A 113408-nucleotide genomic window follows, 5' to 3' on the forward strand; every position below is an offset into this window, starting at 1 on the left:
GGGCGTTCGCGCTGTCCGAGCCGCACGGCGGGTCCGACGTCGCGGGCGGGCTGGAGACCACCGCCCGCCGTGAGGGCGAGGGCGACGACGCGGTGTGGGTGATCGACGGCGTGCGAAGCGCTGGATCGGCAACGGCCACCTTCGCCGACCTGGTGGTCGTGTGGGCCCGCGACGTGACGACGACGACCCCACCGGCGGCCCGGTGAAGGGGTTCGTCGTCCGAGAAGGACATGCCCGGGTTCACCGCGACGAAGATGGAGGGCAGCTCGCGCTGCGCTCCGTGCAGAACGCCGACCTGGCCTTTCTCCGGGGTGCGGGTGCCGGAGGCGAACCGGCTGCCCGGCGCGGAGTCCTTCCGCGACACCAACCGGGTGCTGCGGGTGACCCGCGGCGGCGTCGCCTGGAACGCGGTCGGCGCGATGGCCGGGGTGTACGAGCTGGCCCGCGACTACGCGCGTCGAGCGCGTCCAGTTCGGGCAGCCCATCGCGTCGTTCCAGCTGGTGCAGGACCACCTGGTGTCGATCCTGGGCGACGTCGTCGCCTCGCTCGGGATGGCGGTCAGGGTCGCGCAGATGCAGGACGACGGCACCTTCCGCGACGAGCAGGCCGCCCTGGCACAAGCGACACGGGCGACGATCATGCTGCGGGACGCCGTCGCCCGGGCCGCGAGGTGTTCGGCGGCACGGCATCCTGCTGGAGAACAAGGTCGGCCGGTTCTTCAACGACGCCGAGGCGCTCTACTCCTACGAGGGCACCAAGGAGATCAACACCCTGGGTCGTCGGGCGTGCGGTCACCGGGGTCGGGGCGTTCGTCGGGCGGCGGCCCGCGAAGGACTGAGCACGGCGAGCGCGTCGCGCAGCGCACGCAGCCCGGTGACGGTGGGGTCGTCGCCGGGCAGCGCGCGCAGGTGGGCCTCGACGCACTCGGTGTGGAAGCCCGGCCAGGTGTCGTCGGTGAGAGCAGCGACCAGGCCACGACCCGCTCCCCGACCGGGCCGGTGCCCCAGGCCAGCGCCGCCGGTCGCGAGCCCGGCGTGCGGGCCGTCGTAGGAGGCGGACGGCGGCCTCGTTGCGACCGATCCCCCCCGGTCCGCAGCGTGTGCAGGAACCGGACCGGGAACAGCACGGTCTTGGTGACCGCCGGACGCGCCGAGCGCCAGCAGCGCCGCAGGGTCGGCGACGCCGGCGAGCCAGTGGTCGTCGACCCGGTCGACCAGGAACTGCGCGGATCCGCGGACCAGCTCGTCGTGGGTGGGGCGCACGGCACCGTCGCGGACGTCGGTGCCGTGACGCAGCACCCCGGAGTCGAGCAGGTCGAGCGCCGGTCCACGGCGGGGAGCGGGACGGTCGGCCACCGGGGCCGTGGCGCACCGTCGCGGGGTCCGCCCAGAACACCGAGAGCCGCTCGGCGAGGCCGTCGGTGCCCGCGGCGGCGTCCGGGCGGCGGCGACGACGTCGTGCACCCGCGAGGCGGTGCCGGGCGGTCCCCCGCAGCACCAGGGCCAGGTCGACGTCACTGACGGCGGGGGCGAACCCACCGTGCGCGAGGCTGCCGAGCGTGTAGGCCGCCACCAGCTCCCCGGAGAACCTCCGGCGGGCCGCCGCGGTCGCCGCGGCCAGCACCGCCTCGCCCCGCTCGTCGACCGCCACCCGCCCAGCGTGCCACGCCCGGCGCCGCGACGACCGCCCGGACCGACCGCAACGCCCTCCCGCCCCACCACGGGTTGCGCACGTCCGGTTGCCGGGGATGATCTCCGACGTGCTCTACATCGGACCGGTGGAGATACCCGGGTCGGACGACCACGAGGGGTTCGTCAGCGCGGACACCGCGGACGGCCCGCGCGAACGGGGATCTGGACCGACGTGCGCCGCGGCCGGGCCACGGCCTACCGCGCCGCCTGCGAGTGCGGCTGGCGCGGCGAGGTGAGCTTCGCCCGGACCCGGGTGGCCACGACGCGGCGCTGCACGCGTTCGTGGACCACCACTTCGCGCCGGTCACCGGGGCGCACGGCCTGGACCCGGCACGGCACTTCCTCCCGCCCTGGGCCGCCACCGTCTCGGGACACGCACCGGCACCCGTGATGGCCTGAGCGAGGGGGTCCTGCACCGGCGGCCGGTTGTCGGCAGACTACGGACATGTCCCCCCACACCGCCACGCCGCCCCACGACGCCACCCGGTCCACCCCCGTCCGGCCCTGCGGTGCTCGCGACGGCGTCCGTGGTCGTCCTGGCCTGGCAGTTCGTGACCGCCGCGGGGCTGTTCACCGGTGGTGCCGTCGGCCGCACGGCGTCGGCGCGATCGTGCTCCACGTGGTCACGGGCTGGCCACGGCGGCCGCGGTGTGGCTGCGGGTGGTCACCGGCGGGCCGTGGTGGCCGACGGTCCTGGCCGCCGCGGTCTTCGCGACTTCACCTGCCAGGCGTGGTTCGGCGAGATCCCGGGCCTGATCGTGCACGTGCCCGGCGCGATGGCACTGGTCGCAGGGTCGGTCTGGCTCACCGCCTGGTCCTTCCTCCGGGCCCGCTGAGCAGCACGGACACTCCGGGTGACGCGGGTCACCCGATCCGCCCGGGACGTCCGTCCGAACCCGACCGGGGCGGTCCGTCCGATTCGGCGCGCGCGATCCGGGTCACCCCCATACCCTCGAAAGGACCCGGCCCGGCGGTGCCCTCGGCCCCCGGCGGGGTCCGGACGCCGGCGTCCGGCCGCTCACCACCCCAGGCGACCCGACGGGAGGCCGCGCGATGTTCGTGGAGACCGGGCAGGCCCAGCGACTCGAGCACGTCCCCACCCACCCGGACTGGGGTCGCGGAGATCCGCGGCCGGGTACGGACGCACGTCGACGAGACCGTGCGCCACGACGCTGCACCGAGCACGTGCACACGATGCGCGGTGCGGACTTCGTCTCCGGGGTCCTGACCGACTTCGTCGGCCGCGGGAAGTACCTGCGGTCGATGTTCGGCTACTGGGATGGGGGCCGCCGCCCCGGACTCCCCCGCCGCGCTGGCCGCGGTGTCCGGGCTGGAGCTGCTGCACGCCTTCGCCCTGCTCCGGACGACGTCATGGACCGCTCCGGGCTGCGTCGCGGCCGCCCGACGGTGCACGTCCAGCTCGCGTCGTGGCACCGGGGCCAGGGCATGTCGGGCAGCGCGGACCGGTTCGGCGAGTCCGGCGCGGTGCTGCTCGGTGACCTGTGCCTGGTGTGGGCCGAGCAGGCGATGCGCGAGAGCGGGCTCCCGCACACCGTGCTCGACCGCGGCTGGCCGCGCTACGACGCGATGCGCTCCGAGCTGGCCGTCGGCCAGTTCGCCGACCTGCTCAACGAGGCCCGCCGCGTCCCCACCCTCGACGAGGTGATGGACGTGCTGCGCCGCAAGTCCGCAACTACACCGTGCGGCGCCCGCTGGAGCTCGGTGCGGCCATGGCCGGGGCCGGGCCGGACCTGCTGCGCGTGCTCGGCGACTACGGCACGATGATCGGCGAGGCGTTCCAGATGCAGCGACGACGTGCCTCGGTGTCTTCGGGACCGACGCAACCGGCAAGTCCGCGGGTGACGACCTCGCCGAGCGCAAGGCCACCAGCCTGGTCGTCCTCGCGCGCGAGGTCGCCGGACCGGCCACCGGGGCACCCTCGACGCGCTGCTGCACGGTTCCGACGAGGCCGACGGACCGGTCGACGTCGCCGCGGCGCGGGTGGCGATCGAGTCCACCGGCCGCCCGGCGCCGCATCGAGGAGCTCATCGGCACCCGGGTCCAGGGCGCGCTGCGGCTCGTCGACGGTGCGGTCGCCGACGGGATCCTGGGCGACGACGTCGCCGCGGTGCTGCGCGCCATGGCCGTGCGCTGCGCCGACCGGACCTCCTGACCGGGATGCCCCGGCGAGTGGTTGTGGCACAACCGGATCCGACCCGGCGCGCCGAGCTCCGCGCCCGGTCCTAGGCTCGCGGACATGGTCGACCGTTCCCCGTCACGTCCCCGCCGTCCCGGAACCGTCGGCCGTGCGGGCCTGCCCCGCGAGCAGGTCCCCTCGCACTTCGACGACGGCGCGGCCGACTACGACCGCCTGGTCGGCATGAACCCGGGCTACCACGACCACCTGCGCGCCTCCGCGGCCCGGATGCGGCTGCCCCGCGACGGCGCCGGGCTGCGCCTGCTCGACGCGGGCTGCGGCACGGGGGCCCTCCACCGCGGCACTGCTCGGGGTCGCCCCGCGCGCCGAGATCGTCGCCGTCGACGCCTCGGCCGGGATGCTGGAGCGGGCCCGGACCAAGCCGTGGCCCGCGTCGGTCCGCTTCGTGCACTCCACCGCCGAGGCACTCGCCGAGAACGGCGTCGACGGCCCGTTCGACGGGATCCTCGCCGCCTACCTGCTGCGCAACCTCGACGACCCGGACGCCCAGCTGCGCCGCTTCCACGACCTGCTGCGCCCCGGCGGGGTGCTCGCCCTGCACGAGTACTCGGTCGCCGACTCGCCGCGGGCGCGGCTGTCCTGGCACGCCGTCTGCTGGGGGATCATCGTGCCGCTGGGCCGGATGACGACCGGTGAGACCGCGTTGTACCGGCACCTGTGGCGCAGCGTGAACACCTTCGACGGGATCGGCCGCCTGCGCGACCGGGTGCGTACCGCCGGGTTCGACGCCGTGCACTCCGAGACCATGACCGGGTGGCAGAACGGTGTCGTGCACACCGTGCTCGGGACCCGGTCGTGACCGCCCGGCCGACCGACCAGCGGCGCGTCCGCCACGAGCCGGCCGGGGGTCTCGGCGACGCCGGGCAGCGGGGGCGGCGGCCGCACGTGATCGTCGTCGGCGGCGGCATCGCCGGTCTGGCCGCGGCGACCGGGCTGGCCGAACGCGGCGTCGTGGTCGAGGTGTGCGAGCGCGAGCCCTACCTGGGCGGGCGGGTCGGTGGCTGGTCGGAGATGCTGCCCGACGGCACGCCGGTCTCCATGAGCCGCGGCTTCCACGCCTTCTTCCGCCAGTACTACAACCTGCGGGCGCTGCTGCGCCGCGGTGATCCCGGCCTGGAGCGGCTCGTGCCGCTGGAGGACTACCCGCTGGTAGACGCCCAGGGCCGCCGCGACACCTTCCGCGGGCTGCCGCGCACGCCCCCCTGGAACGCGCTGCTGTTCGCGCTGCGCAGCCCCACCTTCCGTCCGTCGGACCTGGTGCGGCTCGACGCCCGCGCCGCCGCGCCGCTGGCCGCGGTCAGCGTGCCCGGCATCTACGAGGCGATCGACCACCTCGACGCGCAGAGCTTCGTCGAGTCGATCAACTTCCCGCCGGCGGCCCGGCACCTCGCGTTCGAGGTGTTCTCGCGCAGCTTCTTCGCACCGCCGTCGACGATGTCGGCCGCCGAGCTGGCGACGATGTTCCACATCTACTTCCTCGGCTCGTCCGAGGGCCTGATGTTCGACGTGCCCGACGCCGGTTTCGACACCGCGCTGTGGGAGCCGCTGCGCCACTACCTGACCGCCCGTGGCGTCACCTTCCGGACCGGGGTGACCGTGTCCTCGGTGGACCGTGTCGGCAGTGGACGGTTCCACGTGAATCATGACGGGGGCGGGAGCGGGGCCGACGCCGTCGTCCTGGCCCCCGACGTGCGGGGACTGCGCGACATCGTCGCCGCCTCCCCCGGGCTGGGCGACCCCGCGTCCGCCGTGGACGGACCGGACGCGCTCGCCCGCTGGCGCGACGACGTCGCCGCCCTGGGCAGCGCGCCACCGTTCCTCGTGCAGCGGCTCTGGCTCGACCGGCCCGTCGACGCCGCCCGGCCGCCGTTCCTCGGCACCGGCGGGCTCGACCCGCTCGACAACGTCTCGGTGCTCGACCGCTACGAGCGCGACGCCGCGGGCTGGGCCGCCCGGCACGGCGGGTCCGTCGTGGAGCTGCACGCCTACTCGGCCACCCCGCCGCCGGGCGTCGACGACGACAGCTGGACCGCCGAGCTGCGCCGGCGCGCCGTCGCCCGGCTGCACGAGCTCTATCCGGAGACCGCGGCCGCCCGGGTCGTCGGCGAGCTGGTGCAGTGGCGGGCCGACTGCCCGATGTTCGGCGTGGGCGACTTCGCGCGGCGGCCCACCGTCGCCACCCCGGTCGACGGCCTGGTGCTGGCCGGCGACGGCATCCGGATCGATCTGCCGGTGGCCCTGATGGAGCGCGCCGCGAGCACCGGCTGGCAGGCGGCGAACCGGCTGCTCGCCGGCTGGGGCCTGGCCGGCCACCCCCTCGAGACCGTCCCCACCAGCGGCCGCCTCGGCCCGCTGCGGCGCGCCGCCGAGTACGCGATGCGCACCTGACACCCGTCGAAGGACACGCCATGACCCTGCTCTCCCGCCTCACCGGGCACTGGCCGGCCCACTGGCCGCTGCAGCCGCTGCCGTCGCAGAAGTGGGCCGCGCAGAAGCCGACCTACGCCGGCGCGGACCCCAAGCTGATCTCCGCGGCGCTGGAGCGGGCGCAGGCCCGCCCGTCGGGGAACTGGTTCGTGCTCGCCGCGAGCCGGGAGGTCCGCGGCGACCGGCCGCTCGGCGTCGGGATCGGCGGGATCGAGCTCGTCGCCTGGCGGGAGGAGGACGGCACGGTCCGGGTCGGCCCCGGCGCCTGCCCGCACCTGGGCGCACCGATGGCGCTGGCCGCCCTCGACTGCGGCGAGCTGGTGTGCCGCTGGCACGGGTTGCGGCTGGGCGCGCGGTCCGGTCCCGGCTGGGCGGTGCTCCCGGTCCACGACGACGGCGTGCTGGTCTGGGTGCGGCTCGACGACCTCGGTGGCGAGGAGCCGACCGACGCCCCGGTCGTGCCCGCCCGCCCGGCCGGCACGGTGCTCGACGCCGTGACCACGCTGACCGGGGTGTGCGAGCCGGAGGACATCGTCGCCAACCGGCTCGACCCGTGGCACGGTGCCTGGTTCCACCCGTACTCGTTCCAGAAGCTGACCGTGACCTCCGCTCCCGCCGTCACCGACGTGCCGCCCGAGGAGGACCGCTTCCTGGTCACCGTCACGTTCAAGGTCGGGCCGGGACTCGGCGTCCCGGTGCGGGCGGAGTTCGTCTGCCCGGAACCGCGGACGGTGGTGATGCGCATCGTGGAGGGCGAGGGCGTCGGCTCGGTGGTCGAGACCCACGCGACCCCACGCGGCACCGACCGCGACGGACGGCCCCGCACGGCGGTGATCGAGGCCGTCGTCGCCGGGTCGGACCGGCCCGGGTTCGCCGTGGCCTCCCGGCTCGCCCCGGCGCTGCGCCCGGCGATGGCGGCGGCCGCGACCCGGCTGTGGCGCGACGACCTCGACTACGCCGAGCGCCGCTACGCGATGCGCACCCGCTGAACGGACGGGGCCGGGCCGGGCCACGGGCCGGTCAGGCCACCGGCAGCCCGGCCGGGCCGGCCTGGCGCAGCGCCCGCGGCGGTATCCCGAACCAGCGCCGGGAGGCGCGCGACAGCGCCGACTGCTCCGCCAGCCCGACCATGGCCGCGACCTGGGTGAAGGGCAGGTCGGTGCGCACGATGAGCCGCTCGGCGGTGTCGCGGCGGGCGCCGTCGACGACCTGCTCGAAGGTCGTGCCCTCTCCCGCCAGGTGCCGCTGCAGGGTGCGGGGGTGCACCCGCAGCAGCCGGGCGACCGAGCCGATGCGCACCGGCCCCGACCCGAGCGACCGCTCCACGGCGGCCCGGACCCGGTCGGTGACGGTGCGCCCCGGCCGGTCGAAGTGGGTCGCCAGGTACTCGATCGCGATGGCGCGCACCGTCTCGTCGCCGCCGGCCAGCGGGCGTCGCACCAGGTCGGCGGGAACCCGCAGCACCGCCGCGGGCCGGTCGAACCGGACGTCGGTGCCGAAGAACTCCCGGAACCGGTCCGCGTCGGCGGGAGCGGGATGCGGCAGGTGCACCGACCGCAGCCCGTAGGGCCCGCCGGACAGCAGCCCGACGATCCGGTGCAGCACCCCCACCCCCAGGTCGGCGACCTGGGGCGGCAGCGGGTCGGTGCTGCCGTACTCCAGCCCGGTCACGCCGGTGCCGCCCTCCGGGTCGGCCACGGCCCCGATCGTCAGCGCGGGGCTGTGCACGTAGAGGTAGCGCGAGGCGCAGTCGAGCGCGTCGCCGAGGGTCGCCGAGTTCTGCACGGCGACGGCGAGCGGCCCGAGGATCTCCGGGCCCTGCCGCTGGGCGAGCCGCAGGCCCAGGTCCCCGCAGCCGACCTCGGCGGCCGCGGTCTCCAGCACCCGGGCCACCGAGCGGGTCGGGACCAGCGCGTCCGGGTCGTTCCCCTCGACGGCGTCGATCGGGATCCGGAACCGTGCGAACAGCCCGACCCCGTCGCCGCCCAGCTCGTCGACCAGCGCGGCCAGCCCCCGCAACGCCCTCGCCCGGGTGAGTGATCCGGTACCCATGTCGCACGAGGGTAAGTTGTTGTCGCGCGGAGTCAAGTTACTCCGGGTAGGTTCGGTGCAGACTGGACCCCGGTCGACACAGAGGTAGTCAGCGCGGACGCGCCCGATGAGGAGGACCACATGACCCACGCCGGCACAACGCCCGCTCCGGACGACACCGTCACCGAGCACCGCGACGTGATCATCGTCGGGGCCGGGCTGTCCGGGATCGGCGCCGCGGCCCGGCTGCACCAGGAGCTGCCCGGCAAGGACTACGCGATCCTCGAGGGCCGCGAGAACATCGGCGGCACCTGGGACCTGTTCCGCTACCCGGGCATCCGCTCGGACTCGGACATGTTCACCCTGGCCTACCCCTTCCGCCCGTGGCGCGAGCCGAAGTCGATCGCCGACGGCGCCGACATCCGCCGCTACATCGCCGAGACCGCGGCCGAGTACGGCGTGACCGAGCGGATCCGCTTCGGCACGAAGGTCGTCGGCGCCTCCTGGGACTCCACCACCGCACGCTGGACGGTCGACACCACCACCGCGCAGGGCCCGAAGCGCTACACCTGCTCGTTCCTGTTCATGTGCTCGGGCTACTACGACTACGACCAGGGCTTCCAGCCGGAGTTCCCGGGCCGCGAGGACTTCGCCGGCACCTGGGTGCACCCGCAGTTCTGGCCGGAGGACCTCGACTACACCGGCAAGAAGGTCGTCGTCATCGGCTCCGGCGCCACCGCCGTCACGCTGATCCCGTCGCTCGCGGCGAAGGCCGGGCACGTCACGATGCTGCAGCGCTCCCCGTCGTACCTGACGGTGCTGCCGAGCAAGGACCCGGTCGCCGACCAGCTGCGCCGCTTCCTGCCCGCCACGGTCGCGCACGCCATCCTGCGGCTGCAGTACGTGACCCTGACCCAGGCGTTCTACCAGCTCGCGCGCCGTCGCCCGGAGCGCGTGAAGAAGGTGCTGCGCGGCCTCGCCCTGAAGTTCCTGAAGGACGAGTCCTACGTGGACCAGCACTTCACCCCGAGCTACGACCCGTGGGACCAGCGCCTGTGCGTGATCCCGGAGGGCGACTTCTACAAGTCGATCAACCGCGGCGAGGCCTCGGTCGTCACCGACCACATCGAGCGGATCACCGAGAAGGGCATCCGGCTGCGCTCCGGCGAGGAGCTGGAGGCCGACGTGATCGTCTCGGCCACCGGGCTGTCGCTGAGCCCGCTGGGCGGCATGACGATCCACGTCGACGGTGAGCAGGTCGACATCGGCAAGACCGTCACCTACCGCGGCCTGATGCTGTCGGGCATCCCGAACCTGGCGTTCTGCATCGGCTACATCAACGCGTCCTGGACGCTGCGCGCCGACCTCGTCGCCCGCTACGTGCCCAAGCTGCTCGCGCTGATGGACCGGGAGCGGATCGCCGTCGCCACGCCGGCACCGACCGTGTCCCCGGACCGGCCGCTGCTCGACATCGAGTCGAACTACGTGAAGCGCTCCGAGCACCTGTTCCCGCGCCAGGGCCGCAAGGACCCGTGGCGGCTGCACCAGAACTTCTTCCTCGACGCCGTCGGGCTCGGTCGCGCCGACCTGCGGCGGGACATGATCCTCACCCCCGCCTCGGCGCTGGGCGCACGCGAGGCCCGCGTGCCCAGCCCGACCGCGTCCGGCATCGCCGCCGACACCGCACCCGGCACACCCGACACCGTCGCCGCACCGGCGGCCGCACCGCAGGAGGTGGCCTCCTGATGGCCCGCTCACCGTTCCGCTTCGCCGAGGGCACCGCGGTCGTCACCGGCGCCGCCGGTGGCATGGGCGAGCACGTCGCCCGGCTGCTCGCCGAGCGCGGCAGCGACCTCGTGCTCGTCGACCGCGACGGCGACCGGCTCGACACCGTCGCGTCGGCGATCCGCGCCAAGCACCCCGGCCTGTCGGTGACCACCGAGACCGTCGACCTGGCCGACCGCGAGGCCGTCGACGCGCTGTCGACCCGGATCCTCGCCGGCCACCCGGAGATCCGGCTGCTGGTCAACAACGCCGGCGTCGCGCTCGGCGGGGACTTCGCCCGGCTGACCCTCGACGAGTTCGACTGGGTCATGGACGTCAACTTCCGCGCCCCGGTGCGGCTGACCCACGCCCTGCTGCCCGCGCTCACCGCGCGGCCCGGCGCCCACGTGGTCAACGTGTCGAGCCTGTTCGGCCTGATCGCCCCGCCCGGGCAGTCGGCCTACTCGTCGTCGAAGTTCGCCATCCGTGGCTTCTCCGAGGCGCTGCGGGCAGAGCTCGCCCAGGTGGGCGCCACCGTCACCACGGTGCACCCGGGCGGCATCCGGACCGGTATCGCCGCCAGCGCCCGGGTCGGGGTGAACATCCCCGCCGAGGAGGCCGAGCGCGGCAAGAAGGACTTCGAGAAGCTGCTGACCTTCCCCGCCGACAAGGCCGCCGAGCTGATCGTCGACGCGATCGCGAAGCGCCGACCGCGGCTGCTCATCGGGATCAGCGCGAAGGTCCCGGACCTGCTGGCCCGGCTCGCCCCGGCCAACAGCATCCGGATCTTCGCGAAGATCGTCGGCGCCTCGGGCAACGCGAAGGCGGCGAAGGCGGCCGGGTCACGATGACCGTCCCGCAGACCCGCTTCGTCGACGTCGGCGGGACCCGGATCCGGATCCGGGAGTCCGGCGACCCGGCCGGTGAGCCGGTCCTGCTGCTGCACGGCATCGGCCGCAGCCTGGAGGACTGGGACCCGCAGCACGAGTTCCTGTCCCGCTACCGGGTTGTCGCGCTCGACCTCGCCGGGTTCGGCCACTCCGACCGGGTACCCGGGCCGGCGACGCTGGAGAAGCTCGCCGACACCGCGCTCGCCACCCTCGACGCGCTCGGCGAGAGCCGGCCGGCCCACGTCATGGGCAACTCGCTCGGCGGCGCCGTCGCACTGCTGATCTCCACCCGGCACCCCGGGCGGGTCGTGTCGCTGGTGCTGGCCGACCCCGCGGGCTTCGGCCCCGAGGTGACCCCGGCGCTGCGCATCATCGGGGTGCCGCTGCTCGGCCGGTTCCTGCTGGGCCACCTCGACGCGAGGGCGGCACGGCGGTCGGAGCGTTCCCTGTTCGTCGACGGCTCCCTGGTCACCCCGGAGCGGGTCGCCCGCGCCGTGGAGATCGCGCGGCGGCCGGAGTTCGCGCAGACCTTCGCCGAGATCGCCGCCGAGCTCGGCACCGTCCGCGGGGTCCGGCCGGGCTGGCGGCGGGCGCTGCTGGACGCGTTCGCCCGCGCCCCCCGGCCGACCCTGGTCGTGTGGGGCGAGCGGGACCTCATCCTGCCCGCGGCCCAGCTCCGGGCGGCGGGCAGGCTCCCCCAGGTCACGACCCACGTCTTCGGCCGGGTCGGGCACATGCCCCAGATCGAGGTGCCGGGGGCGTTCGCGACCCTCGCCCTGGATCACCTGGCCCGGGCGGGGCGACGGACCAGCATCTCCAGCGACAGCCGCGCGGGGACCAGGTAGGGCAGGACCACGGCGGGCGGGCCGTGCACGGTCAGCCAGGTCCGGGTCCCGGCCCCGGACGGCCGCACGCCGTGGTCCAGGCTCAGCCGCACCCGGTTCAGCTGGGAGGCACTGGCGCCGAGGGCGACGTCCCAGGCCCAGGTGCGGGCGCGCTCGTCGACCTCGGTGACCGCGAAGGACACCGTGACGCCGAGCGGGCCGCGGACCTGCCCGGTCACCCCGGGGCGTATCCGGTCCGCCGCGGTGTCGACACCGAGGATGTAGGGCGCCCACTCCGGCCAGCGGGCGGGTGCGGCGTAGCGCTCCCAGACCTCGTCGGCGGGTTGCGGGCCGCGGGCGTACAGTGTCAGGCGCATCGCGACGATCCTGACGGCCGGACGGCCCCGCCGCGCGGCGGACCGGTACCGGCCGTAGCGTCGGGTTCATGCGGATCGTCCCCTGGCTCGCCGCCCTGGTCACGCTCCCCCTGCTCGGGGCCTGTGCCACCGGCCCGAACCCGGTGACCACCGCGCTGTCCGGGTCGCAGGCCCCGGTCGCCGCGGCGGGGGCGGACCTGGTGCCGGTGCCGGTGACGGTGCCACCCGGGGCCGCGGCCGCACCGTTCGACGAGCCGCGCGAGGCCCTCGTGCCGGCGGGCTGGACGGTGTCGGTGTTCGCCCGTGTCCCGAACGCCCGGCTGGCCGCCTGGACCCCCGACGGCGAGCTGCTCGTCTCGGTCCCCGACGAGGGCCGCGTGCTGGCGCTGTCGCGGACCGGGGAGCAGCGTCCGCTGCTCGAGGGCCTCACCCAGCCGCACGGGCTCGCGTTCTCCCCGGACGGCGCGACCCTCTACGTCGCCGAGTCGAACCAGGTGTCGGCGTACAGCTGGAGCGGCGGCGCCGCGACCGGCGCCCGGGTCGTGGTGCCCGGCCTGCCCGACGCCAACTCCCCGGACCTGCGTGGCGCCTACGGCCACGAGCTGAAGTCGGTGACGGTGGGCCCGGACGGCGCCGTGTACGTCTCGGTCGGGTCGACCGGCAACATCTCGGTCGCCGACCGCGACGCGACTCCCCCGCGCGCCTCGATCCTGCGGATGCCGCCGACCGGGGGGCCCGCCACGCCGTTCGCGACCGGTGTCCGCAACGGCACCGGGCTGGCCACCGCGCCCGACGGCGCGGTGTGGACCGCGGTCAACGGCCGTGACAACGTGCCCTACCCCTACGACCGGCCCTACGGTGACGCGACCGGTTCGTCGTTCGGCCAGGTCGTCGACCGCTACGTGACCGACCACCCGGCCGAACCGCTGGCCCGGCTCACCCCCGGCCGCGAGCTGGGCTGGCCGTTCTGCAACCCGGACCCGGACACCGATCCGGGGGTGGCGGGCTCTGCGCAGGACTTCGCCGACGTGGGACTGGTCGCCGACGCCGAGCTGAACCCCGGCGGGCGCGCGATGGACTGTGCCGCGCTGGCCCCGGTGGAGCAGTCCTTCCCGGCGCACTCGGCGCCGCTGGGGCTGTCGTTCACCGAGGGGACGCTGCCCGCGCCGTACGCGGCGGGAGCGCTGGCCGGGGTGCACGGATCCTGGAACGCGGACCCGCCGCGGGCTCCCGAGGTGTCGTTCTTCCCCTGGACCGACGGTCGGCTCGGGGCCCAGCAGACGCTGGTCGGGGGGTTCCAGGACCCGTCGGGGTCGCGCTGGGGCAGGCCGGTCGCGGCCGTCGCCGGGCCGGACGGCGCGGTGTACGTGACCGACGACGACGCCGGGGCCGTCTACCGGGTGGCCCCGCCCGGACGATGAGCCCCCGGCCGAGGGGCACCCGCCGACGGCCGCAGCCGCGGACGACCCGGCAGCCGGCCGCCGCGGGGTAGGTTCGTCCCGGCGCCCGACCGCGGGTGGCCGGGAAGGGTACGGGCGATGCGGATCGTGGACTGGGCCGGCGACGACGAGGGCGGTCCGGCCGTGGTCCTGCTCGACCAGCGCGCGCTGCCCGGCACGACCGAGCACCTGTACCTGCGTACCGTCGACGAGCTGGTCGCCGCGATCCGGTCGCTGGCCGTGCGCGGTGCTCCGAGCCTGGGCATCACCGGGGCCTACGGGGTCGCCCTCGCCGCGCACCTGCACGGCACCGCCACCCCGGTCGCCGTCGCCGCGGTGCGGGCGGCGGCCGAGCGGATCGCCGTCGCCCGGCCCACCGCCGTCCCGCTGGGACTGGGTGTGGCGCGGGCCCTGGCGGCGCTCGACGGCGGACCGGCGGCGGTGCTCGCACAGGCCCGCGCGGCCGCCGCGGAGGCCGCGCGGGTGAACGCCGCGGCCACCGGCCGGGCGGCGGACCTGGTGCAGGCGATGTGCCCGGACCGCCCGCTGCGGGCGCTGACGCTGTGCAACACCGGCCCGTTGGCCACCGGCGACGGCGGGACCGCGCTGGGGGCGATCCTGCGTCTGCACGAGCGCGGCGCGCTGGCCGAGGTGCTGGCGTGCGAGACGCGCCCGCTGCTGCAGGGCGCCCGGCTGACCGTGTGGGAGCTGGCCGCGGCCGGGGCGCCGCACCGGCTGTGCGTCGACTCGGCCGGGCCGGCGGCGATCGCGGCCGGACTGGTCGACGCGGTGTTCGTCGGAGCCGACCGGATCGCGGCCGACGGTGCCGTGGCGAACAAGGTCGGCACCTACATGCTGGCCTGCGCGGCGGCCCGGTCCGGGATCCCGTTCGTGGTGGTCGCCCCGGAGGAGACCGTCGACCCGCACACCCCGACCGGGGCGGACATCGTGGTCGAGCAGCGCGGGGCCGAGGAGGTCCGCGAGCACGGCGGCACGCTGCTCACCCTGCCCGGCACCCCGGTGTTCAACCCGGCCTTCGACGTCACGCCGTTCGAGCTGGTGACCGCGATCGTCACCGAGGAGCGGGCCTGGCGGCCGGGTCCGTCGCCCGCACCCTCGCCCGCTGCCGTGCGAACCGCTCCCGCACCGCGCTGATCTCGGCGTCGGGCAGCAGCCGCGGCTCGCCGGCCGCCCGGGCGCGCAGCCAGACGTCGCAGAGCCATTCGAGCTGGCGGGCTCCGTCGTACGCGGCGCCGAGGGTGTCGTCGAGCACCAGCGTGCCGTGCCGGCCGAGGACGACGGCGGTGGACTCCCCCAGTGCCGCGAGCGCGTTCACGACCAGCTCGGGGCTGCCGAACGGCGCGTACTCCGACACCCGCACCGCCTCGCCGAACATCGCGAGCTGGTAGTGCACGGCCGGGACGTGGTCGGACACGGTCGACAGCGCGACCGCCGCCGGGGAGTGCGTGTGGACGACGGCGCCGGTCCCCCGGCGGGCGTGCGCGGCCAGGTGCAGGGCGAGTTCGCTGGTCGGTTCCCGGCCGCCGTCGACGACCGTGCCCGCGTCGTCGACGAGCACGACGTCGGACGCGGTCATCGTCTCGTAGTCCACGCCGGACGGGGTCACCGCGATGAGGTCCCCGCTGCGCACCGACAGGTTCCCCGAGGTACCGACGACCAGACCGTCGCGGACCATCCGGCGGGACCAGGTGCAGAGCAGCTCGCGGGCGGGCGTGTGGTCGTGGGGCACCGGGGCAGGGTCGCACGCCGACCCGACCGGGGGTCACACCTCCGAGTCGACCCGCCCCCGCCGGGGCGCGCCCGGCCCCGACCGGGCCGCAGGATCGTCCCATCGCGGACACCGGCCCCGGCCGGACGCCACGCGGAGGGCGGTAGGACCCCGACCGCGCCGGTTCCCGGCGCAGGAAGCGAGCACATCGTGAGGACCGCCCTGCGTGCCGCCACCACCGCGGCAGGCGCCGTCGCCGCCGCACTCGTCCTGGCCGCCGTCACCACCGGGACCGCGTCGGCGCAGCCCGCCCCGCCCACCGAGCCGCCGCTGAGCCCGGCCGACCAGGCCGCCCAGTTCGCCTGCCTGCAGAAGTACCTGGACTTCTGGGCGCTGCCCGGTCAGTCGCTGCAGGACCCGGTGGCGTTCTCACTGCTGGTCACGCAGGCCGCACAGGAGTGCGACGCGGTCCGGGCACCCGCCGCGCCCGCGACGCCCGCCGCACCGGTGGCCGGGGCCTGACCGCGGGTCACAGCAGGTCGCTGCGGCTCAGTACCCCGACCAGCACGTCGTCGTCGTCGACCACCGGGACGACCCGGAACCCGCGCCGGGACAGCAGGTCCTCGGCGTCGGTGAGCGGGTCGCCCGGCGCCACGACCTCGACGTCGCGGGTCATCACCTCCGAGACCGTGCGGGCCCGCAGACGGCGGCCGCCGTCGAGCGAGCCGTGCATGAGGTCGGCCTCCGAGACGATGCCCAGCAGGTGGTCGTGGTCGTCGACCACCGGGACGGCGGTGAACCGGTAGGACAGCAGGACCTCGGCGGTCTCGTCGAGGGCCAGCTCCGGCGGGATCGCGACCAGCCCGCCGTCGGTCATCACGTCCGCGACCCGCAGCGACGACGTCGGGCGTCCGCCGATCCGGCCCGCCCCGCGCGGCGCCATCGCCTCGGGCAGCGGCGCCACCGGCACCACGCCGCCGATCCGGCGTGCGGTGCGGCGCAACCGCCCGCCGGAGTGCCGGTGCCGCAGCAGGTCGCTGCGGGTGATCACGCCGACCAGGACGCCCTTGTCGACGACCGGGACCAGGCGCAGCTCGCCGTAGACCCGCATGCGGTGCGCGACGATCGAGATGCTGGTCGTCGGCAGCACGGAGACGACCTGCTCGGTCATCGCGTCCCCGACCACCGCGTGCGGGTCGTCGCGGTGACGCAGCACGTCGACCAGCGAGATCACCCCGACCAGGGTGAACCGCCGGTCGACCACCGGCAGGGCGGAGAACCGGGACTCGGCCATCCGTTCCCGTGCCCGGGGCAGCGGCGCGTCCGCCCAGATCGTGACGACGCGTTCGGTCATGACATCGCGAGCACGCACCACCATGGACGCACCGTAACCACGGCGGCGCCGCGGCCGCCAACGCTCACCGAGCGCGGTGGCGGACGGTCCCGGCCCCCGGCAGGCCCGCACGTGGGCCGCCCTCGGCCACGGCGGTCGGGACTGGGCGGTCGGGACTGGGTGGTCAGGACTCGGTGAGGTCGGAGCCGGGCAGCGGCCCGAGCAGGGCGAAGGCGTCGAGGTAGGGCTCGACGTCGCCGCGCTCGGTCCAGGACCGCAGCTGGGCCGCGGACCGGCGGGTGACCAGGGCACGGGCCAGGTCGAAGTCCGGCGCGCGCACGACCACCGCGGCCCCGGCCTCCGTACCGGCCGACACCCACCGGCGACCGTCGCCGACCAGCGCGATCGGCGGGAGGTCACCCAGTGCCGCGCCGAACCGGCCCAGGAAGGTGTCCATGATCGCGTAGAGGCCGGGGGTGTGCTGCCCGCCGGGCTCGCCCAGCGCACCGCGCAGGTCCTGCTCGTGGATGATCACGTCGCCCAGCGGGCGGGTGGTGTTCGCCGCCATCCACTCGCGCAGCGGGCCGGTCAGCGACTCCCACTCCGCGACGAGCTCGGCCACGTCGCGGTCGCGTCGCGCGCGGACCTGCCGGTCGGTCCACTCCTCGTTGTGGTCGTCGGGCTCGTCGCCGCGCACCACGTCCGCACCGAGCCCCACCATGTGCGAGAACAGGTCGCGCACCGTCCAGTCCGGGCACGACGGGACCCTGAGTTCGGAGCGCTCGGGCGGCAGGTCCCGCACCAGGTCGATGACCCGGCGCTGCGCCCGGGTCCATTCCTCGATCTCGTCGATACCGCTCACGGGTACCGATCCCATCACGACCCGGGCTCCGTCGCCGCTCACGTGGGTGTTTTGCCTGGACCGCGCCCGGGCACCTGGGGATCATCGACCCCGACACGGCGGCGACGTCGGCACCGCGACCGGGCCGGACGGCACCGCCGGTACCGGGACCGCCGGTGCGTCGGTGAGGAGAGGACGAGCGTGAGCAGCCCACCCCCGTACCCGGGTCGCCCCGGGGACCCGCAGGACCCACGGAACCCGGACCCGCCGACCCAGCAGAACCAGCCCTACGGCGCCCCGCCCCCGTACGGGCAGCAGCCGTACGGCGACCCGCAGTACGGACAGCAGCCTCACGGCGACCCGCGGTACGGACAGCAGCCCTACGGCGACCAGCAGCAGTACGGGCAGCAGCCCTACGGCGCGCAGGGCCAGGACCCGGCCGCGTACCCGGACCGGCCGCCCGCCGGCGCGCCGGGGTGGCAGCAGGGCGGGCCGCCCCCGGCCCGGCCGCGCAACGGCATCGGGATCGCCGCGCTGGTGCTCGGCATCCTGGCCGTGTTGCTCGGGTTCCTCCTGGTGGGCGCCCTGTTCGGGGTCGTCGCGGTCGCACTGGGCATCGTGGGGATCAGCCGGGCGTCCCGCGGCGGCGCCACCAACCGCGGGGTCGCGATCACCGGGGTCGTGCTCGGCCTGCTGGGCATCGTGATCGCGGTCGCGGTCGTCGCCTTCGGGCTGAGCGTGTTCAACCGGGTCGGCGGGGACGAGTACGTCAGCTGCGTGCAGCAGGCCGGCACCGACCAGTCCGCGATCGCGCAGTGCCAGCAGGACCTCGAGGACCGCCTCCAGGGTCAGCTGGACCAGGGCGGCAGCTGACCCGGTGACCGCGGGCCCGGCGGCCGGTCCCCGGTCAGCCGGACCCGCGGGCCGCGGCGTGGAACGCGCCGCCGGTCCCGAACACCAGCCGGGCGAACCGTTCCCCCATCCGCAGGTGTGCCTCGGGGCCGGGGTGCAGCCGGTCGGGCAGCGGCAGGTCGGCCGCGTCGCGGTCGCCGTAGAGCTCGCGGCCGTCGAGGTGGGCCAGCGCCGGGTCCTCGCAGGTGCGGTCGGCCACGACGCGGGCCAGCTCCTCGCGGACCACCGAGAGCGTCAGCTTCCCGGCCGCCACCTCGGCCGGGTCGCCGGTCGCGCGGAACCGCAGCCGCCCGTCGACGACCTCGGGCGCGCCCGGGCCCGGGGTGTGCTCGTGGATGGGGCACAGCACCGGGGACACCACCAGCAGCGGGGTGTCGGGATGCCCGTCGCGGATCGTGTCGAGGACACCGTGCACGGCGGGCGCGAACGCACGCCGGCGCATCAGGTCGGCGTTGACGATGTTGATCCCGATCTTCACGCTGATCATGTCGGCCGGGGTGTCGCGCATCGTCCGCGCGACGAACGGGTCGAGCATCGCGCTGCCGGAGAACCCGAGGTTCAGCAGCTCGACCCCGGCGGTCCGGGCGGCGAGCGCGGGCCAGGTCGTGCTGGGGCCCGCGGCGTTGCTGCCCTGGCTGATCGAGCTGCCGTGGTGCAGCCACACCGGACGTCCGCCGGGCGCGACGGCGGCGACCGGCGCGTCGGTGCGCAGCGCGACGACCTCGGTGATCTCGTTGTGCGGCAGCCAGATCTCCACGACCGCGTCGCGCCCGGGCAGGGTGAAGCGCACCGGACCGGGCGGGCCGTCGGTGATCGTGACCTCCCCCGTCGACGGGTCGGTCATGAGGAGCTTGCCGCCGGAGGTCGTCGCGGTGCCCGCGGGGTGCCCGTCGACGAGCAGGTCGTAGGCGCCGTCGGGCCGCAGCGGGGCCCCGACCAGCCCGATCCGGGTGCGCAGGGTCTCCAGCTCGACCGTCCGCGCGGCGGTGCGGAACACGACCCGGACCCCGGACGGCTGGCTCTGGGCGCCCGCCAGCTGCGGGTCGGAGTTGCGGGCACGGGCGGTGGCCGGCAGCCGCTGCGGGAGCAGGCCCCGCTCACCGTCCACGGTGTCGAGGACGCCGTGGAGCAGGTCGGGCCGGATCGGGGTGGTGAGCACCCGCTCAGCCTGGCACGCGCGCGGTGACCGATCACCCGAGAATCACAGGCGTGCAGACCGCCGCCGCCGTCCAGACCCTCGCGACCACGCTGCTGGCCGGCATCGCCTGGGCCGTGCAGGGAGTCGTCTACCCGGCGTTCGCGCTCGTCCCGGCCGACGCCTGGGCCCGCTACCACGCCGCGCACGGCCGGGCGGTCACGATCGTCGTCGGGCCACCGTGGGTCGTCCAGGGGCTCGCCACGGTGGCGCTGCTGCTCCTGGCCCCCGGCGAGCCGCTGGTGTGGGCGGCCGCGGTCACGGCCGCCGCCGGCGTCGTGGTGACCCTGCCCGCGGTGTCCCTGCACGCCCGCCTCGACCCGGCCGCACACCCGGGCGACCTGCGCCGGCTGCTGCGGGTCAACCTGGCGCGGGCGCTCGTGTGGTCGGCCGGTGCCGTCGTGGGGGTGCTGCTGACGACCGCCTCCGGCGCGTGACCCAGGATGACCGGGTGACTGCGACCGAGGACGAGCGCGTGGCGGCCGACGACCGCGCGCACACCGACGTGGAACGCGTGCTGGTGATCGCCGCGCACCCCGACGACATCGACTTCTCCTGCGGCGGCACCGTCGCGGTGTGGACCGCCGCCGGGGTCGCGGTGACCTACTGCCTGGTGACCGACGGCGACGCGGGCGGCTTCGACCCGGCCGTGCCGCGCAGCGACATCGCGGGCATCCGCCGGGCCGAGCAGACCGCCGCCGCGGCGGCGGCGGGCGTCACCGACCTGGTGTTCCTCGGCCACCCCGACGGGCGGCTGACCGTGACCCTGGAGCTGCGCCGCGACCTGGCCCGGGTGATCCGGCAGGTCCGCCCGGACCGCGTGGTGGTCCCGCAGCCGGTGCGCGACCTGCGCAGCATGTACGGCAGCCACCCCGACCACACCGCGACCGGGGAGGCCGCCCTGTGCGCGGTGTACCCCGACGCGCGCAACCCGTACGCCTTCCCCGAGCTGGCCGCGGCCGGGCACGAGGCGCACACGGTCGGCGAGGTGTGGGTCCTCGGCCCCGCCCCCGCCGACGACCCGGCGGGCGCACGGCACGTCGACATCACCGACACCCTCGACGTCAAGATCGCGGCGTTGCGGGCGCACGAGAGCCAGACCGCGCACATGACCGACCTGGAGGACATGATCACCCGGTGGTCCGGGTCGCTGGCCGAGCGGGCCGGGTTCCCGCCCGGGCGGCTCGTCGAGTCCTTCCACGCGCTCGACACGCGCTGAGTGGCACCGGACCCGCCGCTCACCCCTCCCCGCCGCCGGCGAGACCCAGGGCCTCGGCGGGGCACAGGGCGTGCCGCTCGCGGACGGTCCACTCCAGCTGCGGGGCGGCCCCCGCACCGCAGCGTTCCAGCAGGCGGGCGACGCCCGGCCGGACGTTCTCCAGCCGCAGCCGCACGCTCACCGGGAGCTCGTCGGCGGCGTGCACGAGTCCGACCGCGCCCGCGACGTCGACGAACCGCAGCGTGGACAGGTCCGCGGTCAGCAGGCCCTCACCGGCCTCGCCGCGGACGACCCGGTCGATCAGCGTCGCCAGCACCCGGCGGACCTGGGGACGGTTGGCGTGGTCGACCTCGCCGGCGAGCCGGACCCGGGCCGGGGCGGTCTCGGTGATGCGCAGCAGGCTGTCGTCGTGGAGCGGGGCGGCGGTCAGCTCGGCGGGGTGCAGGCCGCGCATCGTCGCGATGAGCTCGTCGGGGTAGCGCAGGTGGTCGTAGACGCACAGCGCTCGCAGCGGGTGGTCGCGGACGGCGTCGTCGAGCCTGCGGTCGTACTCGTCCAGCACCGGGCCGCCGGGACGGCGCAGACCGTGGTCCATCTGCCCGCTGAAGCGCAGCCCCGCCCAGCCCGCGTCGAGCGCGGCGGCGACGTTCTGCTCCATCAGCCCGGTGAGCTCGTCGATCGGGGCGTGCAGTGCGGCCCGGGTGAACTCGCCCGGCACGAGCTGGAACTGGCCCGAGCGCAGCGGGCCGGTGACGTCGACGCCGTCGTCGGCCAGGCGGGACAGCACCAGCCCGGCGGTGTCGTCGTCGAAGTAGGCGACCCGCTCCCCCGCCGTGAGCCCCTCGGCCAGGAACGCCGCGACGTCCTCGGCCAGCTGCTCGTCGCTGACCGGCACGGTGAGCACGTGCCGGTGGGGCTCCCGTACCGGTGCGGACACCGTCACCCCCCGTCATGACGCGCCCGGCGGCCCCCCGACAGGTGTGACGCTGCCGACACGATAAGAGGTCGCGCGGATTGGTTGGTGATCATGGACGTCGTGCAGGTCGGGCGTTCCAGCGGTGTGTGGTCCAGGCCTGCCGAATCAAGCTACGGAGTGTGACGATCGTGTCGGCGAGGTCGAAGAACGCGTCGACGACGATTTCTCGTCGTTCGTAGCAGCGCTGCAGCCGGTTGAAGCTGTTGTGCCAAGCGTTGGTCCGCTCGACGTGCCAGCGGCGGGTGGCCTGGATCGGCGCTTTCTCACCCTTGTGCGCGATCTCGCCGTGCAGGCCTCGTTCGGCCAGCGTGTCGCGGGTCTTGCCGGAGTCATAGCCGGCGTCGAGGTGCACGGTGATGTCGTCGGGCAGCGGGCCGAGAGCATCGAGGCGGTCGAGGGTGGGGCCCAGTAGCGGGGAGTCGTGCCGGTTGGCTCCGGCCAGGACTCGGCCCAGCGGGATGCCGTATCCCTCGACGAGCACCGAACGTTTCATACCCTGTTTGCGCCGGTCCACCGGCGACGGACCGGCGACCTCGCCGCCGCCGGGGGCCTTGGTGATGGCGCCATCGACGGCGATGTCGTGCAGCAGCAGACCGACGATGCGGTCGTAGGCGTCCAGGACGATCCGACGCAGCTGGGCGAAGACCCCGAGCCTGATCCACTCGTCACGACGATCGCGGATGGTGGTCGCCGAGCAGGTGCTGTCAGCGATGCCCTCATACGAGCAGCCGAACCGCAGTACCTGCAGGAGCTTGTCGAACACGATCCGATCCGCGATCCGGCGGCGATGGCAGCCCAGCGGATGGGTGGGATCGAACTCGTCTCGATGAGGCAGCAGCGCGGTGAACTGGTCCCACAACGGCTCGGTCAGCCATGATGGCAGGGTGGGCACGCGGCCTCCAGACGATCACGAAGCGTAGATAACTTCATGATCGGCAGGCCCGTACCCGCCCTCGCCCCCAGACACTCGACCGCGGCCAAGCTGTGACCAATCCGCGCGACCTCTAAGTGATCACGGGTGCGCAGGCGACCCGGCCCCTGTCGTACGGGCCCGTCGAGGCGTAGAGTTAGCCAGACCGAACTCCTTTGTTCGGGGCGCACAGTGCGGGTCACGGGCACCGGCGCCGATCGTGAGGTGGTCGTCATGTTCCGAGCCGCTCCGCAGTCGCGGGCGACCGAGGTGCGCGTGGTGGCGCTCGCCGGCGCGCTCATGGTGCTGCTGGCCGTCGCCACGATCGTCTCGGTGCCGCTGGCGCCCCCCGTCGTCACCGTGCTCCTGGCCGCCGCCGCGCTGGCCGTCCGGCCACTGGTCGTCGCACGCGTCCGCCACAGCGCCCGCGCCGGACGGGTCGCCGCGCGCCGCTGAGGAGACCTACGGTGGGGGCCCCGATCCGAGGAGCCCCCATGACGACCGTCGGCGAGGCCGGTTGGCAGGTGCTGACCGCGCACGGCATCGACACCGTGTTCGGCAACCCCGGCTCGAACGAGCTGCCCTTCCTGGCGGCGATGCCCGACGGGGTGCGCTACGTCCTGGGCCTGCACGAGGGCGCCGTGCTGGGCATGGCCGACGGGTACGCCCAGGCCACCGGCGGTCCCGCCCTGGTCAACCTGCACGCCGCGTCCGGGTCGGGGAACGCGATGGGGGCGCTCACCAACGCCGTCTACTCCCACTCCCCGCTCGTGCTCACCGCGGGCCAGCAGGTCCGCTCCACCGTGGGCCAGGAGGTCATGCTGACCAACGTGGACGCGGCCGCGCTCCCGCGCCCGCTGGTCAAGCACGCCGCCGAGCCCGCGTCGGCCCAGGACGTGCCGAGGGCGCTGTCCCAGGCCGTGCACACCGCGCTGCTGGCCCCCAGGGGGCCGGTCTACCTCTCGATCCCCTACGATGACTGGTCCCGCGAGGCGGGCCCGGACGCCGCCCACCTGCCGGCCCGGCGCACGACCGCCGCCGCCGAGCTCGGCGAACAGGCCCTGGCGGAGCTGGCCGGGGCACTGGCCGGGGCCGCGGACCCGGTGCTGGTGCTCGGCCCGCAGGTCGACGCGGACCGGGCCAACGACCATGCGGTCGCCCTCGCCGAGCGGCTCGCCTGCCCGGTGTGGATCGCGCCCTCGGCGTCGCGGTGCCCGTTCCCGACCCGGCACCCGGCGTTCCGCGGGATCCTCCCGGCCTCGGTGCGCGACGTGTCCGACCGGCTGGCCGGGCACGACGTCGTCCTGGTCGTGGGCGCCCCGGTGTTCCGCTACCACCAGTGGGTACCCGGCGACCTGCTGCCGGCGGGCGCCCGGCTCCTGCACCTGACCGCGGACCCGGCCGAGGCCGCGCGGGCCCCGATGGGCGAGGCCTGGGTCGGCCCGGTCGGCCCGGCGCTGGCCGCGCTGGCCGCGCGGGTCCCGGACTCCGGACGGGAGCCGCCGGCGGCCCGGCCCGGGCCGCCGGACCCGCAGGGCGCCGACGACCACGTCCCGCCGCAGCAGCTGTTCGCGCTGGTCCGTGACGCGGCGCCGGCCGGCACCGTGCACGTGTGCGAGTCCACGTCGACCATCGACGACTTCGTCGCCCAGGCCGATCTCACCGAGCCGGGCAGCTACCTGTTCCCCGCCTCCGGCGGCCTCGGGTTCGGGCTGCCCGCCGCCGTGGGGGCGCAGCTGGCCCACGGCGGGGCGCGCCGGGTGGTGGCGCTCGTCGGCGACGGGTCGGCCAACTACGGCATCACCGCACTGTGGACGGCGGCCCGGTACCGGGTGCCGGTGGTCTTCGTGATCCTGAAGAACGGCACCTACGGGGCGCTGCGCGGGTTCGCCGGGCTGCTCGGCACCGGGGAGACCCCGGGCCTGGACGTCCCCGGCCTGGACTTCGTGCAGATCTCCGAGGGCTACGGCGTGCCCGCGGTCTCGGTGACCGACGCCGCGTCGGCGGCGGCCGCGCTGAAGGACGCGTTCGCCGCCGACGGGCCGCGGCTGATCGAGGTCGTCACCGCGCCGGGCGTGGCGTAGGCGCTCACACCGTGGCCAGCGCGGCGTAGCGGCCCGCGCCGGCGAGCAGCTCGTCGTGGCGGCCGGACTCGACGATCCGGCCGTGGTCGACCACGGCGATCCGGTCGGCGTCGCGCACCGTGGACAGCCGGTGCGCGATGGTGATCGTCGTCCGGTCACGGGTGAGCGCGTCGAACGCGGCCTGCACGGCCCGCTCGGTGCGGGTGTCGAGTGCACTGGTGGCCTCGTCGAGGACCAGCACCTTCGGGTCGCGCAGCAGCGTGCAGGCGATCGCGATGCGCTGCTTCTCCCCGCCGGAGAACCGGTGACCGCGCGAGCCGACGACGGTGTCGTACCCCTCGGGCAGGCCGGCGATCAGCTCGTGCACCTGGGCCGCCCGCGCGGCGGCCTCGATCTCGGCGTCGGTGGCGTCCGGGCGGGCGTGGCGCAGGTTCTCCCGCACGGTGGCGTGGAGCAGGTAGGTGTCCTGCCCGACGACGCCGACGATGCGGGTCAGGTCCGCGGCGGCCGTGTCCCGCAGGTCCACCCCGTCGATGGTGACCCGGCCCGCGGTCGGGTCGTGCAGCCGCGCGACCAGCCCGGCCAGCGTGGTCTTGCCGGACCCGGTCTCGCCGACCAGGGCCAGGGTGGTCCCGGCGGGGACGTCGAGGTCGATCCCGGCGACGGCGGCGGCGTCGCTGCCGGGGTAGGCGAAGGTGACGCCGTCGAGGCGGACGTGCCCGCGGACCCGGTCGTGGTCCACCGCGACCGGGTGCTCCGGCTCGGCGACGTCCACGGTCAGGTCCAGGTACTCGAAGATCCGGGCGAACAGCGCCAGCGACGCCACGATCTGCACGCCGACGCTCAGCAGCCCCATGACCGGCCGGAACAGCCCGCCCTGCAACGCGGTGAACGCGACCAGCGTGCCGATGCTCATCGTCCCGGCGGCGAACGGCAGCCCGGCGGCGAGGTAGATGACCGCGGGCACGGCGGCGAACACGACCTGGGTGACCGCCATCGTCCAGCGCCCGGCGAGCTGGCTGCGCAGCTCCAGCCCGATCAGCCGCGACGAGGAGTCGGTGAAGCGGCGGGTCAGCTCCGGTCCGCTGCCGAGGGTCTTGGACAGCGCGACGCCGTCGACCGACAGGCTCTCCTCGACGGTGACGTTCAGGTCGGCCAGCTCGCGCTGCTGGGCGGCGGTGATCGCGCGGCGGGTGCGGGCGACCCGGCGGGTCAGCAGGATCGCCGGGGGCAGCACGACGAGCGAGACCAGGGTCAGCTGCCAGGACAGCGCGGTCATCGCGACCAGGGTGGCGACGGTCGTGGTCAGGTTCGACGCGACCGAGGTCGCGGTGGTGGTGACCACGGACTGCATGCCGCCGATGTCGTTGGTGATGCGCGACTGCACCTCGCCGGTGCGGGTCCGGGTGAAGAAGGCCAGGCTCTGGCGCTGCAGGTGGGCGAAGACGCCGGTGCGCAGACCGTGCATGACCTCTTGGCCGATCCGGGTGGAGATCCAGGTCTGGGCGCCGCCGAGCGCGGCGGTGAGCGCGGCGACCGCGACCATGCCGCCGGCGAGCCAGGCGAGCAGCGTGACGTCACGCTGCGGCAGCGCCACGTCGATGACCTCGCGCAGCAGGAACGGCGAGGCCATCCCCACGATCGACGAGGCCACGATCGTCGCGACGACGACCGTGAGCGGGCCCCGGTGCGGTGCGAACAGCGCGCCGATGCGGCGCAGCGAGACCGCGCGGGCCTGCTCCTTCTCCTCCGGCGAGGTGCTGCGGGTGTCCGGCCGGCCGGGCCGGGTCGGGGGTCGGGTGTCCAAGGGGTCTCCTCGGTGTCGATTTACTGTGGTTGCCTCACTATGAGGCAGCAACAGCGTCGTGCACTAGTCTGTTCCCGTGCCGGACCGGGAACCGCCCAGGGACGCGCGCAGCGACCTGGTCGACACGTTCTGGTCGGTGGCGCGTGCGCTGCGCCACGCCTCGGCCGAGCGGCTGGCGGGCTGGGGGCTGACCCCGTCGCAGGCCCGGGCGCTCGGCACACTGGTCCGGCACGGCGAGATGCGCCCGGGAACGCTGGCCGGGCACCTGCGGATCACCCCGCGCTCGGCGACCGAGGTGGTCGACGCGCTGGCCGGGCTCGGGATGGTCGAGCGGGCCACCGACCCGGCGGACCGGCGGGCGGTGCTGGTGCGGGTCACGGACAAGGGCGCGGCGACGACGCGCGACGTGCGGGCCGCACGGGCCGACGGCGCCGAGGCGCTGTTCGCCCGGCTGTCCGACGCCGACCGCGGCGAGCTGGCCCGGATCCTCGGCGTGCTGCGCGACGGCACCGACGGGGACCGCCACTGCTGAGCGCGGTCCGCCCACGACCGGAACAGCCCCCGTCCGGGCCGGCCCTGCCGGGCGCGGGCCGGGCCGCGCGGGGGAACGGCCGCGGCAGACCGAGCGGGCCCGGGGCCACCGCGGGCGGGGCGTCCGCGGCTCACCGCACGACGGGATCCGTCCGGTCGTCGCCCCCGGAGGTACGGCCGCGGCGGACCCGCGCAGCCCGCACGAGCGCCCGCACCGCCGTCCCGGCCCCCAGGACCACGGCCCCGGCCAGCACCGACACCGGCGGCAGCAGCGTCGCGAGCACCACGCAGCCGAGCAACCCGGAGCCCGACAGCGCCCGACGCCACGGCCGGTCGCGGTGCAGGGTCAGCGCCGCGGCGTTCGCGACCGCGTAGTACAGCAGCACCGCGAACCCGGACAGGCCGATCGCGGTGACCGGGGCCGCGGTCAGCACCAGCAGCAGCACGACGGCGCCGGTGGCCAGCTCGGCCCGGTGCGGCACCGCGAACCGCGGGTGCACCGCGGCGAGCGCGCCCGGCAGCTCCCGGTCCCGGGCCATCGCCAGCACGGTGCGCCCGACCCCGGCGACCAGCGCGAGCAGCACCCCGGCCGAGGCGAGCGCGCCCCCGACCCGGACGAGCAGCGCCGTCCCGTCCCCGGCCGCGGTGGCCAGCGGCGCCGCGGACCCCGCCAGTGCGTCCGGCCCGGCGGCCCGCAGCGCGGCGACGGCGACGACGACGTAGACCACGAGCACCAGGCCGAGCGCGAGCGGGATCGCCCGCGGGATGGTGCGGGCGGGGTCGCGCACCTCCTCCCCGAGCGTGGCGATGCGGGCGTACCCGGCGAAGGCGAAGAACAGCAGGCCCGCCGCCTGCAGTACGGCGAGCGGACCGGCGTCGGCCCAGCCGTCGAAGGGGGAGACGACGGCGGGCCGGGTGGACGCGGCGACGACCACCGCCACGAGCACGGCGAGGGTGCACCCGACCAGGACCCGGGTGGCGAGCGCGGTACGGGTGACGCCGCGCAGGTTCACCGCCACCATCGCGACGACGGCCGCCGCCGCGACCGCGCGGGCGTGCTCCGGCCACGCGTAGGAGCCCAGCGTCAGGGCCATCGCGGCGCACGAGGCGGTCTTGCCGGTGACGAAGGCCCACCCGGCAAGGAACCCCCACGTCTGCCCCAGCCTGCGGCGCCCGTACACGTAGGCACCCCCGGACTCCGGGTACCGGGCGGCGAGCCACGCCGAGGACATCGCGTTCGCCGTCGCGATCACCCCGGCGACCAGCAGGGCCGGGAGCAGGGCGGTCCCGGCGACGGCCGCGGCGGGTCCGAACACCGCGAACACCCCGGCGCCGAGCATGGAGCCGACGCCGAGGACCACGGCGTCGCCGGTACCGAGCCGGCGCTGCGGGGTCGTGTGCACGTGCTCACCCTTCCCCGGGGTGGCGCCGGCCGGTCGGCGGGGTACCCGGCGACCCATGGGACCGACCGCGCACGACGGACCGCTGACGTTCACCATCGGGCACGAGGAGCTCGTCGTGCGCCAACGGTACGAGGTGCTCAGCATCGTCAACGACATCCTGGTCGCGCTCTGGTTCGTGATCGGCAGCGTGCTGTTCTTCCACGAGGCCACCACGACCGCGGGGACCTGGCTGTTCCTCCTCGGCTCGGTCGAGCTGATGATCCGCCCGGTGATCCGGCTGGCCCGCCGGGTGCACCTGCGGCGGATCACCGGTGCCCCGCCCGAGGCGGCTCACGACTTCTGACCCGCGGCGGCGGGCCGGGAGCCACCGACGGCGATCGGGTGGCGCACCCCGGCACGCCGGTCCGGACGGGGACGTGGTTCGACGCCCCCGTCCGGGGGTACGCCGCGCGGGCACCACCCGAACGACCCGGAGGCACCCCGATGTCCGACAGCACCCTCAGCAAGGTCCCGACCGCGGACCCGGCGGAGCACGAGGCGTACTTCCCGTCGCCGTACTCGCTCGATGCCTACACCGCGCCGCGCACCGACTTCGACGGCCTCGCGACGGAACCGAACGCCTGGTCCGGTGGACGCTGGAAGGTGCTCGTGCTGGCCACCGACGAGCGCTACCTGCGGATGGGCAACGGCACCTTCTTCTCCACCGGCAACCACCCGGTGGAGACGCTGCTGCCGCTGCACCACGTGCTCGGGGCCGGGTTCGGCGTCGAGATCGCGACGCTCACCGGCAACCCGGCGAAGTTCGAGTGGTGGGCCTACCCGGGCGAGGACGAGGCGGTCGCCGGCACCCGGGACCGGCTCCTCGCCCAGTGGCGCGCACCGAAGTCGCTGGCCGAGGTCGTCGAGCGCGAGCTGGGTGACGACTCGGACTACCTCGCGGTGTTCGTCCCGGGCGGGCACGGTGCACTGTCGGGCCTGCCGTTCTCCACCGACGTCCGGGACACCCTGGAGTGGGCGATGCGCACCGACCGGCTCGTGGTGTCGCTGTGCCACGGGCCCGCCGCGTTCCTCTCGACCCGGATCGGCCGCGGCCGCTCTGAGCTTGGCCCCTGGTACCGGACACCTGTCCTGAGGCGGACGCCGTCCGCCGGGAAGGATGTCGTTCGTGCCCGCTCCTCACCCGCCGGAGTTCCGGCAACGCGCTATCGACCTGGCCCGTTCGAAGGTCAAGCCGATCTCGGAAATCGCCAAGGACCTGTCGTTGTCGGAGTCGTGTCTGCGGAACTGGGTCTCCCAGGCCGACGCAGACGACGGTGACCCGCGCTCCACACGTCTGTCGAGCGCGGAGAAAAGTGAGATCGTCGAACTCCGAAAGAAGGCCCGCCGGCTCGAGATCGAGAACGAGATCCTCAAGCGTGCTGCCGCGTACTTCGCCCGGGAGAGCATCCTCCCAAAGTAGTTTTCCCGCTGGTCCGTGAACTCGCCGACGATGGATTCGACGTCGCGGTGACCTGCCGGGTCCTTGGCGTCCGCCGCCAGGGCTACTACGAATGGCACTCCGGGGCGACATCGCTACGGACGCAGGAGAACGAACTGCTCCTCAAACACATCGAGAAAATCCACGCAGAGTCCCGGGGCACCTACGGATGGCCACGTGTGCACGCCGAGCTCACCCTCGGACTCGGTATCACGGTGAACCACAAACGCGTCGCTCGGCTGATGCGCCAGGCCGGGATCCAGGGCCTCTACCGGCGACGCAACCACGGCTGCACCGTCCGGGACCAGCACGCCGACCCCTACACCGACCTGGTCGACCGCGACTTCACCGTCGACGGACCGGATGAGATCTGGTGCACCGACATCACCGAACACCCCACCCGAGAAGGGAAAGTCTACTGCGCGGCAGTCATCGATGTATTCTCCCGGAAAGCAGTCGGATGGTCCATCGCCGACAACATGCGCACCGAACTCGTCATCGACGCCCTCGGCATGGCCATACTCCGCCGACGCCCGCAATACCACGCCACGATCCTACATTCCAACCACGGCACCCAATTCACATCATGGGCATTCGGTCGACGTCTGGTCGCCGCTGGAATCGTCCCATCGATGGGCTCGATCGGAGATTGCTACGATAACTCTCTGGTCGAATCATTCTGGGGTACCATGCAACTCGAACTGCTCGATTCCAGAACCTGGAAAACCCGCGCAGAGCTTGCCACCGCCATCTTCGAATGGATAGAATGCTGGTACAATCCGTTACGGCGCCATTCCAGTATTGGGATGCTCTCCCCGAACGACTTCGAAGCAGCCCACACCCCGCCCAACCACACCCACTGACCCCACACCGTCGGTGTCCGGACTACGGGGCCAAGCTCACTCGGTGTTCGAGGGCTACGAGATGTGCGTGTTCCCCGACGCGCTCGACGCCGGCGCCAACGTCGACATCGGCTACCTGCCGGGTGAGATGCCGTGGCTGCTCGGCAAGGCCCTGACCGACGAGGGCGTCCGCGTCGTCAACGACGACATGACCGGGCGCTGCACCACCGACCGCAACGTCATCACCGGGGACAGCCCGCTGGCCGCGAACGAGCTCGGCAGGCGCACCGCGACCGCCCTGCTCGAGCTCGCCCGCCGCCGGGGCTGAGCGGGTCCGGTCAGGCCTGCGTGCCGCCGGCCGCCAGCCGCCACACCCGGTCGCGGCTGAACGGCTGGTGGTACGGCCGTACCCCCAGCGCCCGCCGGATCGCGTTCGCGACCGCGGGCGCCACCGGGTTGTAGGGCGCCTCGCTCATCGACTTCGCGCCGTAGGTGCCCAGCGCGTCGTGGGTCCGGGCGTAGCGCACCTCGGTCACCGGGACGTCGGCCATCTGCGGCACCCGGTAGGTCCGGAACACCGGGTTGAGGATCTCGCCGGAGCCGCCGACGTACACCTCCTCGTACAGCGCGCTGCCCAGCCCCATCGCGGCGCCGCCCTCGACCTGGCCGCGCAGCTGCTCGGGGTTGAGGACGGTGCCGGCGTCGACGGCCTGCACCGAGCGCAGCACCCGGACCTCGCCGGTCGCGGTGTCCACCGCGACCCGCACGCCGTGGCAGTTCGCGGTGATCGCCCGCGCGGTGCCGGGCTCCTCCCCCGTGGCCGACAGCCCCCGTTACCTTCTTGATCAAGCCCGCTGAGGGCTTGCAGGCCGCCGGCCGCGGTATGACTGACTGCCCCTGTCGCCCGATGATCTGGGGGGTGTTGTCGCCGTGGCCGGAGGGCGCCAACGACCGCTGATAGAGACCTGACCCGTGTGGTCTGCTCGTAACGTGGCTGCCGGCGCGGGTGCTCGTGGTCGGCCTGCCGCGACGAGAAGGGAGCGGCGGTTGCCCGATCCTGACCAGCACCCGACCGGGTTCGCGGTGTTCTGCGGCCCGGACGTGGGCAAGTCCGAACACCACGCCTGCGCGGTCGACACCAACGGGAAGCGGGTGCACGACAAGGCCCTGCCCAACGACGAATCGGCGCTGCGCACCGTGCTGTCCGGGCTGGCCGAGCACGGCGCGGTGCTGATGGTCATCGACCAGCCCGCCTCGATCGGAGCGCTGGCCATCGCCGTCGCTCGTGATCTGGGGATCACGGTGGCCTACCTGCCCGGGCTGGCGATGCGCCGCATCGCCGACCTGCATCCCGGGCAGGCCAAGACCGACGCCCGCGACGCCCACGTGATCGCCGAGGCCGCCCGGACGATGCCGCACACCCTGCGCCGGGTCGGCACCGACGACGAGACCCTCGCCGAACTCACTGTGCTCGCCGGTTACGACGATGACCTGGCTGGGCAGAGCACCCGGCTGACGAACCGGCTGCGCGACGCCCTGCTGCATGTTCATCCCGCCCTGGAACGCCTGCTCGGGCCACGCCTGGACCGCGGTGGCGTGCTCGACCTGCTCGCGGCCGCGCCCACCCCGCAAGCCCTGCGAGAGCTCGGCGCTGACGGGATCGCCGAGACGATGCGGGCCCGGTCGCCTCGACTGGCCCGCACCCTTCCCGCCCAGATCCTGACCTCGCTCGACGCCCAGAGCCTGACCGTTCCCGGCACGGCCGCGTTCGCCCGTGTCATCACCGGCGTCGCCGGGCAGCTGCGCCAGGTCCACACCGAACGCGACCAGCTCGCCGACGAGCTCGAAGCCCGCCTGGAGGCCCACCCTCTTGGACCGGTCCTGACCTCGATGCCCGGACTCGGGGTCAGGACCGCCATCAAGATCCTCACCATCGTCGGCGACGGCTCCGGGTTCCCCACCGCCGGGCACCTCGCCGCTTACGCCGGCCTCGCCCCAGTCACCCGCCGCTCCGGCACCTCGATCAAAGGCGAAACCCGATCCCAGCGCGGCAACCACGCCCTGAAATCCGCGCTGTTCCTGTCCGCATTCGCCGCCCTGGCCGACCCCGCCAGCCGCGCCTACTACGACCGCAAACGAGCCGCCGGCAAACGACACAACGCCGCCCTGATCTGCCTCGCCCGACGCCGCACCGACGTCATCTACGCCATGCTCCGCGACCGCCGCCCCTACAACCCGCCCACGGTCAACAACCCCGATCCAGAACTCGCCGCCGCTTGACGAACCCATAGAGACACCCCCCCTCCCCGCACATCGTTCGCCGCTGCTGGCCTACCGCTGGGCCGACACCGACCGGGCACTGTCGGCTCTGGTGGGCACGGCGGGCACCGGTTCCGCGGCCCTGAGGTACGGCGACCCGGTCCGCGGTGGTGATGTCATGCCGACGATGCGGTGCGAGATCACCCGGGTCCTCGCCGGGGCCTCGACGGAGACCTCCCGCCAGACCGGTGGTCGGGTGCTGTGCGTGCTGCACGGCAACGGGGAGATCGCGATCGGCGACCAGGTGTTCGTCGCGGAGCCCGGCGACATCCTCGCCGTCCCGTCGTGGACACCGTGGGCGATCCGTGCCGCCGGTGAGATGGACGTGTTCAGCACCAGCGACGCGCCCATCCTGGAGAGCCTCGGCCTCATGCGCACCGAGACCCTCGACGCCCCTTTTCCGACCGGTGCGCTCGCCGGGGTACAGCAGTGAGCGCCATCGTCGTCGGCGGCGGCATCGGCGGCCTCGCCACCGCACTCTCGCTGGCCCGCAACGGCAGGCGCGTCCGGCTGCTCGAACGGGCGGAGGAGTTCGCCGAGATCGGCGCCGGCCTGCAGTTCGGGCCGAACGCCAGCCGCGCTCTGGACGCGCTCGGTGTGCTCGACGACATCCTGCCGCTGGCCGTGCGGCCTGAGCGCGCCGAGCTGCGGGACGCGCTCACCGGGCACCTCATCACCACGCTCGACCTGGGGCCGGCCTTCCACGAGCGATACGGCTACCCCTATCTCGTCCTGCACCGCCACGACCTGCTGGAGACGCTGGTCCAGCACTGCAGGCGCCACTCCTCGATCACCCTGGAGACCCGTCGCAGCGTCACCGGGGTGCAGTTGCGTCCGGACGGCGCGAGCGTCACCTGCGCCGACGGGTCCTCCTACGAGGCGGCGGCGCTGATCGGCGCCGACGGACTGCACTCGACGTTGCGCCGGTGCATCCATGACGACGACCCGATCTGCAGCGGCTACGCCGCCTACCGCGGCACCGTGCCCCGCAGGCTGGCCGGCCAGTCGGCGAGCTCGAACGACGTGGTGCTCTGGATCGGTCCCGGCATCCACCTCATGCAGTACCCGGTACGCCGCGGCGAGCTCTACAACCAGGTCGCGGTGTTCCGCAGCCGACGCTTCGCGCAGGGCCGGACCGGGCCCGGTGAGTGGGGCGGGCCCGAGGAGCTCGACGACGCGTTCGCCACGGCGTGCGCCCCGGTGCGGGAGGCGGTGTCACGCATCGGCCGGGCGCGGCACTGGGCCATGTCCGACCGGGCACCCGCCCCCACCTGGATCAACGGCCCGCTGGTGCTGACCGGCGACGCCGCCCACCCGATGCTGCAGTACCTCGGGCAGGGCGCGTGCCAGGCGCTGGAGGACGCCGTCGAGCTGGGCTACCGGTTCGCTCTGCACTCCAGCCCGGACGGCGTCGACCTCGACCTGGCCTACCGCGAGTTCGAGGCGGCCCGGCTCCCCCGCACCGCCCGCTGCCAGACCTCCGCCCGCCCCTGGGGCGAGCTCTGGCACACCGACGACCCGCTCGTGCTGGCGTTGCGCGAGCGTGTGCTCGGGAGGCGGGCACCCGATGACTACCGCGAGCTCGACTGGCTCTACGCCCCCGTCACCGCCGGTTCCGCGGCGCCCGCACTGACCGTGGCCGGGCCCCAGCCCGCCGTCACCCGCTGAGCATCCGGAGTCCCCATGCGCTACCTGTCCTTCCTCGACGCCGCGGGATCGCGGCGGGTCGGTGCGGTCGAGAGCGGATCGTCCGCGACGATCCGGGACCTGACCGACCTGCTGCCTGCCGGTGCCGGGAGCCCGATCCGCCGGTTGATCGGCGGCGTCCCGGCCGGAGACGTCGCCACGCTGCTCGCCCGCGCGCCGGAGGTCGATGCGGCCACCACCACCGCGCTGCCCGTCGTACCCGACCCGACCAAGATCGTCGCCGCGCCGGTCAACTACCGCGCCCACCAGAGCGAGATGAACGAGTCCGCACATATCGACGCACTCGGCGTCTTCCTCAAGGCGCCGAGCTCGGTCCTGCCGACCGGCGGCACCGTCCGGCTGCCCTACACCGACCGGCGCTTCGACCAGGAGGGCGAGTTCGCCGCCGTGATCGGGCGGACCACCCGGAACGTGTCCGAGCAGGAGGCGCTCGACGCCGTGTTCGGCTACACCGGCCTGATGGACATGACGATGCGCGGTGGTGAGGACCGCTCGGTGCGCAAGTCCTTCGACACCTTCACCCCGCTCGGACCGACCGTCGTCACGCCCGACGAGGTCCCCCCGGTCGACGAGCTGGAGCTGCGGTTGTCGGTCAACGGCGTGCTGCGTCAGCGCGCCGACCTGTCCGACCTGATCTGGAGCCTGCCCCGGCTCATCGCGTACGTGTCGTCGGTGATGACGCTGCATCCCGGTGACGTGGTCACCACCGGCACACCGGAGGGGGTCGGCGAGGTGTTCGACGGCGACCGTATCGACCTCGGGATCACCGGGCTGGACCCGCTGTGGGTCGATGTCACCGACTCCGGTGCCGTCGCCTGTCCCACCCGGGGAGCCCGGCGCGGACCGGTCCCGCCGCGCGAGCTCACCCCCGTCGCCGAACGCGGCGCGCGGTGACCCCGCTCAGCGTCACCGGGTTGGCCCTTCTCGACGACCTGGTCCCCGACCAGGGTCCGCTCGCCGCGCAGGCCGAAGCGGTCCGCGCCGTGCTGCTCGCCGAGCGCACGGCCAAGGACCTCGGGCACTGGGCGGTCATGGCGGCTGCCTTCGCGGCGGACTCGTGCGTGCGCGTCTCCTGGTTCGAGGGGTCCGGCACACAGTTCGTCGCGAGCGCCCGTGCCCGCGCCGATCGCGGAGGCATTACGTCCTTCCACGAGATCGGTGCAGTCGCCGTCGTCGTGAACGGGCGGCGGGCGCTGGCCGACGCGTCCTGTGCGGTGCACATCCGGATACCGGCCGCGGGCGTCGAGGTCGACCTGGTGAGCCGCGGAAGGCTCTGCTGGCGGGTCGAGGAGAGCGACGGCCGCTGGCGGATCGTCTCGATGGACATGGTCTACCTCCGGGACGGGATGACGCCGGTCGAGCCCGGCGTCGCAGTCCCGCGGCTGCCGGTGCCCGAGCGCCCCAGGACCAGCTACGGCTTCCTGCAACGCGTCATGACCGCGGCCGGCTACCCGGTCTCCCCCGAGCTGCCCGGCGTCGATCGGCCCGATCTGGTGGACGTGTTGCTGGCCGGGCACGGCAGGTGGCTCCGGGACGGGGGCCTCCGATGACCGGAGACGAGACGGTCGCCCTGCAGAGCGCCTTCCGGACGGCGATGGCCGGCGTGTGCACACCGGTCTCGGTGATCACCTCGGTGGCCGACGGCCGCCCGCACGGGACGACGGTGAGCGCCTTCACCTCGCTGTCGATGAGCCCGCCGATGGTTCTGGTGTCCCTCGACGCGGGGTCGGACCTGCTGGCCCTCGTCCGCCGGACCGGCACCTTCGGGGTGAACGTGCTCGGGGTCGGCCAGGCCGGTCTGGCCCTGCGGTTCGCCCGGAAGGGCGCGGACGGGTTCGACGATGTGACCTGGTCCGAGCAGGGTGGGGCGGCCCGGCTCGCCGGCTCGGCGGCCTGGGTCGGGTGCCGGGTGGCGCGCATCCACGACGGCGGCGACCACCTCGTCGTTCTGGGTGACGTGCTCACCGTCGCGTCATCGGACCTCGATCCGCTGACCTACCACGCCCGGACCTTCGGGACGCACCTGCCACAGCCACCTGCCACAGCGTCCTGAGCGCACACCGCGGCCACCACCCGGATCGCGTCCCTGGCCGGGGCGACGGCGTGCACCCGCACACCCCAGACACCCTGCTGCACGGCGAGCACCACGGTGGCGAGCGTTCCCGCATCCCGGTCGACGGCCACGGACCGGCCGGTCAGCGAGCCGACGAAGCGCTTGCGGGAGGTGCCGGCCAGCACCGGGAACCCGGTGGCGACGAGCGTGTGCAGCCCGGCGAGCAGTGCGACGTCATGATGAGCCCGTTTGGCGAAGCCGAAGCCGGGGTCGAGGACGATCCGGTCCGGGCGCACCCCCGCGGCGACCGCGACGTCCACTCGGTCGAGCAGCTCCGCACGGACCTCCGCGACCACGTCGTCGTAGACGGCACGATCGTCCATCGTGGCGCTCGGCCCGCGCCAGTGCGTCAGCACCCACCCCGCGTCCGTCGCGGCGACGAGTGCCGCCATCCGGGGGTCGGCGAGCCCGCCGCTGACGTCGTTCACCAGCACTGCGCCCGCGGCGAGCGCCGCCTCCGCGACCGGGGCACGCATGGTGTCGATGCCGACCGCGATCCCCCGGTCGGCCAGGGCGCGCACCACGGGCAGGGTCCGGCGGAGCTCCTCGGTCTCGGGCACCCGGTCCGCCCCGGGGCGGGTGGACTCCCCACCGACGTCGACGATGTCCGCGCCGGCCGCGGCCAGTGCCGTCCCGTGCGCGACGGCGGCCTCCACGGTGTCGTGGAGGCCGCCGTCGGAGAACGAGTCCGGAGTGACGTTGAGAACGCCCAGCACCCGTGCGGTCATGACCGTTCGAGCATCCGGCGCCGCCACCGTTCGGTGCCCGCGACGTCGTTGAAGGTGAACACGTGGAACCCGGCGATCGGGTTCACCCCCTCGGCCAGGTCGGCCCGGAACCCGCGGACCAGCCGCGTCGGGTCGAAACCGCCGGGGGTGAAGAACCGCCGGAGCAGTGCACTCTGTTTGCGCAGGAACCGGGCGGAGTCGCCGACGCCGATGCTCGCCGAGATGCGCAGCAGCTTCTGCCGGGCAACAGCGCCCGGGACGCCGACCTGCACCGGGATGCCGACCCCTTGGGCCGCGACCGACCGCGACCACTCCGACACCGTGGCCGGGTCGAAGCAGACCTGGGTGGTGACGTGGTCGGCCAGCGCCGCCTTCGCCTTGAGCGCCGCCAGCAGGCTCTCGTCCGGGATGGCGGTGTGTCCCTCGGGATAGCCGGCGACCCCGACGTCGGTGAAGGTGTGCCCACTGTCCCGGATCGCATGCAGCAGGGTGAGCGCGTCGGCGTAGTCGCCGGCCGGCTCGCCGTCACCGCCGATCACGAAGAGCCGATCGATCCCGGCCCCGGAGATCCGGCCCAGCAGCTCGTCGAGGTGAGCCCGGCCGGAGATCAGCTTCGCGGACAGGTGCGGGGCGACCGTGTAGCCGTCGGCGGCGAGCCGGATCGCCAGGTCGACGCCGGCCGCGATGCCCTTCTGCGGCGAGGCGGTGACGGTGAGGGCGATCGTCCGCGGGACGTGTTCGAGCACCGCCTCCCGGGTCCCGCGGAACGGCATGACCTCGTAGCCGATCGTCTCCAGGGCCGTGCGCAGTGCTGTCATCGTCCGCTCACCCGGGACTCTGCCGCCGTGACCGTGTTGGCGAGCAGCATCGCGATGGTCATGGGCCCGACCCCGCCGGGAACGGGTGTGAGGGCACCCGCGACCGGAGCCACGTCGGCCTGGTCGACGTCGCCGACCAGGCCGGTCGCGGTGCGGTGGATCCCCACGTCGATGACCGCCGCACCCGGTGCGACGTGGGCGCGGGTGATGATTCCGGGAACACCCACCGCAGCCACCAGGACGTCGGCGGCGCGGGTGACCGCGGGGAGGTCACGGGTGCGGGAATGGGCAACCGTGACCGTGGCGTCGCGCCCCAGCAGGAGCTGCGCCCTCGGCCGTCCGACCAGTGTGGACCGGCCGACGACCACGGCGTGGCTGCCGGCGAGCCCGATCCCGCCGGCATCGAGCAGCGCGATCACCCCGGCCGGTGTGCACGGCCGCAGCCCGGGCTCGCCGCGAGCGAGGAGACCCTGATTGTGGATGGTGAGCCCGTCGACGTCCTTCTCCGGGGGGATCCGCTCGACCAGCCTGGCCGCCTCGAGATGCCCGGGCAACGGGAGTTGCAACAGGATCCCGGTGATCCCGTCGTCCGCGGCGAGCTCGTCGAGCACCGCCGCGACCTCGGACTCGGCTGTCGTACCGGGCAGGTGCCGGTGGACGTCGCCGATCCCGGCCGCGACCGCGGCCTTGCGCTTGCTCGCTACGTACACCCCGCTGGCCGGGTCGTCGCCGACCAGCACCGTGGCCAGTACGGGGGCGGCGGTGAGCGCCGCGGCGCGGCGGGCGGTCTCCGCACGGACCCCGCGGGCCACCGCCCGGCCGTCGATCACACTGGCGGTCATCGGCCGAACACCACCGTCTGGTTGCCGTCGGTGACGATCCGGTCCTCGCAGTGCCAGCGCACCGCTCGCGACAGCACGGCGCGCTCCACGTCGGCGCCCTTCTGTACGAGGTCCTGCACGGTGTCGGCGTGCGAAACGCGGACCACGTCCTGCTCGATGATGGGCCCCTCGTCCAGGTCCTTGGTCACGTAGTGGGCGGTGGCTCCGATCAGCTTCACGCCGCGATCCTTGGCTTTCGCATACGGCCCCGCTCCGATGAACGCGGGGAGGAACGAGTGGTGGATGTTGATCATCGGAACGCCCAGCCGTTGCAGGAAGTCGTCCGAGACGATCTGCATGTAGCGGGCGAGAACGACCAGGTCGACCCGGCCGGCCAGCAGCCGCAGGTGCTCGGCCTCGGCCTCGGTCTTGTCGCCGGTGACCGGCACGTGGACGAACGGGATACCGAACGGCTCGACGTCGGCGGCCAGGTCCGGGTGGTTCGCCACGACGGTGGTGACATCCATCGCGAGCTCGCGGCGGCGCCATCGCCACAGCAGGTCCAGCAGGCAGTGGTCGGCGCGCGAGGCGAAGATCGCGACCCGCTTCCGCTGCGCGGTGTCGTGCAGCGACCAGCGCAGTCCCAGCCCGTCGGCGATCTCGCGGTCCAGGTCGGCCGCCAGCGCATGCCGCGCCGCGTCGAGATCGGGCAGCGCGAAGACGGTGCGCTGCGCGAACTGTCCGCCGACGGTGTCGGTGGAGTGCTGGCGCAACGAGACGATGTTCGCCCCGTGCCGAGTCAGTACCGCCGACACCGCGGACACGATCCCGGGCCGGTCGGGACCCTGCACCAGCAGCCTCCCCACCCCGGCGGTGTCGTCGAGCCCAGCAGCGGCCGGGCCTCCCGCGGTCAGCGCGGCGGCGCTCGCCCGGCTGCGCCGGGCCGTCACGCCGGCCATCAGTGCCCCAGCGGCGTGGTGCTCACGCGCGCTCGGAGCGTGGTCTGGACGTGCCGTTCGACGTTGCGTTTCGGCGTTCCGCCGTCCTCCTCGCCCCAGACGATCGTGACCTCGGCGCCGTCGGTGATCACGGCCTCGTCGAGGAACCCGACCGACATCCAGGAGCCGATGTTCACGGTGTACCCGCAGAGCGTGGACACCCCGACCGGCCGGTCGTCGACGAGCACGCTGTCCATCTGGATCCGGGAGTAGCGACCCAGCGGGGTGTCGAGGTACTTGGCCCGCTTCTCCCCGTCGAACAGGCTGGAGGCGTGGATCCGGGCCACGTCCTCGGGGTTCCAGCGCAGCCAGACCTTCCGTCGGTGCGGGCCGTCGGCGATGCGCTGCAACGCGTCCCGGCCGACAAAGTCGTGATCGAACTTCACCAGGTGGCCGTAGCCGAAGTCGTACGGGGTCGTGTAATAGTCCTCGACGGTCGGCGCGGCGTAGCTGACAATTTGCCCTCGTACCCGTTGCCGGGCAGCCACTCGCGGTAGCCCTTGAGCTCGGGTGCGGTGTAAATCGCCGGGGTGGGCTGGGCCGCGTAGCCGGACTCGATGCCGCCGGTGTAGTAGGCGAGCGCACCGCCGAGTACCAGCCCGAACTCCTCACCGGCGGACACGAGCGCGTCCCAGCAGGGTTGGTGGTCCTCCCACGGGCCCCAGATCTCCATGCCCATCGACTCGGCGCCGGGAACGCCGGCCATCGTGTGCGACAGGGCGCGCACCGGCCGTCCCCCGAGGGTGAAGGAGGTCATTCCGAAGAACCGGACCGGCCCCAGCGGGCCGCCGTGAGCCTTCTCGAGGATCGCGCGCGCGGCCGGGCCCTCGATCTCGAAACGGAACAGCCTGCGGTGCCCGCCGGGAGGCTGGTCCGCGGTCCGCTCGTCCCGCACGACCGCCACGTCGTAGCCCTGGGTCTCGGCCCGGTAGGTGAGCCAGTTCGCGGTGGCGGTGGGCCCGACCACGCTGACCTCGTTCTCACCGAGCCCGAACAGCACCGCGGTACCGATCATCCGCCCCTCCTCGGTGCAGGTGACGAGGTGCTTGGCCTTGTTCGGAGCCCAGGTCGCGAAGCTGTTGGTACCGGACTCGGCCAGCAGCCGGCCGACGTCCGGACCGGTGAAGTAGACGTCGGTCATGTGGTGGCTCTGGTCGAACAGCACCGCCGTCGTGCGCCAGGCCGCCTGCTCGTCCTGCCAATTGGTGATCTGGTCCGGGTAGTCGAAGCGGAACCGGTTGGCGGGTGCGCGGCGCAGCATCCGCAGCGGGTCGCCCACCCGCGCCAGCTTCGCCTCGAGGCTTTCACGCATCTTGGTCTCCTCGTCCAAGATTGCTCCGTATACGTACTATTATCTCGGACGGTAGTTGAGCTCGAGAGTCTGGTCAAGCCGGTGATTGACGAGGACTGACAGTACGCATACGTTCGACCTCATGTCGCAGAAACCGGTCGACGCAGTCGTCGCCGCACACCGCGCACTGCACGCCGCAGGGCAGGCCGATCTGATCTGGGGTCACGCGGCGCTGCGGGACCCCGGCGGCCGCGGCCTGTGGACCAAGTCCGCCGGCTGGGGGCATGGAGGAGATCACCCCGGAGAAGGTCATCCTGATCGCCGATGACGGCACGGTCCTCGAGGGCAGCGGCCGACGGCACATCGAGTTCCACATCCACGCCGCGCTCCTGCGCGCCCGCCAGGACGTCACCGCGACCGTGCACACCCACGCGGACGCCGCGACGGCGTTCGCCGCGCTCGACGAGCCGCTGCGTCCGCTGTCCCACGACGCGATCCCCTTCCTCGACCCGGACGTCGTGCGCTTCACCCGCACCGGCGATCTCATCGCCACCTCCGAGCTGGGCGACGCCCTGGCCGAGACCATCGGCGACGCCAACGGCTGCCTGATCCCCGGGCACGGAATGGTGACGGTCGGGACGGACCTGCCGACGGCGGTGATGCACGCGGCCCTGCTCGACCGCGCCTGCCGGATCCAGCTGCAGGCGGCCGCCGCCGGAGGGCCTGCCCGCTGGTCGTCCGACAGCGAGGTGCAGGACAAGCGCAGAGGCCTGTGGACACCCCAGCAGCTCGACGCGGGGTACGACTACCTCGTCCGAGCCGGCTCCACCGGCCCCGGGTGATCCTCGGATCCGCGACCGACGTCCACCGCAGAGCGACGACCCACCGGAACGGGCCCGGCTGCAGGTCCGCACGATTCGCGCCTGCGGCCGGGCGACCAGCTCCGGGGGTTTCCCGGCTCGCGCGGTGGTGCACTGGCGCCATGGAGCAGACCACCGGCACGCACCGGCCCGACGGCGCGGGGCAGCAGACCGACCGGACCGGCGCGCGGCCGATCCTGTTCTGCTGCACCCATTCCACCGGGGAGGCCGCGACCAGTCTCGCGCTGGCCGGCGAGCTGGCCCGGCGGGGCGTGCCGAACCTCGTGTTCGCCGCCGACGAGAACCTGCGCGGCCCGGTCGGCGAGCTCGCCGACCGCAGCACGGTGGAGTTCGTCTCCCTGGGGCCGGTGAACCCGGCGCTGGCACTGACCATGATCGACGACGCGACCTACGCCCGGATCCACCAGCGGTCCCGGGTCCGCGGGTTGCGGGCGCGGTCCCGGCAGCTGTTCGACGTCGACCACCTCGTGCAGCGCTACCAGGCCCTCGACGAGGTCGTCGAGCGCGTCCGGCCCTCGCTGATGGTGATCAACCGGTTCGCCACGCACGCGCTGCAGGTCGCGCTCACCCGCGGCATCCCCTACGTCATCACCGCACCGTGCCTGCTCAGCAGCCTGATCGAGCACGACCTCCCGCGCGGGTTCCCCCCGCCGTCGTCCGGGCTGCCGCTGCGGCGCACGTGGCGGCAGGAGCTGGAGCGGATCTGGTTCACGGTCGGTACCGGCACCGTGTTCCTCGACCGTACGGTGCTGCGCAGCGCCGTACGGCTGCACCGGCGGATGGGCGAGCTCGGGATCGACCCGCGCACCCTGCGCGCCGCGGTCCACAACGCGAACGCCCGCAGTGTGCTCTGCTTCTCCGTGCCCGGGGTCGACTACCCGTTGGCGGCCCCGGAGCGGGTACGGATGGTGGGGGCGCTCGTCCCTCCGGACCGCCGCGACGAGCGCGACGCCGACGTCACCCGGTGGCTCGACGCGCACCCGGCCGTCGTCTACACCGCCTTCGGCTCGATCACCCGGATGACACCGGACCAGGTCCGGTCGGTCGTCGCTCTCGCCCGTCGGCTCGGGGACGGGCACGGGGTGCTGTGGGTGCTGCACCGCGACCAGCAGCGGTTCCTGCCGGCCGACCTCCCGCCGAACCTGAAGGTGGTGCCCTGGGTCCACTCCCAGCTCGGGGTGCTCGAGCACCCGCACGTGCGCGTGTTCTTCACCCATGGCGGCAGCAACAGCGTCCACGAGAGCCTCTACTTCGGGGTCCCGGTACTGGTCCGTCCCACCAACGTCGACCAGTTCGACCACGCGGTGCGCGCCGTCGACACGGGGATCGGTCTGGCGGTCGAGCGGCCCGACCTCGTCGACGTCAAGGACACCCGGGGCAGGCTCCTGCGGTTGCTGCACGAACCCGGGTTCGCCGAGCGGGCGTGGGAGATCGGCCGGGCCCAGCGCTCCGCGGGCGGGCTCGGTGCGGCCGCGGACGCCGTCCTGCAGGAGCTTCCCGAGGCGACGGCGCACCGGTCCTGACGACGCGGCCCGCCCCTCCCGGCGGGCCACCCCCGGCTCACCCCGCGCGCAGCCGGAGCCCCGACTCGACGGCGCCCACGAACGACATCACCACGACCACGCCGCACAGGACCGACGCCACCGGCGCCAGACCCCACACGTCCACCGCGGTCCCGGCGAGCAGGCTCGCGACCGCGGCGGCGAGGTGGCAGTACAGGTAGACCGCCGCGAGGGTGCCCGCGTGCGCGCCCTGGGGGCTCCGGGCGAGCAGGACCCGCATCGCACCGGCGAACGCGACACCGAACCCCGCCCCGGCCACGACCGCGGCGGCGAGGTAGGCGGCGAAGCTGCCGAGGGCGATCGCCCCGACGAACCCGCCGGCCCCCGCCGCCAGCACGGCGGCCCCGCCGGTCAGCGCGCGTACCGCGGGCAGCCCGGCGACGGCGAGACCCGCCACCGGCCCCGCGAGGTGGTAGACGGCCACGGCCAGGCCGCCGCTGAACAGGTCGTCACGCCCCAGCACGAACGCCGCCAGCGACGGGGCCAGCGCCTGGGTGAACCCGCCCAGGACGTAGGTCGCCGCGACGACGAGACACACCATCGGGAACACCCCGCGTGCGGCCCGGGGCACCCGGACCTCCGGCCGCAGGGACCGCAGCGCGCCGGGTCGGCGGGCCGCCGTCTCCGGCAGCAGCGCGACCGTCGCGGCGGCCGTGGCCAGTACGGCCGCCGCGACCACGAAGGACCAGAAGGGTGCCCCGACCGGTGCGACCTGCACCGCGGCTGCGGAGGCGAGCGCACCGACCGCGATCCCGCCCGGCGGGGCGCCGCTGGTGATCGCCCCGGCCAGGCCGGCACGCGCCGGCGGCGCCAGGTCGACGACGTAGGCGCCGAGCGCGCCCAGGGCCAGCCCCACCGACGCTCCCTGCACCGCCCGCCCGGCGATCAGTGGCGCCGACGAGTCCACGGTGGCCAGGACCAGGCACGCCGCCGCCCCGATGAGCAGAGCGGGTACGGCCACCCGGCGCCTGCCCACGTGGTCGGACAGGCTGCCGCAGCACAGCAGCGCGATCAGCAGCGGCACGATGTAGACGGCGAAGGCACCGGTGAGCGCGATCGTCGAGATGCCGTAGGACCTCTGGTAGACGACGTACAGCGGAGCAGGCACGCCGGCTGCGGCACACACCACGAGGAAGGACACCGACGCGGCTGCGAAGGCCGGCGGGCGCGGACGGGACCGGAACACCGGGCCTCAGGTCGCCGGGACGAGGGACGACGGGACATCACGGAGCACGCTCCGAGACTAGGCGCACCGGGCCGGTGGATCACCCGGACTGTGACGCCCGGTCCACCGCGATCCGGGCATCGACAACGACACCGGGACACGTCCCTGCTGCTCGTGCCCGGGACAGCCACCGGGCCCGCGGCGAGCTGTGACGGGCGTGGGCCGGCGGACCCGGCACGCCCGTCGGCGTCACGCTCAGCGGAGGAGGGCGCGCAGCACCCGGGCGTTCTGCTCGGGATCGGGAGCGCCACCGGTGATCGCCGGGGTGTGCACGAACGACTCGACGATGCGCACCGTGGCATAGGCGAGCTCCTGCGGTTCGAGCTCGATGGTGACCCGCCCGACGGCGATGTCCTCGGCGAGGAAGCCCGCCACCTTCTCGGTCACCCGCCGCTGGAACTCGCTGGCGTCCTGGGTGAGCAGCCGGGCCAGCAGCTCGGCCTCGGTCTCCTGCAGGTGACGGATCCCCGGGTGCCGGACGACGTCGGCCGCCCACCGGCTCAGGATCTCCGCGGTCCAGCTCCGGGCGGGTGAGTCCGCCCGGACACCGTCGGCCGTCCGGTCGATCGAGCGGTCCGCATTGAGCCAGAGCACCTCGACCAGGAGCTGCTCACGGGTACCGACCCACCGGTGCAGCGTCACCCGGCTCACCCCCAGCTCCGCCGCGATCGCCCGGATGTCGATCCGACGACCGGCCTGGAACCAGCGATGGGCGAGGTGCAGCGCGTCGAGCGCCGTCGCACGCGGCCGGATGCTCCCGCCGTGGTCGAGCTGCCGGCGGAGCGTGGTGCCACCGGACAGGTCGCCGTCGGTCGCTGTGGATCTACCGCTCACCGCTGCACCGTCACCTTCGTCGACCGGGCCTCGTTCGCTGTTACAGATGTAGTCGAGTGATACATCGAGCATCGCAACGACGCGAGTGTAACGGAGGAAGCCCATGTCGCGCCTCAGTCGACGAACCGCCCGGCTGGCCCTGGCGAGCGCCGTCGTCCTGGCATCGGTGATCGTGGCCGGCCAGGCCGTGGCCGCACCGCCCTCTCCCCTTCCACCGGTGACACCCTCGCCGTTCCCGGTCGTCGCCCCCTCCGACCTGCCGCTCCCCCCGCCGACGCTGCCCGACGAGACCTTCGCGCCGGTCGACCGTCCGGGGCCGGCGTTGAGCGTGCCGTCCGACCAGCTCGACGCCGCGGTCCGCTGCACCGCGAACGCCGCCGACGCCGACCGTGACGTCGCCCTGTTCGTACCCGGCACGACCCAGACGCCGGAGGTGAACTTCGGCTTCAACTGGTTCTCCGCGCTCGACGACCTCGGCCGGCCCTACTGCTCGGTGACGCTGCCGAACAACGCCATGACCGACACCCAGGTCGCGGCGGAGTACGTCGTCCACGCGATCCGCCACGTGCACGCCCTCAGCGGCCGCAAGGTCGACGTCCTCGGGCACAGCCAGGGCGGCACCGAGCCGCGTTTCGCCCTCCGGTTCTGGCCGGACCTGCGCGCGATGGTGGACGACTACATCGCCCTCGGTGCCACGAACCACGGCAGCATCGCCATCAACGCGGCACTCTGCACACCCGCGACCGGATGCGCCGAGGCGCTGTGGCAGCAGACGCTGAACTCGCACTACACGCAGGCCATGAACTCCTACCAGGAGACCTTCGCCGGGATCTCCTACACCCAGGTCTACACCCGGACCGACGAGTTCGTGCAGCCCAACCTCGACGACAGCGGCACCACCTCGCTGCACGGTGGTGACGGGGAGATCACCAACGTGGCGCTGCAGGACGTCTGCCCCACCGAGGTGGCCTCGGAGCACATCGCGGTCGGCACCTACTCGCCCGTGGCCTACGCGATCGCCATGGACGCACTCGACCACGACGGCCCGGCCGACCCCGCCCGCGTCGACCGGGGCGCCTGCACCCGGCTGTTCATGCCCGGGGTCGATCCGCTGACGTTCCCGACCGACTACGCCGCCACCCTCGGGCTGATCGCGAACCAGCTCGCGCTGGCCCCGAGGGTCGAGACGGAGCCGGAGCTGCGCCCGTACACCCTGGCCGGGGAGCGGCAGGACTGACCGCAGCACCCTCCGGGGTACGGCGGCGCCGCGGCGCCGCCGTACCCGCGTGCCGGGGCCCCGGCCGGGTCGCGGGCCCGGAGCGACCCCGACGGCCGCGGTGCCCGTCGGTCGTCGGCGTGACCTGCGGTGTTAACCGTTCGGTTCTCGTCGCGGTCGCCTTGTGTCGTGGACGTCCCCGCCGGGGTGGGCGACCGTGGGTGTCACCACCGACGACGGAGGAACCCCACTGTGACCACCACGGTCCCCGCCCCCACCGGCCCGGCGTTCTGGATGACGAACCCGGGCGCGACCCCCAAGGGCACCCGCAAGGAGTTCGTCGACCCCGCCGACATCCCGTGGACCGACTGGCTCATGCCCGGGACGCGCTTCAAGCTGCTCTACGCGAACCTGGTGAGCGGGAGCTTCACCGTGATCCTGCAGGTCGACCCCGGGGTACAGGCCACCCCGCACTGGCACATGGGCAACGTGCAGGCCTACATCCTCGACGGCGGATTCCACTACCACGAGGACGACCCCGGGCGGACCGGCACCTACACCTGCGAGGTCGCCGGCGCGGTCCACGAGCCGATCGCCCCGGACGGCACCACGATGCTCGCCTTCGTGGACGGCCCCATCGCCGGCTACCTGCCCGACGGGCAGCTCGGTGTCGTCGCCGACGCGCGCCTGCACTACTACATGGCCCGCGACAACGACGCCGTCGCCCGCACGCAGGTCGTCGACTACGCCACCGACCCCTCGCTCGGGCTGCACGACCGGTCCCGACCCTGACCGACGGCCCGCCGGCGGTCGCTCCGGTCACGGTGCGGCCCGCCGGGGGCGGGCGCGCTCGCCGACGAGATCGACGGTGTGCCCCGGCCCACCGCCGCCCCCGGCCCACCGCCGCACGGACCGGATCGGTGGCCTGCGAGCCGATCGACACTCGTCGCCGCGCCGGACACCGGGTGCTGCCGACCCCCGAGAGGACCCGATCAGCATGACCGCGCCCGCCGTCCCGTCGTACGCGTCCGGGACCTCGGACACCCCGTTGCTCGGCGACACCATCGGTGACGACCTGGACCGCACCGTGGCCCGGGTCCCCGACAACGACGCACTGGTCGAGGTGCAGACCGGGCGCCGCTGGACCTACCGCGAGCTGCAGCGCGCCGTCGACGACCTGGCCACCGGGCTGCTCGCCGCCGGTCTCACCGTCGGGGACCGGGTCGGGATCTGGTCGCCGAACACCGCGGAGTGGACCCTGACCCAGTTCGCGACGGCCAAGATCGGCGTCGTCCTGGTCAACATCAACCCGTCCTACCGGACCCACGAGCTGGCGTTCGTGCTCAACCAGGCCGGGATCTCCACGCTGGTGTCGGCGTCGTCGTTCAAGACCTCCGACTACGAGAAGATGATCGCCGAGGTCCGGGCGGACTGTCCCGACCTGCAGCGCGTGGTGATCACCGGTTCCCCCGAGTGGGACGCACTGGCCGCGGGGGACGCCTCCCGCCGCGACGAGCTGGCCCGGGTCCAGGCGTCGCTGACCGCCGACGACCCGATCAACATCCAGTACACCTCCGGGACGACCGGGTTCCCCAAGGGCGCGACGCTGTCGCACCACAACATCCTCAACAACGGCTACTACGTCGGCGCGACCTGCGGCTACACCGAGGCCGACCGGGTCGCGATCCCGGTGCCCTTCTACCACTGCTTCGGCATGGTCATGGGCAACCTGGCCTGCTCCACCAGCGGCGCGACGATGGTCATCCCGGCCCAGGGCTTCGACCCGAAGGCGACCCTGCACGCGGTGCAGCAGGAACGCTGCACCTCCCTCTACGGGGTACCGACGATGTTCATCGCCGAGCTCAACGACCCCGACTTCGACTCCTATGACCTGTCCAGCCTGCGGACCGGGATCATGGCCGGCTCACCGTGCCCGGTCGAGGTGATGAAGCAGGTCGTGGACCGGATGGGCATGACCGAGGTGACCATCGCCTACGGCATGACCGAGACCAGCCCGGTCTCGACCCAGACCCGCGCCGAGGACTCCGTCGAGCGCCGGGTGTCCACGGTCGGACGGGTCCACCCGCACCTGGAGGTCAAGGTCGTCGACCCCGAGACCGGCCGGACCCTGCCCCGCGGTGAGCCCGGTGAGCTGTGCACCCGCGGCTACTCGGTGATGCTGGGCTACTGGGAACAGCCCGAGAAGACCGCCGAGGTCATCGACCGCGCCCGCTGGATGCACACCGGTGACCTCGCCGTGATGGACGACGAGGGCTACCTCAACATCACCGGCCGGATCAAGGACATGGTCATCCGCGGCGGGGAGAACGTCTACCCCCGCGAGATCGAGGAGTTCCTCTACACCCACCCCGACGTCGTCGACGCCCAGGTCATCGGCGTCCCCGACGAGCGCTACGGCGAGGAACTCTGCGCCTGGGTGATCCTGCGGCCCGGCGCCGCGGCGATGACCGCCGACACACTGCGCGAGTTCGCCACTGGCAGACTCGCCCACTACAAGATCCCCCGCTACGTCCTGGTCGTCGACGAGTTCCCGATGACGGTCACCGGCAAGGTCCGCAAGGTCGAGATGCGCGAGAAGTCGGTCGGGCTGCTGGGACTCCGCGACGGGTGACCGGTGGCGCTCCGCGCGGGCGGTGGCGGGTGGTGGACGTCCCGGACGATCCTGCGGTGTCGCCGCACGAGACGGTCGCCGATCCGGGTTCGCCCGCGCGCGCCGTCACCGGCCCGTCGCCGCGGACACGCCCACGGTCCCACCGGGATCGACGGACGCCGCGGCCGACCGTGCCGCGCCGAGCCGCTCCAGTGCCACCCGGCTCCGCTCGTCGGCCGCCCGGTGGACGACGACGACCTGGTCCGGGTCGTGGAGCGGCGCGAGCACCTCGAAGTCGGTGGCGATCGTCCCGAGGTCGGGGTGCCGGATGACCTTGTGCCCCCGGCCGGAGAGCGGGACGTCGGGCTCGGACCACCACCGTGCGACGTCCTCACGGGCCAGGCACTCGGCGATCAGCGCCCTCAGCCCCGGGTCCTCGGGGTGCTTCGCCCAGGCCAGGCGCAGGTGGGCCACCCCCTCGCGGACCACCTGCTCCTGGTCCATGTAGGACTCGCGCAGGCGCGGGTGCAGCAGGCACAACCGGACCGCGTTGCGCTGCGCCGGCGCCACGGTGGCGAAGTCCAGCATCAGGCCCGCCATCGCGCCGTTCCAGTCCAGGATGTCGTAGCGATGGTTCAGCAGCATGGCCGGCCGTGGCGAGAGGTCGGCGACCAGCCGGACCAGCGCCGGCGCGGCGGTCGTGGTGGGCCCGTCGGGCTCACGCGGCCCCCGCCGGGAGAGGCCGAAGAGGTAGGCGCGCTCGTCGGGGGCGAGTCGCAGTGCCCGGGCCAGCGCCTCGACGACCTCGGTCGACGGGCGCAGGCCACGGGCCTGCTCGAGCCGCACGACGTAGTCGATGCTGATCCCCGCGAGCTCGGCGACCTCCTCGCGGCGCAGACCCGGCGTCCGCCGGGTCCGGCGACGCGGGGGCAGGCCGGCGTCCTGGGGGCTCAGTCCCTCGCGGCGCGCACGCAGGAAGACGGCCAGCTCCCGGGTCGCGTCGACGGTGCCGGTGATCACGACCGGTCCAACCCCGGGACCGACGACCGGTATTCCTGGGATGATCCTTCCCTGGTCCGAGGCCCGCGACGGGGCCACCGTGGTGGTCGATCCCGATCACCACGGAGGAGAGATCATGGCACTCACGCTGGACACCTACCGGTTGCTGGGCCGCTCCGGCCTACGTGTCTCGCCACTGGCGCTGGGCACCGCGACGTTCGGCACCGAGTGGGGCTGGGGCGCGGAGAAGGACCAGGCCCGCGCGCTGTTCGACACCTACGTCGAGCACGGCGGCAACTTCCTCGACACCGCACCGACCTACACCGACGGCAGCTCGGAACGGCTCCTGGGCGAGTTCCTCCGGGGCCGACGGGACCGCTTCGTCGTCGCGACGAAGTACACGACGCTGCGTACCGCCGACGACCCCAACTCCGGCGGACCGCACCGCAAGAACCTGTTCGCCTCGGTCGAGGCCAGCCTGCGTGCGCTGGACACCGACTACATCGATCTCCTCCACCTGCACGTCTGGGACTCCACGACCCCCGTCGAGGAGGTCCTGCGCGGCCTGGACGACCTGGTCCGGACGGGGAAGGTGCACTACGTGGCGATGTCCAACGTGCCCGCCTGGCAGGTCTCGCGCATGCAGGCCGTCGCCGACCTGCGCGGCTGGACCCCCCTGGTCGCCCTGCAGCCCGAGTACAGCCTGATCAACCGGGCCGCCGAACGCGACCTCCTGCCGATGGCCCGGGAGATGGGGCTGGGGGTCACCCCGTTCTCCCCGATCGGGGGCGGTGTGCTCGCCGGCCGGTACACCCGGGCCGACCTGGCGGGGAGCGGGTCACCGGCACGACCGGGGGCGAGCAACCGCAAGAGCGTCAACGCCGCCCTCGGCATGGTCACCGAGCGGAGCCTGGCCATCGCCGAGGTCGTGCAGGACATCGCGACCGAGACCGGCCGCCTGCCGGCCCAGATCGCGCTGGCCTGGGTCCTGCAGGTGCGGGGGGTCGTGGCCCCGATCGTCGGTGCCCGCACCACCGAGCAGCTGCGGGGCAACCTCGACGCGCTGCAGGTCGAGCTCACCACCGAGCAGCTGGCCCGCCTCGACGCGGTCAGCGCCGTCGAGCTCGGCTCGCCGCACGACCTGCTCGCCGGTGACCACGGCCGCGCCGCCACCGCAGGCACCCTGACGATCGAGCGGCGACGCCCGTGAGTCGCGTGCGGCGTACCGACGCGCCCCGCGGAGCGCTCGCCACGGACACCTACGACGGCCGGCGTGCGGTGGTCACCGGCGGCAGCCACGGCATCGGACTCGCGATCGCCCGGCTCCTGGTGGAGCGAGGAGCCCGCGTGATCGTGACCGGTCGCTCGCAACCGGCGCTCGACGACGCACGGGCCGCACTCGGGGACTCCGCGCTGGCGGTCCGCGGCGACGTCTCCACCCCGGCGGACCTCGACGCGCTGGCCGACCGGGTGCGGACGCGGTTCGGCGGTCTCGACGCCGTCTTCGTCAACGCCGGGACCGCCCGTGCCGCGCCCCTGGAGACCGTCACCGAGCAGGAGTACGACGAGGTGAACGCGACCAACGTCAGGGGCGCCTACTTCACCGTGCAGAAGCTCCTGCCCCTGCTCGGCGACGGGGCCGGGATCGTGCTGACGACCTCGGTGGCCCACCTGGCCGGCATCCGGGGCACCAGCGTCTACTCCGCGGGCAAGGCGGCCCTGCGCTCGATGACGCGCACCTTCGCCGCCGAGCTCGCCGACCGGGGTGTGCGGGTCAACGCGGTCAGCCCGGGCCCGATCGCGACGGGCACCCTGGAGACGACGATGAGCGCCGAGGCCGCAGCGGAGTTCGTCGCGCAGCGGGTCGCCGAGAACCCCCTGCAGCGCCTGGGAACACCCCGGGAGGTGGCTCTCGCGGCGGCGTTCCTCGCCTTCGACGCGACCTACACCACCGGCGCGGAGCTCACCGTCGACGGCGGCGTCTCCCAGCTGTGAACGGGCGGCCTAGTGTTCCGCCCCGTCGCCACCCAGCGCCCGCAGCACCGTGCGGACGAGGAGGTCGATCCTCGCCGGGGTCGGGTCCTCGTCCGGTCCGGACCGTGGCGGGAGCGCGGGTGAGTCCGCGGACAACCCGTTCACCTCGTCCAGCAGCGCCAGGTAGACCCGCCGGCACCAGACGGGATCCGCCGCGGTGACGGCGCCGGACTCGCGCAGCCGCACGAACAGCCGGTCGAGCCCGTCCTGCACCTCCGGGGTCATGGCGGCGGTCAGCCGGATGGCGAACCGGTGGCTCAGCTTGAGCTCGAAGACGATCTCGGTCACCCGGCGCAACGCGAACAGCGGCGGTGCCGAGTCGACCCGCGCCTCGGCGAGTCCGCGCCGGTAGCGTTCGCTCAGCTGCTCCGCCAGCGCGTCCAGCAGGGCGGCCCGCGAGGTGAAACGCCGGTGGACGGTGGCCCGGGACAGCTGAGCGTGATCGGCGATGCGCTCCAGGGAGGCGGTCTCGTCCGCCGCGAGGACGACCTCCGCGGCCTCGAGGATGCGAGCGGTGCTGCGTTCGGCGTCGCTCCGCGTGCGGCGGACCGCCCTGGTACCGGTCACCGCACCACACCTCCGCTGCCCGTCCGCCTCATCTGCACCACGAGGGTGCCACAACCGAGCGAAGTGCGACAAGCTCTTCCCAGTTCGGTGCCCGGCTCTCCCCCTACCCGGACACGCCGAGCATGCCCCGGACACACTCCAGCTGCCCGAGGGCCGCCAGTCGCAGGCTGCGCTCCCGGTCCGGCTCCCGGGTGGCGGCCTTGGCCCACGCGAGCGCGGCGCGCGGGGCGGCGGCCAGCGTCTCGGCGTAGGCCGTCGCCTCGGCCACGACCGTCCCGGCCGGAACGGCTCGGAGCGCCAGGCCGAGCTCCGCGGCCTGTGCACCGGTCAGCGACCGCGCGGTGAGGATCAGGTCCAGCGCGCGTTCGAGCCCGATCAGGCGGGGCAGGTCGACCGTCGCCCCCAGATCCGGGACGGCGCCGCGGCCGACCTCGGCCACGGCGAGGGTGGCGTCGTCGGCCACGATCCGGACGTCGCAGGCCAGGGCGAGCTGCAGACCGGCCCCGACGGCGACCCCGTGCACGGCGGCGACCACGGGGAACGGCGCCCGGGCGATCCACCCGAACCCCTGCTGCGCCTCGGCGATCAGCTCCTGCGCCCGGTCGTCGGGGGCGTGGGCGACCCGGTGCAGGAACCCCTGCGGTTCGAGCTCGGCCAGATCCAGCCCGGAGCTGAACGACGGCCCGTCCCCCAGCAGGACGACCGCCCGCACGTCCTGGTCGGCGGACAGCTCCGCCCCCGCGGCCCGCAGCTCCGACCACAGCTGCGGGCCCTGGGCGTTGTGCCTCCCGGGACGGTCGAGGACGATCCGGGCGACCGGGCCCGCCCGCTCGACCCGCAGCACGCTCACGGCGCGCCCACGATCGTCACCGAGGCAGCCGCGGCGTCCGGACCGATGTAGCCCCCGGCGTTCTCCGCCAGCCCGAGGCGCGCCCCCTCCACCTGCCGGGCTCCGCACCGTCCCCGTACCTGGTCGACGAGCTCCACGAGCTGGCCCAGCCCGGTGGCGCCGACCGGGTGCCCCTTGCTGCCCAGCCCGCCGCTGGGGTTGATCGGCAACGCTCCCCCGAGTGCGGTCGTCCCGGCACGCAGCAGCGCCGGGGCCCCGCCCGGCTCGCAGAGCCCGAGTTCCTCCATGACGATCAGCTCGGCCGGGGAGGCGGCGTCGTGGCACTCGACCACGTCGAGGTCGGCAGGTCCCAGACCGGCCATCTCGTAGGCGCGACGTGCGGTGTCCGGCACGAGCTCGCCGTAGACGCCGGGCCGGGCCGCCCCGATCACCGTGGCGAGCAGGCGCGCCGGCTGCGCGCCCCAGCGGGCGGCGATCTCCGGTGTGGTGATCACCGCGGCGGCGGCGCCGTCGGACATCGGCGCGCACATCGGCAGCGTCAGGTCACCACTGATCGGGCGGGCGGCCAGTACCTCCTCGACGGTCAGCACGCCCCCGTACTGCGCCTTCGGGTTCAGCGCCCCGTGCGCGTGGTTCTTCACCGCGACCCGGGCGAAGTCCGCCTGCGTCGCGTCCGTGCGATCGCGGTACCAGCGCGCGAAGCGCGCGTAGATGTCCATGAACACCGACCCGGTGCCCGCGTCGCCGAGGTCGGCGGTGATCTCGGGCAGCCGGTCCTGGTCCAGCGCGGCGGTCATCACCGCGAAGGCGCGGCTGCGGTCCTCGTGGTTGAGCTTCTCGGCGCCGACGGCGACCGCGACGTCCACCTGGCCCGCCGCCACGGCCAACCAGGCCTGGTTCACGGCCGTGGACCCGGACGCGCAGGCGTTCTCGACGTTGATGAGCGGGATGCCCTCCAGGCCGCTGCCCCGCACGGCGTGCTGCCCACGGACCGACTCCTGGCCGTGGATGATCCCGGCACCGCTGTTGCTGTAGTACACGATCCCGGCCGCGTCGGGCGTCGTACCCGCGTCGGTCAGGGCCGCGCCGACGGCCTCGGTGACCAGCGAGGCGAACGTGCGGTCCAGGAACCGCCCGAAGCGGGTCATGCCCACCCCGGCGACGACGACGTCCCTCATGCCCCGGCCACCGGTGACGGCGCGGGCAGTGGCTCCTCGGTCATGGTTCTGACTCCTCTCCTGGGGTACCGGGTGTCCGTCGACCCGGCGGTCACGGCCCGTCCGTGCGGTCCCGCAGCACCTTCTTGTCGATCTTGCCGACCGCGGTGGTCGGGAGCTCGGGGACGAAGACGACCGACTTGGGTGCGTGCACGGGTCCCTTCCGCGCACGGACGAGGGCGATCAGCTCCTCCGCGGTCGCGCTCGCCCGCCCGCGCAGCACCACGTAGGCCCGCACCGCCTCGCCCCAGCGGTCGTCCGGGACCCCGACCACCGCGGACCCGGCGACACCGGGGTGGCCGTCCAGGACGTCCTCGACCTCGCGGGGATAGACGTTGAAGCCGCCGGTGATGACCATGTCCTTCGCGCGGTCGACGATGTGCAGGAACCCGCGCTCGTCGAACCGCCCGACGTCCCCGGTGTGCAGCCAGCCGCCCCGCAGGGCCTGCGCCGTCTCCTCGGGGAGGCCCAGGTACCCGGTCATCACGCCGCGGGAGCGCACGACGATCTCGCCGCGCTCGCCGGGGGCCACCTCCCGGCCGTCGGGGCCGTGCAACGCCAGCAGGACCCCGGACGCGGGGCGCCCGCACGAGGTCAGCTGCCCGGCCACGTGCTCGTCGGGACGCAGCGCGGCGATGAACCCGCCCGCCTCGGTCTGGGCGTAGCCCTGCAGGAGCACCGGGCCCAGGACGTCCTGGGCCTGTTCGAGCAGCGCCGGGGATGCGGGCGCCGCGCCGTAGGCGAAGGTGCGCAGGGCGCCGAGGTCGTACCGCCCGGCCCGGGCGGTCCCGACGAGCGCGCCGAGCATGGTGGGCACCCCGAAGGCGTAGCTGATGTGCTCGTCCTGCACCGTCCGCAGGAAGGCGTCGGGGTCGAACGACTCGTGCAGCACCACGCAGCCGCCCCGCAGCAGGGTCGGCAGCAGCGGGAGCACGGCGGCGTGGGTGATCGGCGCCGCGGCGAGGTAGCGCGGCCGCTCGGGCACGCCGTAGGAGGCCAGCCAGGACAGCGCCTGCTGGGCGAGGGCCCGCTGCGGGAGCATGACGCCCTTGGGCCGCCCCGTGGTCCCACCCGTGTACTGCAGCCATGCGGTGTCCTCGGGCTCGATCGCCGGGTCCCGGGCCAGGCGCCCGCCGCGCTCGGCGGCGCAGGCCGCCCCGAGGTCGCGGCCGAGCTCGCAGGGCCCGATCGTCAGCACCGTGCGCACACTCGGGGCGCGTTCGCTCACCGCCGCCCCGACCTCGGCGACACGCGGATGGACCAGGAGCAGCGCCACCCCGGCGTCGTCGCAGAGGCGGACGTGGTCCTCGACCGACCCCAGGGGGTGCAACCCGCTGAAGGTGGCCCCCACCAGGTAGGCGGCTGCCTGGAGCAGCCAGGCCTCGGGCACGTTCGGGCTGAGCGCGGCGACCGCCGACCCCCGGCCGATCCCGTGCCGGACGAGTACCTGCACGAGGCGGGCCGTGAGGTCGCCGGCCTCGGCGTAGGTCATCCGGCGGTCCCCGTGGACGAAGGCCTCCCGGTCGCCGTGGCGCCCGAGGGCCTCCACGACCAGGTCGGCGTAGAGCGCGCCCTCCGCGGCCGCCGGGGTCATCGTGTGCCCGCCAGGGCCTCCAGCAGGGCGGTCCGGTCGCCGAACGGTGCCACGATCATCGTGTCGACGCCCGCGGCCTCGTAGGCGGCCAGCTTCCTCTCCAGCGTCGCCGGGGTCGCCGCCAGCGACACCAGGTCGATCAGCTCGGTGGTCAGGGCGGCCTCGGCGCCGGTGCGGTCGCCGGCCAGGAAGCGCTCCTGGCAGGCCAGCGCACTGGCGGCGTGGCCGTAGCGCACGGCGAGCTCGGTGTAGAAGTTCTTGTCCTTGCCCCGTTACCTTCTTGATCAAGCCCGCTGAGGGCTTGCAGGCCGCCGGCCGCGGTATGACTGACTGCCCCTGTCGCCCGATGATCTGGGGGGTGTTGTCGCCGTGGCCGGAGGGCGCCAACGACCGCTGATAGAGACCTGACCCGTGTGGTCTGCTCGTAACGTGGCTGCCGGCGCGGGTGCTCGTGGTCGGCCTGCCGCGACGAGAAGGGAGCGGCGGTTGCCCGATCCTGACCAGCACCCGACCGGGTTCGCGGTGTTCTGCGGCCTGGACGTGGGCAAGTCCGAACACCACGCCTGCGCGGTCGACACCAACGGGAAGCGGGTGCACGACAAGGCCCTGCCCAACGACGAATCGGCGCTGCGCACCGTGCTGTCCGGGCTGGCCGAGCACGGCGCGGTGCTGATGGTCATCGACCAGCCCGCCTCGATCGGAGCGCTGGCCATCGCCGTCGCTCGTGATCTGGGGATCACGGTGGCCTACCTGCCCGGGCTGGCGATGCGCCGCATCGCCGACCTGCATCCCGGGCAGGCCAAGACCGACGCCCGCGACGCCCACGTGATCGCCGAGGCCGCCCGGACGATGCCGCACACCCTGCGCCGGGTCGGCACCGACGACGAGACCCTCGCCGAACTCACTGTGCTCGCCGGTTACGACGATGACCTGGCTGGGCAGAGCACCCGGCTGACGAACCGGCTGCGCGACGCCCTGCTGCATGTTCATCCCGCCCTGGAACGCCTGCTCGGGCCACGCCTGGACCGCGGTGGCGTGCTCGACCTGCTCGCGGCCGCGCCCACCCCGCAAGCCCTGCGAGAGCTCGGCGCTGACGGGATCGCCGAGACGATGCGGGCCCGGTCGCCTCGACTGGCCCGCACCCTTCCCGCCCAGATCCTGACCTCGCTCGACGCCCAGAGCCTGACCGTTCCCGGCACGGCCGCGTTCGCCCGTGTCATCACCGGCGTCGCCGGGCAGCTGCGCCAGGTCCACACCGAACGCGACCAGCTCGCCGACGAGCTCGAAGCCCGCCTGGAGGCCCACCCTCTTGGACCGGTCCTGACCTCGATGCCCGGACTCGGGGTCAGGACCGCCATCAAGATCCTCACCATCGTCGGCGACGGCTCCGGGTTCCCCACCGCCGGGCACCTCGCCGCTTACGCCGGCCTCGCCCCAGTCACCCGCCGCTCCGGCACCTCGATCAAAGGCGAAACCCGATCCCAGCGCGGCAACCACGCCCTGAAATCCGCGCTGTTCCTGTCCGCATTCGCCGCCCTGGCCGACCCCGCCAGCCGCGCCTACTACGACCGCAAACGAGCCGCCGGCAAACGACACAACGCCGCCCTGATCTGCCTCGCCCGACGCCGCACCGACGTCATCTACGCCATGCTCCGCGACCGCCGCCCCTACAACCCGCCCACGGTCAACAACCCCGATCCAGAACTCGCCGCCGCTTGACGAACCCATAGAGACACCCCCCATGCCGCCCAGGTAGAACGCGATCATCGGCCGGACCAGGTCCCGCGCGACGTCCGGATCCCGGTGGAGCGCGGCGGGGACGGTCGGGGCGATCGTCATCTCCGACCGGTCGCGCCCGGCCGCGGCCAGCCCCCGCAGCAGGGGCTCGGTGAGCATGTCGGCGTGGTCCGGGCTGAACAGGAACGGCAGCCATCCGTCGGCGATCTCGCCGCACTGCGCCACGGTGCGGGGCCCGCTCACGCCCAGGTAGATCGGGATCCGGTCCTGGACCGGGCCACCGCCGAGCATCTTCAGCTCCTTGCCGAGGCCGAGCCCGTCCGGGGTCGGGATCGTCCACTCGCGGCCCTGGTAGGACAGCCGCTCGCCGCTGCACGCGAGCCGGATGATCTCGACGTACTCGCGGGTCCGCCGCAGGGGGGCGGTGAACGGGACCCCGTACCAGCCCTCGGACACCTGGGGGCCGGACAGGCCGAGGCCCAGCAGGGCACGCCCGCCCGAGATCCGGTCGAGGGTCGCGGCGGCGGTGGCCGCGGCGGCGGGCTGCCGGGCCGGGATCTGCAGGATCCCGGTGCCCAGGCGGATCTGCTCGGTCACCGCCGAGAGCGCACCCAGGAGGGCGACCGCCTCCTGGCCGTACCCCTCGGCGACCCACACCGAGTCGAACCCGAGCCCGTCCGCGGTGCGCGCCAGCGCGACCTGCTCGTCGTAGGTGAACCAGGGCCAGTAGGCGACGGACACGCCGAAGCGCATGGGATGCCTCCGATGTCAGAGTTGGACGACGACCTTGCCGAGCGCCCGCCGTTCGTCGACCACGGCCAGCGCCTCGGCCGCCCGGTCCAGCGGGAACGTCGCGCCCACCACCGGGGCCACCGCCCCCTGCCGGATGAGGGGCACGATGTCGGACCACTGCCCGGTGACGACACCGGGCTCGGCGAACGCGGGGGCGCCCCACCCGACGCCGCGGACGTCGGTGTTGGTCAGCAGCAGCCGGTTGACCTTCACCGTCGGGATCTCCCCCGCGGTGAACCCCACCACGAGCAGGCGGCCGCCCCGGGGGCGCAGGCAGCGCAGCGAGTCGGTGAAGCGGTCGCCACCGACCGGGTCGACCAGCACGTCGACCCCGCGGCCGCCCGTGAGCTCGACGACCCGGGACCGGAAGTCCGCCACGTCGGCGACGTCGTCCGCGCCCAGCCTGCGGGCGAGGTCGGCCTTCTCCGGCGTGGAGGTGACGGCGATGACCCGGGCCCCGTGGGCAGCGGCCAGCTGCACCGTCGCGCTGCCCACCCCGCCGCTCGCACCGTGCACCAGCACGGTCTCGCCGGGTCGCAGGCCGCCGCGCTCGTGCAGGGTGAAGTGTGCGGTGAGGTAGTTGACGGGCAGGCAGGCGCCCTCGGCGAAGTCCAGCTCGTCCGGCAGGGGCAGGACCAGGTGCGTCGGCACCGCCACCACCTCGGCGTACGCCCCGGACTGCATCAGGGCGACCACCCGGTCCCCCGGCTCCAGCGCGGACGAGGCCGGTGCGCTGCGGACGACTCCGGCGACCTCGCCGCCGAGCGTGAACGGCGGCTCGAACCGGTTCTGGTAGAGCCCGCGCGTGTGCAGCACGTCCGGGAACGCCACACCTGCCGCCCGCACCTCGATCACCACGTCGTGTGGTCCGGCGACCGGCTCGGCGACCTCGCGGCAGCGCACGGCCGCCGGCCCGTCGAACCCCAGAACCTGCACTGCGCGCACGGTCGGCCTCCTCGCCTCGGTACGAGCATGCATTCTAACTAACCAGTACGTCAAGGCTCTTCCCCCTGCGGCGGGCGACCGTGACGGGGAGCCCGGACGACGGTCGTGCACGGCGTCCCGGCACCCGGACGGCGGCCGGAGGACCTCACCGTCCGCGTCGGAGCGCACGTCCGCCACGTCGTGTCCGACGGCCGCCGCGCCGCCGCGGACGGGTACCCGGCACCGACCGGCCGCGGCACGGCGACACCGCGGAACGAGGCCTCTCGGAACGAGGCCCCGCCGACGACGTCGCGCATTCTGCAGGAGCACCGCGGTACCGCCGAGAATCGTCGGAGGCCGATCGACGGCGTCCGGATCGGGATACGGATCGCCGAGCGGGAACCGATCGCAGGAATGACTCTCCACGACGGGTGCGGGTTCGGGGCGGTCGGCAACGGACCACCGCACGAATCGTGGCCTCCCATTCACGGAACGCCGATGCGGCGGAGGCACGACACCCGCCGGAGCGCGTGCGCAACCTGGGGCGGGCCCGCCGCGGCCCGTGGCCCCGGGGCACCGGCACCCCGTGCCCACTGCAGGCGAGCCGTCGATCTCCACCCGGTCGAGGACATCCGGATCGACCGGCCTGCTCTAGCATGACCGCATGTCTGAATTTGCCGTCGGCGACACGGTGCAGATCACCGCGCAGTCCATGAAGGGCAATGTGGGAACCGTGGTCCATCTGGACGAGAAGAGGGGGAAATATCTCGTCCGTATCAGCGCGGTGACCCAGAACTACTTCACCGCAGAAGAACTGGAGAAGTTCACCGCGACGAGCTGAGCTCGACCGGCGGGGGCCTCCGTCGTCGCCCCCGCCGGTCGTCGACCGCGAACGCTAGCCGGGCCCTGCCGCGATCCGCGGGCCGACGATCCGCTCACCACCGTCGAGCACCAGGGTCTCCCCGGTGACCCACCCGGCCCCGGCGGAGGCGAGCCAGCACACCGCGTCCGCCACCTCCTCGACCCGGCCCGTACGCCCCAGGAGCGTGGCGGAGCCAGCGGCCCCCTCGCGGCCCTCCCACAGCGCCCGGGACAGTGCGGTACGGACGACGCCCGGGGCGACCGCGGTGACGCGCACTCCGGGAGCCAACTCCGCGGCGAGCTGCCGGGTGAGGTGCACGAGGGCGGCTTTCGAGGCGCCGTAGACGCCGAGACCGGGCGCGGCGAGGTAGGCCCCGACGGACGCGACGTTCACCACCACGCCCCCGTGCTCGCGCATCCAGGCCCGCCAGGCCACCCCGGTCCACAGTGCCGGAGCCCAGAGGTTGACCTCGAGCGTCTTCAGGAACCGCCCGCGGTCCTGGTCGACGACCGGCCCGTAGGCGGGGTTGGTGCCGGCGTTGTTGACCAGCACGTCGAGCGAACCGAAGGTCGACAGCGCGAAGTCGGCACACGCCTGCGCGGCGTCCGGGTCGGCCGAGTGGGCACCGAAGCCCCGGACCCTCTCGGAGCCCAGCCCCTCGGCGACGGCACGGGCCGACTCCTCGGACCGGCTCGTGAGGATCACCGAAGCCCCCCTGGCCAGCAGCGCGCGGACCACGGCCAGCCCGATCCCGCGCGACCCACCGGTGACCACGGCCGTACGCCCGTCGAACCCGTCGGTCATCGTCGCCCCACCGTGTCCTCCAGGTAGCGGGCGGTCCACCCGTCCTCGATGCGCCGGCACCACATCGTCAGCACCTCGTCGAGATCGGTGTCCGCGATGCGCACGAGACCGTCGTGGCGGAGCTGTCGTGCGGTCAGCGCGAAGGCGTCGGCAGGCGCCGAGGTCCCCATCCCGCCGGCGACCGCGATCGCACGGTCGAGCACGACCGACCCGTCGGTCACCTCGTCGACGAGGCCGAGGTCCCGGGCCTCGCCGGGCCCGTAGGTCGTCGCCCCGAGGACCACACGACGCAGCGCGGGCTCGCCCACCCGATGGCGCAGCACCTCCAACGCGGACTGCGGGAACGCGACACCGACGGCGAGCTCGGGGACACCGAACCGGCCCCGGCCCTCCGCCATGACGACATGGTCCGCGGCGGCGGCCAGTACCGCCCCGCCCGCGATCGCGTGCCCGCCGACCGCCGCCACGAACGGCACCTCGAGCTCGAAGACGGTGCGGAAGAGCGTGTCGAGCGCCGGGAGGAACTCCCGGACGTAGGCCGTCCCGCCGTCCAGCAGCCGACGGAGGTCGACACCGGCGGAGAACGCCCGCCCGGAACCGGTCACCACGACGGGGCCGTCCACGTCCCGCAGCCCGGCGGTCAGCGCCCGACACAGCTCGAGGTCCATCGCGTTGACCGGACCGTGGCCGATCGTCAGCACCGTCACCCCGTCGCGATGCTCTGTGGTGATCATCGGCTCGGCTCCAGGACGACCTTGCCGACCCCGTCCGTACGACCGGCGAGCACGGCGTAGGCGGCGGGCCCCTCGGACAGCCCGAGCCGGTGGGTGACCAGCCAGTCGGGCGCGAGCCTGCCCGCGGCGGCCAGTGCGACGAGGACCGGGAGCTCCCGCTGGGCCGAGCAGAGACCGATCGCGAACTCCAGCTCCTTGGTCTGCGCGGCCTCCATCCGGAAGGGGAAGGCACCGGTGCGGCTCACCCCGACCCTGCTCACCCGTCCCGCCTGCGTCGCCGCGCTCACCGCGAGGGCGATGGTCTCGTCCGCCCCCACCGCCTCGACCACGGCGTTGCAGCCCCGCCCCCCGGTCAGTTCCCGGATCGAGGCCTTCGGATCGCCCGGGTCGACGGGTTCGGCCCCCTGGGCGACGGCCCACGCCCGCCGGTGGTCGACCGGGTCGACGGCCAGCACCCGGGAGGCACCCATCAGGAAGGCGGAGAGGACCGCCAGCTGACCGACCGGCCCGAGCCCGATCACGGCGACGACGTCACCCGGCGCGATCCGGGCGCGCCGGGCCCCGTACCAGGCCGTCGGGGCGTTGTCGCACAACAGCAGAGCGGTGTCGTCGCTGATGCCGTCGGGAACGGCGACCAGGTTCACGTCCGCGTGCGGGACGGCCACGGCCTCGGCCTGGGCCCCGGGCAGCCGGCTGCTCATCCCGTAGCAGTACTCCTTCCACGGCGCACGCCGGTGGTCGCAGGCCGCGACGTGCCCGCGCGCGCACGGCACGCACAGGACGCACCCGATCGACGCCGGGAGCAGCACGCGGTCCCCCACGCGGAACCGCCGGACGTCGCCACCGAGCTCGACGACCTCGCCGACCGCCTCGTGGCCGACGCAGTAGCCCGTGTCGTCGCTGAACCCGTGTCCGGCGTAGATGTGCAGGTCGCTGCCGCACACCCCGGCCGCGCCCACCCGTACCACCGCACCGAGCCCGTCGGCGGGCTCCGGGTCCGGGACGGTGTCGACCCCGACGTCGAGCGGCCCGCGGTAGGTCAGGGCCCGCACTCAGCCACCCACGCCCGGGATGTGGACGCCGCCGTCGAACCCGACGCCGAGCAGCACCGACGCGGACTGCTGCCGCAGGTGCTTGACCTCCTCGTACTCGGGGCTGTTCCACCACCGGTCGAACTCCGCCTCGTCCGCGAACTCGAGCAGGACCACCACGTCCGGTGCGGCCTCGCCCTCGATCACCTTGTGCCCGGCGCTCGCGCTGAGCGGCGTGCACCGGTAGCCGGCGAGAGTGGCGGCGGTCTGCTGCTGGTACCGGACGAAGACCTCCGCGTCGTGCGTCCGCAGCGCGGCCAGCATGTAGTAGCTCATGGGTGCTCCCGGGTCAGGGGGTTCTGGGGCTGGAGGACGATCCCGGCACCCGGCGACGGGAGCGGCAGGATCGGGCCGGGCACCGACAGCCCGTCCACACGACCCACGATCTCGCCGTTCTCGACCTTCGCCCCGCGGTCGTGGCCGGGCAGGACGAAGGTGGCCTTGTTCAGCACCTTCTTGATGGCGGCGACCTCCTGGCGGAGTGAGCCGGTGAAATTGTTGGAGACCTGCGGCTCGAGGAACCCGTTCTGCATCAGCCCCTGCACCGCCTGGTCCTCGATGTCGTAGAGGATGTCCCCGCAGATCGCGGCCTCCCCCTCGCCGGTGTCGACGTAGACCACCAGGGAGCCCTCCGTGTGCCCGCCCGCGTACTCGCACCGCACGCCCGGTGCGACGGTCACCGGCTCCGTCAGCTCGAGGTCCAGCCAGCGCATCGCCCCCGGGGCGTGCGTCCGGTCGATCAGGTGCTTGAGGTCCTCGGGCGCGTACCCGAGCCCCTGCAGACCGCCCGCGGCGAACTCCATCTCCGTGCGGTTGACCACCACCGGGGTGGTGAGCGGGAACTCGTCGATGTGGCCTGCGTGGTCCATGTGCAGGTGGGTCTGGACGACCGCTCCCACGTCCTCGACCGCCACGCCGTAGCGGTCGAGCTGGGCCGCCAGGGAGTTCTCCTCGCGCAGGTCCGGCACGAACCCGACGCGCGCCATGACGTCGTCGTCGCGGAAACCGGTGTCGACGACGATCGGCTTCTCCCCGCCCAGGATCAGGTAGCCGTGGACGGGTGCGCTGACCAGCGTGCCCGGCGTCCGGTGCTTGACGAAGAACAGCGAGTCGGTGGCCGCCCGCCCCAGCTCCAGGGTGTGCACGGTGAGGGCCATCGCTCAGCCCTCCCCGTGGGCCACGACGACCTCGGTGCGGACCAGGACGCCGGTGTCCGGATCGGCGAACTCGGCCACCGTCACGCCGTCCCGCGGCGAGCACCACTGGCCGAGCTCGGCCAGCCGCGCGGCGGCGGGGCCGCGCCGGACCGCGTGCGCTCCCTCGCGGGGCCAGCTCCGGCGTTCGGCCCGGATCGCGTGCCGCCGGGCGGTGGTGGCGGTCGCGTCGGCCGCGCCGTCCTGCACGACCACGCCGTACGCCATGTCCGCCGCGGCCACGCTGAGCAGCCCGGCCCGGACGTCCGCGGCCACCGCACCCGGCTCCCGCTCCAGCGGGTCGCCGTACCCACCGCCACCGCCGGACCGCAGGGTGACGACGTCCCCCGGCCCGACGATCATGCCGAACTGCTTGCCCTGCAACGCCTGCGGCGGTGCGTCGAGCTCGTCGACCGAGGCGGGTATCCGCCCCTGCGCCAGCGCCCGGTCCACGCCGGCGCCGTGGGTGAGGGTGAACCGGCTCGACGTGCCCGGATAACCTCCGGAAGTGCCGTTCGGCGGGACCTGCCAGCAGGACAGCATGGTGTGCTCCTGGCCGCCGGTCGTGTACCAGGGCGTCCACGCGAGGTCGAGGCCGGCGCCGCCACGGAACCTGCCGGGACCGCCCGAGTTCTGGTTGAGCCGGCGCCACAGGTACAGGATCGGGTAGGCGAACTCGTTGATCTCGATGTCGGGCAACGAGTTCTGCGGCTGGGCGAGCGCGCCGCTCACGTCCATCCCGTCGCCGACCGGCTGGGCCCCGGCCCCGCCGGACCCACCGTTCATGTCCGGGAACGGCACCAGCGTGCCGTTCTCGTCCGGGGCGTAGAAGAAGCCCGCGCACCACGAGTCCTGCCACGAGGCCATCACGTGGTCCCGGATGAAGGGGTCCGCGGCCTTCGCCTGGGCCTCACCGAGCAGCCGGGTGACCACCCGGCTGACCCGGAAGCCGGTCTCGAGGTGGCCCGACGACACCGGGGCGGGCATCGTCACGTCACAGATCGTGCCCGGGGTGGTCCGGACCTCCAGCGGGCGCAGCGTGCCCTGGTTGATGGGCAGGTCGGGGAACAGGGTCATCAGCGCCGGGGACACGGCGCTGCCCATGGTGATCGCCGCGCTGCAGTTGACGAAGCCGTCGGTCTGCGGGGCGGACCCGGTGAAGTCGAACGTCAGGTGGTCGTCGTCCACCGTCAGCGTGCACGCCACCGGGTAGAGGTCGTTGGTGTGCCCGTTGTGCTCCTCGTACTCCACCGCCGAGTAGACGCCGTCGGGAAGCTCCCGGATGCGGTCACGGACGGCCTGCTCGGCGAGGTCCTTCGCCACCTCGACGTAGTGGCGGTAGGTCTCGACGCCGTACTCCCCGACGAGCGCGTTGATCCGGTCGTCGCAGCGGTTGCAGGCGGCGATGAAGCAGCGGATGTCGCCCAGCACCATGTCGGGGACGCGGATGTTGGTCTCGATGATCCGCCAGATGTCGTCGATGATCGTGCCCTCGGACACGATCTTCACCCCCGGCAGGCGCAGCGCCTCGCCGTAGGTCTCGGTCGCCATCGGGGCCATGGAACCGGGCGCGAAGCCGCCGAAGTCGTTGACGTGCGCCTCGGCCCAGCACCAGGCGACGATCTCGTCGCCGACGAAGATCGGCCGGACCACGCCGACGTCGACCTGGTGGGCGTTGCCGGTGGTGAACGGGTCGTTGCAGATGAACACGTCGCCGGGGCGGATGTTCTCCCGTGGTGTGGTCGCCAGGATGTGCTTCACCGCCTGGCGGGCGGTGCCCATGTAGATGGTGATGTAGCCCGCGTAGCAGACGATGTCGCCCTCGGCGTCGGAGATGAACGTCGAGAAGTCGACGGCCTCGGCGATGACCGGGCTGCCCGAGGCCCGCATCATCACCACGCCCATCTCGTGGGCGATGTTCTGCAGGGCCTTCGAGAAGATCTCGATCGTGACCGGGTCGTCGACGACCTGCTCGGTCCAGGCGGTCAGGTCGCTCATCGCGCGGTCCTTCCGGTGTCGGTCGTCGTGGTGTGGGTCCTCGTGGTGTCGGTCAGGACGTAGTTGCTCCAGGGGTCGACCCGCAGCGTCCAGCCCGGCGGGACCTGGATGGTGGTCAGCGGGTGCTCGACGACGGCGGGCCCGACGATCTCGGCTCCCGCGGGGGCGTCGCCCGCCTCGTAGACGCCGAGCTCGGTCTCCTCGCCGACCAGGGGCAGGAAGACCCGCCGGGAACCGCGGGGCTCCACCACCGGCGGGACGGCAGGCAGCTCCGCGGGCCTCGGCTGCAGGGCGGCGACCCTGCCCGTGGCCGTGACACGGATGGACATGAGGACGATCGGCGCGCCCGTCCAGGCGGTGCCGCTGCCGTACTCGGTCTCGTAGAGCGCCGGGAACGCCTCCCGCGCGCCGGTCAGGTCGGCCTCGGTGAGGTCGTCCGTGCGCGGGATGGGGACCGGGAGCTCCCACTGCTGGCCGAGGTACTTGAACGCGCCCTCCCACTCCACCTCGATGTCGTCGTCGGCGTAGCCGGCCGCCGTCAGCGCGCCGACCAGCGTCCCGTCGAGCTCGCGCAGGCCGGCGGCGACGTGGGTGACGTCGCCGCCGGCCCAGGCGGTGGACCGTGCCTGCGTGCGGACGTCGTCGGAGTTGAGCAGGCCGTAGGCGGAGAACACCGCGGCGTCCGCGGGGATGACGACCTTCCCGATGCCCGCGGTGCGCGCGATGTCGGCGGCGAAGATCCCCAGCGCACCGCCGTAGGCGACCATGGCGAAGGTGCGGGGGTCGTGTCCGCGTTCGACGGTCACCGTGCGGACGGCGTTGCTCATGTTGGCCGTGACCATCCGGTAGATCGCGGCGGCGCCGCGCACGGCGTCGACGCCGAGGGGTGTGGCGACCTCCCGCTCGACGGCCGCGCGCGCCGGACCGACCGACAGCTCGCGACGGCCGCCGAGGAACGCGTGCGGGTCGAGGAACCCGAGCACGGCCGACGCGTCGGTGACGGTGGGCAGGCTGCCACCCTTGCCGTAGCAGACCGGGCCGGGCTCGGCGCCCGCGCTGTGCGGACCGACCTGCGGGATCCCGCGGGCGTCGATCCAGGCCACGGAGCCGCCGCCCGCGCCGATCGGCAGGACGTCGATCTTCGACAGCGCCGTCAGGAACTGGTCGCGCAGCATCACCCGCTCGGTCACCAGGGGCGCGGTGCCCTGCAGGACCGAGACGTCGAAGGAGGTACCGCCCATGTCGGCGGTGACCACGTCGGCGATGCCGAGGCGCCGTGCGAGCGCCTGCGCCCCGATGACGCCGCCCGCCGGTCCGGAGTCGATCAACGTGATGGGCCTGTCCCGGGCCTCGTCGGCCGTCAGCGTCCCGCCGAAGCCCTGCATGAACGCCACCGGCACGCGCAGGCCGCGGTCGGCGAGCTCGCGCTCGATCCGCCCGGTGTACTCGGCGACACGGATGCCGGTGAAGGCGTTGAGGACGGTCGTCATCGTGCGCTCGTACTCCCGGATGACCGGGTGCAGCCGCGACGCCACGCTGACGAAGATCTCGGGGTGCTCCTTCTCGACGATCGAGGCGAGCAGCTCCTCGTGGGACGGCTCGAGGAACCCCCAGAGCAGCGAGATCGCGATCGCCTCCACCCCGGTGTCCACCAGCTCGGTGACGGCGCGGCGGGCCTCGTCCTCGGTCAGCGCGACGACCGCGCGGCCCTTCCGGTCGATGCGCTCGGTCACCTCGACGACGAGCTCGCGCGGCACGATCTGCGGGAGGGCGAGCTGTCGGTGGTGGTCCCGGTGCGCGTTGCGCGCCGAGCGGGCCACCAGCAGGTTGTCGCCGAACCCCGCGGTCGTGAGGAGGCCGACCTTCGCGCCGCGGAGCTCCGCGACCGCGTTGGTCACGACCGTGGTCCCGTTCACGAACCGGGTCGTGCCGGCGAGCACGTCGGAGAGGTCCGAACCGATCCGGCCCGCCAGGTTCTGCAGCGCCGCCAGGAGGCCGACCGACAGGTCGTGGGGTGTCGTGTCGGACTTGTCCGAGTGGACGGCGCCCGTGCTGTCGACGGCGGTGACGTCGGTGAACGTGCCACCGATGTCGCAGCCGATCTGGTATTCCACCGCGGGACTCACGTCGTCGTGTCCTTCCTGTGGTGCGGGATGTGCCGGTCAGGTGGTGCGCAGGTCCGCCCAGGCGGTCTCGTGGACCGTGAGGGTGACGGCCCCGCTCACCAGTGCGGCGGCGAGCAGGTACCAGGCCGGGGCGGTCAGGCTGCCGGTCGTCGACACCAGCAGCGTGGAGACCAGGGGTGCCGTTCCGCTGAACACGGCGGTGACCAGGGCGTGTGGGAAGGCCATGGCGGTCGTCCGGTTGCGGGCGGGGAACAGCTCCGCGTAGAGCGAGGGGACCACGCCGAGCCCGATCCCGACCGGTACCCAGAGCAGGAGCTGCCCGGCGAGGGCAGGCCAGAACCCGCCCGCGGCCAGCAGCAGGTATCCGGGGAAGGCGAACACGGCGAGCGAGGCCGCGGCGGCGAGCATCATCGGCCTGCGCCCGACGCGGTCGGACAGGTGGCCCGCCAGCAGCACGAACGACGCCCCGACGAGGGTGGCGACCAGCGCCGACCCGTACGCGACACCGGGCGGCTGCCGGACCACCACGAGCAGGTAGGACAGCACGAAACCCAGGACCGTGTAGGAACCGACGGCCACGGCGATCCCGATGCCGAAGACCTGCAGCATGGGCCGGATCGGCCGGGACGGCGGCGCCTGGACCGTCGTGCCCGCGGCGGCCTCCGCCTTCATCGCCCGGAAGGCCGGCGACTCCGTGGCCCGGCGGCGCAGGTAGCGACCGACCAGCAGCAGCGGCACGCTGAGCAGGAAGGTGAGTCGCCACCAGCCGTCGGACACACCCTGGGGTGTGACCACCGCGTTCAGCAGCACGACCACGCCGAGCCCGAGCGCGAAGCCGAGTGCGGCGGTGACGTAGGTGATGGAGCCGTACAGTCCGCGACGGCGGGGCCCGGCGATCTCGACGAGGTAGGTGGTGGCCGTCGCGAACTCACCGCCGATGGCCATGCCCTGTGCGATCCGCAGGACCACGAGCAGGACGGGCGCCGCCACCCCGATCGCGGCGTAGGTGGGGAGCAGGCCCATCCCGACGGTCGCCACGCCCATCAGCACGATGATCGCCACGAGCCCGGCCCGGCGGCCGCTGGAGTCGGCCAGCCGGCCGAACACGAGCGCCCCGACGGGCCGTGCGACGTACCCGACGGCGAAGACCGACAGGCCGGCGAGCAGGCTCGCCGACGCGCTGGTCGACGGGAAGAACAGCGGGCCCAGGACGCTGGCGAGCGTCGCGTAGACGGCGAAGTCGTACCACTCGAGCAGGTTGCCGATGGCGATCGCGGCGACCGCACGACGGCGACCTGCCGCGGTGGGCCGTGCGACCGCGGCGACGGTACCGGGCCGGGTGCTGCCGGCTGTGTTCTCGGCTGTGTTCTCGGCGGGGACGGTCATCGTGGAGCTCCTTTGCTCGCACTGCGGGGTGGGAGGTGCCGGTGGGGTCAGAACGCGGCGTCGAGCAGCGCGAGGATGTCGGCACGGGTCACGGGCCGGGGGCTGGCCGCGACCGCCGCGTCGCCCATGACGTGGTCGGCGATCCCGGGCAGCGCCTCGCGACGGCCCCCCGCGGCCGAGATCCGGTCCGGTACGCCCAGCCGGGTCACCAGGTCGCGGACCGCACCGATCGCGGCGTCCGCGGCGGCGTCGGCGGACAGGTCGCGCGTGTCGACACCCATCGCCTCGGCGACCAGCCGGAGGCGGGGCAGGGTCCGGGCCCTGGTGAACTCCATGACCGACGGCAGCATGATCGCCGAGGTCACTCCGTGGATCATGTCGAACTCGGCGGCGAGCTGGTGCCCGATGCCGTGGGACAGGCCCACGCCGACGTTGGTCAGACCGAAGATCGACAGCCAGGTACCGAGCAGGCACGCGGTCCGGGCCTGCTCGTCACCGGGATCCGTCGAGCTCGTCTCCAGGTTCTCGGAGAGCAGACGCAGGGCGCCCGCGCCGAGCGCGTCGGTCATCGGCATGTGCCGGGCGGAGAGGATGCCCTCCACCGCGTGGTCGACCGCGCGCATCCCGGACGCCGCCCACAGCCAGCCCGGTGTCCCGGCCGAGACCCACGGATCGAGGATCACGGCCCGGGGCTGGAGCTTCGGGCTGGTGTAGGCGTCCTTCGCGCGGGTCGCGTCGTCGGTCACCCCGCACAGCCCGGTGTGCTCCCCGCCGGACAGGGTGGTCGGCACGGCGACGTGCGGCACGACGTCACCCTCGAGCGGAGGCACCTCGTAGGTACTGGGGTAGGTGAACCGGACCCGGTGGTGGTCGAAGTCCTCGGGCCGCCGGATGTCGGCGCGCAGGGCCAGCGCGACCGCCTTGGCACAGTCGATCGGGGTGCCGCCGCCCACACTGAGCACGCAGTCCGCGCGGTTGTCCCGGGCCATCTCCGTGGCCTCGAGCACCGACGAGCGCGGCACGTGCTGGCGGGTCCGGGCGTAGACCCCGGCGATGGCCGGTCCGAGGCGGGCGTGCAGCGCCTCCTCGACCGGGCCGCCGGCCAGCGACCCGGAGAGGATCACCATCACCCGGCTGCCACCGACACCGGCGACCCGGCTGCTGATCTCGTCGAACGCGCCGGCCCCGTAGGTGACCGTGTCGACCGGCGGGACGAGGAAGGACGTCGGGCTCATGACGCTCCGTTCGGGCCCTGTGCTCAGGTGTGCGGGACCTTGTAGGTGAGGGCGGCGCCGGCGTCGACGGACAGGGTCGCCCCGGTGACGTAGCGGGCCTCGTCGGAGGCCAGCCACAGGACGGCGTTGCTCGCGTCGGCGACGTCCACCCACGGGACCGGCAGGGCGTTGAGCCCCTTCATCGCCTCGGCGGCGGCGGCCCGGTCGGGCTCGGCGAGACCGGGCGCGAAGGCCTGCAGGGTCGGCGGGTTGTCGATCATCGGGGTGTCCACCGTGGTGGTGTTCAGGGAGTTCACCCGGATCAGGTGCGGCGCGAGCTCGGCGGCGAGTGCCCGCATGAGACCGGTGACACCGTGCTTGGACGCCGTGTAGTGCGCGAGGTTCGGCAACGCGACGAGTCCCGCGACCGAGCTGGTCAGGATGATCGACCCGCCCTCCCGGCGCTCGATCATCGAGGGGACGACCGCCCGGACGGTCTTCCAGGTCCCGGTGAGGTTGACGTCGACCACGTCCTGCCACTGCTGTTCGGTCAGCTCCCAGGCGGGCCCGAAGCTGCCCACGCCGGCGTGCGCCACGACCACGTCGATGTGGCCGAAGCGATGCAGGGCCGCGTCGCGTGCCGACTCCAGCGCGGCGAGGTCACGGACGTCGGCCCGCACCCCCAGGACCCCGTGGCCGTGCTTCTCGACCAGGCGCGCGGTCTCCTCGAGGTCCTCGGGACCGGCGAGGGCATAGGGGACGCTGTCGATCGGGGCGGCATGGTCGACGACGACCACCGAGGCCCCCTCCTCGGCGAACCGGACGGCGTGCGCCCGGCCCTGCCCGCGGGCGGCGCCGGTGACGAACGCGACCTTGCCCGACAGCCGCCCGCTCACGGCCGGGCTCCGGGACGCTGTTCGGACGGCTCCATCGCGGTCTCCTGTCGGCGGTGGCAGGGGGTGATGGAGATCGACTCTGCTGCTCGGGCCGGGAGGACGGAAGTCACTGCTGATGGTGGTGGCGCGACCACCACCGGCGGACCGCGTCCGGCTGCGCGCCGGCGGTGGGGTGCGGCGAGGTCCGTGTGTCGGCGCGACCACCGACCACCCCCGCCGGACCCCGCTGCGAGAGCCCGCTCCACCGGTACCAGGGCGACGGCGACGACGGCACGCATCTCGGCCGCGGTCGCACCGCCACGGCTCAGCACGGCGAGTGCGTGGTCGGTCGCGGCGCAGCCGGCCCTGACCCGGCCCGCTGCGGGGCGACGAAGCTCCGGTGCCGGGTTCCGGGTGCGGAGGCCCGCTCCCCCGGTCGGCGCCCGCCCGGTCCCGCACCGCGGTGGCCGCCGCAGGTCCGCACCCCGCCTTGACACCGGGGTACCGCCCGGGTTGTGTCGGGTCCGCAGGCCCGCCCGCCGGCAGAGGTCGGGTCGGCGACACCACAGCACCGTCCGGCCGTCGGTGCGGGTGGTGGCGCCACGGGACGAGGGAGGACCGGATGTTCGTCGCCGTCCGGCGTCGCCACGTGGACTTCGTGCGCACCTCGGGGGCGTGCTGTCGGGGCTGACCACAGCCCGTTCCCCGACCGCACGACCGAAGGACCCTCATGCCCGCCACATCCCGCGGCACCGCCGCGCCCGCTCCCGGTACCGGCCGACCGGCGCGGCCCGCCCGCACGGTGCCGGCTACCGTGCCCCCGGCGCACGGCGCCGGTGTCCCCGCCCGCGTCCGGCCCCTCCGGCTCCGGGGGTCGCGGTGAGCGCCCGTCCGCCCCGCACGCTCCGCACGGTGACCGGAGCCGGCGGCGTGGCGGAGACCTACGACCTCGCCCTGGACCCCGGGCGGTCCACCCTGGACACCGCGGTGCGGGTCGCCGGGCTCGCCGAGGCCGCCCGGATCGACGCCCTGTTCACCGCGGACCTGCTCCGCTTCGGCGCCCAGGGCGCGATCGGGTCCCAGGAGCCGCTCGTGTTCGTGTCCGCGCTGAGCCAGGTGACCTCGCGCATCGGGCTCATCGCGACGGTCTCCACGACCTTCCACCACCCGTACAACCTGGCCCGCCTGTTCGGCACGCTCGACCACGTGTCGAACGGGCGCGCGGCCTGGAACCTGGTCACGTCGTCGCTCGGCGAGGAGAACTTCGGACCCGGCGGGCTGCCCGGCCCCGAGGACCGGTACGCCCGCGCCGCCGAGACCCTCGAGGTCGTCAACGCGCTGTGGGACAGCTGGGACGCCGACGCGCTCTCCCGGGGCCCGGACGGGCGGGCGGTGCTGCATCCCGAGCGGGTGCACCCGATCGACCACACCGGCCGGTTCTTCGACGTGGCGGGCCCGCTCAACATCCCGCCGCTGCCGCAGGGGCGCCCGGTACAGATCCAGGCCGGGCAGTCCGAGGCGGGCCGGGCACTCGGCGCGCGCTACGCCGAGGTGGTCTTCACCTCGCTGCCCACCCTGGACATCGCCCTGGACTTCACCCGCGCGATCCGCGCCGAGGCCGGCAGGCTCGGACGGCCCGGCGGACTCCCCCTGATCTTCAGCTCGTTCCACGCCACCTACGGCGCCACCGAGGAGGAGGCCCTGCGGGCGGTGCGCGCGCGGCGGGAGGCGATCGACTTCGACCGCGGCCGCGCGCAGGTGGCCGACATGCTCGGTGGGATCGAGCCCACCGCGTTGGCCGAGCTGCCGCTCGACGCGCCGATCCCCGAGTCCCTGCTGCCCGACGTCCGGTCGGTGCACCGGCGCCGCGGGCGGGTGGACATCTTCGCCCGCTACGTCCGGGAGGGGTACACCCTGCGCGAGCTGGTGATCGCGGCACAGGACACCGGGCACTGGGCCGCCGCGGGCACCCCCGAGCAGCTCGCCGACGCCGTCGAGGAGCGGTTCCGGGCCGGTGTCCTCGACGTCATCTCGCTGCAGGGGCTGGCCGACCCCCGGCAGCACGAGTTCGTCGTGGACGGCCTGCTCCACGAGCTGCGCCGCCGCGGGATCGTCGCCGACGACTACTCCGGGACGACGCTGCGCGAGAACCTCGGTCTGCCCGTTCCCGTCCCGCGGGCACGCCGGATCGCGCCGACGGGGTGAGACCGGGTCCGTGCCGGGGTACGGGGGCGGCACGGCCCCGGACTCCCTCCGCACGCCGGCACCCGACCCGTGGCGGCGGCCCGTATCGTCACCGGCCGTGAGTGCCGTGTCGTCCGGGACGTCGTCCGGGGAGCCGAAGCAGTCCGGGAAGCCGTCCCGGGCGACCCCGGTCGTCGCCGGCGCCGCTGCCGTGCTGCTCGTCGCCCAGCAGGTGCCGGGCCTGGTCCACCGGGGCGGGACGGCGGTGCCGGTGCTGCCGGTCGGCCTGTGGCGCGGCTGGCTCCCGCTTGTCCTGGCCGGACTCGTGCTCCTGGCGGCCTCCGCGGTGCGGGGCCGGCGCCACCCGGGCCCGGCCAGCACCGCCGGACGGGTGGTGGGACTGGTACTGGCGCTCGGCCCGGCGACGCTGCTGGCCTACCGCGGCCGGCTGGTGGACCCGCTGGCCGTGTTCACGCTGGGGGCCGACCCGTCACCGCGGGCATGGCCGGTGATCGACCTGGTGCTGGGGACCGTGCTGGCGGTGGCGCTCCTGGTGACCGTGGCGGTCACCCTGCTCAGGAGCGGTGCAGCGGGTCGATCCACGGCACGTGCTCGGGCTGCTCGACGCCGGTGATGTCGAGGTTCACCACGACCGGCTCCTGACCGGAGCGGGTCAGCACGCACTCCAGCGGCTCGTCGTCGAGGGCGTTGATCTCCTGGTGCGGCACCCACGGCGGCACGAAGATGAACCCGCCGGGCCCGGCCTCGGCGGTGAACTCCAGGTTCTCGCCCCACCTCATGCGGGCCCGGCCGCGCACGACGTAGATGACGCTCTCCAGCTCACCGTGGTGGTGCGCGCCGGTGCGGGCGCCGGGGTGGATGGTGACGGTGCCCGCCCACAGCCGCTGCGCCCCGACCCGGTCCCCGGTGACCGCCGCGGCCCGGTGCATGCCCGGGGTCTGCGGGGTGTTCGTGTCGAGCATGTCGCCGGGGATGACGCGGACGCCGTCGTGGCGCCAGTCGGTGCTCATGGACCGACCCTAGCCGCGGTCCGCGCGGAACCGGAACGACCGCGCCCCCAGCTCGGTCGCCGCACCCGCGAGCCCGGCGGCACCGAGGCGTCGTGGCAACGTCGCCGGGTCGACGAGGGTCATGGTGTCGCCGACGTGGATCGCCCGGAACCGCAGCGTCGCCCGGGAGTCGATCCCGGCGAACGTCCCGCCGGGGCGCAGCACCCGTGCCGCCTCGCCGAAGAGCCGGTCCTGCTCCCCCGGTGTCGGTACGTGGTGCAGCATCGTGAAGCAGACGACGGCGTCGAAGCTGTCGTCCGGGAACGGGAGTGCCGCGCCGTCGCCGTGCCGGACGTCGACGCCGAGCTCCGGTCCGAGCCCGGTGCGCAGGTCCGCGGCCAGTACCGGATCGACCTCCACCGCGGTGAGCGCCCCGGCACGGGGCGCGAGCCAGCGGGTGGTGACGCCGTAGCCGGGCCCGATCTCCAGCACCTCGCCGCCCAGGTCGACGTCACGGGTGGCCCACGGCAGCGTCGTGCCGTGCATCCGGTCGGCCCAGGAGTCGGAGCGGCAGATCCGTCGGTGCAGAGCGTTCATCGCCATGGCGGCGACGCTAGGTCCGGCCCGGCGGTGGCCGGGAGTCGGTAGTCTGCCGGATCGTGTCGCGTTCCGGCCTGCCCGGCCACGTGCCGGACGTCCCGGGTGCCGCCGTGCTCGTCTCGCGCATCGCGCTGGACCGTGGGCACGCGTTCGGTGAGCACAGCCATCCCGCACACCAGCTGGCCTGGGCGGCAGCCGGGGTCCTGCGGGTGACCGTCGGCGACACCAGCTGGGTCCTGGGCCCGGGGCGGGCCCTGTGGCTGCCGGCCGGGGTCGCGCACACCACCGCCGCCACCGAGACCGCGGCGATGCGCGGGGTCTACCTGTGGCCCGACCGGTGCCCGATCGGCTGGGACACCCCCTGCGTCCTCGCCGTCGAGCCGCTGGTCGCCGCGCTGCTGGAGCACCTGGCCGAGCCGGGACCGGCGACGCCGGCGCGGGCCCGCGCCGAGGGGGTGCTGTTCGACCGGCTCGTCCCCGCCCGCGATGCCGGCGGGCCGGGAGCGGCGATCCGGCTGGTCGTCCCGGCCGACCCACGGGCCCGTACGGTCGCGCTGGCGCTGCTCGGCGACCCGGCCGACGACCGGGACCTCGCGGCCTGGGGGCGTGCGGTCGGTGCCGGGGAGCGCACCCTGTCGCGGCTGTTCCGGGACGGCACCGGTGTCGGCCCCGGCCGCTGGCGCACGCTGGCCCGGATGCGGCTCGCGCTGGAGCTCCTGGCCGCGGGACGGCCGGTCGGCGCGGTCGCCCGGCACGTCGGCTACGCCACGCCCAGCGCGTTCGTCGCCGCGTTCCGCCGGGAGACGGGGACGACGCCGTCGGCGGTGCTGCGCCGGGCAGGCGCAGCACCGCCGGGGGTCAGCCCGCGGTGAGCAGGCTCAGCGCGAACCGGTCGTCGGGGTCGGTCCAGCGCCGGGTGGTGGTGAAGCCCGCGGCGGCGGCGGCCCCGTCGACGGTCGCCGGGGTGAACTTCGCCGAGATCTCGGTCGCGAGCTCCTCCCCCGCGGCGAAGTCGACGTCGAGGTCCAGGTCGGCGATCCGGACCCGCATGTCCCGGGTGGCGCGCAGCCGCATCTCGATCCAGGAGTTCTCCGCGTCCCACACGGCGACGTGGTCGAACGCGCCGACGTCGAAGGTCGCGTCGAGCTCGCGGTTGAGCACGTGCAGCACGTTGCGGTTGAACTCCGCGGTGACCCCGGCCGCGTCGTCGTAGGCGGGGACCATCACGGCCGGGTCGGTCACCAGCCCGGTACCGAGCAGCAGCTGCTCACCGGGCTGCAGCACCGACCGGACGTGGCGCAGGAAGTCCTGCCGCGGCCCGGGCATCAGGTTGCCGATGGTGCCGCCGAGGAAGGCGATCATCCGCTTGCCCCCGGAGTCGGCGCCGGGGAGCCGGTCCAGGTCACGGGTGAAGTCGCCGACCACCCCGTGCAGCTCCAGCTCCGGGTAGTCGCGGTGCAGCTCGTCGATGGCGCCGCGCAGCGCGGACTCGCTGACGTCCTGCGGGACGTAGCGGCGCAGCGTCCCCGCGCGGGCGAACGCGTCGAGCAGCAGCCGGGTCTTGGTCGAGGACCCCGACCCCAGCTCGACGACGGTGTCCGCCCCCGAGGCGCGGGCGATGTCGTCCACGGAGTCGGCGAGCAGCGCCCGCTCGGTGCGGAACGGGTAGTACTCGGGCAGCTCGGTGATCCGCTCGAACAGCTCGGACCCGCGGGCGTCGTAGAACCACTTGGGCGGCAGCTCCTTGGGCGACGCGGCGAACCCGCGGCGCACGTCGGACCGCAGCGCGGTGCCCGCATCGGATTCGGAGAGGTGGACGTCCAGCTGGATGGCGCCGGGAGTGCTCACGGAGCTCCTAAGAGGTCGCGCGGATTGGTTGGTGATCATGGACGTCGTGCAGGTCGGGCGTTCCAGCGGTGTGTGGTCCAGGCCTGCCGAATCAAGCTACGGAGTGTGACGATCGTGTCGGCGAGGTCGAAGAACGCGTCGACGACGATTTCTCGTCGTTCGTAGCAGCGCTGCAGCCGGTTGAAGCTGTTGTGCCAAGCGTTGGTCCGCTCGACGTGCCAGCGGCGGGTGGCCTGGATCGGCGCTTTCTCACCCTTGTGCGCGATCTCGCCGTGCAGGCCTCGTTCGGCCAGCGTGTCGCGGGTCTTGCCGGAGTCATAGCCGGCGTCGAGGTGCACGGTGATGTCGTCGGGCAGCGGGCCGAGAGCATCGAGGCGGTCGAGGGTGGGGCCCAGTAGCGGGGAGTCGTGCCGGTTGGCTCCGGCCAGGACTCGGCCCAGCGGGATGCCGTATCCCTCGACGAGCACCGAACGTTTCATACCCTGTTTGCGCCGGTCCACCGGCGACGGACCGGCGACCTCGCCGCCGCCGGGGGCCTTGGTGATGGCGCCATCGACGGCGATGTCGTGCAGCAGCAGACCGACGATGCGGTCGTAGGCGTCCAGGACGATCCGACGCAGCTGGGCGAAGACCCCGAGCCTGATCCACTCGTCACGACGATCGCGGATGGTGGTCGCCGAGCAGGTGCTGTCAGCGATGCCCTCATACGAGCAGCCGAACCGCAGTACCTGCAGGAGCTTGTCGAACACGATCCGATCCGCGATCCGGCGGCGATGGCAGCCCAGCGGATGGGTGGGATCGAACTCGTCTCGATGAGGCAGCAGCGCGGTGAACTGGTCCCACAACGGCTCGGTCAGCCATGATGGCAGGGTGGGCACGCGGCCTCCAGACGATCACGAAGCGTAGATAACTTCATGATCGGCAGGCCCGTACCCGCCCTCGCCCCCAGACACTCGACCGCGGCCAAGCTGTGACCAATCCGCGCGACCTCTAAGAGGTCGCGCGGATTGGTTGGTGATCATGGACGTCGTGCAGGTCGGGCGTTCCAGCGGTGTGTGGTCCAGGCCTGCCGAATCAAGCTACGGAGTGTGACGATCGTGTCGGCGAGGTCGAAGAACGCGTCGACGACGATTTCTCGTCGTTCGTAGCAGCGCTGCAGCCGGTTGAAGCTGTTGTGCCAAGCGTTGGTCCGCTCGACGTGCCAGCGGCGGGTGGCCTGGATCGGCGCTTTCTCACCCTTGTGCGCGATCTCGCCGTGCAGGCCTCGTTCGGCCAGCGTGTCGCGGGTCTTGCCGGAGTCATAGCCGGCGTCGAGGTGCACGGTGATGTCGTCGGGCAGCGGGCCGAGAGCATCGAGGCGGTCGAGGGTGGGGCCCAGTAGCGGGGAGTCGTGCCGGTTGGCTCCGGCCAGGACTCGGCCCAGCGGGATGCCGTATCCCTCGACGAGCACCGAACGTTTCATACCCTGTTTGCGCCGGTCCACCGGCGACGGACCGGCGACCTCGCCGCCGCCGGGGGCCTTGGTGATGGCGCCATCGACGGCGATGTCGTGCAGCAGCAGACCGACGATGCGGTCGTAGGCGTCCAGGACGATCCGACGCAGCTGGGCGAAGACCCCGAGCCTGATCCACTCGTCACGACGATCGCGGATGGTGGTCGCCGAGCAGGTGCTGTCAGCGATGCCCTCATACGAGCAGCCGAACCGCAGTACCTGCAGGAGCTTGTCGAACACGATCCGATCCGCGATCCGGCGGCGATGGCAGCCCAGCGGATGGGTGGGATCGAACTCGTCTCGATGAGGCAGCAGCGCGGTGAACTGGTCCCACAACGGCTCGGTCAGCCATGATGGCAGGGTGGGCACGCGGCCTCCAGACGATCACGAAGCGTAGATAACTTCATGATCGGCAGGCCCGTACCCGCCCTCGCCCCCAGACACTCGACCGCGGCCAAGCTGTGACCAATCCGCGCGACCTCTAAATCGTGACTCTCGTGGTGGCCCGGTCGGGCCACCACCAGGTGCCGGTCGGGCACCCGGGTCCAGTCGGGGAACGCGTGGGTGGGCTCGGAGGCGACGGTGACCGCGTCGGGGGTGGTGCGCACGGCCAGGGCGTGCCGCCAGGCGGTCGCCCAGACCGTCGTACCGTCGGTGAGCAGCAGGTTCAGCCGCGAGCCGGGCGCGGTCCGCTCGGTGTCCGCGCAGACCCGGGCCAGCAGGTCGGCGGGGTCGGCCCCGTCGGCGAGCCCGCGCCGGACCAGCGCCCACAGCAGCGCCGCGTCGGTCGGGGCGTCGAGGGTCATCAGGTCGGTCACCGGCAGCGTGGCGGCGGCCGCGGCGAGCGAGTCCGGCCAGCCGCGGACGACGCCGTTGTGGCTGAACAGCCACCGCCCGTCGGTGAACGGGGCGGGCGCGGTCGCCGTCACCGGCATCCCGACCGTCGCCGAACGGACGGCGGCGAGCACCGCGCCCGAGGTCGTCGCCCCCGCCAGCGCCGCGAACGAGGTGTCCGACCACAGCGGGACCGCGGACCGGACCCGCACCGGCGCCTGTGCGCCGGGCGGGTACCAGCCGGTGCCGTGACCGTCGGCGTTGATCGTGCCGCCGCCGCGCATGTCGGCCGGGGCGTAGGACTGCGCGAGCAGCCCGTGCTCCGGCTCCAGGATCAGCGACGCCAGCGTGGCCGGCGGTCCCAGGTACGCCAGGTGCCTACACACCGGCGTCGCGGGCCAGCCGGAACCCCGAGAAGATCTGCCGGCGGACCGGGTGGTCCCAGTTGCGGAAGGTCGCCCGGATCGCGGCCGGATCGGTGCCGAAGGAACCGCCGCGCAGCACCGCGTAGTCCCCGCCGAAGAACACCTCGGAGTACTCCGGGTACGGGAACACGGTGAACCCGGGGTAGGGGTGCCAGCCGGAGTCGCACCACTCCCAGACGTCGCCGACCATCTGCTGGACGCCGAGCGCGGAGGCGCCCGCCGGGTAGGCGCCGACCGGGGCCGGCTGCAGGTGCCGCTGGCCGAGGTTGGCGTGCTCGGCGCGGGGCTCGTCGTCTCCCCACGGGAAGCGCCGCGACCGGCCGGTCGCCGGGTCGTACCGGGCGGCCTTCTCCCACTCGGCCTCGGTGGGCAGCCGCTTGCCCACCCAGCGGGCGTAGGCCTGTGCCTCGTGGAAGGACACGTGCACCACCGGCTCGTCGTCGGGCAGCCGCTCGAGGACGCCGAACCGGCGCCGCCACCAGGTGCCGTCGCTGTCCCGGGACCAGAACCGCGGTGCGACGAGCTCGTCGGCGGTGCGCGCCGCCCAGCCCGCGTCGGTCCACAGCCGCGGGTCGTCGTAGCCGCCGGCGTCGACGAACGCGGCGAACGCGCCGTTGGTCACCGGGTGCACGTCGATCCGGAAGGCCGGCAGGTCCACCACGTGCGCGGGCCGCTCGTTGTCCAGCGCCCACGGCTCGGCCGAGGTGCCCATCTCGAACGGCCCCGCCGGGACCAGGACCTCCGCGGCCCGGTCGACCGCGCCGGCCGGGCGGGGCGGCGGCGCGGCGTCGAGCACCGGGCCGCCCGCGCGGAGCTGGTGGGTGGCGAGCATGGTCTCGTCGTGCTGCTGCTCGTGCTGCACGATCATGCCGAACGCGAAGCCCTCGGCCTCCAACCGGCGACCGCGCAGGGGGCTGCGGTGCAGCGCGTCGAGAGCCTTGTCGCGGACCTCGGCGACGTAGCCGCGGGCCTCGGCGGGGGTCAGCAGCGGCAGCTGCACCCGCGAGGAGCGGGAGTGCTGGAACGCGTCGTAGAGGCCGTCGATCTCCGGGCGCAGCGGCTCGCGGCCGCCCACGTCGCGGACGAGCCACAGCTCCTCCATCGACCCGATGTGGGCGAGGTCCCAGACCAGCGGCGACATCAGCGGGGAGTGCTGGGCCTGCATCTCACCGTCGTCGAGAGAGGTGAGCGCGGTGCTGCGGCCCCGCGAGCGCTCCAGCAGGGCGGCGACCCGGGTGCGCATGGTCTCCGGGCTCTCCCCGGGCGTCGCGGGCCCGGTCAGGGGTCCGGTCGGAACGGTGGGGTCGGCGGTCATGCCACGTCCTCCTCGGCGGCTCGGGTGGTCCGGGTGGTGGCGTCACCGGGTCGGCCGGGTTCTCGACCGGTCCGGGTGTGCTAGGTGGGTGCGGGCAGGTACAGCCCCGGCGGGAACGGGTCGGCGACCGGGCCCGCGTCGCGCTCGGCCGGGTCGGCCTCGTCGGCGGGGCAGCGGCCGCGCAGGACCCGCTGCTCGGTGACCTCGCGCAGCCGGTCCAGCAGCGGCCCGGGGGCGGTGGTCAGCGGGTGCGGGCCTGCCCCGAGCACCTCGTGGGCCAGGGGGAAGACCTCCGCCGCGGCGGCGGCGAGGCCGGGGTGGTCCAGGCCGTCGCGGGCGGCGGCGACCCACGCGTCGCGGACCGGCTCGCAGGCCGCGCGGACCCGGTCGACGACGGTGTCGGTGGTCAGCGCGAGCAGCACCGCGGCGGGCAGCGCCCAGTCCTGGCCGGGCTGGCCGTCCACGTAGCGGACCTCCAGGTAGCCCTGCGGGCGTACCGGCGGGAACAGTGTGGACACGTGGTAGTCCAGGTCGGCCTGGGTCGGCGGCCGGTCCAGCACGCCGCCCCGGGCGAGCCCGGACACCCAGTCGGCGAAGGTCACCCCGGCCGGCACGGCCCAGCTCCCGGTGCCACGCACGCACAGCAGCGGGGTGGCGAGCACCCGGCGTGCCCAGAGTGCGGCCGGGTCCGTGCCGGGCGTCGGGGCGGGCGGGGGCGCGGTGCGCACCGGGTCCAGGCTCAGCCAGCAGGCCTGCCGGGAGGACTTCCACCCGGTGCGGCGCCCGTGCTGCACCGGCGAGTTCGCGAACGCGGCGAGCAGCACCGGGCCCAGCTCGTGCAGCACCGCCCAGCGCTCGGCGATCCGGTCGGCCGGGCCGGCGTCCAGGCTGACCTGCACCGCCGAGGTGGAGCACATGCCGCTGCGACCGTGCGGGCCGACGCCGTCGAACACGCACTCCATGGCCGCGTAGCGGGGCAGGTCGAGCAGCCGCCGGGCGGGTCGGACCGGGTCCGCGGCGCGTGCGTGCGGGTGCAGCCCGTGGCGGGCGAGCAGGTGGTGCAGGTGCGCGGCGTCGCCCGTGAGGTCGTCGACGAGGGCGGTGAGGGACGCCGCGGGGGCGCTGGAGATCTCGACCTGGCCGCCGGGTTCGACGGTGACGGTGCCCCCGCCGGGCAGCGGGGTCGCGTGCGAGGCGGGGTCCAGGGAGGCCGGGGTGTGCGGGCCGAGCGCGGCCCGCAGGGCGTCGAGGTCCACCGGTGCGGCCGGGTCCGCCGGCCGGTGGAGCATCCATTCGGTCTCGACACCGACGAGTGCCGGGGGCCCGTGTTTGAAGCAGACCGAGGCGACGTAGGCCTCGGCCTCTCCCACGGTGCGGAGCACCCCGTCGGTGCTCTGGTGGTCCAGGGTCACCCGGTCGACGCTACCCCCGGGGTGTGACACCCGCACGCGTTGCAACGACCGGCTCGCATCACACGCGTCGCACCTTGCAGTACACACGTACTGCAATAATGGGGGCATGCCCCGTGTCAGCACCGACCAGCTCGCCGCCCGCCGGCAGCAGATCCTCACCGGTGCCCGGACCTGCTTCGCCGACCACGGCTACGAGGGCGCCACCGTCCGCCGGCTCGAGGAGTACACCGGGCTGTCCCGGGGCGCGATCTTCCACTACTTCCGGGACAAGGAGGCGCTGTTCCTGGCCCTCGCCGAGCAGGACGCCACCCGGATGGCCGACGTCGTCGCCGAACAGGGCCTGGTGCAGGTCATGCGCGACCTGCTGCGCGACGGCTCGGACCGCAGCTGGCTCGGCACCCGGCTGGAGGTGTCGCGGCGGCTGCGCACCGAGCCGGAGTTCCGCGCCCGCTGGCAGGAGCACTCCGGCGCGCTGACCTCGGCGACCCGGGCCCGGCTGGAGCGTCAGGCCGCCGCCGGGGCGCTGCGCGACGACGTGCCGGTCCCGGTGCTGGCCCAGTACCTGGAGCTGGTGCTGGAGGGTCTGGTCTCGCACCTGGCGATGGGGCTCCCCGCCGACGACCTCGGCCCGGTGCTGGACCTGGTGGAGAACGCCGTCCGCGCGCCGCTGATGCGCTGACCGGCCACGGCCGACATGATCGGCCCCATGCCGTTTCCCTTCCACCCGGCGGGCGACGACCCCGTGCCCGCCGCCGTCCGCGGGTTCGCCCGGGCCCACGCCGACCTCGTCACGCTGCACGAGGACCCGATCCACCTGGTCGCACGGCACCGGGCGCCCGGCCGACGGGTCGGGCTGGTCTCCGGCGGGGGCTCCGGCCACGAGCCGCTGCACGCCGGGTTCCTCGGCCGCGGCATGCTCGACGCCGTCGCCCCCGGCCCGGTGTTCACCTCCCCGCACAACAAGGCCGTGCTGCACGCCTCCCGGGCCGCCGCGGGCCCCGAGGGGGTGGTGCACATCGTGAAGAACTACACCGGCGACCGCATCAACTTCGGGATCGCCGCCGAACGGCTGCGGATGGAGGGCGTCGACGTCGCCCGGGTCCTGGTCGACGACGACCTGGCCACCGACGGCCTCGACACCGCCACCGGGCGCCGCGGGACCGGGGCGACCGTGGTCGTCGAGAAGATCCTCGGCGCGGCCGCCGACGGCGGCGCCGGGCTCACCGAGGTCGCGACGCTCGGGGCCGAGGTCGCCGCCGCCTCGCGCAGCCTCGCCGTCGCCTCCCGCGCCCAGAGCTCGGCCCGCACCGGGGAGCCCGCGTTCGCCCTCGACGGGCAGCTCGACTACGGCGTCGGCATCCACGGCGAACGTGCCCGGCGCTCGATCGACCGGCCGTCCACCGAGGACCTCGTGGAGCGGATGGTCGGCGAGATCGTCGACGGCCTGCCCGCCCCGGCCCCGTCCGGCGACGCCGGCGTCGTGCTCGTCGTCAACGGGATGGGCGGTACCGCGCTGCTGGAGCTCTACGTGCTGGCCGAACTCGCCTCCGCCGCGCTGGAGCGGCGTGGGCTGGACCGGGCGGGCCTGCTCGTCGGCACCTTCGTGCCCGCCCTGGACATGGCCGGGTTCTCGCTGACCCTGACCCGGATGCGCCCCGCGTGGACGAGCCTGTGGTCGGCCCCGGCACAGACGGCCGCCTTCCCCCGGACGGAGACATCGTGACCGACCAGCCGCTGGACCAGGACGCCGTGCTGACCCGGTTCGCCCGGGCCGTCACCGACGGCCACGGGACGCTCACCGACCTCGACCAGCACTCCGGCGACGGCGACTACGGCGACAACCTGCGCGCCGGGGTCCGGCTCGCCGTCGCGCTGGCGCAGCGCGGGCCGCAACGCGGGTTCGGTGCGCTCGGCGAGGTCTTCCTCGACGAGGTCGGTGGCACCAGCGGTCCGCTGCTGGGCCTGCTGTTCTCCGAGGTCGCCCGCGCCCTGGCCCACGGCCCGGCCGACGCGGCGTCGTTCGCGGCCGGCGCCCGGGCCGGGCTGACCGCGATCCAGCGGGTCGGCGAGGCCGAGGTGGGTGACCGGACGATGGTCGACGCGCTGGCCCCGGCGGTGACCGCGCTGGGCCGCGACGGGTACGCCGCCGCCGCGGCCGCCGCCCTCGACGGCGCGGAGCGGACCGCGGACCTCTCGGCACGGCACGGGCGTGCGTCCTACCTGGGCGACCGGGCGAAGGGGGCACCCGACCCCGGTGCGGTCGGCGTCGCGCTGCTGTTCGCCGCGGTCGCCGAGGTCGCCGAGCCCGGGGCCGAGGTGGCGGACCCGCTGGCGGGCCGCTCCTGATCCCGGTGGCCCCGGGCCGGGCGGACCCTCAGCCCGCGGTCGCCGCGGGGAGGAACTGGGTGCGATGCAGGGTGGCGTAGCGACCGCCCGCGGCCAGCAGCTCGTCGTGGGTCCCGGACTCGACGACCTGCCCGCCCTCCAGCACCGCGATCCGGTCGGCCGCGCGCACGGTCGACAGCCGGTGTGCGATGACGATCGCGGTCCGCCCCACCAGCGCCTCGGCCAGTGCCTCCTGCACCGCCGCCTCGGACTCGGAGTCCAGATGCGCGGTGGCCTCGTCCAGGATCACCACCCGCGGCCGCGCCAGCAGCAGCCGGGCGATCGTCAGGCGCTGGCGCTCACCGCCGGAGAGCCGGTAGCCGCGCTCCCCCACCACGGTGTCCAGCCCGTCGGGCAGCGTGTCGAGCAGCTCGCCGAGCCGGGCGCGGCGCAACGCGTCGACCATCTCGTCGTCGGTCGCGCCGGGCGCGGCGTAGCGCAGGTTGCCGGCGATCGTGTCGTGAAACAGGTGCCCGTCCTGGGTGACCATGCCGACGGTGCCGCGCAGCGTGGCGAACGACAGGTCCCGCACGTCGACGCCGGACAGCTCGACCGCGCCGGAGTCGACGTCGTAGAGCCGCGGGACCAGCGAGGCGAGGGTGGACTTCCCGGCCCCGGACGACCCGACCAGGGCCAGCAGCCCGCCGCCGTGGACGTGCAGGTCGACGCCGTGCAGCACCTCGGCGTTGACCCGGTGGTCGAGGACGGCCACCTCCTCCAGCGACGCCAGCGAGACGTCGCCCGCGCCGGGATAGGTGAAGCGGACCCCGCGCAGCGCCACGTCGACCGGCCCGTCGGGCAGCGCGGCGGGGTCGGGCCGCTCGGTCAGGATCGGACGCAGGTCGAGCACCTCGAAGACCCGCTCGAACGCGACCAGCGCGGTCATGACGTCGACGCGCGCGTTGGCCAGAGCCGTCATCGGTGTGTAGAGCCGGGTCAGCAGCAGTCCGAGCGCGACGACGGTGCCCGCCGGGATCGCGCCGGTCACCGCCAGGTAGCCGCCGAGGCCGTAGATCATGGCCTGGGCGAGCGCGGACACCAGCTGCAACGCGGTGACGAACAGCCGCGACAGCATCGCCGACCGGACGCCGATGTCGCGGACCCGCGAGACCTGCCCGCGGAAGACGGCGGCCTCGGAGTCGGGGTCGCCGAACAGCTTCACCAGGGTGGCGCCGGGGGCGGAGAACCGCTCAGTCATCTGGTTGCCCATGGTCGCGTTGAGCTCGGCGGCCTCGCGCCGCAGCTCGGCCAGCCAGGTCCCCATCCGCCGTGCCGGGAGCACGAACACCGGCAGCAGCAGCATGGCGAGCACGGTGACCTGCCAGGCCAGCCCGATCATGACCGCGACGGCCAGCACCAGCTGGATGGTGTTGGCCAGCACCGTGGACAGGGTGCCGGTGATCGCGGTCTGGGCCCCGATCACGTCGTTGTTCAGCCTGCTGACCAGCGCCCCGGTCCGGGTGCGGGCGAAGAACGCGAGCGGCATCGACTGGACGTGGCGGAACACCGCCACCCGCAGGTCCTCGATGAGCCCCTCACCGAGGCGCGCGGAGAACCAGCGACCGGCCAGGCCGACGACCGACTCCAGCACCGCCATCCCGGCGATCGCCGCGGCGATCACGATCACCGCCCGGGCGGCGTCGGGCAGGTCGTTCGCCGCGACGATCGTGTTGACCACCCGGCCCGCCAGGACCGGGGTCGCGACACCGATCACCGCGGTGACGGTGGTCAGGGCCAGGTAGGACAGCAGCCAGCGACGGTACGGCCGGACGAAGCCCCAGATCCGGGGCCAGGTCCCCGGCGCGATGGAGCCACGGCGGATGGACGTCGAGTCCGCTCCCCGGATGACCCCGCGCATCAGGGTGAGCGGGCGATCCAACGGTGTTCCCCTTCGCCGGTGGTGGACGGCGAGGGTTCACGTTACGGCGCGCACGGCGACCGGGCTCGGCGATCGGGAGCCGGGGGCCGCGACGCCGGACACACGTCGGCGCCGCCCCGGGCTCGTGGCTCGACCCGGCCGGCGGCGCCGACGAGAGGACCGGTCTACTTCTTCTTGGTACGGGTGGCGCCACCGCGACCGCGCAGGGTCACGCCGGTCTCGGACAGGACCCGGTGGACGAACCCGTAGGACCGCCCGGTCTGCTCGGCCAGCGAACGGATGCTGGCGCCCTTCTCGTACTTCTTCTTCAGGTCGGCTGCGAGTTTGCCCCGCTGCGTCCCGGTGATCCGGGCGCCCTTCTTCAGCTCGGCCATCGGCCCTCCTCATCCCCTCCGCGGATGCCCCCGCGGACCGCCGCATCGGGCGCGACGATCAGGTCATGATGATCCAGTTGACCGATCATGACCAGAAGGTGGAAAACGTGATCGGCGAACGGTTACCCCGAACGGCGCAGCATCGTAGGGACCGTTCGGAACCGGCCTCCACCGCCCGGCGTACCGCGCCACCCCGTCGGCACCGGACGGGCCCGGCTGCGGATCCGTCCGTAGGACCACCGCGGCCGCGTCACGGGATCGTGGTGGTCCGGTCGGGTGATCACCGAGGCGTGCGGTGACCGGTCACGCCAGCTGGACCAGCTCCAGGTAGTCGGCCGACCAGTGGTCCTCGGTGCCGTCGGGCAGGACGATCACCCGGTCCGGCTCCAGCGCCTCGACCGCACCCGGGTCGTGGGTGACCAGCACGACGGCACCCTCGAAGCGCCGCAGCGCGTCGAGGACCTGCTCGCGGCTGGCCGGGTCCAGGTTGTTCGTCGGCTCGTCGAGCAGCAGCACGTTGGCCGCCGAGGACACCAGCCCGGCCAGGGCGAGACGCGTCCGCTCGCCGCCGGACAGGGTGCCGGCGGGCTGCTCGAGCTGCTCGCCGGAGAACATGAACGACCCGAGCAGCGTGCGCAGCTGCTGCTCGGCGGCGTCCGGGCTGGCGTGGCGGATGTTGTCCCAGACCGAGGCGTCCATGTCCAGCGTGTCGTGCTCCTGGGCGAAGTAGCCGCGCCGCAGGCCGTGGCCGGGGACGACCTCGCCGGAGTCGGACTCCTCGGTGCCGGCCAGGATCCGCAGCAGCGTCGTCTTGCCGGCACCGTTGAAGCCCAGGACGACGACCTTCGACCCGCGGTCCACCGCGAGGTCCACCCCGGTGAAGACCTCCAGCGCCCCGTAGGCCTTGGAGAGGTTCTCCGCCGTGAGCGGGGTGCGCCCGCAGGACGCCGGGGTCGGGAAACGGATGTGTGCGACCCGGTCGGCCTGGCGCTCGTCGTCGAGACCCGCGAGCAGCGCGTCGGCCCGGCGGGCCATGTTCTTCGCGGCCACCGCCTTGGTGGCCTTGGCGCCCATCTTGGCGGCCTGGACGTGCAGCGCCGACGCCTTCTTCTCGGCGTTCGCCCGCTCGCGACGGCGGCGCTTCTCGTCGGTGGAGCGCGCCTCCAGGTACCGCTTCCAGTCCATGTTGTACTGGTCGGCCTCGCCGCGGGTCGCGTCCAGGAACCAGACCTTGTTCACCACCGCGGCCAGCAGGTCCGTGTCGTGGCTGATCACGACCAGGCCGCCCTCGTGCTGCTGCAGGAACCCGCGCAACCAGGTGATCGAGTCGGCGTCGAGGTGGTTGGTGGGCTCGTCGAGCAGCAGCGTGGTCGCCGACTGCGACCCGCCGTCGGAGGCGGCGAACAGGATCCGGGCCAGCTCCACCCGGCGCCGCTGACCGCCCGAGAGCGTGCGCATCGGCTGGGCCAGCACCCGATCGGGCAGCCCGAGGTGCGTGCAGATCCGCGCGGCCTCGGATTCCGCGGCGTACCCGCCGAGCGCGGAGAACCGCTCCTCGAGGCGGCCGTACTCGCGGACCGCCTTGTCGTTGGCCGCCGGGTCGGCCAGCTCGGCCATCGCCGTCTGTGCCTTCTCCATCTTGGCCAGCAGCACGTCCAGGCCGCGGGCGGAGAGCACCCGGTCCTTCGCCGTCACCGACAGGTCGCCCTCACGCGGGTCCTGCGGCAGGTAGCCGACCGGCGAGTTCGCGGTGCGCTGTCCCGAGTACGGCTCCCCCTCGCCGGCCAGCACCCGCATCGAGGTGGTCTTGCCGGCGCCGTTGCGCCCGACGAGCCCGATCCGGTCGCCGGGCTGCACCCGCAGGGTGGCACCGGAGAGCAGGATGCGGGATCCGGCACGCAGTTCGAGGTCGGTCGTGGTGATCACGTGGAAGAGCTCCAGACGGAGGACGAGGGGTGCCGCTGAGAGGACCGGGTGCGGGCACGACGGTGCCCGGTGCGCCGGTCTACTCGATCAGGATCACGGGACCAGCCTACCGGCCGGGTCCACCGGAATCCCCACGTAGGGTCGGGACCCATGACCGATCTCACCTCCCTGGCCGGTCGGGCGGCACTGGTCACCGGTGCCTCGCGCGGCATCGGGTACGGCGTGGCCGCCGCGCTGCTGGCGCGCGGCGCGTCCGTGACGATCACCGGCCGGCGTGCCCCGGAGCTCGACGCGGCGGCGGCGGAGCTCGCGACGGAGACGGGGGTCGAGGCGGGTCGGGTACGGGCCGTCGCGGGCCACGCCGGGGACGCGGCGCACCGGGCCGCCGCGGCCGAGGCGACCGTCGCGGCGTTCGGCTCGCTGGACGTGCTCGTCAACAACGCGGGGGTCAACCCGCAGTACGGGCCGCTGGTCGAGGCCGACCTCGACGCGGTCCGCAAGATCTTCGACGTGAACGTGGTCGCGGCGCTCGGGTTCGTCCAGCAGGCGCACCGGGTGTGGATGGGCGCGCACGGCGGCTCGGTCGTCAACATCGCCTCGGTCGGGGCGCTGCGTCCGACCGGGGTCATCGGCGCCTACGGGGCCTCGAAGGCCGCACTGGTCACCCTGACCGAGGAGCTGGCCGGTCAGCTCGGCCCCGGCGTCCGGGTCAACGCCGTCGCTCCCGCCGTGGTGCGGACGCGGTTCGCCGAGGCGCTGTACGCCCACGACGAGGCCGGTGTCGCCGCCGGGTACCCGCTGGGCCGCATCGGCGAGCCCGCGGACGTCGCCGAGGCGGTGGCGTTCCTCGTCTCCGACGCGGCGTCCTGGGTCACCGGGGCCACCCTGCGGGTCGACGGCGGGATCCTGTCCGCCGGCCGGCACTGAGCGGGCCCGGGGTGACCGGGACGACGAGCGGGACCACGGCGCCGGGGCGGGCGGACACCCCCGGACCGGTGGTCGCCGACGTGCTGGTGCTCGGTGGCGGGCCCGCCGGCCGGGCACTCGCCGGGGCGTGCGCGACCGCCGGCCTGCGGACCGCGCTGGCCGACCCGGCCCCCGGACGGGCCTGGACCGCGACCTACTGCGCCTGGCCCGAGGAGCTCCCGCCGCACCTGCCGGACGGGGTCGTCGCGACCCGGCCGGACGCGGTCGCGGTGCTGCCGGGCGGCGGGACCCGCGCGCTCGGCGCGTACGCGGTCCTCGACACCGCCGCACTGCGTACCCACCTCGACGCCGGCCTGGCCGGGGTGACGGTGCTGGCCGGGCGCGCCACCGCCGACGACGTGACACCCGAGGGGAGCCGGTACCGGGTCCGGCTGCGCGTCCCGGGTGGCCGGGCCGGGAACGGGAGCGGCCGCGACAGCGACACCCAGGACAGGGACACCCAGGACAGGGACGCACCGGACGAGGACACCCCGCACGGCGACACCCCCGACGGCGACGCGGCCCCGGTCGTGCACGCGGCCCCGGTGGTGGACGCGGCCCTGGTCGTCGACGCGACGGGGGCGCCGTCGAGGCTGCGCCCCGGGCCGGCGGGCGGGACCGAGCAGACCGCCTGGGGGGTCGTCGTCGACGAGCGGGTGGCCGCGCCGGTGGTGGGCCCCGGCGAGGCCGTCTTCATGGACTGGCGTGCGCCGGGCCCGCGGCGCGCGGGGTGGACGGACTGGCCGACGTTCCTCTACGCCGTCCCCTACGGCGACGGCACGGTCCTGCTGGAGGAGACCTCCCTCGCGCGGCGACCGGGGCTGGGGCTGCCCGAGCTGCGCGACCGGCTCGCCGCGCGGCTGGCCGGGGCGGGCGTCACGGTGCCCGGTGACGCGCCCGTCGAACGGGTGCGCTTCCCCGTCGACACCCCGCGGGCCCCGCGGCACCCGGTGGGGTTCGGGGCGGCGACCCCGCTGGTGCACCCGGCGACCGGGTTCAGCGTCGCCCCGGCGCTCGGGCTGGCCCCGCGGCTGGCGCGCGAGCTGGCCCGGCACCTGCCGCAGGACCCCGCCGCCGCGACGGCGGCCGCCCGGCGGCTGCTCTGGCCCCGGTCGGCCCGCGCGGTGCACCGGCTGCGCCGGCACGGGCTGCGCACCGTGCTGGAGATGCCGCCGCACCTCGTGCCGGACTTCTTCGACGCCTTCTTCGCCGGGCGCAGCGGCCGGGCGTTCCTCACCGGCCGCGACGACCTGACCGGCACCCTCGCCGGGATGGCCGGGGTGTTCCGGGCCGCTGCACCACCCGTACGAGCGCACATGCTGCGATCGGCCGCCGCATTTCACTCGAAAGGGCGATGACGTCGGAGGTCCCGGGCCAGTTGCAGGGATACCACGTAGTAACGTCGTCGCACGCGGTGACGCCGGCCGCACGCCCGGCGACGCGCGACCGTTCCCCCGGGAGGCAACAGTGTCCGCTTACCAGACCATCGTCGTCGGTACCGACGGCTCGTCGACGTCGTTCGCCGCCGTCGAGCGCGCGGCCGGTGTGGCCGCGGACAGCGGCGCGAAGCTGGTCATCGTCTCCGCCTACACCCCGGCGAGCCGCGAGGACACCTCGGCGGCGGAGGACGCGCTGAAGGACGAGGCCTTCCTCGTCACCGGCTGGACCCCGGCCGAGGAGGCGCTGCGCGAGGCCGCCGACCGGGCCGCCGTCGCCGGCGCCAAGGACGTCTCGACCTTCGCCGAGGACGGCGCCCCGGTCGACGTGCTGCGCAAGGCCGTCAAGGAGCACCGGGCCGACCTGCTCGTCATCGGCAACCGCGGCCTGAACACCTTCTCCGGGCGGCTGCTCGGTTCGGTGCCCGCCGACGCGACCCGCCGTGCCGGCGTGGACGTGCTCGTCGTGCACACCACGTGATCGCGTGACGTCCGAGCCCCGGCCGATCCCCGACCCGGCATCGATCGACTGGAGTGAGATCGACGACGGGGCACTGGACGAGTTCATCCTGGGCGTGCCCCGCGAGTTCACCCGCGACGAGCTGGTGGAGGCCGCGGGGCTCGACCCGGAGGAGTCGGGGCGGCTCTGGCGGGCGCTGGGGTTCGCCGACTCCGACCCGGAGGACCGGGTCTACACCCGGGCCGACCTCGACGCCGCACTGATGGTCGCCCGGCTGACGCGGGACTGGCTGCCCGACAAGAGCGCCCGCGAGGCGGTCGCCCGCGCGGTCGCGCAGTCGCTGTCGCGGCTCGCCGAGTGGCAGATCGGCATGCTCGCCCAGGTCGCCGCCGCCCACGTCGGGGAGCTGACCCCGCGCGACGCGGCCCGGCTGTCCGCCGAGGTGCTGCCCGAGCTCGAGGCGCTGCAGGCCTACGTGTGGCGGCGTCACCTCGCGGCGACCGCGTCCCGCTGGGTCGCCGGGGCGCAACGGCTCGACGCCGCGCACATCGCCTCCGACACCTGGCCGCTGTCGGTCGGGTTCGCCGACATGGTCGGGTTCACCCGCACCACGCGCCGGCGTTCCATGGACGAGCTGGGCGAGATGATCGAGCGCTTCGGGGCGGTCACCACCGAGGTCATCGCGAACGGCCGGGGCCGGGTGATCAAGACCGTCGGCGACGAGGTCCTCTACGTCACCGAGCACCCCGCCGACGCCGCCGCCATCGCGCTCGGTCTGCGTGACCGGGTCCGGGTCGAGCCCTCGCTGCCCCGGCTCCGGATCGGCCTCGCCCACGGCATGGTGCTGGCCCGCTACGGCGACGTGTACGGCGAGGTCGTCAACGTCGCGGCCCGGCTCACCTCCGAGGCCCGCCCGGACACGGTGCTGGTCGACAAGGAGATGTACGAGTCGCTGCGCGACGACCCGCGCTTCGACCTGCGCCGGATCGCGACGCTGCACACCCGCGGCTACTCCCACCTGCGCGCCTGGGCGCTGCGCGGCGCCCGCGAACGCTGACCTTGACCTGAACCCCGGTCGAGGTGACAGCCTCGGGCACCATGACGAGCACGGTGACCACCGCAGCCGCCGCGTACCTCGACCTCCTCGGGGTCCACCGGTCGCCACCGGATCGGGCGCTGCTCGACCGCATCGTGACCGCGCACAACGCGACCATCCCGTTCGAGAACCTCGACCCCTTCACCGGTGTCGACCCCCCGACCACCTCCGACGGGATCGCGGCGAAGCTGGTGCACGCCCGACGCGGCGGCTGGTGCTTCGAGCACAACCGGCTGCTGCACGACGTGCTGGCCGACCTGGGGTACCGGGTCACCCCGCTCGTCGGCCGGGTCCGCCTGGGCCTGGCCCCGGCGGACGCGCCGGCCTCGCGCACCCACCGGTTCACCCTCGTCGACACCATCGAGGGCCGGTTCACCGTCGACGCCGGGTTCGGGTCGACGGTGCCGACCACCGCGCTGCAGCTCGTCGCCGGGCCGGAGCAGCCGACCCCGCAGGCGACCTACCGCTACGCACGCGTGGACCACGGCGGCTGGGTCCTGCAACGGCGCGGCAGCGGTGGCTGGGCCGACCAGTACGTCTTCGACCTGGTTCCGGTCCCGGACGTCGACTTCGCGATGGGCTCCTGGTACCTGGCCCACCACCCGGGGTCGCACTTCCGGACCGGGCTCGTCGCCGCGCGTACCACCCCGCGGCGCCGGACCACTCTCGACGGGACCCGGCTCACCGTGCGCACCGCCGACGGCACCGCGCAGCGCCACGACCTCACCTCCCCCGCCCGGGTGCGGGACGCGCTGGAGGAACACCTCGGCATCGACACCGGCGGCGTCGCGGGGCTGGAGGAGCGGCTGCGGGAGGTCTACTTCCGGTGAGACGACGACGGGCCGGACCCCTGACGGGGTCCGGCCCGTGCGGGTCGGTGCGGGCGGTGCGGTCCTCAGACCCGGAAGCCGAGGGCGCGCAGCTGCTCGCGGCCGTCCTCGGTGATCTTCTCCGGGCCCCACGGCGGCATCCAGACCCAGTTGATCCGGATGTCGTCCACGAGGCCGCCGTCGGGACCGGCGGTGAGCGCGGAGCGGGTCTGCTCCTCGATCACGTCGGTCAGCGGGCAGGCCGCCGAGGTCAGCGTCATGTCGATGACCGCGGTGTCGCCGTCCCGGTCGATGCCGTAGACGAGGCCGAGGTCGACGACGTTGATGCCGAGCTCGGGGTCGACGACGTCCTTCATCGCCTCCTCCAGGGCCTCCAGCGTCGCGCCGTCCCCGGCGTCGGCCCGGGCGGGCGGCTCGGGCATGCCCGCCGCGCCGCGCACCACGTCCTCGGAGGTGCTCTGTTCGGTGGTCTCGCTCATGCAGGACTCCCCTCGGAGTTCTCGATGCTGGCGTCGGTGCGGCTCACCGCGTCCTTGAATGCCATCCAGCCCAGGAGAGCACACTTGACCCGCGCCGGGTACTTGGCGACGCCGGCGAACGCGACACCGTCGCCGATGACGTCCTCGTCGGGCTCGACCCGGCCGCGCCCCTGGGCCATCTCCTGGAACGACGCCATGATCTTCCACGCCTCGCCGACCGGCTTCCCGGCGACCAGGTCGTGCAGCACCGACACCGAGGCCTGGCTGATCGAGCAGCCCAGCGTCTCGTAGGAGACGTCGGTGACGACCGCGCCCTCGGGATCGTCGTCGACCTTGACCCGCAGCGTGACCTCGTCCCCACAGGTGGGGTTCACGTGGTGGGTCTCGGCGTCGTAGGGCTCGCGCAGCCCGGACCCGTGCGGGTCGCGGTAGTGGTCCAGGATGATCTCCTGGTACATCTGCTGCAGCTGCACGTCACACCGTTCCGAAGAACTTCTGGGCGGCGCGCACCCCGTCGGCCAGGGCGACGACCTCGTCCAGCGTGTTGTACACCGCGAACGTCGCCCGCGCGCTGGCCACGACGCCGAAGCGCCGGTGCAGCGGCCACGCGCAGTGGTGACCGACCCGGATGGCGATCCCGGCGTCGTCGAGCACCTGGGACAGGTCGTGGGCGTGGATCCCGTCCACGGCGAACGACACCGCTCCCCCACGCAGCTCCGCGCCCGGCGGACCGACGATGCGCAGCCCGTCGATCGCCGACAGCTGCTCCAGCGCCGCCGCGGTCAGCACCGCCTCGTGGGCGGCGACGACGTCCATGCCGATCGCCCCGAGGTAGTCGACCGCCGCGCCGAGACCGACGGCCTGCGACGTCATCGGCACGCCGGCCTCGAACTTCTGCGGCGGCGGGGCGTACGTCGCGCCCTCCATCCGGACGGTCTCGATCATCGAGCCGCCGGTCAGGAACGGCGGGAGCGCCTCGAGGAGCTCCCGGCGGCCGTACAGGACGCCGACCCCGGAGGGCCCGAGCATCTTGTGCCCGGAGAAGACCGCGAAGTCCACGCCGAGCCGGTGCAGGTCGACGGGCATGTGCGGCACCGACTGGCAGGCGTCGAGCACGGTCAGCGCGCCGACCGCACCGGCGCGGGCCACCAGCTCCGCGACCGGTGCGACGGCACCGGTGACGTTGGACTGGTGGGTGAACGCGACGACCTTCGTCCGGTCCGACAGGACCAGCGAGTCGAGGTCGATCCGGCCGTCGTCGGTGACCGAGTACCAGCGCAGGGTCGCCCCGGTCCGGCGGCACAGCTCCTGCCACGGGATCAGGTTCGCGTGGTGCTCCAGCTCGGTGACGACGACCTCGTCACCGGGGCCGAGCGCGAACCGCTCGGAGGCGGCGTCGAGCCCGGTGCGGACCGAGGCGTTGCCGAGCCCGTAGGCGACCAGGTTGATGCCCTCGGTCGCGTTCTTGACGAACACGACCTCGTCCTCGCTCGCACCGACGAACGCAGCGATGCGTGCCCGGGCGGACTCGTAGGCGTCGGTGGCCTCCTCGGCGAGCTGGTGCGCGCCCCGGTGGACCGCGGCGTTGTGCCGCTCCAGGAACGTGCGCTCGGCGTCGAGCACCTGGCGCGGCCGCTGGGAGGTCGCGCCGGAGTCGAGGTAGACCAGCGGCTTCTCCTCGCGCACGGTGCGCGCGAGGATCGGGAAGTCCGCCCGGATCCGGGCCACGGCGTCGGCGTCGAGAGCAGCGCCGGCCGTGGTCCCGGTTCCGTGGGTGAGGGTCATGTCAGACCGCTGCCTTGTCGGCCTGGGTGAACCGGACGTAGCCGTTCTTCTCGAGCTCGTCGGCCAGCTCCGGGCCGCCGGACTCGACGACGCGGCCGCCGGCGAACACGTGCACCCGGTCCGGCTTGATGTGGTTCAGGATCCGGGTGTAGTGCGTGATCAGGAGGACGCCGGTCTCGCCGCCGGAGCGGTACCGGTTCACGCCCTCGGACACGACGCGAAGGGCGTCGACGTCGAGGCCGGAGTCGGTCTCGTCGAGCACGGCGAACTTCGGCTTCAGCAGCTCGAGCTGGAGCACCTCGTGGCGCTTCTTCTCTCCACCGGAGAAGCCCTCGTTGACCGAGCGGTCGGCGAACTCCGGGGAGATGTCGAGGCCGGCCATGGCCTCCTTGACCTCCTTGACCCAGGTGCGCAGCTTCGGCGCCTCGCCGCGGGTGGCGGTGGCCGCCGAGCGCAGGAAGTTCGCCATCGACACGCCCGGGACCTCGACCGGGTACTGCATGGCCAGGAACAGCCCGGCCCGCGCCCGCTCGTCGACCGACATCTCCAGGACGTTCTCGCCGTCGAGCAGCACCTCGCCGCCGGTGACGGTGTACTTCGGGTGCCCGGCGATGGCGTAGGCCAGCGTGGACTTGCCGGAGCCGTTCGGCCCCATGATCGCGTGCGTCTCGCCCGCGCGGATGGTGAGGTTCACGCCGCGCAGGATCTCCTTGGGACCGTCCTCGGTCGTCTCGACCGAGGCGTGCAGGTCCTTGATCTCCAGAGTGGACATCGGTGGTGGTCGCTCCGTATTCGGGAAGGGTGTGGGATCAGACGCCGGTCAGGGCGAGCTCGGCCTCGACGGCCGCTTCCAGTCGCTCCTTGAGCTCCGGCAGCGTGATCTTGTTGAGGACCTCGCCGAAGAACCCGCGGACGACGAGGCGGCGGGCCTGGTCCTCGGGGATGCCGCGGCTGCGCAGGTAGAACAGCTGCTCGTCGTCGAACCGGCCGGTGGCGCTGGCGTGGCCGGCGCTCACGATCTCGCCGGTCTCGATCTCCAGGTTGGGCACGGAGTCGGCGCGGCAGTGCTCGGTGAGCACCAGGTTCCGGTTGAACTCGAAGGTCTCGGTGTTCTCGGCGGCGGCCCGGATCAGCACGTCGCCGATCCACACCACGTGCGAGGAGTCCTTCGTGAGGCTCTGCAGCGCGTTCTTGTAGAGCACGTTGCTCTTGCAGTTCGGCACCGCGTGGTCCACCAGCAGCCGCTGCTCCAGGTGCTGGCCGGCGTCGGTGAACCCGAGGCCGATCAGCTCCGCGTCGCCGCCGGGGCCGGCGTAGCGCACGGTCGAGGAGACCCGGACCAGGTCGCCGCCGAGCTGCACGGTCGTCCCGCGCAGCGTGGCGTCGCGGCCGACCGAGTAGTGCTCGGCGCCCACGTGCACGGCGTCGTCGGCCCACTCCTCGGTGACGACCAGGGTCAGGTGCGAGCCGTCGGCGAGCACGACCTCGGTGTTGTCGGCCAGCACGCCCGAGCCCCGGTGCACGACGACGACCGTCGCCTGCGTGTGCGGAGTGGTGCGGATGTGCAGGTGGCCGGCCGCGGAGACGCCCTCGCCGGGGCCCTCCACGGTGATCGTGACCGGCTCCACCTTCTCGCCGTCCAGGGTCACCACGGTGGCCTCGGCGAAGCCGGACCACGCGGCGGCGGCGACCCGGTCGAACGGAGTGCCGCCCTCGCCGAGGCGGGCGTCGTCGCGACCGACGGTCTCCACCGTGACCCCCGCGGTCTCGGTGACCGTGACCACGGGCGAGCCCTGCAGGTCGGCCGACCCGTCGTGCAGGCCCTTCAGGCGGCGCAGCGGGGTGAACCGCCAGTTCTCCTCGCGGCCCCCGGGGACCTCGAACGCCTCCACGTCGAAGGACTGGAAGCGCTCGCCGGCCGAGGCGATGGGGACCTCGCCCTGCCCCTCCTTGGCGCCCTCCAGCTCGGGCGCGAGGCCGGCAACGTCACTCGTCGTCATCCGACGGAACCCTCCATCTGCAGCTCGATCAGCCGGTTCAGCTCCAGCGCGTACTCCATCGGCAGCTCGCGCGCGATGGGCTCGACGAACCCGCGCACGACCATCGCCATGGCCCCGTCCTCGGTCAGACCGCGGCTCATCAGGTAGAAGAGCTGGTCGTCGGAGACCTTGGAGACGGTGGCCTCGTGCCCCATCGACACGTCGTCGTTGCGGATGTCGACGTAGGGGTAGGTGTCCGAGCGCGAGATCGTGTCGACCAGCAGCGCGTCGCACTTCACCGTCGAGCGGGAGTTGCGCGCCCGCGGGTTGACCTGGATCAGGCCGCGGTAGGACGTGCGGCCGCCACCACGTGCCACCGACTTCGACACGATCGTCGAGGAGGTGTTGGGCGCGAGGTGGACCATCTTGGCGCCGGCGTCCTGGTGCTGGCCCTCGCCCGCGAAGGCGATGGACAGGACCTCGCCCTTGGCGTGCTCCCCCATCAGCCACACGGCCGGGTACTTCATGGTCACCTTGGAGCCGAGGTTGCCGTCGACCCACTCCATGGTCGCGCCCTCCTCGGCCTTGGCGCGCTTGGTGACCAGGTTGTAGACGTTGTTCGACCAGTTCTGGATCGTGGTGTAGCGGCAGCGGCCGCCCTTCTTGACCACGATCTCGACGACGGCCGAGTGCAGCGAGTCGGTCTTGTAGATCGGCGCGGTACAGCCCTCGACGTAGTGCACGTAGGCACCCTCGTCGACGATGATCAGCGTCCGCTCGAACTGGCCCATGTTCTCGGTGTTGATCCGGAAGTAGGCCTGCAGCGGGATGTCGACGTGCACACCCGGCGGGACGTAGATGAACGAGCCGCCGGACCAGACCGCGGAGTTCAGGGCGGAGAACTTGTTGTCACCGGACGGGATGACCGAGCCGAAGTACTCCCGGAACAGCTCCGGGTGCTCCTTCAGCGCGGTGTCGGTGTCCAGGAAGATGACGCCCTGCTGCTCGAGGTCCTCGCGGATCGAGTGGTAGACGACCTCGGACTCGTACTGCGCGGCGACACCGGAGACCAGGCGGGCCTTCTCGGCCTCCGGGATCCCCAGCTTGTCGTAGGTGTTCTTGATGTCCTCGGGCAGGTCCTCCCAGGTGGCGGCCTGCTTCTCCGAGGAGCGCACGAAGTACTTGATGTTGTCGAAGTCGATCCCGGACAGGTCGGAGCCCCAGCGCGGCATCGGCTTCTTGCCGAAGATGTCGAGCGCCTTCTGCCGGAACTCCAGCATCCACTCGGGCTCGCTCTTCAGGCGGGAGATGTCGGCGACGACCTCGGAGGACAGGCCACGCTTCGCGATGGAGCCCGCCTCGTCGGAGTCGGCCCAGCCGAAGTCGTACCGGCCGAGCGCCGCGATCGTCTCCTCCTGCGTGAGCTCGGTGCGCGCATCAGGAGTGGTCGTCATAAGGACTGCCTCCCTTTCGGGGACCGTGGTGGGAGAGGGTCCCGCCACCGGCGGAGCCCCCTTCTTCTTGCACCTGCCGCACCTGCGCAGTGGTTCGTCCACTCACGGTGACGGAACGGCCTTGCTTCTTACCTCGTGCCCGCGCCAGGAGTTCGGGATCCTCGAGCGGGACGTGTGTGGTGCACGCGGCGTCGCCGCGGGCGATGGTGGCCAGCCGCTGCACGTGCGTGCCCAGCAGATCGGCGAAGGCACGCGTCTCGGCCTCGCAGAGCTCCGGGAACTCGGTGGCCACGTGGGCCACCGGGCAGTGGTGCTGGCACAGCTGCACCCCGAACCCGCCGTGACGGGCCTGCGCAGCGTAGCCACGGGAGCTGAGCACCCGGGCGAGAGCTTCGACCCGCGCCGCGGGGTCCGCCGGGGCGGTCACCGCGTCGAGGTCGGACCCGAGCAGCTCCCGCACCCGGTGCCGGGCGAACGCGTCGACCGCCTGCTCCCCCGCCGTCTCGGCGAGGAAGCGCAGGGCCTGGGTGGCCAGGTCGTCGTAGCCGTGCCCGAAACGGACCCGGCCGGTGTCGGTGAGCAGGTACTCCCGGGCCGGGCGCCCCCGCCCGCGCGGACGGCCCGACCGGGCCGGGGCCCGGACCTCCGCCTCGCCGTCGGCGATCAGCGCGTCGAGATGCCGACGCACGGCGGCCTCGGTGAGCTCCAGCTCGGCCGCCACGACGGCGGCCGTGACCGGGCCCTGCTCCATGAGCACCCGCGCCACCAGCGCGCGGGTCCCCGTGCCGGGCGCGACGGGCAGCACGGCGTCGGCGACCCCGTGCCCGCAGGCCGGGTCGTCGAGGCGCCGCGGCGCTGTCCCGTCCGTTTTCACAACATCAGTGTTGCGTATATCGGGCCGGGCGGCAAAACAGACCCCCCGCCGTGGTGACCGGGCTCACTGCACCAGCAGGTGAGGGCCGGTACCGGACCCTGCGCGGTGGCACCACTAACCTCTTCTCCCATGGTGACGCCCGAGGTCGCCCCGCCCGGGCGCGACGACCCCCCGACGTGTGCGGCGCCGTCCGATCCCTCCACCCCGCCCCCGTCGACCGGCGCCCCGGCCCGCCGCGGCCTGCGCGAGCAGGCCCGGATCGCGCGCATCCTCGGTCTGACCGGCGCGATCCTGATGGGGATCAGCGCGCTGGGTTCCGGGGCGTTCCCGGTGCCGAACCCGCTCAACGGGCTGCGCGTGATCGGGCTGCCCGCGCGCAACGTCACGCTGGCCATCGCCGTCACCTACGCGGGCCTGCTGATGGTGGTCACCGCGTGGCTGTGGATCGCCCGGATGCTCACCACCCGCGGCGCGCGGTACCCGGCGCCCGAGCGCCGCGAGCTCGGCCGCACCGCGATCCTGTGGGGGGTGCCGCTGGCACTGGCCCCGCCGATGTTCTCCAAGGACATCTACAGCTACCTCGCCCAGAGCGCGACGCTCGCCCGCGGGATCGACCCGTACTCGATCGGCCCCGCGCAGGCACTCGGCATCGACGACCCGCTGGTCCGCGGCATCCCCACGGTCTGGCGGGACACCCCCGCGCCGTACGGTCCGCTGTTCCTCGGCCTCGGCCGGGGGATCACGGCGCTGTCCGGGGAGAACGTCGTCCTGGGGATCCTGGAGCACCGGCTGCTCGCGCTGGTCGGCGTCGCGCTGCTGGTGTGGGTGCTGCCGCGGCTGGCGTCGCGCTTCGACCTCGACGCCGGCCTGGTCCTCTGGCTCGGCGCGGCGAACCCGCTGGTGCTGTTCCACATGGTCAGCGGCATCCACAACGAGTCGATCATGCTGCCGCTGCTGCTGCTCGGGCTCTGGGTGATGCTCGGCCGCGACGACACCGTGCACCCGTGGTGGCGGATCACCGGCGGTGCCGTGCTCGTCGTCGCGGCGGCCTCGGTCAAGCTGCCCGCGCTGCTCGCGCTGGGCTTCGTCGGCGTGTACCTGGTCCGCAGGCGCGGGGGCAGGCTCGTGGACTGGGTCGTGATGACGGCGTGGCTGTCCGCGGTCGCCGCGGCCGTGCTCACCTTCTTCAGCCTGGCGACCGGACTGGGCTTCAACTGGGTGCGCGGCCTGTCCGCGCCCAGCGTGCTCATCTCGCCCATGTCGATCAGCACCAACCTCGGGCTGCTCGCCGGGCAGGTCGGCAGGCTGGCCGGGCTCGGTGACCACACCGAGACCACGATGGGCCTGATGCGCAGCCTGTTCGTGCTGCCGATCGCGGTGATCGTGGTCGTGCTCCTGCTCGGCTGCCTGCGCGGGAAGGTCGACCCGGTCACCGGGACCGGCCTCGGCCTCGGCGCCGTCGTGCTGCTGGGCCCGGTCGTACACCCCTGGTACCTGTTCTGGGCACTGCTGCCGCTGGTCGTGACCCGGGCGATGCCGTTCTACCGGCGCGGCCTGCTGCTGCTGTCGGTGGTGCTGGCCCTGGCCGTGCCCCCCACCGGCGCCGACTTCTTCTTCCGCGGCTTCCAGCTGCCCCTGGCCATCACCGCGGGCGCGGCGATGTACACCCTCGCGCTCTACGTGGTCGCCCGGTTGATCCGCGCCCCGGGTGACGCCGGGGGTCCCGCCCTCCCCGGCGGGGCGGGCACCGGCGACGGGGCCGACACGCCCCGTACGCCGTCGGACCCGGAACCGGCCCGGTGAGCGCCGCCCTGGAGCTCCGCGGGCTCGTCGTGCGCTACGGCACCACCACCGCGGTCGACGGGATCGACCTCGACCTCGCCCGCGGCGAGGTGCTCGCGCTGCTCGGCCCGAACGGCGCGGGCAAGTCCTCGACCGTCGAGGTGTGCACCGGGTTCCGGCCACCGTCGGCCGGCCGGATCCGGGTGCTCGGCCACGACCCGGCCGACGACGCCGTCCGCCCCCGGGTGGGGGTCATGCCCCAGGGCGGCGGCGCGTACCCGGCCGTGCGGGCCGGCGAGATGCTGCACCTGGTCGCCGACTGCGCCGCGCACCCGCTGGACGTGGACATGCTCCTCGACGTGCTCGGCCTGCGCCCGCGGGCGGGCACCCCGTACAAGCGGCTCTCCGGCGGGGAGCAGCAGCGGCTGGCGCTGGCGGGCGCCGTCGTCGGGCGGCCGGAGCTGGTGTTCCTCGACGAGCCGACCGCCGGTCTCGACCCGCAGGCCCGCCACCTGGTGTGGGACCTGGTACGGGCGCTGCGCCGCGACGGCGTCGGGGTGCTGCTGACCACCCACCTGATGGACGAGGCCGAGCAGCTCGCCGACGACGTCGTGATCATCGACCACGGCCGGGTCGTCGCCCACGGCTCGCCCGCCCAGCTCACCGCGGGCGACCAGACCGAGCTGCGGTTCCGGGCCCGGCCCGGGATGGACGTCGCCGGTCTCGACGCCCGGCTGCCCGCCGGCTACGCCAGCTGCGAGACCGCACCCGGCCGCTACCGGGTGCGGGGACGGATCGACCCGGCCGCGCTCGCCGCGATCACCTCGTGGTGCGCCGACCAGGGGGTGCTCACCGACGACGTCCAGGTCGTGCGCCGCAGCCTGGAGGACGTCTTCCTCGACCTCACCGGACGGGAGCTGCGACCGTGACGACCCCCTTCCCCGAGGGCCTGTTCACCCCCGCCCCCGGCCGCGGCAGCGCACTCACCATGCTGCGCGCCCAGGGCGGGCTGGAGACCCGGCTCGCGCTGCGCAACGCCGAGCAGGTGCTGCTCACGCTGCTCATCCCGGCGGTGCTGCTGGCCGGGCTCACGCTGGTTCCGGCGGTACCCGCCCCGGAGCCGCGGGTCGCCTGGCTGTTCGCCTCGATGCTGGCCCTGGCGGTGATGAGCTCGGCGTTCACCAGCCAGGCCATCGCGCTCGGCTTCGACCGGCGCTACGGCGCCCTGCGCAGGCTGGCCGCGACCGCACTGCCCCGCTGGCTGCTCGTGTGCGGGCGGCTGACCGCGGTCGCCGCCGTCGTCGTCATCCAGGTGGTGCTGCTCGGTGTGCTCGCGGCGCTGCTGGAGTGGTCCCCGGCCGGTGCCCGGCTCGACGGTGCGGCACTGGCGGTGCTGCTCGGCGCCGCCGCCTTCGGGGCGCTGGGCATCCTGCTGGGCGGCACGCTGCGCGCCGAGATCGTGCTCGCCGTCGCCAACCTCGTGTGGTTCGCGCTGCTCCTGGCGGGGGGCATCGTGGTGCCGGTCGCGGACCTGCCGGGGCCGCTCGCGGCCCTCGCGCCGTGGCTGCCGTCGGGGGCGCTGGCCGAGGCGCTGCGCGCCGCGCTCGGCGCCGGCGAGTTCCCCCCGGCCGGGCCGCTGCTGGTGCTCACCGGCTGGGCGGTCGTCGCCGGGGTCGCGGCGTCCCGGCTGGTGCGCTGGACCTGAGCGCCTTCTTCTACGATGCGTAGTGTGTTGCTGTCGCGCGTGCCCTCCACCCCACCGGTGCTGATGCGCCGGCTGGCGGGCGCGAACCTGGTCGCCCAGATCGGCATCGGGGTGACCGGTTCGGTGGTCCGGGTCACCGGCTCCGGCCTCGGCTGCTCGACCTGGCCGCAGTGCGAGCCGGGCAGCATGGTGCCCGTCGACCACGCCGAGATCGCACCGCTGCACATGTGGATCGAGTTCGGCAACCGGCTGCTGGGCATCCTCGTCGTCCTGTTCGCGGGCGCCGCGCTGCTCGGCGCACTCCACACCCGGCCCCGCCGCCGGCGGCTCACCGCGCTCGCGCTGGCGATGCCCCTCGGGGGCGTCGCGCAGGCCGTCATCGGCGGCGTCACGGTGCTGCTGGGGCTGGCCTGGTGGACGGTGATGCTGCACTTCCTCGCCTCGATGGTGCTGGTCTGGTTCTCGGTGCTGTTCGTCGGGGCCGCGACCGAAGGGGACGGCCCGGCGACCCGCACGGTGCCCGCCGCCGGCCGTGGCCTGGTGCTGGTGTCCACCGCCGTGCTCGCGGTGCTGCTCGTCGCCGGGACCCTGGTCACCGCGGCCGGTCCGCACGGCGGCGACCCGGACACCCCGCGTCTGGACGTGCCGATCCCCGCGCTCGCACAGCTGCACGTCGACACCCTGTTCCTGTACCTGGGCACGCTGGCCGGGCTCGGGTTCCTGCTGCACGCGGTGTCCGCCCCGCCGTCGCTGCGGCGTCGCTTCCGGGTGCTGGTCGCCGTCGTGCTCGCCCAGGGCGCGCTGGGCGGGGTCCAGTACGCCCTCGGCGTCCCGGAGCTGCTGGTGTCACTGCACGTGCTCGGCGCCGGGCTCACCGCCGCCGCGGCCGCCTGGGTGTGGGCGGGGACCACGACCCGGCCCGCCGCACCCGACCCCCGCACCACCCCGGACGGCGACGCGGCGGGCACCACCGCCCCGGAGCCCGCCGCGGCGGCCGTCTGAACGGCCGCTGCACGACCGGGTGCGGCTCGGGCACCCTGGAGCCATGACCTCCGCATCCCGGTGGCGGCGCGGCGGGACCGCCGTCGCCCTCGCGGCCGCCCTCGCCGTCGCCCTCACCGCAGGCCTGCTCACCACGCGGGCCTCGGCCGCCCCGGAGCTGCCCCCCGGTCACCCCGGAGCAGCTCGTCGCGTCGGTCGTCGCGGCGGACCCCGTCGCGCTGGCCGGCACCGTCGCCGTCGACAACCGGCTGGGGCTGCCCGCCGTGCCGGGCCTGCCCGCCGAGGGCCTGACCGACGGCACGTCCACCGCCCGCGTCTGGTCCGACGGCGCGGGTGACGGCCGGCTCGCAATCCCCGGCGACGACGGCGAGCGGACCTACGTCCGCGACGGCACCACCACCTGGGTGTACGACTCGACCGACCGCACCGCGACCCGGTTCCCGAGCCGGACGCACGTCCCGGACGCCGACGCGGCGAAGGACCCGGCCGCCCTCGCCCGGACCCTCGTCACGCGGCTGGGCGCCACCAGCGTGCTGCGGGTCGACGGCACCACCGAGGTCGCCGGACGACCCGCCTACACCCTGGTCCTCGCGCCGAAGCCCGGCGAGCGCACCGTGCTGCGCGAGGTCCGTGCCGCCGTCGACGCGCAGACCCGGACCCCGCTGGAGCTGACGGTCCTGGGCGCCGGGACCGATCCGGTGCTGCGGATCGGGTTCGACGAGGTCACGTTCGGTCCGCAGGACCCGGCCCTGTTCACCTTCACCCCACCGCCCGGCGCCACCGTCCGCGACGGCACCGAGCGGACGGTGAAGCAGCCCGTCCCCGCGCCCGCCCCTGTCCCCGGATCCGGACCCGCCGTCCCGCCCGCCAGGGCCGCCGCACCGACCGTCGTCGGCGAGGGCTGGGACACCGTGGTCGTCGGCCGCGTCCCGCAGCGCACCGGCGATCAGCAGGGCCCGGACCTGTCCGCGCTCGGCACCCCGGTCTCCGGGCCGTGGGGCGCCGGCCGCGAGATCACCACGAACGCGGGCTCGGCGATCCTGGCCGACGACGGCCGGGTCGCCGTCGGTGCCGTCGGCCCGGACGTCCTCGGCGAGGCCCTGGCCCGGTGACGACCACCCGCTCCGCCCCCACCGGCCGCCCGGCGGACGGGGCCGCGGACGAGCAGGCCCCGGCCGCCCGCGTCCGGGACCTGCGCAGGACGTTCGGACGGGTCACCGCGGTGGACGGCGTCGACCTCGACGTCCCGGCCGGGTCGGTGTTCGGGATGCTCGGGCCCAACGGCTCGGGCAAGACCACGCTGATCCGGATGCTGCTCGGGCTGACCACCCCGACCTCGGGCAGCGTCGAGTTGCTCGGGCTGCCGGTGCCGGGCGGGCTCACCGCGGCACTGCCCGACGTCGGCGCCCTCGTCGAGGGCCCCGGGTTCCACCCGTTCCTGTCCGGGCGGCAGAACCTGCGCCGGGTCGCCGCGACCGAACCGCGCCTGCCCGCCGACGAGGTCCGGACCGCGGTGGAGGCGGCACTGGAGCGGGTCGGGCTGGGCACGGCCGCCGGGCGCCGGTTCCGCGGCTACTCGCTCGGGATGAAGCAGCGCCTGGGCCTGGCCGCCGCGCTGCTGGTGCCACGGCGGCTCGTGGTGCTGGTGCCACGGCGGCTCGTGGTGCTGGTGCCACGGCGGCTCGTGGTGCTGGTGCCACGGCGGCTCGTGGTGCTGGACGAACCCACCAACGGGCTCGACCCGGCCGGGACGCGCGAGATCCGGACGATCGTCGGCGAGCTGCGGGCCGGTGGGGCGACGGTGCTGCTGTCCTCGCACCTGCTCTCGGAGGTCGAGGCGGTGTGCACCCACGTCGCCGTGCTCAAGCAGGGCACGCTGCTCGCGGCGGGGCCGCTGGACCGGCTGCTCGGCGCCGCCGACGGCGACTGGGAGATCGCGACCACCGACCCGGCGGCGGTGCTGCGCGAGCTGCAGGGCACCGGTGCCGACGCCCGGCCGGACGGCGGGGCCGTCCTGCTGGCCCCCGACGCCGACGGGCCGCGGCTGTTCGCCCGCCTCGTCGGGGCCGGGGTGGACGTGCACGGCCTGGCCCGGCGCCGCACCGGCCTGGAGGAGCTGTTCACCCGGATCACCGAGGACGGCACGTGAGCGCCCCCGCGCGGCCGGTGTCGTGGCGGCGGCTGCTGGGTGCCGAGCTGGGCTGGGTGCTGCGCAGGCCCCGGACCTGGGTGATGGTCGCGCTGCTCGCGACGGTGCCGGTGCTGATGGCCGTCGGGCTCGTCCTGGCCGACGGGCCGCGACGCGGGCTGCTGTCGGAGGTCGTCGGGAACGGGCTGACCCTGCCCGTCGCGGCGCTGACCCTGCTGATGGCGCTGCTGCTGCCGCTGGTGGTCACCGTCGCGGCGGCGGACGCGATCGCCGGGGAGGCCCAGCACGGCACCCTGCGCGGGCTGCTGCTCGCCCCGGTGGGGCGGTTGCGGCTGGTCGCGATGAAGGCGTTCGGGGTGCTGGTGGTCGCCGCGGTCGCGGTGGCCGTGGTCTGCGTGACCGGTCTGGTCGCGGGGTGGGCGCTGATCGGCCCGCCCGCCGTGGTCGGTGACGGCGGTGCGCTGCTGACGATGTCGGGCTCGCTGCTCGACCTGTCCGGTGCCGCCGGGCGGATCGCCCTGGTCGCGGTGTGGACCCTGGGCCAGCTCGCCGCGGTCGGCGCGGTGGCGCTGGCCGTGTCGGCGTTCACCGAGCACCCGCTGGTCGTGCTGTCCTCGGTGCTCGGCGGCATCATCCTGTCCGGGGTGCTCGGCGCGATCCCCGCCCTGGAGCCGGTGCGGCCGTTCCTGCTCACCGACGGCTGGGGCGCCGGGGTCGACGTGCTGCGCGACCCGCTGCCGACCGACGGGCTCGTGTCGAGCACCGGGCTCGCGGCGTGCTGGTTCGCCGTCGCCGCGGTCGTGCTCGTCGCCCGGATGCTGCGCCGCGACGCGTGAGGGCATGATCGCACCGGCAGCAGTGCCGATCGACGAGGAGGACACATGCGTGCGGTGCGGGTGAGCAGGCCCGGCGGGTCCGAGGTGCTGGAGGTCGTCGACACCGACGCCCCCACCCCCGGGCCGGGGCAGGTGCTGGTGGAGGTCGCCGCGGCCGGCGTGAACTTCATCGACACCTACCAGCGCGAGGGCATCTACCCGATGGAGACGCCCTACGTCGCCGGGCTGGAGGGCGCGGGCCGGGTCACCGCCCTGGGCGCGGGCGTCGACGGCGTCGCCGTCGGGGACCGGATCGCCTGGTCCAACACCCTGGGCAGCTACGCCGAGCAGGTCGCGGTGCCGTGGGCCAAGGCCGTCCCGGTGCCCGAGGGCGTCGCCGACGACGTCGCGGTCGGCGCGGCGCTGCAGGGCATGACCGCGCACTTCCTGGTGCACGACTGCGTCCCGCTGCGCGGCGGGGAGACGATCCTGCTGCACGCCGCGGCGGGCGGGGTCGGGCTGCTGCTCACCCAGCTGGCGACGGCCGCGGGGGCCCGGGTGATCGCCACGACCTCGACGCCGGAGAAGGCCGAGCTGGCCCGGCGCGCCGGCGCCGACGACGTGATCGACTACACCGCCGTCGACGACCTGGCGGGAGCCGTCCGCGACCTCACCGGCGGCACGGGCGTGGACGCCGCGTTCGACTCGGTCGGGCGCAGCACCTTCGACGCCAGCCTCGCGTCGGTCCGCCCACGCGGGACGCTGGTGCTCTACGGCGCCGCGTCCGGCCCGGTCGAGCCGTTCGACCCGCAGCGGCTCAACGCGGCCGGGTCGCTGTTCCTGACCCGCCCGAAGCTGTTCGACTACATCGCCACCACCGACGAGCTGCGCACCCGCGCCGCCGCCGTGTACGAGGAGGTCGCCGCGGGCCGCCTCGACGTGCGGATCGGGCACCGCTACGACCTGGCGGACGCCCGCACCGCGCACGACGACCTGCAGGGCCGCCGCACCACCGGCAAGGTGCTGCTCGTCCCCTGACGGTCGGGGGCGTGGGGTAGAACCGGGGCGTGACCGACACCCCGTTCCACGATCTCGACGCCTACGTCGCGCTGCCCCGCCTCGGTGGCCTCGCCCTGTCCCCCGACGGCTCGCGCCTGGTCACCGGGGTCGCCGAGCTGGACCCCGACGGCACCCGCTACCGGACCGCGCTGTGGGAGGTCGACCCCACCGGCGCGGCGCCGGCGCGGCGGCTGACCCGGGGTGCGGCCGGGGAGTCCGGGCCGGTGTTCACCCCCGAGGGCGACCTGCTGTTCCGCTCGGCCCGCCCGGACCCGGACGCGGCGGGCGAGGCCGAGCCGCCGACCTCGCTGTGGCGGCTGCCGGCCGCCGGCGGCGAGGCCGAGCCGGTGGGGTCGCGCCCGGGCGGGATCTCGGGCGTCGCCGTCGCGGCCGACGCGGGGACGGTGGTCGTCTCCGCCCCGACCCTGCCCGGGTCGGTCGGCACCGCCGACGACGAGCAGCGGCGCGCCGCCCGCACCGAGGGCAAGGTCACCGCGATCCTGCACACCGGCTACCCGGTGCGGCACTGGGACAACGACCTCGGCCCGGACGAGGAACGGCTGCTGCTCGCCCCGCCCCGCACCGACGCCCCCCGTGGCGGCTCCGGGATCGACGACGGGACCGACGCCGACCCCTGGACGGACCTCACCCCCGCGCCCGGCCGCGCGCTGGACGAGACCTCCTTCGCGGTCTCCCCCGACGGGGCACACGTGGTCACCGGCTGGCACCGGGCGCGCGGGTACGGCACCTGGCGCCCCGGGCTCGTCGTCGTCGACACCGCCACCGGCGCGCACACCGACCTCACCACCGACGACGCCCACGAGTACGGGGCACCCCGGATCAGCCCCGACGGTCGCACCGTCGTCGCGCTGCGCGAGCGGGTGTCCACCCCGGAGACCGCCCCGCGGATCGACCTCGTACTGATCCCGCTCGACGGCGGCGAGCCACGCCCGGTCGCGCCCGGCTGGGACCGCTGGCCCACCTCGGCACGCTGGACGCACGACTCGGCCGCGCTCGTCGTGACCGCCGACGAGGACGGTCGCGGCCCGCTGTTCCTGATCACACCGGGCGCGACCCCCGAGGACGACACCGTCACCCGCCTCACCGGCGACCACGGCACCTACGGCGACGCCTGCCCGTCGCCGGACGGGCGGTGGGTCTACGCCGTGCGCCACGCCTACGACGCTCCCCCGGCGCCGGTCCGCGTGCCCGCCGACGGCCGCGACGCCGAGCCGGAGCCGCTGCCCGGCCCGGCGCAGGCGCCCGCGCTGCCGGGCACCCTCACCGAGCTGGAGACCACCGCCGCCGACGGCACCCGGGTCCGCGCCTGGCTCGCGCTGCCCGAGGGGGCGAGCGCCGAGCACCCGGCCCCGCTGCTGCTGTGGATCCACGGTGGCCCCCTGGCCAGCTGGAACGCCTGGTCCTGGCGATGGAACCCGTGGCTGATGACCGCCCGCGGCTGGGCCGTGCTGCTGCCCGACCCGGCGCTGTCCACCGGCTACGGCCAGGACTTCGTCCAGCGCGGCTGGGGTGCCTGGGGCGGGGCGCCGTTCACCGACCTCATGGCGGCCACCGACGCCGCGGCCGCCCGCCCGGACATCGACGCCGGGCACACCGCGGCGATGGGCGGCTCCTTCGGCGGCTACATGGCCAACTGGGTCGCCGGGCACACCGACCGGTTCGCCGCGATCGTCACCCACGCCAGCCTGTGGGCACTCGACCAGTTCGGGCCCACGACCGACCACGCCGACTACTGGCTCACCGAGATGACCCCGGAGATGGCGCAGGCCCACAGCCCGCACCACCACGCGGACGCGATCACCACCCCGATGCTCGTGATCCACGGCGACCGCGACCACCGGGTGCCGATCGGCGAGGGGCTGCGGCTGTGGTGGGACCTGGTGTCCCGGCAGGCCGACCCGCAGGCGAACCCGCACCGGTTCCTGTACTTCCCGGACGAGAACCACTGGGTGCTGGCGCCGAACCACGCGAAGGTCTGGTACCGCACGGTGTGGGCGTTCCTGGACCACCACGTGCTGGGCCGGGAGTGGGAGACACCGCACCTGCTGCGGTGAGCACGGGCAGGTCGGCGACGGTCCGACGGGCACCGGCCGACCAGCCGTCGGTCGGTCGGGCTCCACCGACCGGGGTCGGCGGACGTCGCGTCCGATTCACGCCGGACCGAGCGCGCGGGCCCGGGCAGGATCGGGTGCATGACGACGATCGACACGACGGTGCGGGTGTGGGCGGCGGACCCCCTGCGACTCGACGCGATCCGCAGCGGCGCACGTGACGAGCAGGGCAACCCGCTGCGGTCGTTCCTGGCCGAGCGCGACGGCGGCGAGCCGCTGCGATGCTGCCTGCGCTGGGCCCGCCGCGGCGAGTCGATCGCGCTCATCTCCTGGGCGCCGTTCGGCGCGCCGTCCCCGTGGCGGGAGGTCGGTCCGGTCTTCGTGCACACCCACCGCTGTGCCGGGCCGGCGACGACGGCGGACCTCCCGGGGGACCTGCGCACCGGCCCGCTGGTCCTGCGCCCCTACTCCCCCGACGGTGCGATGATCTATGCGCACATCACGATCGTCCCGGACGGCCAGGACGCCGCCCCGGCGATCGCCACGCTGTGCGCGAGCCCGGCGGTCTCCGTCGTCCACGTCCGGACACTGGCACCCCAGTGCTTCCTCTACGCCGCCACGGCGGCGGCTCAGAACAGGACCGGCAGCCCCAGCGCGGCGTCGACGGCGATCGCCGCGAACAGCACGCAGAGGTAGATGTTCGACAGGTGGAACAGCGGCATCGGGGAGACCTCGCCGC

At 74.1% G+C, this 113408-nt stretch carries 114 protein-coding genes and 3 pseudogenes (1 of these 117 running past the window's edge); 60 read left to right on the forward strand and 57 right to left on the reverse strand.

Annotated elements, in window-relative coordinates; translation table 11 throughout:
- Window positions 1-206 (forward strand): acyl-CoA dehydrogenase family protein (locus KPF47_RS18215; protein ID WP_308015421.1); only part of this gene is annotated, 206 nt, incomplete at its 5' end.
- A gap of 310 nt (window positions 207-516) precedes the next feature.
- A pseudogene (locus tag KPF47_RS41000) lies at window positions 517-603 on the forward strand (hypothetical protein); the annotation flags it as partial.
- 189 nt (window positions 604-792) lie between these two features.
- On the opposite strand, the gene KPF47_RS18225 reads toward KPF47_RS41000, so the two are convergent.
- Window positions 793-1356, reverse strand: a complete 564-nt coding sequence (locus KPF47_RS18225) for a hypothetical protein (RefSeq protein WP_224389964.1) — start codon at window positions 1354-1356, stop codon at window positions 793-795.
- 845 nt (window positions 1357-2201) lie between these two features.
- Between KPF47_RS18225 and KPF47_RS18230 the strand changes: the two genes are divergently transcribed.
- The 5 genes and pseudogenes from KPF47_RS18230 to KPF47_RS18250 all read left to right on the forward strand — a co-directional run bounded on the left by KPF47_RS18230 (window position 2202) and on the right by KPF47_RS18250 (window position 7326).
- Window positions 2202-2528, forward strand: a complete 327-nt coding sequence (locus tag KPF47_RS18230; RefSeq protein ID WP_224389965.1) for a hypothetical protein — start codon at window positions 2202-2204, stop codon at window positions 2526-2528.
- Window positions 2529-2745: 217 nt separating this feature from the next.
- A complete protein-coding gene (locus tag KPF47_RS18235; protein ID WP_224389966.1) occupies window positions 2746-3477 on the forward strand; it encodes a polyprenyl synthetase family protein in 732 nt (243 codons plus the stop codon).
- A gap of 472 nt (window positions 3478-3949) precedes the next feature.
- A pseudogene (locus tag KPF47_RS18240) lies at window positions 3950-4709 on the forward strand (class I SAM-dependent methyltransferase).
- Complete coding sequence (locus tag KPF47_RS18245) at window positions 4706-6298, forward strand: FAD-dependent oxidoreductase (protein WP_224389967.1); 1593 nt, start codon at window positions 4706-4708, stop codon at window positions 6296-6298. The pseudogene KPF47_RS18240 and the gene KPF47_RS18245 overlap by 4 nt, the downstream one beginning before the upstream one ends.
- A gap of 20 nt (window positions 6299-6318) precedes the next feature.
- Complete coding sequence (locus tag KPF47_RS18250) at window positions 6319-7326, forward strand: DUF5914 domain-containing protein (protein ID WP_224389968.1); 1008 nt, start codon at window positions 6319-6321, stop codon at window positions 7324-7326.
- Between the two features lie 31 nt (window positions 7327-7357).
- Here KPF47_RS18250 and KPF47_RS18255 read toward each other — a convergent pair whose 3' ends face one another.
- The gene (locus KPF47_RS18255) at window positions 7358-8389 is read right to left on the reverse strand and encodes an AraC family transcriptional regulator (RefSeq protein WP_224389969.1); all 1032 of its coding nucleotides are present in this window, start codon (window positions 8387-8389) and stop codon (window positions 7358-7360) included.
- A gap of 120 nt (window positions 8390-8509) precedes the next feature.
- Between KPF47_RS18255 and KPF47_RS18260 the strand changes: the two genes are divergently transcribed.
- The 3 genes from KPF47_RS18260 to KPF47_RS18270 are packed head-to-tail and all read left to right on the forward strand — an operon-like array spanning window position 8510 to window position 11867.
- The gene (locus KPF47_RS18260) at window positions 8510-10114 is read left to right on the forward strand and encodes an NAD(P)/FAD-dependent oxidoreductase (protein WP_224389970.1); all 1605 of its coding nucleotides are present in this window, start codon (window positions 8510-8512) and stop codon (window positions 10112-10114) included.
- Complete coding sequence (locus KPF47_RS18265; protein ID WP_224389971.1) at window positions 10114-10983, forward strand: SDR family oxidoreductase; 870 nt, start codon at window positions 10114-10116, stop codon at window positions 10981-10983. The genes KPF47_RS18260 and KPF47_RS18265 overlap by 1 nt, the downstream gene beginning before the upstream one ends.
- Window positions 10980-11867 carry an alpha/beta fold hydrolase gene (locus KPF47_RS18270; protein WP_224389972.1) on the forward strand — a complete coding sequence of 296 codons (888 nt, stop codon included), beginning with the start codon at window positions 10980-10982 and terminating at the stop codon, window positions 11865-11867. Before KPF47_RS18265 ends, KPF47_RS18270 begins: the two co-directional genes overlap by 4 nt.
- Here KPF47_RS18270 and KPF47_RS18275 read toward each other — a convergent pair.
- Window positions 11804-12223 (reverse strand): SRPBCC family protein, encoded by a 420-nt coding sequence (locus tag KPF47_RS18275; protein ID WP_224389973.1) that lies wholly within the window; start codon window positions 12221-12223, stop codon window positions 11804-11806. The two genes, KPF47_RS18270 and KPF47_RS18275, sit on opposite strands and share 64 nt — an antisense overlap.
- 68 nt (window positions 12224-12291) lie before the next feature.
- Between KPF47_RS18275 and KPF47_RS18280 the strand changes: the two genes are divergently transcribed.
- Window positions 12292-13644, forward strand: coding sequence for a sorbosone dehydrogenase family protein (locus KPF47_RS18280; RefSeq protein WP_224389974.1), 1353 nt, complete (start codon window positions 12292-12294; stop codon window positions 13642-13644).
- A gap of 117 nt (window positions 13645-13761) precedes the next feature.
- Window positions 13762-14817, forward strand: a complete 1056-nt coding sequence (gene mtnA / locus KPF47_RS18285; protein WP_224389975.1) for an S-methyl-5-thioribose-1-phosphate isomerase — start codon at window positions 13762-13764, stop codon at window positions 14815-14817.
- Here mtnA and KPF47_RS18290 read toward each other — a convergent pair.
- Window positions 14735-15412: a class II aldolase/adducin family protein gene (locus tag KPF47_RS18290; RefSeq protein ID WP_224389976.1), complete on the reverse strand. Its 678-nt coding sequence runs from the start codon at window positions 15410-15412 to the stop codon at window positions 14735-14737. The two genes, mtnA and KPF47_RS18290, sit on opposite strands and share 83 nt — an antisense overlap.
- Before the next feature lie 189 nt (window positions 15413-15601).
- Here KPF47_RS18290 and KPF47_RS18295 point away from each other — a divergent pair, with 189 nt between their 5' ends.
- Complete coding sequence (locus tag KPF47_RS18295; RefSeq protein ID WP_224389977.1) at window positions 15602-15913, forward strand: hypothetical protein; 312 nt, start codon at window positions 15602-15604, stop codon at window positions 15911-15913.
- A 7-nt stretch (window positions 15914-15920) separates the two neighbouring features.
- Here the strand turns inward: KPF47_RS18295 and KPF47_RS18300 are convergent, their stop codons facing one another.
- Together KPF47_RS18300 and KPF47_RS18305 are read right to left on the reverse strand one after the other, a co-directional pair.
- The gene (locus KPF47_RS18300; protein WP_224389978.1) at window positions 15921-16769 is read right to left on the reverse strand and encodes a CBS domain-containing protein; all 849 of its coding nucleotides are present in this window, start codon (window positions 16767-16769) and stop codon (window positions 15921-15923) included.
- Window positions 16770-16908: 139 nt separating this feature from the next.
- A complete protein-coding gene (locus KPF47_RS18305) occupies window positions 16909-17586 on the reverse strand; it encodes a maleylpyruvate isomerase family mycothiol-dependent enzyme (RefSeq protein WP_224389979.1) in 678 nt (225 codons plus the stop codon).
- 180 nt (window positions 17587-17766) lie between these two features.
- Here KPF47_RS18305 and KPF47_RS18310 point away from each other — a divergent pair, with 180 nt between their 5' ends.
- Entirely contained in the window at window positions 17767-18438 is a 672-nt protein-coding gene (locus KPF47_RS18310; RefSeq protein WP_224390202.1) for a DUF4190 domain-containing protein, read from the forward strand.
- 34 nt (window positions 18439-18472) lie between these two features.
- Here the strand turns inward: KPF47_RS18310 and KPF47_RS18315 are convergent, their stop codons facing one another.
- Window positions 18473-19636: an SGNH/GDSL hydrolase family protein gene (locus KPF47_RS18315; RefSeq protein WP_224389980.1), complete on the reverse strand. Its 1164-nt coding sequence runs from the start codon at window positions 19634-19636 to the stop codon at window positions 18473-18475.
- A 50-nt stretch (window positions 19637-19686) separates the two neighbouring features.
- Between KPF47_RS18315 and KPF47_RS18320 the strand changes: the two genes are divergently transcribed.
- Complete coding sequence (locus KPF47_RS18320) at window positions 19687-20109, forward strand: hypothetical protein (RefSeq protein ID WP_224389981.1); 423 nt, start codon at window positions 19687-19689, stop codon at window positions 20107-20109.
- A 14-nt stretch (window positions 20110-20123) separates the two neighbouring features.
- Window positions 20124-20891 carry a PIG-L deacetylase family protein gene (locus KPF47_RS18325; protein ID WP_224389982.1) on the forward strand — a complete coding sequence of 256 codons (768 nt, stop codon included), beginning with the start codon at window positions 20124-20126 and terminating at the stop codon, window positions 20889-20891.
- Window positions 20892-20910: 19 nt separating this feature from the next.
- Here the strand turns inward: KPF47_RS18325 and KPF47_RS40210 are convergent, their stop codons facing one another.
- Both KPF47_RS40210 and KPF47_RS18335 read right to left on the reverse strand, forming a co-directional pair.
- Complete coding sequence (locus KPF47_RS40210) at window positions 20911-21834, reverse strand: MEDS domain-containing protein (RefSeq protein WP_224389983.1); 924 nt, start codon at window positions 21832-21834, stop codon at window positions 20911-20913.
- 82 nt (window positions 21835-21916) lie between these two features.
- The gene (locus KPF47_RS18335; protein ID WP_224386276.1) at window positions 21917-22759 is read right to left on the reverse strand and encodes an IS5 family transposase; all 843 of its coding nucleotides are present in this window, start codon (window positions 22757-22759) and stop codon (window positions 21917-21919) included.
- Window positions 22760-23011: 252 nt separating this feature from the next.
- On the opposite strand from KPF47_RS18335, the gene KPF47_RS18340 reads away from it, so the two are divergent.
- On the forward strand, window positions 23012-23233 hold the full coding sequence (locus KPF47_RS18340; RefSeq protein ID WP_224389984.1) for a hypothetical protein: 222 nt from the start codon (window positions 23012-23014) through the stop codon (window positions 23231-23233).
- Window positions 23234-23271: 38 nt separating this feature from the next.
- On the forward strand, window positions 23272-24861 hold the full coding sequence (gene mdlC / locus KPF47_RS18345) for a benzoylformate decarboxylase (protein WP_224389985.1): 1590 nt from the start codon (window positions 23272-23274) through the stop codon (window positions 24859-24861).
- A 4-nt stretch (window positions 24862-24865) separates the two neighbouring features.
- On the opposite strand, the gene KPF47_RS18350 is transcribed toward mdlC, so the two are convergent.
- Window positions 24866-26668 (reverse strand): ABC transporter ATP-binding protein, encoded by a 1803-nt coding sequence (locus KPF47_RS18350; protein ID WP_305080447.1) that lies wholly within the window; start codon window positions 26666-26668, stop codon window positions 24866-24868.
- A gap of 76 nt (window positions 26669-26744) precedes the next feature.
- Between KPF47_RS18350 and KPF47_RS18355 the strand changes: the two genes are divergently transcribed.
- On the forward strand, window positions 26745-27200 hold the full coding sequence (locus KPF47_RS18355) for a MarR family winged helix-turn-helix transcriptional regulator (protein WP_224389986.1): 456 nt from the start codon (window positions 26745-26747) through the stop codon (window positions 27198-27200).
- Window positions 27201-27330: 130 nt separating this feature from the next.
- On the opposite strand, the gene KPF47_RS18360 is transcribed toward KPF47_RS18355, so the two are convergent.
- Window positions 27331-28602 carry an APC family permease gene (locus KPF47_RS18360; RefSeq protein WP_224389987.1) on the reverse strand — a complete coding sequence of 424 codons (1272 nt, stop codon included), beginning with the start codon at window positions 28600-28602 and terminating at the stop codon, window positions 27331-27333.
- 55 nt (window positions 28603-28657) lie between these two features.
- On the opposite strand from KPF47_RS18360, the gene KPF47_RS18365 reads away from it, so the two are divergent.
- The 5 genes from KPF47_RS18365 to KPF47_RS18385 all read left to right on the forward strand — a co-directional run bounded on the left by KPF47_RS18365 (window position 28658) and on the right by KPF47_RS18385 (window position 31249).
- Window positions 28658-28945, forward strand: a complete 288-nt coding sequence (locus KPF47_RS18365; protein WP_224389988.1) for a YrhK family protein — start codon at window positions 28658-28660, stop codon at window positions 28943-28945.
- Window positions 28946-29085: 140 nt separating this feature from the next.
- Window positions 29086-29919: a hypothetical protein gene (locus KPF47_RS18370; protein WP_224389989.1), complete on the forward strand. Its 834-nt coding sequence runs from the start codon at window positions 29086-29088 to the stop codon at window positions 29917-29919.
- Window positions 29837-30061, forward strand: a complete 225-nt coding sequence (locus tag KPF47_RS18375) for a transposase (RefSeq protein WP_308015433.1) — start codon at window positions 29837-29839, stop codon at window positions 30059-30061. The genes KPF47_RS18370 and KPF47_RS18375 overlap by 83 nt, the downstream gene beginning before the upstream one ends.
- A gap of 47 nt (window positions 30062-30108) precedes the next feature.
- On the forward strand, window positions 30109-30942 hold the full coding sequence (locus tag KPF47_RS18380) for an IS3 family transposase (RefSeq protein WP_308015423.1): 834 nt from the start codon (window positions 30109-30111) through the stop codon (window positions 30940-30942).
- A gap of 43 nt (window positions 30943-30985) precedes the next feature.
- Window positions 30986-31249 (forward strand): hypothetical protein, encoded by a 264-nt coding sequence (locus tag KPF47_RS18385; RefSeq protein ID WP_224389990.1) that lies wholly within the window; start codon window positions 30986-30988, stop codon window positions 31247-31249.
- A 10-nt stretch (window positions 31250-31259) separates the two neighbouring features.
- On the opposite strand, the gene KPF47_RS18390 is transcribed toward KPF47_RS18385, so the two are convergent.
- Window positions 31260-31748 carry a molybdopterin cofactor-binding domain-containing protein gene (locus KPF47_RS18390; RefSeq protein WP_224390185.1) on the reverse strand — a complete coding sequence of 163 codons (489 nt, stop codon included), beginning with the start codon at window positions 31746-31748 and terminating at the stop codon, window positions 31260-31262.
- Between the two features lie 220 nt (window positions 31749-31968).
- On the opposite strand from KPF47_RS18390, the gene KPF47_RS18395 reads away from it, so the two are divergent.
- From KPF47_RS18395 to KPF47_RS18420, 6 genes are all read left to right on the forward strand, one after another.
- Window positions 31969-33201, forward strand: coding sequence for an IS110 family transposase (locus KPF47_RS18395; RefSeq protein ID WP_224389991.1), 1233 nt, complete (start codon window positions 31969-31971; stop codon window positions 33199-33201).
- Between the two features lie 157 nt (window positions 33202-33358).
- Window positions 33359-33673, forward strand: a complete 315-nt coding sequence (locus tag KPF47_RS18400; protein ID WP_224389992.1) for a cupin domain-containing protein — start codon at window positions 33359-33361, stop codon at window positions 33671-33673.
- Window positions 33670-34908, forward strand: coding sequence for an FAD-dependent monooxygenase (locus tag KPF47_RS18405; RefSeq protein WP_224389993.1), 1239 nt, complete (start codon window positions 33670-33672; stop codon window positions 34906-34908). The genes KPF47_RS18400 and KPF47_RS18405 overlap by 4 nt, the downstream gene beginning before the upstream one ends.
- Window positions 34909-34923: 15 nt before the next feature.
- Complete coding sequence (locus KPF47_RS18410) at window positions 34924-35841, forward strand: fumarylacetoacetate hydrolase family protein (protein WP_224389994.1); 918 nt, start codon at window positions 34924-34926, stop codon at window positions 35839-35841.
- 20 nt (window positions 35842-35861) lie between these two features.
- Window positions 35862-36497, forward strand: a complete 636-nt coding sequence (locus KPF47_RS18415) for a nuclear transport factor 2 family protein (RefSeq protein ID WP_224389995.1) — start codon at window positions 35862-35864, stop codon at window positions 36495-36497.
- Window positions 36494-37000 carry a flavin reductase family protein gene (locus tag KPF47_RS18420; RefSeq protein ID WP_224389996.1) on the forward strand — a complete coding sequence of 169 codons (507 nt, stop codon included), beginning with the start codon at window positions 36494-36496 and terminating at the stop codon, window positions 36998-37000. The genes KPF47_RS18415 and KPF47_RS18420 overlap by 4 nt, the downstream gene beginning before the upstream one ends.
- Here KPF47_RS18420 and folP read toward each other — a convergent pair.
- From folP to KPF47_RS18450, 6 genes are read right to left on the reverse strand one after another with little or no spacing between them, the layout of a single operon-like run.
- Entirely contained in the window at window positions 36943-37788 is an 846-nt protein-coding gene (gene folP / locus KPF47_RS18425) for a dihydropteroate synthase (protein WP_224389997.1), read from the reverse strand. The two genes, KPF47_RS18420 and folP, sit on opposite strands and share 58 nt — an antisense overlap.
- Window positions 37785-38606: a methylenetetrahydrofolate reductase gene (locus KPF47_RS18430; RefSeq protein WP_224389998.1), complete on the reverse strand. Its 822-nt coding sequence runs from the start codon at window positions 38604-38606 to the stop codon at window positions 37785-37787. Before KPF47_RS18430 ends, folP begins: the two co-directional genes overlap by 4 nt.
- Window positions 38603-39448, reverse strand: coding sequence for a bifunctional 5,10-methylenetetrahydrofolate dehydrogenase/5,10-methenyltetrahydrofolate cyclohydrolase (locus KPF47_RS18435; protein ID WP_224389999.1), 846 nt, complete (start codon window positions 39446-39448; stop codon window positions 38603-38605). The genes KPF47_RS18430 and KPF47_RS18435 overlap by 4 nt, the downstream gene beginning before the upstream one ends.
- Window positions 39445-40386, reverse strand: coding sequence for a formyltetrahydrofolate deformylase (gene purU, locus KPF47_RS18440; RefSeq protein WP_224390000.1), 942 nt, complete (start codon window positions 40384-40386; stop codon window positions 39445-39447). The genes KPF47_RS18435 and purU overlap by 4 nt, the downstream gene beginning before the upstream one ends.
- Window positions 40386-40811, reverse strand: a complete 426-nt coding sequence (locus KPF47_RS18445; RefSeq protein WP_224390001.1) for a hypothetical protein — start codon at window positions 40809-40811, stop codon at window positions 40386-40388. Before KPF47_RS18445 ends, purU begins: the two co-directional genes overlap by 1 nt.
- Entirely contained in the window at window positions 40808-41755 is a 948-nt protein-coding gene (locus KPF47_RS18450; protein WP_224390002.1) for a hypothetical protein, read from the reverse strand. The genes KPF47_RS18445 and KPF47_RS18450 overlap by 4 nt, the downstream gene beginning before the upstream one ends.
- Before the next feature lie 245 nt (window positions 41756-42000).
- Between KPF47_RS18450 and KPF47_RS18455 the strand changes: the two genes are divergently transcribed.
- Together KPF47_RS18455 and KPF47_RS18460 are read left to right on the forward strand one after the other, a co-directional pair.
- Entirely contained in the window at window positions 42001-42558 is a 558-nt protein-coding gene (locus KPF47_RS18455; protein WP_224390003.1) for a class II aldolase/adducin family protein, read from the forward strand.
- Between the two features lie 140 nt (window positions 42559-42698).
- The gene (locus KPF47_RS18460; protein ID WP_224390004.1) at window positions 42699-44120 is read left to right on the forward strand and encodes a glycosyltransferase; all 1422 of its coding nucleotides are present in this window, start codon (window positions 42699-42701) and stop codon (window positions 44118-44120) included.
- A gap of 37 nt (window positions 44121-44157) precedes the next feature.
- On the opposite strand, the gene KPF47_RS18465 is transcribed toward KPF47_RS18460, so the two are convergent.
- Both KPF47_RS18465 and KPF47_RS18470 read right to left on the reverse strand, forming a co-directional pair.
- Entirely contained in the window at window positions 44158-45345 is a 1188-nt protein-coding gene (locus KPF47_RS18465) for an MFS transporter (RefSeq protein WP_308015424.1), read from the reverse strand.
- Between the two features lie 234 nt (window positions 45346-45579).
- A complete protein-coding gene (locus KPF47_RS18470) occupies window positions 45580-46218 on the reverse strand; it encodes a QsdR family transcriptional regulator (RefSeq protein WP_224390005.1) in 639 nt (212 codons plus the stop codon).
- A gap of 103 nt (window positions 46219-46321) precedes the next feature.
- Between KPF47_RS18470 and KPF47_RS18475 the strand changes: the two genes are divergently transcribed.
- From KPF47_RS18475 to KPF47_RS18485, 3 genes are all read left to right on the forward strand, one after another.
- Entirely contained in the window at window positions 46322-47455 is a 1134-nt protein-coding gene (locus tag KPF47_RS18475; RefSeq protein WP_224390006.1) for a triacylglycerol lipase, read from the forward strand.
- Between the two features lie 231 nt (window positions 47456-47686).
- The gene (locus KPF47_RS18480; RefSeq protein ID WP_224390007.1) at window positions 47687-48226 is read left to right on the forward strand and encodes a 2,4'-dihydroxyacetophenone dioxygenase family protein; all 540 of its coding nucleotides are present in this window, start codon (window positions 47687-47689) and stop codon (window positions 48224-48226) included.
- Between the two features lie 205 nt (window positions 48227-48431).
- Window positions 48432-50066 (forward strand): AMP-binding protein, encoded by a 1635-nt coding sequence (locus KPF47_RS18485; RefSeq protein ID WP_224390008.1) that lies wholly within the window; start codon window positions 48432-48434, stop codon window positions 50064-50066.
- A 105-nt stretch (window positions 50067-50171) separates the two neighbouring features.
- Here the strand turns inward: KPF47_RS18485 and KPF47_RS18490 are convergent, their stop codons facing one another.
- On the reverse strand, window positions 50172-51065 hold the full coding sequence (locus tag KPF47_RS18490; RefSeq protein ID WP_224390009.1) for a helix-turn-helix transcriptional regulator: 894 nt from the start codon (window positions 51063-51065) through the stop codon (window positions 50172-50174).
- Window positions 51066-51180: 115 nt separating this feature from the next.
- Here KPF47_RS18490 and KPF47_RS18495 point away from each other — a divergent pair, with 115 nt between their 5' ends.
- Both KPF47_RS18495 and KPF47_RS18500 read left to right on the forward strand, forming a co-directional pair.
- Window positions 51181-52254 (forward strand): aldo/keto reductase, encoded by a 1074-nt coding sequence (locus tag KPF47_RS18495; RefSeq protein WP_224390010.1) that lies wholly within the window; start codon window positions 51181-51183, stop codon window positions 52252-52254.
- Window positions 52251-53039, forward strand: a complete 789-nt coding sequence (locus tag KPF47_RS18500; RefSeq protein ID WP_224390011.1) for an SDR family oxidoreductase — start codon at window positions 52251-52253, stop codon at window positions 53037-53039. The genes KPF47_RS18495 and KPF47_RS18500 overlap by 4 nt, the downstream gene beginning before the upstream one ends.
- Window positions 53040-53048: 9 nt before the next feature.
- Here the strand turns inward: KPF47_RS18500 and KPF47_RS18505 are convergent, their stop codons facing one another.
- From KPF47_RS18505 to KPF47_RS18525, 5 genes are all read right to left on the reverse strand, one after another.
- Window positions 53049-53645, reverse strand: a complete 597-nt coding sequence (locus tag KPF47_RS18505) for a TetR/AcrR family transcriptional regulator (RefSeq protein WP_224390012.1) — start codon at window positions 53643-53645, stop codon at window positions 53049-53051.
- A 103-nt stretch (window positions 53646-53748) separates the two neighbouring features.
- A complete protein-coding gene (locus KPF47_RS18510; protein ID WP_224390013.1) occupies window positions 53749-54495 on the reverse strand; it encodes an enoyl-CoA hydratase/isomerase family protein in 747 nt (248 codons plus the stop codon).
- Window positions 54492-55673, reverse strand: coding sequence for a thiolase family protein (locus tag KPF47_RS18515; RefSeq protein ID WP_224390014.1), 1182 nt, complete (start codon window positions 55671-55673; stop codon window positions 54492-54494). The genes KPF47_RS18510 and KPF47_RS18515 overlap by 4 nt, the downstream gene beginning before the upstream one ends.
- Window positions 55674-55764: 91 nt before the next feature.
- Window positions 55765-57306, reverse strand: a complete 1542-nt coding sequence (locus KPF47_RS18520; RefSeq protein WP_224390187.1) for an AMP-binding protein — start codon at window positions 57304-57306, stop codon at window positions 55765-55767.
- Window positions 57303-57542: a hypothetical protein gene (locus KPF47_RS18525; protein ID WP_224390015.1), complete on the reverse strand. Its 240-nt coding sequence runs from the start codon at window positions 57540-57542 to the stop codon at window positions 57303-57305. Before KPF47_RS18525 ends, KPF47_RS18520 begins: the two co-directional genes overlap by 4 nt.
- A gap of 250 nt (window positions 57543-57792) precedes the next feature.
- On the opposite strand from KPF47_RS18525, the gene KPF47_RS18530 reads away from it, so the two are divergent.
- Window positions 57793-59025, forward strand: a complete 1233-nt coding sequence (locus KPF47_RS18530; RefSeq protein ID WP_224386690.1) for an IS110 family transposase — start codon at window positions 57793-57795, stop codon at window positions 59023-59025.
- Between the two features lie 45 nt (window positions 59026-59070).
- Here KPF47_RS18530 and KPF47_RS41005 read toward each other — a convergent pair.
- Window positions 59071-59796, reverse strand: a pseudogene (locus KPF47_RS41005) (LLM class flavin-dependent oxidoreductase); the annotation flags it as partial.
- A 15-nt stretch (window positions 59797-59811) separates the two neighbouring features.
- Window positions 59812-60780: an NADPH:quinone oxidoreductase family protein gene (locus KPF47_RS18540; RefSeq protein WP_224390016.1), complete on the reverse strand. Its 969-nt coding sequence runs from the start codon at window positions 60778-60780 to the stop codon at window positions 59812-59814.
- A 643-nt stretch (window positions 60781-61423) separates the two neighbouring features.
- Between KPF47_RS18540 and KPF47_RS18545 the strand changes: the two genes are divergently transcribed.
- Entirely contained in the window at window positions 61424-61600 is a 177-nt protein-coding gene (locus KPF47_RS18545; RefSeq protein WP_224390017.1) for a hypothetical protein, read from the forward strand.
- Window positions 61601-61654: 54 nt separating this feature from the next.
- Here KPF47_RS18545 and KPF47_RS18550 read toward each other — a convergent pair whose 3' ends face one another.
- Genes KPF47_RS18550 through KPF47_RS18595 form a run of 10 tightly spaced genes read right to left on the reverse strand, consistent with a single transcriptional unit; the run spans window position 61655 to window position 73063 of the window.
- Entirely contained in the window at window positions 61655-62425 is a 771-nt protein-coding gene (locus KPF47_RS18550) for an SDR family oxidoreductase (protein ID WP_224390018.1), read from the reverse strand.
- Window positions 62422-63159, reverse strand: coding sequence for an enoyl-CoA hydratase/isomerase family protein (locus KPF47_RS18555; RefSeq protein ID WP_224390019.1), 738 nt, complete (start codon window positions 63157-63159; stop codon window positions 62422-62424). The genes KPF47_RS18550 and KPF47_RS18555 overlap by 4 nt, the downstream gene beginning before the upstream one ends.
- Window positions 63156-64211, reverse strand: a complete 1056-nt coding sequence (locus KPF47_RS40215; protein ID WP_224390020.1) for an alcohol dehydrogenase catalytic domain-containing protein — start codon at window positions 64209-64211, stop codon at window positions 63156-63158. The genes KPF47_RS18555 and KPF47_RS40215 overlap by 4 nt, the downstream gene beginning before the upstream one ends.
- Window positions 64212-64526: a DUF1330 domain-containing protein gene (locus tag KPF47_RS18565; RefSeq protein WP_224390021.1), complete on the reverse strand. Its 315-nt coding sequence runs from the start codon at window positions 64524-64526 to the stop codon at window positions 64212-64214.
- On the reverse strand, window positions 64523-65407 hold the full coding sequence (locus KPF47_RS18570; RefSeq protein ID WP_224390022.1) for an N-acyl homoserine lactonase family protein: 885 nt from the start codon (window positions 65405-65407) through the stop codon (window positions 64523-64525). The genes KPF47_RS18565 and KPF47_RS18570 overlap by 4 nt, the downstream gene beginning before the upstream one ends.
- A gap of 3 nt (window positions 65408-65410) precedes the next feature.
- Window positions 65411-67441, reverse strand: coding sequence for a hydantoinase B/oxoprolinase family protein (locus KPF47_RS18575; protein ID WP_224390023.1), 2031 nt, complete (start codon window positions 67439-67441; stop codon window positions 65411-65413).
- A complete protein-coding gene (locus KPF47_RS18580; protein ID WP_224390024.1) occupies window positions 67438-69567 on the reverse strand; it encodes a hydantoinase/oxoprolinase family protein in 2130 nt (709 codons plus the stop codon). Before KPF47_RS18580 ends, KPF47_RS18575 begins: the two co-directional genes overlap by 4 nt.
- Window positions 69568-69603: 36 nt before the next feature.
- On the reverse strand, window positions 69604-70953 hold the full coding sequence (locus KPF47_RS18585) for an MFS transporter (protein ID WP_224390025.1): 1350 nt from the start codon (window positions 70951-70953) through the stop codon (window positions 69604-69606).
- A gap of 47 nt (window positions 70954-71000) precedes the next feature.
- Window positions 71001-72188, reverse strand: a complete 1188-nt coding sequence (locus KPF47_RS18590) for an iron-containing alcohol dehydrogenase (protein ID WP_224390026.1) — start codon at window positions 72186-72188, stop codon at window positions 71001-71003.
- A 23-nt stretch (window positions 72189-72211) separates the two neighbouring features.
- Window positions 72212-73063 carry a mycofactocin-coupled SDR family oxidoreductase gene (locus KPF47_RS18595; RefSeq protein ID WP_224390027.1) on the reverse strand — a complete coding sequence of 284 codons (852 nt, stop codon included), beginning with the start codon at window positions 73061-73063 and terminating at the stop codon, window positions 72212-72214.
- Window positions 73064-73954: 891 nt separating this feature from the next.
- Here KPF47_RS18595 and KPF47_RS18600 point away from each other — a divergent pair.
- Entirely contained in the window at window positions 73955-75247 is a 1293-nt protein-coding gene (locus KPF47_RS18600; protein ID WP_224390028.1) for an NtaA/DmoA family FMN-dependent monooxygenase, read from the forward strand.
- A gap of 97 nt (window positions 75248-75344) precedes the next feature.
- Window positions 75345-75860, forward strand: a complete 516-nt coding sequence (locus KPF47_RS18605) for a hypothetical protein (RefSeq protein ID WP_224390029.1) — start codon at window positions 75345-75347, stop codon at window positions 75858-75860.
- Here KPF47_RS18605 and KPF47_RS18610 read toward each other — a convergent pair.
- A complete protein-coding gene (locus KPF47_RS18610) occupies window positions 75802-76257 on the reverse strand; it encodes a cupin domain-containing protein (protein ID WP_224390030.1) in 456 nt (151 codons plus the stop codon). The genes KPF47_RS18605 and KPF47_RS18610 overlap by 59 nt on opposite strands.
- 9 nt (window positions 76258-76266) lie before the next feature.
- Window positions 76267-76839: a class I SAM-dependent methyltransferase gene (locus KPF47_RS39725; RefSeq protein WP_305080448.1), complete on the reverse strand. Its 573-nt coding sequence runs from the start codon at window positions 76837-76839 to the stop codon at window positions 76267-76269.
- 56 nt (window positions 76840-76895) lie between these two features.
- Here KPF47_RS39725 and KPF47_RS18620 point away from each other — a divergent pair, with 56 nt between their 5' ends.
- Window positions 76896-77708, forward strand: coding sequence for an AraC family transcriptional regulator (locus KPF47_RS18620; protein ID WP_224390031.1), 813 nt, complete (start codon window positions 76896-76898; stop codon window positions 77706-77708).
- On the opposite strand, the gene egtD is transcribed toward KPF47_RS18620, so the two are convergent.
- The 6 genes from egtD to egtA form a co-directional block, all read right to left on the reverse strand.
- Window positions 77695-78684, reverse strand: a complete 990-nt coding sequence (gene egtD, locus KPF47_RS18625) for an L-histidine N(alpha)-methyltransferase (RefSeq protein WP_224390032.1) — start codon at window positions 78682-78684, stop codon at window positions 77695-77697. The two genes, KPF47_RS18620 and egtD, sit on opposite strands and share 14 nt — an antisense overlap.
- Window positions 78685-78719: 35 nt before the next feature.
- Window positions 78720-79562, reverse strand: coding sequence for an IS5 family transposase (locus tag KPF47_RS18630; protein WP_224386276.1), 843 nt, complete (start codon window positions 79560-79562; stop codon window positions 78720-78722).
- 140 nt (window positions 79563-79702) lie between these two features.
- Window positions 79703-80545, reverse strand: a complete 843-nt coding sequence (locus KPF47_RS18635) for an IS5 family transposase (protein WP_224386276.1) — start codon at window positions 80543-80545, stop codon at window positions 79703-79705.
- The gene (gene egtC / locus KPF47_RS18640; protein ID WP_224390033.1) at window positions 80521-81396 is read right to left on the reverse strand and encodes an ergothioneine biosynthesis protein EgtC; all 876 of its coding nucleotides are present in this window, start codon (window positions 81394-81396) and stop codon (window positions 80521-80523) included. Before egtC ends, KPF47_RS18635 begins: the two co-directional genes overlap by 25 nt.
- Window positions 81389-82678, reverse strand: coding sequence for an ergothioneine biosynthesis protein EgtB (gene egtB, locus KPF47_RS18645; RefSeq protein ID WP_374108870.1), 1290 nt, complete (start codon window positions 82676-82678; stop codon window positions 81389-81391). The genes egtC and egtB overlap by 8 nt, the downstream gene beginning before the upstream one ends.
- Window positions 82679-82830: 152 nt before the next feature.
- Window positions 82831-84162: an ergothioneine biosynthesis glutamate--cysteine ligase EgtA gene (gene egtA, locus KPF47_RS18650; protein WP_224390035.1), complete on the reverse strand. Its 1332-nt coding sequence runs from the start codon at window positions 84160-84162 to the stop codon at window positions 82831-82833.
- 106 nt (window positions 84163-84268) lie between these two features.
- Between egtA and KPF47_RS18655 the strand changes: the two genes are divergently transcribed.
- From KPF47_RS18655 to KPF47_RS18665, 3 genes are read left to right on the forward strand one after another with little or no spacing between them, the layout of a single operon-like run.
- On the forward strand, window positions 84269-84841 hold the full coding sequence (locus tag KPF47_RS18655; protein WP_224390036.1) for a TetR/AcrR family transcriptional regulator: 573 nt from the start codon (window positions 84269-84271) through the stop codon (window positions 84839-84841).
- Between the two features lie 27 nt (window positions 84842-84868).
- Window positions 84869-85885, forward strand: coding sequence for a dihydroxyacetone kinase subunit DhaK (locus KPF47_RS18660; protein WP_224390037.1), 1017 nt, complete (start codon window positions 84869-84871; stop codon window positions 85883-85885).
- On the forward strand, window positions 85882-86508 hold the full coding sequence (locus KPF47_RS18665; protein WP_224390038.1) for a DAK2 domain-containing protein: 627 nt from the start codon (window positions 85882-85884) through the stop codon (window positions 86506-86508). The genes KPF47_RS18660 and KPF47_RS18665 overlap by 4 nt, the downstream gene beginning before the upstream one ends.
- Window positions 86509-86536: 28 nt before the next feature.
- Here the strand turns inward: KPF47_RS18665 and KPF47_RS18670 are convergent, their stop codons facing one another.
- The 3 genes from KPF47_RS18670 to KPF47_RS18680 form a co-directional block, all read right to left on the reverse strand.
- Window positions 86537-88426: an ABC transporter ATP-binding protein gene (locus tag KPF47_RS18670; RefSeq protein ID WP_224390039.1), complete on the reverse strand. Its 1890-nt coding sequence runs from the start codon at window positions 88424-88426 to the stop codon at window positions 86537-86539.
- A gap of 164 nt (window positions 88427-88590) precedes the next feature.
- Window positions 88591-88800: a helix-turn-helix domain-containing protein gene (locus tag KPF47_RS18675; RefSeq protein WP_010240451.1), complete on the reverse strand. Its 210-nt coding sequence runs from the start codon at window positions 88798-88800 to the stop codon at window positions 88591-88593.
- 303 nt (window positions 88801-89103) lie between these two features.
- The gene (locus KPF47_RS18680; RefSeq protein WP_224390040.1) at window positions 89104-90726 is read right to left on the reverse strand and encodes an ABC-F family ATP-binding cassette domain-containing protein; all 1623 of its coding nucleotides are present in this window, start codon (window positions 90724-90726) and stop codon (window positions 89104-89106) included.
- Window positions 90727-90876: 150 nt separating this feature from the next.
- Here KPF47_RS18680 and KPF47_RS18685 point away from each other — a divergent pair, with 150 nt between their 5' ends.
- The 5 genes from KPF47_RS18685 (at window position 90877) to KPF47_RS18705 (ending at window position 95514) form a co-directional block, all read left to right on the forward strand.
- Entirely contained in the window at window positions 90877-91653 is a 777-nt protein-coding gene (locus KPF47_RS18685) for an SDR family oxidoreductase (RefSeq protein WP_224390041.1), read from the forward strand.
- 11 nt (window positions 91654-91664) lie between these two features.
- Window positions 91665-93050, forward strand: a complete 1386-nt coding sequence (locus KPF47_RS18690) for a lycopene cyclase family protein (protein WP_224390042.1) — start codon at window positions 91665-91667, stop codon at window positions 93048-93050.
- A gap of 109 nt (window positions 93051-93159) precedes the next feature.
- Window positions 93160-93609 carry a universal stress protein gene (locus tag KPF47_RS18695; RefSeq protein ID WP_224390043.1) on the forward strand — a complete coding sequence of 150 codons (450 nt, stop codon included), beginning with the start codon at window positions 93160-93162 and terminating at the stop codon, window positions 93607-93609.
- 4 nt (window positions 93610-93613) lie between these two features.
- On the forward strand, window positions 93614-94645 hold the full coding sequence (locus tag KPF47_RS18700) for an adenylate/guanylate cyclase domain-containing protein (RefSeq protein WP_224390044.1): 1032 nt from the start codon (window positions 93614-93616) through the stop codon (window positions 94643-94645).
- Window positions 94646-94698: 53 nt separating this feature from the next.
- A complete protein-coding gene (locus KPF47_RS18705) occupies window positions 94699-95514 on the forward strand; it encodes an arylamine N-acetyltransferase (protein ID WP_224390045.1) in 816 nt (271 codons plus the stop codon).
- 65 nt (window positions 95515-95579) lie between these two features.
- On the opposite strand, the gene KPF47_RS18710 is transcribed toward KPF47_RS18705, so the two are convergent.
- From KPF47_RS18710 to KPF47_RS18740, 7 genes are read right to left on the reverse strand one after another with little or no spacing between them, the layout of a single operon-like run.
- The gene (locus KPF47_RS18710) at window positions 95580-95993 is read right to left on the reverse strand and encodes a metal-sulfur cluster assembly factor (RefSeq protein WP_224390046.1); all 414 of its coding nucleotides are present in this window, start codon (window positions 95991-95993) and stop codon (window positions 95580-95582) included.
- Window positions 95990-96466, reverse strand: coding sequence for a Fe-S cluster assembly sulfur transfer protein SufU (gene sufU / locus KPF47_RS18715; protein WP_224390047.1), 477 nt, complete (start codon window positions 96464-96466; stop codon window positions 95990-95992). The genes KPF47_RS18710 and sufU overlap by 4 nt, the downstream gene beginning before the upstream one ends.
- 1 nt (window position 96467) lies before the next feature.
- Window positions 96468-97778 (reverse strand): cysteine desulfurase, encoded by a 1311-nt coding sequence (locus KPF47_RS18720; protein WP_224390048.1) that lies wholly within the window; start codon window positions 97776-97778, stop codon window positions 96468-96470.
- Between the two features lies 1 nt (window position 97779).
- Window positions 97780-98550 carry a Fe-S cluster assembly ATPase SufC gene (gene sufC, locus KPF47_RS18725; RefSeq protein ID WP_224390049.1) on the reverse strand — a complete coding sequence of 257 codons (771 nt, stop codon included), beginning with the start codon at window positions 98548-98550 and terminating at the stop codon, window positions 97780-97782.
- Between the two features lie 37 nt (window positions 98551-98587).
- A complete protein-coding gene (gene sufD / locus KPF47_RS18730) occupies window positions 98588-99778 on the reverse strand; it encodes a Fe-S cluster assembly protein SufD (protein ID WP_224390050.1) in 1191 nt (396 codons plus the stop codon).
- Window positions 99775-101211, reverse strand: coding sequence for a Fe-S cluster assembly protein SufB (sufB, locus tag KPF47_RS18735; RefSeq protein ID WP_224390051.1), 1437 nt, complete (start codon window positions 101209-101211; stop codon window positions 99775-99777). The genes sufD and sufB overlap by 4 nt, the downstream gene beginning before the upstream one ends.
- Window positions 101195-102085, reverse strand: a complete 891-nt coding sequence (locus KPF47_RS18740) for a helix-turn-helix transcriptional regulator (RefSeq protein WP_374108866.1) — start codon at window positions 102083-102085, stop codon at window positions 101195-101197. Before KPF47_RS18740 ends, sufB begins: the two co-directional genes overlap by 17 nt.
- Window positions 102086-102214: 129 nt before the next feature.
- On the opposite strand from KPF47_RS18740, the gene mptB reads away from it, so the two are divergent.
- From mptB to KPF47_RS18790, 10 genes are all read left to right on the forward strand, one after another.
- Window positions 102215-103888, forward strand: coding sequence for a polyprenol phosphomannose-dependent alpha 1,6 mannosyltransferase MptB (gene mptB, locus KPF47_RS18745; protein ID WP_224390052.1), 1674 nt, complete (start codon window positions 102215-102217; stop codon window positions 103886-103888).
- Window positions 103885-104796 carry an ABC transporter ATP-binding protein gene (locus tag KPF47_RS18750; protein WP_224390053.1) on the forward strand — a complete coding sequence of 304 codons (912 nt, stop codon included), beginning with the start codon at window positions 103885-103887 and terminating at the stop codon, window positions 104794-104796. The genes mptB and KPF47_RS18750 overlap by 4 nt, the downstream gene beginning before the upstream one ends.
- On the forward strand, window positions 104793-105572 hold the full coding sequence (locus tag KPF47_RS18755; RefSeq protein WP_374108867.1) for an ABC transporter permease: 780 nt from the start codon (window positions 104793-104795) through the stop codon (window positions 105570-105572). The genes KPF47_RS18750 and KPF47_RS18755 overlap by 4 nt, the downstream gene beginning before the upstream one ends.
- Before the next feature lie 39 nt (window positions 105573-105611).
- Window positions 105612-106574 carry a heme A synthase gene (locus tag KPF47_RS18760; protein ID WP_224390054.1) on the forward strand — a complete coding sequence of 321 codons (963 nt, stop codon included), beginning with the start codon at window positions 105612-105614 and terminating at the stop codon, window positions 106572-106574.
- A 263-nt stretch (window positions 106575-106837) separates the two neighbouring features.
- Window positions 106838-107686: an outer membrane lipoprotein carrier protein LolA gene (locus KPF47_RS18765; RefSeq protein ID WP_224390055.1), complete on the forward strand. Its 849-nt coding sequence runs from the start codon at window positions 106838-106840 to the stop codon at window positions 107684-107686.
- Complete coding sequence (locus KPF47_RS18770; protein ID WP_224390056.1) at window positions 107683-108723, forward strand: ABC transporter ATP-binding protein; 1041 nt, start codon at window positions 107683-107685, stop codon at window positions 108721-108723. The genes KPF47_RS18765 and KPF47_RS18770 overlap by 4 nt, the downstream gene beginning before the upstream one ends.
- A complete protein-coding gene (locus tag KPF47_RS18775) occupies window positions 108720-109559 on the forward strand; it encodes an ABC transporter permease subunit (protein ID WP_224390057.1) in 840 nt (279 codons plus the stop codon). The genes KPF47_RS18770 and KPF47_RS18775 overlap by 4 nt, the downstream gene beginning before the upstream one ends.
- 45 nt (window positions 109560-109604) lie before the next feature.
- On the forward strand, window positions 109605-110576 hold the full coding sequence (locus KPF47_RS18780) for a quinone oxidoreductase (RefSeq protein WP_224390058.1): 972 nt from the start codon (window positions 109605-109607) through the stop codon (window positions 110574-110576).
- 29 nt (window positions 110577-110605) lie between these two features.
- Window positions 110606-112672: a prolyl oligopeptidase family serine peptidase gene (locus KPF47_RS18785; protein ID WP_224390059.1), complete on the forward strand. Its 2067-nt coding sequence runs from the start codon at window positions 110606-110608 to the stop codon at window positions 112670-112672.
- Window positions 112673-112810: 138 nt separating this feature from the next.
- The gene (locus KPF47_RS18790) at window positions 112811-113365 is read left to right on the forward strand and encodes a DUF1203 domain-containing protein (RefSeq protein WP_224390060.1); all 555 of its coding nucleotides are present in this window, start codon (window positions 112811-112813) and stop codon (window positions 113363-113365) included.
- Here KPF47_RS18790 and KPF47_RS18795 read toward each other — a convergent pair.
- Window positions 113299-113408, reverse strand: the 3' end of a protein-coding gene (locus KPF47_RS18795) for a heme o synthase (protein ID WP_224390190.1). Its footprint extends 811 nt past the window's final position; the window shows 110 of its 921 coding nt (coding positions 812-921); its start codon lies off the right edge, out of view; its stop codon occupies window positions 113299-113301. The two genes, KPF47_RS18790 and KPF47_RS18795, sit on opposite strands and share 67 nt — an antisense overlap.

It is taken from the genome of Pseudonocardia sp. ICBG1293 (assembly GCF_020131355.1).
GTDB lineage: Bacteria > Actinomycetota > Actinomycetes > Mycobacteriales > Pseudonocardiaceae > Pseudonocardia.

What these genes read in the sequence shown, in the direction of transcription:
- KPF47_RS18235 (WP_224389966.1), top strand. Translation starts at nt 2,746, where the DNA reads ATGTTCGTGGAGACCGGGCAGGCCCAGCGACTCGAGCACGTCCCCACC.
- KPF47_RS18250 (WP_224389968.1), top strand. Translation starts at nt 6,319, where the DNA reads ATGACCCTGCTCTCCCGCCTCACCGGGCACTGGCCGGCCCACTGGCCG.
- KPF47_RS18255 (WP_224389969.1), bottom strand. Translation starts at nt 8,389, where the DNA reads ATGGGTACCGGATCACTCACCCGGGCGAGGGCGTTGCGGGGGCTGGCC.
- KPF47_RS18260 (WP_224389970.1), top strand. Translation starts at nt 8,510, where the DNA reads ATGACCCACGCCGGCACAACGCCCGCTCCGGACGACACCGTCACCGAG.
- KPF47_RS18265 (WP_224389971.1), top strand. Translation starts at nt 10,114, where the DNA reads ATGGCCCGCTCACCGTTCCGCTTCGCCGAGGGCACCGCGGTCGTCACC.
- KPF47_RS18270 (WP_224389972.1), top strand. Translation starts at nt 10,980, where the DNA reads ATGACCGTCCCGCAGACCCGCTTCGTCGACGTCGGCGGGACCCGGATC.
- KPF47_RS18275 (WP_224389973.1), bottom strand. Translation starts at nt 12,223, where the DNA reads ATGCGCCTGACACTGTACGCCCGCGGCCCGCAACCCGCCGACGAGGTC.
- KPF47_RS18280 (WP_224389974.1), top strand. Translation starts at nt 12,292, where the DNA reads ATGCGGATCGTCCCCTGGCTCGCCGCCCTGGTCACGCTCCCCCTGCTC.
- mtnA (WP_224389975.1), top strand. Translation starts at nt 13,762, where the DNA reads ATGCGGATCGTGGACTGGGCCGGCGACGACGAGGGCGGTCCGGCCGTG.
- KPF47_RS18300 (WP_224389978.1), bottom strand. Translation starts at nt 16,769, where the DNA reads ATGGTGGTGCGTGCTCGCGATGTCATGACCGAACGCGTCGTCACGATC.
- KPF47_RS18340 (WP_224389984.1), top strand. Translation starts at nt 23,012, where the DNA reads ATGTTCCGAGCCGCTCCGCAGTCGCGGGCGACCGAGGTGCGCGTGGTG.
- mdlC (WP_224389985.1), top strand. Translation starts at nt 23,272, where the DNA reads ATGACGACCGTCGGCGAGGCCGGTTGGCAGGTGCTGACCGCGCACGGC.
- KPF47_RS18365 (WP_224389988.1), top strand. Translation starts at nt 28,658, where the DNA reads ATGGGACCGACCGCGCACGACGGACCGCTGACGTTCACCATCGGGCAC.
- KPF47_RS18370 (WP_224389989.1), top strand. Translation starts at nt 29,086, where the DNA reads ATGTCCGACAGCACCCTCAGCAAGGTCCCGACCGCGGACCCGGCGGAG.
- KPF47_RS18400 (WP_224389992.1), top strand. Translation starts at nt 33,359, where the DNA reads ATGCCGACGATGCGGTGCGAGATCACCCGGGTCCTCGCCGGGGCCTCG.
- KPF47_RS18410 (WP_224389994.1), top strand. Translation starts at nt 34,924, where the DNA reads ATGCGCTACCTGTCCTTCCTCGACGCCGCGGGATCGCGGCGGGTCGGT.
- KPF47_RS18420 (WP_224389996.1), top strand. Translation starts at nt 36,494, where the DNA reads ATGACCGGAGACGAGACGGTCGCCCTGCAGAGCGCCTTCCGGACGGCG.
- folP (WP_224389997.1), bottom strand. Translation starts at nt 37,788, where the DNA reads ATGACCGCACGGGTGCTGGGCGTTCTCAACGTCACTCCGGACTCGTTC.
- KPF47_RS18430 (WP_224389998.1), bottom strand. Translation starts at nt 38,606, where the DNA reads ATGACAGCACTGCGCACGGCCCTGGAGACGATCGGCTACGAGGTCATG.
- KPF47_RS18435 (WP_224389999.1), bottom strand. Translation starts at nt 39,448, where the DNA reads ATGACCGCCAGTGTGATCGACGGCCGGGCGGTGGCCCGCGGGGTCCGT.
- purU (WP_224390000.1), bottom strand. Translation starts at nt 40,386, where the DNA reads ATGGCCGGCGTGACGGCCCGGCGCAGCCGGGCGAGCGCCGCCGCGCTG.
- KPF47_RS18455 (WP_224390003.1), top strand. Translation starts at nt 42,001, where the DNA reads ATGGAGGAGATCACCCCGGAGAAGGTCATCCTGATCGCCGATGACGGC.
- KPF47_RS18460 (WP_224390004.1), top strand. Translation starts at nt 42,699, where the DNA reads ATGGAGCAGACCACCGGCACGCACCGGCCCGACGGCGCGGGGCAGCAG.
- KPF47_RS18475 (WP_224390006.1), top strand. Translation starts at nt 46,322, where the DNA reads ATGTCGCGCCTCAGTCGACGAACCGCCCGGCTGGCCCTGGCGAGCGCC.
- KPF47_RS18485 (WP_224390008.1), top strand. Translation starts at nt 48,432, where the DNA reads ATGACCGCGCCCGCCGTCCCGTCGTACGCGTCCGGGACCTCGGACACC.
- KPF47_RS18495 (WP_224390010.1), top strand. Translation starts at nt 51,181, where the DNA reads ATGGCACTCACGCTGGACACCTACCGGTTGCTGGGCCGCTCCGGCCTA.
- KPF47_RS18515 (WP_224390014.1), bottom strand. Translation starts at nt 55,673, where the DNA reads ATGAGGGACGTCGTCGTCGCCGGGGTGGGCATGACCCGCTTCGGGCGG.
- KPF47_RS18520 (WP_224390187.1), bottom strand. Translation starts at nt 57,306, where the DNA reads ATGACCCCGGCGGCCGCGGAGGGCGCGCTCTACGCCGACCTGGTCGTG.
- KPF47_RS18545 (WP_224390017.1), top strand. Translation starts at nt 61,424, where the DNA reads ATGTCTGAATTTGCCGTCGGCGACACGGTGCAGATCACCGCGCAGTCC.
- KPF47_RS18550 (WP_224390018.1), bottom strand. Translation starts at nt 62,425, where the DNA reads ATGACCGACGGGTTCGACGGGCGTACGGCCGTGGTCACCGGTGGGTCG.
- KPF47_RS18555 (WP_224390019.1), bottom strand. Translation starts at nt 63,159, where the DNA reads ATGATCACCACAGAGCATCGCGACGGGGTGACGGTGCTGACGATCGGC.
- KPF47_RS18565 (WP_224390021.1), bottom strand. Translation starts at nt 64,526, where the DNA reads ATGAGCTACTACATGCTGGCCGCGCTGCGGACGCACGACGCGGAGGTC.
- KPF47_RS18570 (WP_224390022.1), bottom strand. Translation starts at nt 65,407, where the DNA reads ATGGCCCTCACCGTGCACACCCTGGAGCTGGGGCGGGCGGCCACCGAC.
- KPF47_RS18575 (WP_224390023.1), bottom strand. Translation starts at nt 67,441, where the DNA reads ATGAGCGACCTGACCGCCTGGACCGAGCAGGTCGTCGACGACCCGGTC.
- KPF47_RS18585 (WP_224390025.1), bottom strand. Translation starts at nt 70,953, where the DNA reads ATGACCGTCCCCGCCGAGAACACAGCCGAGAACACAGCCGGCAGCACC.
- KPF47_RS18590 (WP_224390026.1), bottom strand. Translation starts at nt 72,188, where the DNA reads ATGAGCCCGACGTCCTTCCTCGTCCCGCCGGTCGACACGGTCACCTAC.
- KPF47_RS18610 (WP_224390030.1), bottom strand. Translation starts at nt 76,257, where the DNA reads ATGAGCACCGACTGGCGCCACGACGGCGTCCGCGTCATCCCCGGCGAC.
- KPF47_RS39725 (WP_305080448.1), bottom strand. Translation starts at nt 76,839, where the DNA reads ATGGCGATGAACGCTCTGCACCGACGGATCTGCCGCTCCGACTCCTGG.
- egtB (WP_374108870.1), bottom strand. Translation starts at nt 82,678, where the DNA reads ATGCGCACCCGGGTCGCCGCCCTGCTGGAGCGCTCGCGGGGCCGCAGC.
- KPF47_RS18655 (WP_224390036.1), top strand. Translation starts at nt 84,269, where the DNA reads ATGCCCCGTGTCAGCACCGACCAGCTCGCCGCCCGCCGGCAGCAGATC.
- KPF47_RS18660 (WP_224390037.1), top strand. Translation starts at nt 84,869, where the DNA reads ATGCCGTTTCCCTTCCACCCGGCGGGCGACGACCCCGTGCCCGCCGCC.
- KPF47_RS18675 (WP_010240451.1), bottom strand. Translation starts at nt 88,800, where the DNA reads ATGGCCGAGCTGAAGAAGGGCGCCCGGATCACCGGGACGCAGCGGGGC.
- KPF47_RS18685 (WP_224390041.1), top strand. Translation starts at nt 90,877, where the DNA reads ATGACCGATCTCACCTCCCTGGCCGGTCGGGCGGCACTGGTCACCGGT.
- KPF47_RS18710 (WP_224390046.1), bottom strand. Translation starts at nt 95,993, where the DNA reads ATGAGCGAGACCACCGAACAGAGCACCTCCGAGGACGTGGTGCGCGGC.
- KPF47_RS18720 (WP_224390048.1), bottom strand. Translation starts at nt 97,778, where the DNA reads ATGACCCTCACCCACGGAACCGGGACCACGGCCGGCGCTGCTCTCGAC.
- sufC (WP_224390049.1), bottom strand. Translation starts at nt 98,550, where the DNA reads ATGTCCACTCTGGAGATCAAGGACCTGCACGCCTCGGTCGAGACGACC.
- sufD (WP_224390050.1), bottom strand. Translation starts at nt 99,778, where the DNA reads ATGACGACGAGTGACGTTGCCGGCCTCGCGCCCGAGCTGGAGGGCGCC.
- sufB (WP_224390051.1), bottom strand. Translation starts at nt 101,211, where the DNA reads ATGACGACCACTCCTGATGCGCGCACCGAGCTCACGCAGGAGGAGACG.
- mptB (WP_224390052.1), top strand. Translation starts at nt 102,215, where the DNA reads ATGGTGACGCCCGAGGTCGCCCCGCCCGGGCGCGACGACCCCCCGACG.
- KPF47_RS18780 (WP_224390058.1), top strand. Translation starts at nt 109,605, where the DNA reads ATGCGTGCGGTGCGGGTGAGCAGGCCCGGCGGGTCCGAGGTGCTGGAG.
- KPF47_RS18790 (WP_224390060.1), top strand. Translation starts at nt 112,811, where the DNA reads ATGACGACGATCGACACGACGGTGCGGGTGTGGGCGGCGGACCCCCTG.